This is a genomic window from Vibrio anguillarum (genome assembly GCF_003390515.1).
Lineage (GTDB): Bacteria > Pseudomonadota > Gammaproteobacteria > Enterobacterales > Vibrionaceae > Vibrio > Vibrio anguillarum.
Genome location: NZ_CP031479.1, coordinates 2,095,038 through 2,203,458 on the forward strand (window position 1 = coordinate 2,095,038; position 108,421 = coordinate 2,203,458).

The following is a 108,421-nucleotide window of genomic DNA, read 5'->3' on the forward strand; positions in this document are numbered from 1 at the left end:
CGCTTGATCGCTCACTGAAACGTTAATCTGACTTTCAGCGCTATTATTGTCATTATCGGTTGCGATGGCTTTGAGTGTGGTACTTCCGACCTTGCTCGCAACCCACTCAACCGAATAAGGCGCTTGGTTTACTACGCCAAGGCTCGTGCCATCAACAAGAAATTCCACTTGTACTACACTGCCATCGGCATCATTAGCTTGTGCGCTGAGCAGGATGGTAGAACCAGCCAGAATCACTTCATTGTCAGCAGGGCTCGTCAATGAAACGGTAGGTGGCGTGGCGCACGCGCCCATTCCTGTCCACGCTTCTTGCCAATAACTTCCTTTGCCCGGCTCATAGGCCCACGCTGAGCTGGAAGAGCACCAACCTGCGATATCACAACGGAACTTTTGATTATTGTTTTGCACCAGTTCGCCCACTGCGTAACTGCTACCCGCCACATAGGTTGCTAAACCTGTACAACCACCACTTGAGCCTCCAGATACAACTAAGGCGACCTCTTGGCTATGAGTCGTTTGGTTATCATTATCCGTCGCTTTGGCTTTAAAGGTGTGAGAACCTGAGACAGCAGTCCAATCGTGGGCATAAGGTTCTGAAGTATCTGAAGCGACGAGTTGTCCATCCACATAAAAATCAACTTGCGTGACGGTTCCATCCGAATCGGTGGCATTAGCGCTTAGCGTCAATGAGTCACCAGCCGCTAGCTGCTCAGCACCTGTTGGGCTGGTTAAGGAGATGGAAGGAGGTACTAAACCACCAACAGGCGTAACCGAGATGGTTGACGCTGTTGACGTAGTCGCACCCTGATTATCAGTGGCAATTGCAGTCACTTGGGTTGCGCCTAAAGCGGCAGTCCAATCGGTTTGGAAAGGCGCTTGTGTGATGACGGCGATCGACACGCCATCAATCAAAAATTCAACCTGTGCCACGCTACCATCGCTATCAGACGCCGTGGCTTGCAGCGTGATTAAGCTGCCTTGTGGGATTTGTGCATTATTGGCAGGAGAAACGAGATTTAGCGTGGGTGGAACATTGCCACCACCGCTGTCACACTGCCCGAGTGATAGCCAAAATGCCCAGGGGCCGTTATTGCTTGCAGGATCATTTCCCTGCGTCCAATAGTTGGCTTGATAGGCTGCGTTAGATTGCGTCACTTTATCGCCGGACGTATAAATGGCGGCCGTATCCCAAGAGCCCAAGCCATCACAGTTATAGGCTTGAGCTTGGTAGCTTATCCCTAACGTTGTAATAATGGCGGCTCTGAGTAGATAAGAACTCATTGTTCTCTCCTTTGCTTATGAATAATTAACCCGTTCCCAAGTAACTTGACGTGGTGGCCTGCAATACGCGAGATAAAGACAAGGCAGCATCAAGTAGGCAGGGTATATAACTAATAAGCTAGAGGACGAGAATTGCACTCTAAATAACTGATAATTTTAATTATCTCAGCTCAAAATCACGGCATGATTTCAACATCAACACCGCTTGCAAATCTTTTTCGGCGGACTTCACGAACTCACCTAATCACACGTCGTTGAGAAATTGATATGGTCAATATTATTTTGGTGAGGTGGATGGATAAAAATGCCGGCTCTATTAGCCGGCATCGAAGATACAAAATGTATGGTGGATTCTCGTAACCAATAGAAACGCTACGTTTATAGCGACAAAATAACCCCAGCAAGTGCAGCACTCATCAAGTTAGCCAGCACGCCAGCGCTGATCGCTCGAAAACCATATTGAGAGATGAAGCTGCGACGCTCTGGCACCAAACTGCCCAAACCACCGATCAATACTGCCATGGTCGAAATATTGGCAAAGCCGCACAGAGCAAAAGTTACAATCGCTTGAGAATGTTCACTGAGCGAATCTTTTACGTCCATCAATTGGATAAAAGCGACAAACTCGTTCACGACAATTTTATTACCAATCAGTGAGCCTGCCGTCATCGCTTCGCTCCATGGAATGCCCACCAGCCACGCAACTGGAGCAAATAGGTAGCCTAAAATCAACTCAAAGCTAAGGGTTAAGCCAAACAGACCGCCCACCCAGCCCAATAGGCCGTTGAGTAGCGCAATCACACTGATGAAGGCCAGTAACGTTGCCCCAACCGCAACCGCGATACGAAGCCCAGACATTGCACCATCAGCCACGGCTTCAACCACATTGGTTGCTTTTGGTATCTCAACCTCTTCATTGGCCACCTGCTGACTTTGCGCTTCGGTTTCCGGCACCAAAATTTTCGCCATCAACAAACCGGCTGGAGCTGACATAAATGCCGCCGCAATAAGATAGTTAAGGTTAACGCCCAGTGAGGCATAGCCAACTAACGTTCCGCCCGCAACCGAGGCTAAGCCACACGTCATCACCGCAAAAAATTGCGAATCACTCATGTGCTTTAAATAAGGCTTAACGACTAACGGCGCTTCAATCATGCCGACAAAAATGTTCGCCGTGGCTGACAGTGACTCTGCACGCCCCGTACCCAATAATTTTTGCAAACCACCGCCAATCAAATTAATTACTTTAGGCATCAAACCAATGTGGTACAAACCGGAGATCAAAGCGGAGAAGAAAATGATGATGCCAAGCACATTAATCGCAAACACAAAACCAACGCTACCATTGGCTAAACCGCCAAAGAGAAAGCCAATTCCCTCTTGCCCATAATTGATTAAATTCGATACCGCACCCGTGACACTGTTGAGCACTTCTTTCCCCATAGGGACATACAGAACCAATAGTGCAAAGCCTACTTGCAATAAAAAAGCGAGCGACACGGTTCTAAATTGGATGTTTTTTCTATTGGTAGAAAGTAGCCAAGCCGTAAATAAGATGGCGACGACGCCAAGTAATGAGTTCATTTGCTGTCAATCCAGATAACGGGGATAGGAAAGGCGCGCATTCTATCGTGCGAAAACGAATGCGCAAGTCGCAAATGTTACAGAGGTGTGCTTAAAAATAGCAGCCTTAACCCTCTTGTTTCAAGCTGTTGATTTGTAACAAGCTAAACGATTGCCTAGGCTTATATTTTCCATATAGAAAAGATGTTTCTGAGTTTGGAAATAATAAACCGTGCTCATTACACTTTTGTCAAACGGATGTAAGGCTCTAACTGAGTATCCCAGTAGCAAGGTGTACCGATTAAAGCCTTGATAAATTCAATCACGGCTGAGGTTTTCTTCGGCATATGTTGTCGGCTCGGGTAAACCGCATAAAAAGGCATGTTTTGATTTGCGTGCCAATCTGGCAACAACTGGATCAGTTTACCGGTTCGAAATTCATCTCGAATTAAATAAGTCGCCAAGTAAGCAACACCCCACCCTGCCACGGCGGCGTCACGGACGGCTTCGGCTAAATCCACCGAATAGTTACCCGACACATTGATGTTGACCTTTTGCTCTGGATTGGCAAACGACCAACTGGTGTAATCTCGCTCCCAACTACGGTAGATAAGACAGTTGTGACCTAACAGATCACTGGGTGTCTGAGGGGGTGAATGGTTTAATAAGTATTCCGGTGACGCCGCCAGCACAAATTGGCAATCGGCGAGACGTTGCGCCACGTACCCTTCCGGCAAATGTTCGTTGTTGGTCACCCACAAATCAAGCCCTTCTTCGAGCATATCGACTCGATAATCGAACAAATGCACTTCCACTTGCAGTTTTGGATAACGCTGACGAAGCGCCTCCAGTGCTGGCAAAATGTGCAAAGAACCAAACGACTGTGAAAGACCAAGCTTAATCAGCCCAGACACCTCATCACGCTGGCTTTCCATTTCAGACTGCGCAGCATCCATCAACCCAACGACCGCAATACAATGGCGATAAAAAGCCTCTCCAGCCTCGGTTGTGGTGAAGCTGCGAGTGGTTCGCTGAACGAGCTTCACCCCGAGCGAGGCTTCCAGTAAGGCCAACTGCTTACTAACATGCGATACTGATACGCCTAAGCTTTTGGCCGCAGCGGTAAAGCCTTGATGTTTGATTAACGCAGCAAATATCACCATTTGCCCTGCACGTTCAACTAGCACACGCTCTCCAGAAATAGCAAAGGGCTCATGATGAGCCCTTTGCGTTCAATTAAGGTTCAAATCAATAGGTAATTCTATCCGCCAAATGGCTCACCGCGAGGGCAAAATAATATGAACGGTTCCACTTCATCAACACATTATAGTTGTTGTATACCAAGTAAACGCGGCCATTTTCATCATCTGGCATGATAAGCCAAGCTTGAACGTTGTCTAAATTAGGCAGTGGTTTACCTTCGTAACGGGTAATACCGAGCTTGTTCCACTCTCTCAGTGATTTCCCTTTTTCGGGCTGTCGCCCTTCTAGAGTGCGGTCAAACCCATGCGGAACTTTAACTTGACGGCCCCAAGTGTATTTATCATCCCATCCCGATTGGCTGAGATAATTGGCCGTCGACGCGAATACATCTTCCTTTGAGCGCCAAATGTCTTTTTTGCCATCGCCGTTACCATCGGAAGCGAACGCCAAAAACGAACTCGGCATAAACTGGCATTGTCCCATCGCGCCAGCCCAAGACCCTTTCATCTCATCAGCTTGGATATGACCTTGCTGTAGAATTTGCAACGCGGCCATCGTCTCCTTGCGGAAAAATTCTTCTCGACGACCGTCATAAGCCATAGTCGTCAGCGCATCAATAACACTAAAACCACCGGTCAACGCACCAAAATTACTTTCTACGCCCCACAAAGCCACGATAAAGCGCGGCTGTACGCCATATTGCTCGCCAATGCGGCTAAGCTCTGCATAGTGCTTTTCATACAGCGCCTTTGCTTGGTTCACTTTCCATTCTGGAACCGCGCGTGGGATATATTCATCCAGCGTCAGTTTCTTTTCTGGTTGATTGCGATCGGCCGTCACAGCACGTGGCTTGTACTCCACATTTTTAAACGCATCGATTAAAATTTGCTCTGAAATGCCTTCATTTCGTGCTTGCTGCTTCAAGCCTTCGACATAGTGTTCAAAACTAACCTCATTCGCCATCAATGGCGTGGAGAGGCTTAATCCCAATACGACTGACAATAACTTTCTCAAATCGTCCTCCTTGAGCTGAAAACTTAGCTATCTTTTTGCTGAGCCTTTTGCTGCTTATATTGTTCTAATAAATTTTGTGGCGGTGGCGGTAACTGTAGGAAAAAGCCCTCATTTTCTAGAGACTCTTTTACTTTTTCAATGTTCACTTGGGCAAGTGTACGCCCTTCCAGTTTCACTACCATGACTAAAGTAGGTTTACCGAACATCGCCATTAATGTGTCAGGAACCTGTGAAAAGTCATCCTTTTTAGTAACGTAGAGATAGGCACCTTCTTTTTTAGAGCTTTTGTAGATAGAGCAAAGCATGACAAACCTTTTATTGTAATAAACTGGCTTTTCGAGCCAATTAAGTTAGAAACGTTAAACTTTTACCAAATTTGAGATTAAAACAAACATTTGACCGCAAGATAACTTGCTGAGCTAAGTCAGGGAATATAACATGACAACCCTAGTTTCAGGCAACGCCCTTTCTAGTGAAGCCATTAGTTATTGAGGTCAATATAAGATGTCGAATACTCCTGACCTAAAAGGTAGCAGTTTTACTTTGTCAGTGTTACACCTTTGCGACAGTGAAGTTGCCAATACCGTTGAGTTTCTCAAGGAAAAAGTCGCCCAAGCTCCTGCTTTTTTTGCCTCTGCACCTGTGGTGATCAATATTGCTAAAGTGATTGGCGATATTGATTTTGCGATACTTAAACAAGGCATCACTGAAGCGGGAATGATCCCGGTCGGTGTGACAGGTTGCCGTGATAAACGCAGCCAAAACTTAGCCTCAGAAGCTGGCTTTGCCGTGATGGCAGCAAGCAAGTCGCCTTCTCAAGCTCCCGCTCAAATCGCGCCAACCAAGGTGATTCGCACGCCCATTCGCTCTGGCCAGCAAGTGTATGCCAAAGATAGCGATTTAGTGATCCTCAATCACGTCAGCGCGGGGGCCGAAGTGATCGCCGATGGTTCAATTCACATTCATGGTTCACTGCGCGGAAGGGCCATTGCCGGTGCCAGCGGCCAAACGGAAGCAAAAATTATTTGTCACGATTTACAAGCAGAGCTGGTCTCCATTGCTGGAAATTATTGGCTTAGCGATCAAATTGAAAGTGAGTTTTGGCAGAAGAAAGTGATGCTCAGCATGGTTGATGATTCACTGCATTTTGAAACGCTCACGATTTAAAATTAACAAGGAAAACATAATGGCACGCATTATTGTTGTAACGTCAGGAAAAGGCGGCGTTGGTAAAACAACCTCAAGCGCAGCAATTGCTTCTGGCTTGGCTTTAAAAGGTAAAAAGACAGCGGTCATCGATTTTGATATCGGTCTGCGTAACCTTGACTTAATCATGGGTTGTGAGCGCCGCGTGGTGTACGACTTTGTTAACGTCATCAACGGTGAGGCGACACTTAACCAAGCGATGATCAAAGATAAACGCACCGAAAACTTGTTTATTCTGCCTGCCTCACAAACCCGTGATAAAGATGCGCTCACCAAAGAGGGCGTAAAGCGCGTTTTGGATGAACTCGATACGATGGGCTTTGATTTCGTCATTTGCGACTCACCAGCAGGTATTGAGCAAGGCGCGTTGATGGCTTTGTACTTTGCTGATGAAGCGATTGTAACGACGAACCCTGAAGTCTCTTCCGTGCGCGACTCAGACCGCATTTTAGGGATTTTGGATTCCAAATCAATGCGCTCAGAGCAAGGGTTAGAGCCTGTTAAACAGCACCTTTTATTGACCCGTTATAACCCTACTCGCGTGACACAAGGTGAAATGTTGAGCGTGGAAGATGTTGAAGAGATTTTACATATCTCTTTACTTGGCGTGATCCCAGAAAGCCAAGCGGTGCTTAATGCCTCCAACAAAGGTGTTCCGGTTATTTTTGACGATCAATCAGACGCAGGCCAAGCTTATGCTGACGCTGTCGAGCGCTTATTAGGGCAAGAAGTCGAGTTTCGTTTTCTAACGGAGCAGAAAAAGGGCATCTTTAAACGACTTTTCGGGGGTTAATATTATGTCTCTACTTGAGTTTTTCCGACCACAAAAGAAAACGACCTCAGCAAGCCTTGCCAAAGAGCGTTTGCAAATTATCGTCGCCGAACGTCGTAGTGAAAATGACCCTGCACCGACCTATTTGCCTCAATTGAAAGAAGACATTCTCAAGGTGATCGCCAAATACGTCGCGGTTGACCCTTCGATGGTTGAAGTCTCTTTTGAGCACAAAGATGATGATATCTCTGTGCTGGAATTGAACGTGAAACTGCCAGACGAAGAAAAGTAATCCTTATGATAAAAGAGCCTGCAAAGTTGCAGGCTCTTTCTCTTTACTAACCAATTTTACTCAACCAATTTGTTGAGCCGTTCACCGAGAATAGGTAAGCGCCAGCTCTGCATCACATCCGGCAATTGCGCGGGATCTCTCTCTTTCTTCCACACCCAACTCAATAGCTGGTTGAGCTGTTTTTTAGAGGCTAAAAATTCAGTCGCTAAACCCGTGGTTTGAGACACTGATTTAACTTCATCTTTCAACCGTTTAAACAACTGTTTATAGCCGGGATAGTCCATCAAAGGGTCGATTTTAGGTGGGTATTGATCAGCCGGAGTCTGCTGGCCCGCTTTCACCAATGCAATGATTTTGGCACTGTGACGTTGAATCGATCTCGGATCGGCCCCTTCATCAATCATACGGCTTGCACTCGTCAATCCCAAACGAGCGATAGTCAGCAAATCTGTCTCTTTGACCACAAAATTGAGCGCCAAATCACGGCGTACCGCCTCTTCGTAGCGCCAAGTAGCTAAGGGTTTGAGAATCGCTAATTCTTGCGGTGTTAGTTGCCATGCCCCTTTGATATCCAAATAGGCCAAATTGGGATTAGTCTGTTTAATGCGTTTGACGCTCAATAGTTCAGATTCTTGCTGCGCCGCTTGCCACCAGCCCGCCTGCGTCACTTTATCGAGTAATTTCTCGTAAATCGGCAGCAAATAAAACACATCGGCGGCAGCGTAATCCAGCTGCTTTTGCGATAAAGGCCTTGCTAACCAATCAGTACGCGATTCACTTTTATCAATTTCAATCCCTAAGAATTCATTAACCAATGCGGCAAATCCGGTAGACAGTCCATGGCCGAGAAAGGCTGCCATTACTTGAGTATCGACCATTGGAAACGGTGTGCAGCCAAATGCATTATGAAACACTTCGAGATCTTCACCACACGCATGCAGCACTTTGAGCACGGAGGTGTCTTGCAGTAACTCGACAAAAGGGGCCATGTCATCAAAGGCAAGTGGATCGATTAAAGAGAGGTTTTCACCATCATAAAGCTGGATCAATCCGAGCTGTGGGTAAAAGGTACGCACTCGGACAAACTCGGTATCGAGCATCACCACATCGGCATCTCGCGCGGCAAGGCATACACGTTGTAGGTCGTTAGGCTGGGTAATTATTTGGTAGTTCACTAATGGCTCACTTTGGGCAACCCTACTAGAGGGGACATAAAAATGCCGACGGTTTGAGTCGGCATTCTAGCACTATTTTTTCATACTGACTTGATGCTTAGGCACGTTTTGTTTGTTCAATTGCCGCATCATTTTCTTCACGAAGTACGCGGCGTAAAATTTTACCCACATTACTCTTTGGTAAATCTTCCCTAAACTCAATCAACTTAGGCACTTTATAGCCAGTCAAATGTTTACGGCAATGGGCAATGATTTCATCTTTGGTTAAGCTCGGATCACGCTTAACCACATAAATCTTGACGATTTCACCCGACACTTCATGAGGCTGGCCGATAGCGGCCACTTCTAATACTTTGCCATGCAGTGCAACCACATCTTCAATCTCATTAGGATAAACGTTGAATCCAGAGACTAAAATCATGTCTTTCTTGCGATCGACAATATAGACCATTCCTTGCTCATCAAACTTGACGATATCGCCTGTAGAGAGCCAACCATCGGCATCAATCACTTCTTTCGTCGCTTCCGGTCTTTGCCAATAACCTTGCATCACTTGTGGGCCACGCACTTGCAACTCACCGACTTGATCATAAGCCAACACTTTGCCTTCATCATCAACGATACGCACTTCGGTTGAAGGAACGGGTAAACCAATGGCTCCCGAATAATCACTTAAATCATAAGGATTACCTGTCACCAGTGGTGCACATTCAGTCAAACCGTAACCTTCAAGCAGGTGGATACCCGTCACTTTTTTCCACTGATCGGCCACCGCGCGCTGTACCGCCATGCCACCACCAACAGAAAGCTTAAGATTTTTGAAATCAAGTTCATGGAAATCTTCGTTGTTGACCAACGCATTAAACAGCGTATTCACCCCCGTAATGGCAGTAAATGGGTACTTTTGCAGCTCTTTGACAAAGCCTGGAATATCGCGTGGATTAGTAATCAATAGGTTACGCCCACCCATTTCGACGAACAGTAAACAGTTTACGGTCAGTGCAAATACGTGATAAAGCGGTAATGCCGTCACAACCAGTTCGCGGCCTTCGGCCAATACTGGGCCATATGCCCCTTTTGCTTGGAGCACATTCGCAATCATGTTGCGGTGGGTCAGAATTGCCCCTTTTGCCACACCGGTTGTACCACCGGTATATTGCAAAAATGCAATGTCGTCGCCAGACATAAAAGGCTTCACATACTGTAAACGGCGACCTTTGTGCAACGCCTTACGCATGGAAATGGCACCTGGTAAGTCATATTTTGGCACCATCCCTTTCACATATTTCACAACGAAATCAACCAACGTCCCTTTTGCTCTAGGTAACATCTGTCCAAGGCTGGTCAATACCACATGTTTTACCGAGGTATTTTCAACAATTTGCTCTAAGGTATTGGCAAAATTCGAGACGATGACGATCGCCTTTGCATCGGCGTCATTCAGTTGATGCTCAAGCTCTCGCGGGGTGTACAACGGGTTAACATTCACTGCAATCAACCCGGCTCGTAATACGCCAAATAACGCGACCGGATACTGCAATAGGTTAGGCATCATTAAGGCGACACGATCACCTTTTTTCAGCTTCAGCTCATTTTGCAAATAGGCGGCAAATGCTCGGCTGCGCTCTTCCAGTTTACGAAAAGTCATGACCGAACCCATATTCATAAAGGCTGGTTGATCGGCATATTTATGAACCGATTGCTCAAACATTTCGACCAAAGAGAGGTACTGATCAGGGTTGATGAATTCAGGTACATCAGTTGGATAGCGTGAAAGCCAAGGTTTCTCCACGGTAATACTCCTCGTTATTGGCGGCTGCTCTACGGCGATATTTTTATGTGCGCTATTACAGCACAGCCAAAGCGCTTGAGCACGAAACACTCAAACACTTGTTTAAATTTTGTTAACTAAGCCAAAAATTAGTTCGGCGACTTGCGAAGGTTGCTCAAGATGGCAATGATGACCACCAGAAATAGTGAACATCTCTTGCCGATCATCGGCGAAATAGCCTCGAGCGGCTCGTAACTCAGAAAAACCGTGTGTACCGAGAATCACACGTTGTGGGCATTGGATGTGCGCCATGATGTGCTGAGCATGCTCATACGACATGCGATACAAGGAATCGCTGTTTAACTGTGGGTCATGACGCCAATACCACTCGTCATTGCGCCGCTCAACCCCTCGAATAACGATGGGTTGGATCAAGGCTGCTTCTAACTGGTTGACTTCGGCTCGGCGAGCAACAGCGTATTCTAAATTCGGTAACCTACGACGAGGCTTACGCCGAATCCGCTGGCGGCTGAGTACGCCATTGCGCAGCCTGGCCACACTCTCTAGTGGCGATTCAGCCAATGGAGCAATTCCTTCGATTTGAACTAATCCTGCGACTTGCTCAGGAAAGGCGGCACTATAGCAACTTGCGATTAAAGCACCAAGGGAATGCCCTACGATCACTAACCTGTTTGGTGATAAGTTGAGCAAAAATGAGTAAATATCATCAATATAGTCATGAAATGGGTAAAAATGACCGTCGGCTTTATGGCTTGAAAGGCCATGTCCCGGTAAATCGATTGCGCAAAGGTGTAACTGTGGATTAAGGTGACTTAACGCTTTGATAACAGTAAGAAAACTGGATGAATTATCTAACCAACCATGCAAAAAAACGACCGATAAGTCGGCCGTTTGTGCGTTTCCCAACTCTTGAGTCGCAATCATTCCTTGCGCAAGAGAGTACTGTTTTTGTTGCATCGCTATTTCACTTCTTGTACCACGCGCCCTTCACGAGCACCAATGTACATTTGACGACAATATAAGCTGTGGCAAGGGTACATATAAGTACCGAGATCATTCACGACCACTCTTTCTTCAACTCGCCACAAATGTAGCCCTTTTACGGCCATGGTTGGGAAAGTGTATTCAAACTCACCTACTTTGGCTTTTTCTGGAGTAAGGCTGGTTCCCACTAGCGTCACCAAACGATCTTTCGCATAAGCCACTGGGTCAACAAACCCGTCAACATAGCCAACAAAACGCCCTTGCGGTTCGCGGTCGATATCCGGTCGGCCTGATGAGCTAATCGGCAAATTGACTATTTCAATCCGTGTTTTATCCGCCAAATTAGTCACACTGGCGATGACGCCGCCCAGCCGGACTTCATCTTGCTCATTGATTGGCGTATTGACCCAAGTGGCGTAATCGGTGATCACGGCATCACTACTGGCACGAAGATCATCCGGTAAGCTTGAGCATGCACCAAGCAGCAATGTGGACGATAACAATAGTAGCGTTTTAGAAGTAGAAAAAGATCGCATCATAATGACCTTGTTGGATTAGATGTAGATATCGACTCCAAGCAGTTGAGCAAGTTCATCTTTTTTTGCTTGGTTCATCACGTCCATGTACTCTTCCATCGCCTTTCTTGATCGACCTTCAGGAAGATCGTATTCCAGATTAGCCCGATGAATCTCTGATGGATCGACATGACGAATTGAATGAGAAACAGCATTCGCCACCTTAGTAGGTTGGCCTACTCCGGTTTTGGCATCGCCTTTCTTTACCCCATTGTTCTTATTTGCGCGATTAGCCCTATTGCTACCGGGCACTATCGCAGGAGGTAAACCGTTAATTGAAACCATACTGTTCCTATTCAATTAGAGCAAGACGAATGCAACGCCTTGCCTTTCACTGATTATTCTCGGCCCGGTAACTTCTTCCAAGCCACGTTATCACGCAGGTAAACAGGGCTCGACTCTTCCACCGTTAGCGTGTTTCCTTTGGCAAACTCGTACTGAGCAAGAAACACCATATCCTGTGCATCTGGGTACAATACTTCCCCCATTTGACACGAGATAGGCAACGTATCTAACTCTTCTTTATAAGCCGCCCAACCCGTTCCAGCGCAGCCCCAAGTGATGCTGTCAGCTTTGATTTGCTCAGCAAGAGTATTAGGAGCAATGACGCACTCTGCATCTATCTCTTGCCAAGAGCCATCTTCTTGACGTGTATAACGACCCCAGTAAATCTCACTCATTCTGGCGTCAATTGCACACGCCACCTGCTGGTAACCCTGTAAACGATAGCTGCCTTGCGCCATCGCTGCCAGGGTCGAAATACCTATCATAGGTAAATCAGCGCCGAATGCTAAACCTTGTGCAATTCCAATGCCAATCCGTACTCCGGTAAAACTGCCTGGACCACGGCCAAAGGCTAGCGCGTCTAGTTCCTGTAAGGTGATGCCCGCTTCTTTGAGGACGGAATCCACCATGGGTAGAATTTTCTTGGTGTGATCGCGAGGGGCAACTTCACTGCGAACGTACAGTTTGCCGTTCATCATTAAAGCAACAGAACAGTTCTCTGTTGCTGTGTCTAAGGCAAGGATCTTTGCGCTCATTACTGTCTCTAATTGTTGTTAATAGTTACGGGTGTCGTGACTGAAATTTGACTTAAGAAATCTTTTACTTTGTCCAAATCCCGCGTACGTGGAATGGGCGGTAAACTGGCAAGAAATAGCCCACCGTAGTCACGGGTGACTAAACGGTTATCACAAATGATCAGTACACCTTTGTCATGTTTATCGCGGATCAAACGCCCGACCCCTTGTTTCAAGGTGATGACGGCATCGGGTAGTTGTACTTGCGCAAATGGATCTCCACCGCGCATTCGGCAATCTTCAATTCGCGCTTTCAGCAGCGGATCATCCGGTGCGGTAAATGGAAGTTTGTCGATAATAACACAGCTTAATGCGTCACCTCTAACATCTATCCCTTCCCAAAATGCCCCTGTCGCGACCAATAAGGCATTACCTAATTCCATAAATTCGGCCAACGTTTTTTGTTTACTCGTCTCCCCTTGCATCAGCACTGGCACGGTTAACACTTCTCGAAAACGTTCACCTAACTCGCGCATCATGCTATGGGAAGTACATAAAAAGAAGCAGCGGCCTTGGTTTTGCTCAATCACTGGCGACAAAATACGCACCAATTTATCGGCAAGTCCTGGGCTATTGGGTTCAGGTAAATAGCGTGGCACACACAGCCGCGCCTGCTGCTGATAGTCAAACGGGCTTGGTAATGAAAACTGAGCTTGGGGCTTTAATCCTAAGCGCTGAGTGAAATGGCTAAAATCGTCGTTTACGGCCAAAGTAGCGGAGGTGAAAATCCATGCGCCCTGCTTTTGTTGCACCTGTTCGTGAAATTTATCGGCCACCGAAAGTGGGGTGATGTGTAAACTAAAATGACGCGGCGTGGTGTCATACCAATAGGAATAACCAGTAATAGAGACATCACACACTCGATCAATTCGTCCTTTGATTAAGTTGGCGCGCTCAAATGCGGTATCCAATAACTGGCTGCGACCTAACGCGAGTTTTAACACATCGATAGCAAAATCTAAGCTGTCTCGCAAACGCGCTAATTCTCGCGAAATCGATGGTGAAGCTAACGCCTCACGCCAGTTGCCTCGAAAACTGGGTTCACCCAATACAATGCGTAAATCCATCGCTGACTGCACCAGTTTATCGCCCACTTTCTGCAATTGGCGCATATCTTTTGCTTCAGTGCGATAGCCGATTTCAATATCTTTCGCCAGCTCTTGGACTTGGCGACTGGAGACCGATTGACCAAAATATTGGCTGGCGATATCCGGTAACTGATGCGCTTCGTCGAAGATAAAGACCTCTGCTTCGGGGATCAACTCACCAAACCCGGTTTCTTTGATCGCCAGATCGGCTAGAAAAAGGTGATGGTTGACCACGACAACGTCGGCATCCATCGCCTTTTTGCGCGCTTTAGAGACAAAACAGTCGACGTAACTTGGGCACTCTTTGCCAAGGCAATTGTCGTTGGTTGAGGTGATGGTTGGAATGACTGCACTGTCTTCAGGCAACTCTTCACATTCGCCTAAATCACCGCTTTTGGTTTCCGATGACCAACGACGCACTTTCACTAATTGAGTCAATAGCTGTGGATCAGATTGGTTGGTGTGGCTTTCCACCATTTGGCGGCTTAGCCTATCAAGGCACAGATAGTTTGCTCGGCCTTTTAATAGCGCAACATTGCCATAGAAACCGAGCGCATCAATCATCAAGGGTAAATCACGATGAAAAAGCTGCTCTTGTAGGTTTTTAGAACCCGTACTGATAATGACTTTTTTACCACTGAGCAGCGCAGGCACCAGATACGCAAAGGTTTTGCCTGTACCAGTCCCTGCTTCAACCACTAATTGCGATTGTTGGGCAATCGCCTTAGCGACCGCTTCAGCCATGTCAATTTGCGCTTGTCGAGCTTGAAAACCGGCAATGGCCTTGCCTAATGCGCCTTGTGAAGAGAAGGTTTTTGCAATCATCAAAAAGTGGAGGTAAGTGTTCGTTGCGGGGCATTATGTCAGGTTTGATGAGCTGGCGCGAATCCAAGTGCAACCCGCGCCAGTTAGGTGTGTTCTATTTGCGATTGAGGTAACGAGATAACCAAGCTGGTCCTTCGTACCCATTCTCCGTTTGGGTCATTGCTTTTGCCGCCTCGGCAGGTGACGCTCGGTTCTCCCACATGTCTTCCAAAATGATTTCGTCAATTTGATGGTCTCCCATCAATGCACTCACTCTTTCCATATACAGCTTTCGTGCGAGGAGTTCTCTATCCATAAATACCGCCTTAAGACACTCTGTGAGGAAGAAATTTAGTAAAAGCCTAACGGTGAACCCGTTTATATATTGAAACCAACTTAATAATAGATTAATTATAGCCCTTATATTGCGGGGCGCCTCACCGTTCACACGCTCACGAATTAGTTTTTAGAACGAAAAAAATCATGCACGGAAGTAATTAATAATGGAAAGAAAAACACTGCTCACTCATTGTAGTGATGCGCCCGGACTTATCTCTAAAATCACGAACATTTGTTATAAACATCAACTCAATATTATTCATAACAATGAGTATGTTGATAACATTAGTGGTCACTTTTTTATGCGTACTGAATTGGAAGGCTACTTTAACGACACCACCCTTCTAGCCGACCTTGACCAAGCCTTGCCTGCACACGCAAAGCGTAAATTGATTGATTCTTCGCGCAAACGCATCGTTATTTTGGTGACTAAAGAAGCACATTGCTTGGGCGATATTTTGATTAAGAATTATGATGGCAGCTTGGATGTCGATATTGCTGCAGTGATTGGCAATTACGATACCCTGCAAAATCTGACCGAAAAGTTTGATATCCCGTATCACCATGTTTCTCATGAAGGGCTAAACCGCGAGGAACACGAGCAGAAATTGTTAGAAGTGCTGGACCAATATCACGCCGACTATTTGGTCCTCGCCAAATACATGCGGGTACTCACTCCTGGGTTTGTCGATAAGTACCATCACAAAATTATTAATATTCACCACAGCTTTTTACCGGCATTCATTGGTGCAAAACCTTACCAGCAAGCGTACGAGCGCGGTGTGAAAATCATTGGTGCGACGGCGCACTTTGTCACTAATGATTTAGATGAAGGCCCGATTATTAAGCAAGATGTGATCCCGGTTGATCACACATTCAGCGCGCAAAACATGGCGCAAGCTGGACGGGATGTTGAGAAAAATGTGCTGAGTAAAGCCTTGAACAAAGTCATCAACGATCACGTTTTTGTTTATGGCAACAAAACGGTCATTTTATAGCAAAGCGAAGACTGTTCTTCACGAACATAGGAAAGACAAAAGGCGCGATTTGCGCCTTTTGTTGTTTTACGATTGCTGGCTGATCACTGCAAGTGATAACACCACCGCCTAGCTTGGACCACAGATTATAACTTGATCGCCAGCTCTACCCCCTGACGAATCGCACGCACAGCATCAAGCTCACCAGCATAATCGGCACCACCAATCACATGCATCTTCTCACCCAATGATGTCCATTTATCTTCAAAAGGACGTACCGATTCTTGCCCGGCACAAATCACAATTTTATCGGCGTCTAACAGCAAAGGATTACCGTCAAGCGTGATATGTAAACCGTCAGCGGCAATTTTTTCATAACCGACACCACCCAGTAGATTCACTCCACGCTTTTCTAAGGTGCGTTTATGGATCCAACCTGTAGTCTTACCGGGGCCTTTACCTACACGCCCTTTTCTACGCTGCAATAGCCACACCGTTTTCTCACTCATACAATCGGGAAATGGGTACAAACCTCCGGGATAAGCAATCTCTTTATCGATGCCCCAATCATGCAGCCAATCATCAAGCGTATGCTCTGTCGGCTCAGTCAACATAGTGGCGACGTCGACACCAATTCCGCCAGCACCAACAATCGCGACTTTTTCGCCAACGGGTGTTTTTTCACGGATCAGCGTTTGATAATCCACCACCTTTTCTAGGTTATCAATACCATCAATTTTTACTTTTCTCGGCTCGACACCCGACGCCATCACCACTTCATCGTACGGTTCGAGCATCTCAAAATTGACGTCAGTATCTAAATGCAGATGCACACCGGTTTGATCAATACGATTTGCAAAGTAGCGAATGGTTTCTCGAAACTCTTCTTTGCCGGGAATTTGCATCGCCAAACGGAACTGGCCACCAATGCGATCATTTTTTTCAAACAGATCAACATGATGCCCACGCTCAGCCAAGGTAGTCGCGCAAGCAAGCCCCGCCGGACCTGCGCCAATCACCGCCATTTTTTTCGGCTGAGCCGCAGGGCGAATAACCATTTCCGTTTCATAGCAGGCCCGCGGGTTGACGAGGCAACTGGCCCGTTTGCCTTTAAATACGTTATCTAAACAGGCTTGGTTACAGCCGATACACGTATTGATCAGCGCGGCTTTTCCTTGCTCGGCTTTGGCAACAAATTCTGGATCGGCAAGAAACGGACGCGCCATCGACACCATATCCGCTTGACCCGTTGCTAATATTTTTTCTGCTTCTTCTGGAGTGTTGATGCGATTACAGGTCACGACGGGCACAGAAAGATGTGGGCGGATTTTTTCCGTTACCCAAGTAAAAGCAGCACGGGGTACTTGAGTCGCTATCGTTGGAACGCGCGCTTCATGCCAACCGATGCCCGTATTGATAATGGTCACGCCAGCTTGTTCAAGTGCCTTAGCGAGCATTAAAACCTCTTCAAAAGTACTGCCCTCTTCGACTAAATCCAGCATTGAAAGGCGGAAAATGATGATGAACTCTTTACCAACCACTGCGCGAATCGCTTTCACTATCTCAATGGGTAAACGGATACGATTTTCGTAGCTACCGCCCCAATCGTCGTAACGCATGTTGGTACGTTTACAGATAAATTGGTTGATCAAATACCCTTCCGAGCCCATCACTTCCACACCATCGTATCCTGCAAGGTGAGCTAATTCAGCACTACTGGCAAAGGCATCAATGGTTTTTTTTATCTGACGGGCACTCATTTCACTCGGTGCAAAACGCGCAATAGGTGCTTTAATCGCCGAAGCACTTTGAGCAAAAGGGTGCATTGCGTATCGGCCTGCGTGCAGCAATTGCAAGGCGATTTTTCCACCTTGGCGATGCACTGCCTCAGTTACAACTTGGTGTGCACGCGCATGTTTTGCCTTGCTAAATTCGGCACTGAAAGGGTGAAGTCGACCGCGCAAATTAGGCGAAAACCCGCCCGTCACAATCAGCCCAACCCCACCTTTTGCACGCTCTTCATAAAAAGCGGCCAGCTTATGGAGCCCTTCCTTGTGCTCTTCTAATCCCGTGTGCATTGATCCCATCAATACACGGTTGCGTAACTGAGTAAATCCTAAATCCAAAGGCTCTAACAGATGTGGGTACATGGCGACTTCACTTTTATAATTATGCGTTATGGTCTGACCAGAATATTATTGCCCACAAAAAAAATCAAACAAGTGTTTACATTTTTGTAACACCGATCAATCTTGCGGTTGTTTGGGTATACTAGATCACGTAGGATGTAAGCCATTAATATCTCAAGGTTAATCCCTTGATTCATTTAAACACGCTTGCGAATAGCCGCAGTGGAGAAACAATGAAATCACTATTTCGATTTATCGGTTTGATATTTAAAGGTTTTTGGAAAATCATTACCTTTATTCGTTTAGCCTTAACCAACCTGTTCTTTTTGCTCAGTATTGCACTGATTTATTTCTTGTATGTGCATGCCGATTCTCCCCTGCCTACCATAGAAAAAGAGTCCGCATTAGTAATGAACTTATCGGGACCGATTGTTGAACAGAGTTCTTACATCAATCCGATGGATTCAATGACTGGTTCATTTTTTGGCAAAGACTTGCCCAAAGAAAATGTATTATTTGATGTGGTAGAGACCATTCGCCATGCGAAAGACGATACGAAAATCACAGGCCTTGTTCTCGCTCTCGGAGAAATGCCTGAAACCAACCTCACTAAGCTACGTTACATTGCTAAAGCGTTGAACGAATTTAAAGCCACGGGCAAACCCATCTACGCGGTGGGAGATTTCTATAATCAAAGCCAATATTACTTGGCAAGCTACGCCGATAAAGTCTATTTGGCACCGGATGGCGCAGTCATGCTAAAAGGCTACAGTGCCTATTCGATGTACTACAAAACTTTGCTGGAAAAGCTGGATGTCAATACGCACGTTTTCCGTGTCGGTACTTATAAATCAGCCATTGAGCCATTTATTCGTGACGATATGTCCGACGCGGCGAAAGAGTCCGCCTCTCGCTGGTTAACACAGTTGTGGGGAGCGTACGTTGATGACGTAGCGACCAACCGTAAGATTGACGGGAAAACGTTAAACCCATCAATGGATGAATTTCTGACGCAATTAAAAGCGACCGAGGGTGATCTCGCTGCTTTATCATTAAAATTAGGGTTAGTGGATGAATTGGCCACTCGCCAACAAATGCGCCTATCGCTCGCCGAAACATTTGGCAGCAATGGAGAAGATAGCTACAACGCCGTAGGCTACTACGAATATCAAGCCACCATTAGGCCACAGTTTAACGCTGATATGGACGATGTAGCCGTGATCGTGGCTAGTGGTACCATCATGGATGGAGATCACCCACGAGGCACAGTCGGTGGTGATACCACCGCCGCATTACTTCGCCAAGCGCGTAACGATGATAAAGTCAAAGCCGTCGTATTGCGTGTGGACAGCCCTGGAGGCAGCGCCTTTGCCTCCGAAGTTATTCGTAATGAAATTCAAGCGTTAAAAGACGCAGGCAAACCGGTTGTCGTCTCAATGTCGAGCCTTGCAGCGTCTGGCGGTTATTGGATTTCAATGAGTGCGGATAAAATTATCGCGCAGCCAACCACGTTAACCGGTTCGATTGGTATTTTTAGTGTCATCACCACATTCGAAAAAGGACTCAATAAATTGGGGGTTTATACCGATGGCGTAGGAACCTCACCTTTTTCTGGTGTCGGTGTCACCACAGGGCTAACAAAAGGCGTGGCCGACGCACTGCAACTGGGCATTAACCATGGTTACCAGCGTTTCATCAGTTTGGTGGGAGAGAACCGTGGCCTTTCACTGGCACAAGTCGATCAGGTCGCGCAAGGCCGCGTATGGACAGGACAGGATGCCATGGATCATGGTTTAGTCGATCAAATGGGTGACTTTGATGATGCCATTAAGCTCGCAGCACAACTGGCAAAATTAGAGACCTACAATATTTATTGGGTAGAAGAACCCCTTTCACCCGCTGAGCAATTCTTGCAAGACATCATGAATCAAGTGCAAGTTCGCTTCGGTTTTGATGTATCAACACTAGTGCCAGCGTCGCTGCAACCTGTAGCCAAACAATGGGTGCAAGATGCCAGCTTACTCAACCATTTTAATGATCCGAAAGGGCAATATGCGTTCTGCCTAAACTGCCAAGTTCAGTAGCAATATCAATCTGTAATGACTAAAAACCATTGGGGCGCTTTGTGTTGAGCGCCCCTTTTTATATTAAGTGAATACGCTATAATCCCCCGCTCTGTTCCCCTACACGAGTGATTTCTAGCTATGGCAAGAAAACATATCTACATCGCCTACACTGGCGGTACTATCGGCATGCTAAAATCCGACCATGGTTATATCCCTATTGCGGGCTTCATGGAAAAACAACTCGCAGGTATGCCTGAGTTTCAGCGCCCTGAAATGCCTGAGTTCACCATTCATGAATATGACCCTCTGATTGACTCCTCAGACATGACGCCTGAAGATTGGCAACAAATCGCCAACGATATTCGAGATAATTATGACAAATACGATGGCTTTGTGATTTTACATGGTACGGATACCATGGCTTACACGGCATCGGCACTCTCTTTCATGCTGGAAAACTTGGGTAAACCCGTCATTGTGACAGGCTCACAAATTCCGTTGGCCGAATTGCGCTCTGACGGACAAGCGAATTTACTTAATGCGTTGCACATCGCCGCTAATTACCCCATCAATGAAGTGACGTTATTCTTCAATAATCAGTTGATGCGGGGTAACCGCAGTGTCAAATCACACGCCGATGGTTTTAATGCGTTTACCTCGCCGAACCTTCCTCCACTGTTAGAAGCTGGGATCAATATTCAAATCAGCAGTAACGTTAAAGTTGGCGAACAGCCGCAAGGAGCCTTCCGAGTCCATAACATTACACCACAACCGATCGGTGTGATTACCATGTACCCTGGCATCTCTCACGAAGTGATCCGCAATACCTTATTACAGCCAGTCAACGCGATGATTTTGCTGACTTTTGGTGTGGGCAATGCACCTCAAAATGCGCAACTATTAGCGCATTTAAAAGAAGCCTCAGAACGTGGCGTGATCGTCATGAACTTAACTCAGTGCTTAGCAGGTAAAGTCAACATGGGCGGTTACGCAACTGGCTGTGCACTTGCAGAAGCAGGCGTGATCAGCGGCTACGACATGACACCCGAAGCCGCTTTAGCCAAGCTTCACTATTTACTGAGCCAGAATCTTTCTTATGAAGAAGTGAAGCAGAAAATGCAGGAAGTATTACGTGGTGAAATGAGCTTATAGCTTTAAGCACCCACAATATATTTTCCCCTCATTAACAAAATCCCCAACTCAATGAATTGGGGATTTTTGTATTCTGTACAAGTCAAATAGACTCATTCGTGGTTTGGATTGACTCGAACAATATCGTCTTGTCCGTTTTGAAAGCGCTTTTTAAGCTCATTTTTTGACTTAAAACTGATTTCTCCACCAGCGGCAACTGTCATATGGTCCGCTTCTACATTATGCTTAGATTGATACAACATCACAGCTTGCATGCATGAATCTCGCTGTGTTTGTGAAAGTGGTGTACCTTCAGGCCACTTACCCGTTTCAACAGCGTGCATTAATCGCTTGTAAGCTTCGGGGGTGATGGCGTTAATGAGTTGATCGGCATCCATGGTCTATCCTTAATTAACGAATTCGTCACAAACATAACTTGCCATGATATTGAGTCAAGACAAGCCCAATAAATAAGTGTATTTGATCACAAGCCTATACGATGAACCGGATAAAATTCATACTATTTCTATGCTTCACACTATTATTAAGTGGTTGCTTTGAAAATAATAAAAATACAGAAAAGCTCTGTGCTGATAATCCAAATTTACGCTGTGAACGGCTGAACATGGATGACGGCCAGTGCCGAATTCCTCGTACCGATCTGATATGGCATCGCTTTGAGGTCCTTAAGAATCCAAGTGATAGTAATCGAATTCAGGAATATGGTTTTGTAAAAGCTTACCGAAAATGTCTAGAGCTTGCTTCTCAAATACAAGCGATTGATCAAACCGAATTGAAACAGCGTCGCTTCGAAGCATTGGTCAACGCTGGACATGATTTAGAGACTATTGTCGATGAGCTTCACAAATCTCGCTCACCAGAGACACTCTATTTTCTTTGGAGCCAAATTGGGGACAAGCAAGCTCGCCGGGAATTCCTCCAGTTGGAAGGCAAACCTGAGCTTGAAAACGCTGAAATGCAATATGCACTCGCTACTTTTTATGTTCAACGGGATCGAGAAAAAGCAATCTATTTGCTCCATCGAACCTTAGAACTCAGCCCAAAAGGCAGTATCAACCTTGATGCTATCAAATCTCTTGCCAGTACCAACCAAATTCTCAAACAGAAAGAAAAAGCTTACATTTGGGCGATGGTAGGAAAAACATTCAATGTGCCGGTTGCTTCAGAGACAGAACTCAAATTGCTGTACGGGTTTGATCAAGAAAAATTTGATGCACTCGACGATATCGCCGAAAAAATCGTTGACGCTATCAAAAATGGACAGTTTAAACCAGAGCTCATTCCTCTCGACTTTGCCAACTAACAAAATGTAATCATAAAACAAAGAGCGGTGATAAGTTCACCGCTTTTTCACTTTTTGTTGAAAATTAACGACACTGAATTGACACAAAATCGTTCACCTGTTGTTTGAGGTCCATCGGGAAAAACATGCCCTAGATGGCTATCACACACCGCACAACGGATCTCAGTTCGAATCATTCCATGCGTTAAATCTTCAAGATAGCGGATTGCAGTATCATTGATCGGTGCATCAAAACTTGGCCAACCACACCCCGAATCATACTTATTGTTGGAGACAAATAACGGGCTGCTGCAACAGGTACACGCGTACACACCTGTGTCACGATTATGTAATAACTTGCCACTAAACGGGGCTTCTGTACCGCGTTGACGGCAAACATAAAACTCATCATCCGTTAGTCTTTCACGCCAGTATTCATCAGGTTTAACCTGATTCTCAATCTTCGATTTCACTTACAAAACTTCCCTTCTTCTCAATATTGCACTGGTACTTTTTATGCCAAAAACTTGCATACTCCACTCTTTGTAGCACATACTTTCTCACCATGAAATGGTAGATATGTAATTTCTAACTACCTTAGAAGGCTAGAGTATTTTACGCCAACTGAAAGTAAACAGAAGCGGTATAAAGTTTAAAATTTAATCACTTACGATTAATTGTGAAAAAAAGCGTCGCTTTTTTTTGACTTTAAACAAGTTAAGTCCGATTATCTGTTGCAGACATTTACTGGATTCTGTAATTTTACTACCAGTTATCTTTAATCAGAAATTAAGTTGTGGAGCAACTATAATGACTATCAAAGTAGGTATTAACGGTTTTGGCCGTATCGGTCGTTTCGTATTCCGTGCAGCGCAAGAGCGCAACGACATCGAAGTTGTAGGTATTAACGACCTTATCGACGTAGATTATATGGCATACATGTTAAAGTATGACTCAACTCATGGCCGTTTCAACGGTACTGTTGAAGTTGAAGCTGGCAACCTAGTTGTAAACGGCAAAACTGTACGTGTAACAGCTGAGCGTAACCCAGAAGATCTAAAATGGGATGCAATCGGTGTTGACGTGGTTGCTGAAGCAACAGGTCTATTCCTAGACGATGCAACCGCTCGTAAGCACATCACTGCTGGCGCGAAAAAAGTTGTTCTAACTGGTCCTTCAAAAGACGCGACTCCAATGTTCGTAATGGGTGTTAACCACGCTTCTTACGCTGGTCAAGACATCGTTTCTAACGCTTCTTGTACTACAAACTGCCTAGCACCTATCGCTAAAGTTCTTAACGACAAGTGGGGCATCGAGTCTGGTCTTATGACTACTGTTCACGCAACTACAGCGACTCAAAAAACTGTAGATGGTCCTTCTGCGAAAGACTGGCGTGGTGGTCGTGGTGCTTCTCAAAACATCATCCCATCTTCAACTGGCGCAGCTAAAGCGGTTGGCGTTGTAATCCCAGAACTAAACGGCAAACTGACTGGTATGGCTTTCCGCGTACCTACAGCGAACGTTTCTGTAGTTGACCTAACTGTTAACCTACAAAACCCAGCATCTTACGCAGAAATTTGTGCTGAAATGAAGCGCGCTTCTGAAAACGAATTCGCTGGCGTTCTAGGCTACACTGAAGATGCAGTTGTGTCTCAAGACTTCATCGGCGAAATCAACACATCTGTATTCGATGCTAAAGCTGGTATCGCACTAACTGACAAATTCGTTAAAGTTGTATCTTGGTACGACAACGAAATCGGTTACTCAAACAAAGTTCTAGACCTAATCGCTCACGTTTCTAAATAATCGTAGTGTTTAGCGAAGAAATTCGTTGAGAACAAAAAGGCGGCCATTGTGTCGCCTTTTTAGTATCTGTCCCTTTCCTTTGTGGGACTGCGTTAGACAATCCGAGCCGTTCCTCACTTATTTATCCGGTAGGAATGGTATGAGGTATCGAATTTATGGATCTGCAATCTCTCCCTGCCCTGACTTATCTTTCTGACAACGTCACCATCGTTGAGAAAGAGGGCGTTAAAATTGTTCGCGTTATTCATGACAAAGCGACCGCCGGAATTACACTGCATGGCGGCCATGTCATCTCATTCACTCCTAAAGGACAAGATGAGCTCATTTGGATGAGTGACACGGCCATTTTTGACGGTAAAGCCGCTCTAAGAGGCGGGATCCCTGTTTGTTGGCCATGGTTTGGCCGTATTGCTGCACCAGCCCATGGTTTCGCACGCACCAGTGAATGGGCATTGATTGAACATAGAGAAAACGAGCAGGGCGTCATTATCGTGCTAGGGCTCGACCATTCGCCCCAAACACTGGCTATTTGGCCATTTCAATTCCAAACTCGTCTTTATGTTGAAATCGGTGACAAGTTAAAAGTCACTTTAGAAACGACCAATACGGATGAGAAAGCATGGACGTTTTCTGCAGCGCTGCACAGCTACCTAAAGGTTGGTAATATTACCCAGACCACTACTACAGGTATGGGCGTTGAATATATAGACAGCTTACAAGATGCAAAAATGTGTCAAGGTGGTTCAACACTCATCCTCACCGATACGATTGATCGCGTCTATACCGCGCCTGAAGCACAAATTCAGGTCCAAGATCCTGTTTTGAATCGCACGTTAGTGGTTGAAAACTCTGGGCACAACTCTGCCGTCTTGTGGAATCCATGGGCTCAAGGCGCTCAATCAATGGCAGATATGCCTGACAATGGTTATCAAACGATGCTGTGTGTTGAATCTACACTGCATGCCCCTTGCTTATCCGCTGGAAAAACCTTGCAACCAGGTGAAAGCCATCAGCTCGTCACGACGGTTTTTTCCAACTAAGCTTTTTTGGCGAATTTTCCGTCATCATACTCATGCTGAGGACAGTGAAATCACGCTGTCCTTTTTATTTCTAGCCGCAGACGCTAAACTGGCACCTTTGTTTTTCAAGCGAGATCTTCATGGCGTATCTGTGCCCCCTTTGCCAGCAACCTCTGTTGCAACAGCAGCAAATATTGAAATGTGAAAATAATCATCAATTTGATATAGCCAAAGAGGGCTACGTCAATTTGATGCCTGCACATCATAAACGCTCAAAAGATCCGGGTGATAATAAAGAGATGATGCAAGCTCGTCGCCGTTTTCTTGAAGGTGGACATTACGATCTGATGCGTCAGACGGTCGCTCAGTTGTGCAGTAAGTATCTGCAAGATTCTTCTTATCAGTTTTTAGACATCGGCTGCGGCGAAGGTTACTACACCCAATTTGTCGCTCAAACGCTTGCACAACACTCGATACAATCGGTCACCTATGGGTTAGATATCTCTAAAATCGCCGTCCGTTATGCAGCAAAGCGCTACCCTATGGTCAACTTTGTCGTTGCCTCCAGCCACCGCTTGCCCTTTGACGATGCTTCCCTAGCCGGTATATTACGAATTTATGCGCCCTGTAAAGCGCAAGAGCTTTACCGCTGCATTCAAAACCAAGGAGTGGTGATTACCGTTACACCCGCAGCAAGGCACCTCTATCAGTTAAAAGAAGGGATCTATCCTAATGTTCAACTGCATGATGAAACCGCAGAAGAGATAGCTGGGTTTACATTAATAGAGCAACAAAAACTGCACTACACCATGACATTAAGCGGTAACGATGCTTTTGATTTATTACAGATGACGCCGTTTGCATGGCGGGCCAGTGATGAGCTAAGAGCGCAATTAAAGCAAGCTGAGCAATTTAATTGTGAGGCCGATTTTATGATCAGCGTTTACCGCAAAGTTAGTTGATAATAATTCTCATTATATTGCAAATCCACAGTGTCTCCATTATTATGCCAAATTCAAAATGGAGACACTCATGCGCTTAGTTACTTCTCTGGCTCTACTATTACCACTTTTTGGCTGTGCTTCGCACCAGCCGAAGCCCATTGCTCACTTTTATGACTACCAATTATCTACCCCTAGCGGCAAACCATTGAATCTCAATTCGCTGCCGAATGAGATAAAAAATGCCGATATCATTTTAGTCGGTGAGTGGCATACACACCCAGCCATTCATCGCTTCCAAACCGAGCTATTGGCACAACTCAGCCGCGAAAACACCCATGTAGCCTTGTCTATGGAACAATTTTCACGCGATGAACAAGAGATACTGAACCGCTATCTAGCAGGAGAAATCGGCGAACAATACCTTATTTCTCAGACCAGAGCGTGGCCAAACTACCAAAGTGACTACCGCCCACTGGTTGAATTTGCAAAATCACAGCAGTTGGATGTCATTGCCGCTAATGCGCCTAAACCTTTCGTACGTTGTATCGGCAAAGTAGGGATCAAATACCTTGATAAATTAACGCCAGTAGAGCGGGCTCAGGTTGCACACCAAATTGACACCTCAACCTCTCCCTACAAAGCGAAGTTCATGGAATCAATGCACCACGGTTCAAAAGAGCAAACTGAAAAACAGTACGCAGCTCAGGTCGCTTGGGATGAAACAATGGCAGAAAGCATGGTGGATTATTTACAAAACCACCCGACAGCTCAGGTGATGCACATCGCAGGTAAGTTCCACACCGAGCAGGGTTTAGGCACGGCGCATTCTATCCTTCGTCGAAATCCTGATTTAAAGGTTGCCATCATCACGCCCGTAGAGGATACCCAGGCATCGTATCCGGATTTCCAACTCACTGTACTGCCAATTCCTACCGCCTATGTTCAAGCAGAGCATCGCATGCAAGCCTATCAACAGATAAAGAATCGCAACACAGATCTCACTTGCGACTAATTAGCGGCGAATAACGGGCCTACTTATTCTTTTCATATAAAGTAGGCGCGTTTTTTGCTTGTACATACTTCATACAAATTGCGAATTTTTTGCACAAGTTTTTCATAAATCTGTCGATACATTAACTGATGGCATTTATAGGAGAGAAGTATGACACCGGTAGGGACAAGCTCAGCGCAACTGCATTCACTCCAGCAAGTTAAAGCTCAAGCAAATTCTACAGCGGCATCCCCCCCCTCTGCCCCGCTCAAAGTGGAGCAGAATACCGTCACTTTGTCTGATGAAGGCAAAGCCTTGCTCGCAGCGCTGCAACAACTCGACAAAGAGAGTAAGTTAGAAAACAAAGAGAAAACTGTGACTGGCAAAGTGGAATCATTTGCTCATGGTGCTTTGGGATTAGATCATCCAGATAAAAAACCAGAAGAAGATGATAGCTCCTATTCCGCAGGGAAATATTTTTCCGCCGCGGCAACAGTAGGAGGTTTGTTACTGCTTCTCTAATTTTTTAGATTTCTATTGGATATTAATTGCGGTTTGGATGATTGATGATGTGCTCCTCCCAGTCGATAACATCAATCTCATAAACGACTTTGTTGCGAACACTTTCTTGCGCGGCGTGCATCGCCTCTTTGGAGCCGGTAATCAAAGGATGCCATTGCGGCAATGTTTTGCCTTCTGACAGTACACGATAGGCGCACGTATCCGGCAACCAGTTAAATTCATCAATTTTATCACGCGTCAGTTTTAAGCACTCCTCACCAGAATTGAAACGGTTTGGATAATCCTTGCATGAGCAGGTATCGCTGTTTAACCAACTGCAAGCGACATTGGTGTAATAGACCTCATCACTATCTTCATCCATTAACTTGTGTAAGCAGCACTTACCGCATCCATCACAAAGCGACTCCCACTCCGATTCCGTCATTTGTTCTAATTTCTTATTTTGCCAGAATGGTGTGCTCATGAGTCTCTATCTTACTTAACGAATGGGGTGCGTGTTATACCTCCACACCAAGCAAAGTTCAAGGATAAAAACAGCTTGTTAATTTAGGAAGCTATTGCTGTACACTTCGGTCACATCTGCTAGGATCGTCACCCTTTTCTTTTTACTGGTACTCAATTATGGAATGCAGACTTGGTTGTGGTGCGTGTTGTATCGCCCCTAGTATTTCTTCCTCCATCCCGGGTATGGAGCAAGGAAAGCCAGCAGGTGTACGTTGCATTCAACTTAATGACGCTAATTTGTGCAAGTTATTTGGTAAGCCTGAACGTCCAAAAGTATGCCACGAATTTAAGCCTTGCCCGATGGTCTGTGGCAACACGAACCAAGAAGCTTTGAGCAACATTACCGAACTCGAAAAAATCACTTGATGGCACTGCTTTGTTTGCCTTAATTGATGGCGTCACTCAAAATTGCCCCAGCAGCTAGGGCAATGATTCGAAAGGTACTACAGCTTTTGTCTGCCAAGCAAAGAGTGTGATAGCGTCGTGCCATCAACAAGCTCAAGCTCACCGCCAACAGGCACACCATGAGCAATACGGCTCGCAGAGACTTGATGGGCGCGACATAATTCCGCAATGTAGTGCGCGGTCGCTTCCCCTTCAACGGTTGGGTTAGTGGCAAGAATGACTTCGGCAATGCCACCACGTTGCAAACGGTAATCCAGCGTATCTAAACCAATATCACTCGGGCCGATACCATCTAAAGGTGATAAGTGCCCCATCAGCACAAAATAACGTCCAGAATATTGGCCTGTAGCTTCAATGGCCGCAATATCAGCAGGGCTTTCGACTACACAGAGTTGGCCGTTATCCTGCCGTTTAGGGTTGCTACAAATATGACAAGTTTCTTCTTCAGTGAAAGTTCGGCATTCACTGCAATGTCCAATTTCTGTCATGGCTTGGCTTAAAGCATCGGCGAGCTGTAAGCCGCCTTTTCTATCGCGCTGTAACAAATGAAAGGCCATACGCTGTGCTGACTTGGGACCCACCCCAGGCAGACAACGTAAGGCCTCCATCAAATGCTCCAGCATATGACTGGTACGCATTAGTAACCTATTCTGTTTGTTAAAAAGGTCGTTCGTTAAAACGGCATCTTCATACCTGGTGGTAATTGCATACCGCCAGTGACAGAAGCCATTTTTTCTTTTTGAGTCTCTTCCACGCGGCGCGCAGCATCATTGAAAGCGGCGGCAATCAGATCTTCTAGCATCTCTTTGTCGTCTTCCATTAAGCTTTCATCAATCTCTACACGGCGTACGCTGTGGCTACCAGTAATGGTCACTTTTACCAGACCAGCACCAGACTCACCAACCACTTCCATATTCGCAATTTCTTCTTGTAGCTTTTGCATGCGCTCTTGCATTTGTTGGGCTTGCTTCATTAGGTTGCCCATACCGCCTTTACCAAACATGTTTATCTCTCTGGTTGAATTGAGTGTTTCACATAAGGTGGGGTCATAACATATAGATTCAACCCCACACTCGCTTAATTGATTAAATCGGCCGCACACTGTCGCGATCAAGTTCCGCATCAAAACGTCGCTTGAAGAACATTACGTGAGGGTCGGCCTCCAAGCTGTTCAATGCTTGCTCTAATTTGAGTTGGTAAAGACGCTCTCTAAGCTCCAATGGAGTCTCACCTTGCTCACCAATTGTCACGCTAAGGTGGCACTCTTCAGCTAATGTCTCATTGAGCGCTTCTAACAACTCGCTTTGTGCTTTATCGGTATTAAGATGGGCCTGACTTGGCCGCAGCACTAGCTCAATTGATGAGCCCGATTTGTGGTAGACAGAATTAAGTGCTAATTGTTCCACTAACTTGGCAATATCGAGCTGGTGGATCAGAGCTGCCCACTCATCTTGTTCTATCGATTCTGCAAGTAACTTTTCTGCCATCTCTGGCGTTTTAATATGTTCTAGCGCTTGCTTAATTTGTGTCGGTGTCAGCTCTGTTTTTTGTTGTTCAACCACCACAGGTTGCAGCGTTGGACGCCACTGATAAGGCTCGTTGTCCAAGGTTGGGGCGGCTTCAGGAGCGGATGTTGACAAAGGCGACACTCGAGCTGATTTTCCATGCGAGGCAACACGCTCAAGCACAGATTCAGATTTAGTCGATGCCGCATTAGGCTTTTTTGTCCCGTTGCTCTTTGTTTCATTCACTCCTTTTGCTGGCTGAGCAACCCCTTGGCGCTGTGAACGCAACTGGTGTCGCAGCCCTGCAATCGGTGAGGGACGTGGAGCTGAAGAAGGTGCCGGTGGTTGAGGAACTGGTGCAGGCTCATACGATTCTGGGGCATATTCCATTGCACTGGACATGTCATCATTCATATCCGCATAGCGGTTATCGTAATCTTGAACGATGCCATAATCAGGCTGAGTATCCTCATGCCTTTGTGGCTCATTAACCTGACTGTCCGATGCGGGAGCCACCGACGTTTGCTTAGGTTCAGTTAGAGGCGTTGCCGCGGATGCGGGTTGTAGTGAAGGAGTGCCGTGGCTTGGCACTGCGACATCTGAACTCACTTCAGTACTGAACGTATTCACCAACGATACAGAAGCCGGACGAAACGCCATCATACGTAGCACAATCATTTCCAGCCCCGTTCGAGCGGTTGGCGAGAGTGCTAAATCTTCACGCCCTTTTAAAGCAATTTGATAATAGAGCTGCACATCTTGTGGGCTCAGTGCTTTGCTAAGCAGTTGCACTTTCTCTGAGTCAGGTTGGGTTTTGTCCAGTGTTGCTGGCAACGCTTGATACATCGCAATACGGTGTAACTGCACCGCGAGTTGTTGTAGTAATCCATCCCAATCCACACCATTTTGTGCTAAATGTGCAACGCTATCCATCGCCGTTTGAGGCTGTTTACTGCTAATGGCTTGCAGTAAATGGAGTGCTTGATCTGTGTCTAGCGTGCCAAGCATTGGGGCGACTACATCGGCCATCACCTGGTTATTACCTAGTGCTATCGCTTGATCAGTTAAGCTAAGTGCATCACGCATACTGCCATCGGCAGCATGAGCGATCATTCTTAATGCTCTCGCTTCACAAGGGATCTGCTCTGCCGCTAAAACATGCTCAAGCTGATCGTGGATATTTTCAACACTGATCGGCTTAAGATGAAACTGTAAGCAGCGCGATAAAATCGTAACCGGCAGCTTTTGCGGATCTGTCGTAGCGAGCAAGAATTTCACATACTCAGGCGGCTCTTCCAACGTTTTAAGCAAAGCGTTAAAACTGTGGCGCGACAGCATGTGCACTTCATCGATTAAGTACACCTTGAAGCGACCGCGAGCAGGCTTGTACTGCACGTTATCAAGTAATTCGCGCGTATCTTCGACTTTGGTTCGTGATGCCGCATCTATTTCTAAAAGATCAACAAAACGGCCTTGGTCAATCTCTCGGCAAGTATCACATTGGCCACAAGGTGTGGCCGTAATACCTGTTTCACAGTTTAACCCCTTGGCAAACAAGCGACCAATCGTCGTCTTGCCGACACCACGTGTACCGCTGAATAAATACGCATGGTGCAATCTATTTTGGGCCAACGCATTTTCTAGTGCAGTTAAGACATGTGCTTGTCCCACCACCTCATTAAATTTTGTTGGTCGCCATTTTCGCGCTAAGGCAAGATAACTCATGAGTACGTCCAGTTGATTAGCTTAGTGACCTTCAAATTCACAAATACTATAAACGTTCAGGCCCAAACCTTGTAAACGTTTGTCTCCGCCAATTTCAGGCAGGTTGATGACAAAAGCCGCGTGCTCAACTTCACCACCAAGCTGGCGGATCAATTTAGTCGTCGCTTCAATCGTACCACCCGTTGCCAGTAGGTCATCCACCACCAGCACTTTATCACCTTGTTTGATCGCATCAACGTGAATTTCTAGTGTGTCAGTACCGTATTCCAATTCGTAAGATTGAGCTAACGTTTCGCGTGGTAACTTACCCGGCTTACGTACAGGTACAAACCCCAAACCAAGCTCTAAAGCCAATGGCGCACCAAATAGGAAACCACGCGCTTCTGTACCCACAACTTTGGTAAAGCCCATGTCTTTATATTTTTCGACTAATAAAGCAATGGTTGCTTGATAGGCTTTTGCATCCTCTAGCAGGCTAGTTACATCACGAAACAAAATGCCAGGTTTTGGGTAGTTAGGGATGCTTTGAATGCTCGATTTGATCAAAGAGATAGTTTCGGTTGTCATAACTTACATTTACTTAGATTGGCTCTTCATTTCTCACGATACATTTACGTATCAGAATGATAGAGCGTGAGCTCTCAGCAACATAGATAAGCCACAATATCTTAGCCGCTGAAAAAACAAACGCCCATTCGAAGAATGGGCACACTTCCCCATAATGCTAGTGATTTTCTTGTTGGTTAGCAACCTGCTCATGAGTGGGAAGTCGAATAAACCAAGTGATCAGGACCACAAGCATAGTAAACAACATAATTTTGAGCCAAAAGTGCGGGACAACCCAGATGGAAAAAATAAAGCTTAGAATAATCCACAAACATCCCCGTTGTTTCACTTGCCGCGAAACAGCGCCATGTTGCTGCCAATTATCCAGTATTGGGCCTAGCGTCTGATGTTGATGCAACCAAGCATGAAAACGAGGGCTACTTCGTAAGAAGCAAGCGCTAGCAAGGAGTATGAAAGGTGTTGTGGGGAGTAGCGGTAAGAATATGCCTATCACGCCTAACAGAAGGCAGAGCCCACCAGCCACCGTAAGAAGAAAATGACGAATATTGATGGTGAACTCCCAACGTACTATCCAACTCAGAAAGTTGAATAACCATTAAACACACGGATCCAAGTCAGTATTGCTGGCAATGTAGGGATCGAAAGTACGGCAATAAAGCCTAAAAAATAAAAAATGTTGTAAGGTTCTTTAAAATTCTGCTCTTCCATCATAACTTCTCTAGTGTTGGATGACTCCGTTCGTTTTGGCACCATAAACAAAGTTAATGTAACGTAAACGAATTGGGTGATTGTTGTTCTAGACGCGAACTATACCTCAAACAAATCACCGCAAACACCGACTAAAGATAAGGTTATTAACTGCTGCCACCTTGGTAAATATTGAGTTTGAAGCTACTCGAACCTAAGCGATTAGTTGATAGCTGACAAGTTGAGTTGATCGGTAAATCTTTAGTGATAAAGTTTTTTAAACAGTTCTGCCCAAGGCTAACACCCGCGGCAATATGTTGAGTTAAGTAGCCATTTGACCATTGACTGTCGAGCCCAGCCGGCAGGATAGAGAGTGTACCTTCGCTTAAATCCGCAATACCGAATACCGCGTTGATTGGATTAGCACACTCTGAGCATTCAATACCTTTTTCCAGTATGTCGGCAAGGTCTTTCAGATCGGCACTGAAGCTTTTTAAGTTGCGAAGATAATCGTGAAACAGAGCACGAACGAGCAATGTTGAAGCCACACTATTTTCATAATGGGCATCTGAATCGACCAAGTAAAAGGCAAACTGCCCGTTCATCAACCACGCATAGTCAAATACCAGCGGCATCACATCCGCCGATTGTAAAAGACGGTAACTACACTTCCAACTGCCTTGTGAAGTATCCTTTTCTGGTAATAACGCGTGCAGCAAATCTTTCGCGGTACTGGGGTTTTCTCGTAAATACTCCAGATGCCAATGCAACTCTTGTTCTTCTGGAATATCACCACCATCATCGACCCGGAACCATTGCGTCGAAAAATCACGCTGATCAGATAAACGGCTAAACGTATCTTCGAGCGTACTTTCTATTGCACTGCTTAAATACTGGTGGTTACCAATCGGTTTAGGAAGAAAATCCTTAACACCAAATCGCAGCACTTTTGCAACATCAGCCATTTCATCAGTTGCAGAGACCACAATCAGTGGCAGCGAGGGATACTCAAGGCTCACCTCCTCAACAAACTCAATACCGTTCAGTACTGGCATTGCTAAGTCACACACAACAAGGTCAGGCTCCGCATCTTTTAACTTGCGCAACCCCTCTAAGCCATTTTCAGCTTCAAGCACTTTATAACCTTGAGCCGACAAATAACCACTGGTTATTCGCCTAAAAATTGGGTCATCATCAACGAGCATGATCAGTTTTTGCTCGACGTGCTGATTATCTGAAGGTTTTTTCGCCAAGAACTCACTAGCCTGAATGTGAGATTTATACATAATCCTGCCTCACAATGCTTTTAAAAAGCAGTCATTTTATTGTTATAGGATAAATTGATAGGTTACTTTATAAAGTAGTCGCAAAATAAGATTTATACAAATGTTCCACTTTGTAACTCGGTTGCATACTATATATATGGGCTATGTATGGATTGTACGGAATGTTACTTTCGTCAAACAAGTTGATATGACTCAAGATTTGACAAATGATATACGTATAAATTACTCAAATTCGAAAAATAATGTGTCAGGAACAATGAAATTAGATGACCTAAACCTCTTTCGACTGGTTGTCGAAAATGGAAGCTATACCGCAACTTCTCGTAAAACAATGATCCCCGTTGCGACCATTACCCGACGCATTCAAGCATTGGAAGATTCTCTGAATCTTAGGTTGTTGAATCGCCATGCTCGAAAACTTTCGCTGACTGAAGCGGGTGAACGTTTTTTTCAAGAGTGCTCACCGTTGCTGCATCGCTTAGCTGCAACAGCAGAAGAGCTCACCGATGAATGTCGTGGCGCTTCAGGCAAACTAAGAATATCGTCACCATCTAATGTCACGAAACGCATGATGATGCCTATCTTCAATGCCTTCATGATGCAGTACCCAGATATCAACATAGAACTGACCACCAGCAATCAGGCCGATCAACTCGACCCAACCGAATGGGATGTCATTTTTAGAGTTGGCCCTCAACGAGACTCCAGCTTGATTGCGCGAAAAATTAATGAAGTGAAAGATGTGTTAGTCGCAAGCCCAGGGTATTTAGCGAAACACCCTGCACCAACTCATGCCGAAGAGCTCAGCAATCATTCATTATTGAAGGGATATCCTCTAGTAAAATGGCAGTTGACCAACAATAAAGGGGAATGCGTGGTCAATTGTGATACTGGTCGTTTTCAGGCCAACGCTTTAAACGTAGTGCGCAGCGCTTGCTCTGAGGGGCTGGGTATCACCTTAATGCCAGATGTGATGATTAAAGAATTTATCGAAGAAGGCAGCTTAGTCAGAGTACTGGAAGACTGGGTTTCCAACCCTCGTGATATTTATATGCTGTATAACCACAAGGATCATCTACCTGAAAAAGTCAGGCTATTTATTGATTTTGTGATTGCCTATCACATCCACTAGATTTTAGGTCCAGCATTGCTGGGCCATGAGTTATCGCAGCGGCAGATAGTCAATAAACTCGCTATAGAAACTCAATAAATTTACTCAAATCACGTTCAGGCACTTTCATTGGCGTGCACCCTGCAGTTCCTAGGTATAAGAAACCAACGATTTGATCGTCGCTCTTAGCACCTAATGCTTGCCGAACGTGAGAGTGGAACATCCAGCTTCCCGAACGCCAGAAACCTTGAAAACCTTGGGCTACCGCAGCCATTTGCATCGCTTGTACTGCGCATCCCGCAGAGAGATGCTGTTCAATCGCTGGTACCTTTTCATGCTCCGTTACTTTCGCGATCACTGTGATTACCATGGGTGCTCGAAACGGTGCATTTTTCGCTTTTTCTATCTCAGCATCACTGCCGCTATCCGCTCGCACAGCAGACGCCAAAATACCCGACAACTTTTGCAAACCCGCTCCCTGAGCAATCACGAAACGCCAAGGGGTTAAACCGCCATGATCGGGCGCTCGCAAGCCTGCTCTAATAATATTTTCCAAGACCAGACCTTCAGGTGCAGGCGATATGAGATTGGCGATTGAACGACGGTTAAGCAGCAACTCTAGTGCATCCATTTCGATTCCTTATTGATGATTTTCCATAATCTTATACCAAACTGAGAATAACTCGCATAAAGAGATGACCTCATTGGCTATAAATGAAAAAAAGCGAGGATATTCCCTCGCCTAATTTAAGCAAACATATGAATGAAAACAGCCGAGATGACTACGGATAAAAACGTGCTTCAACCCCAGCTCGAGTCAGTAGCCCATCACAAGGAGCGAATTTATCGCCATACTTCTCAGCATGTTGATTCATCATTTCCACTAATTTCTTGATACCAATTTGGTCTATGTAACGGAATGGGCCGCCCAAAAACGGCGGGAAACCGATACCGAAAATCGCACCAATATCGCCATCTCGCGCACAACGAATTACGCCCTCATCCAAACAACGTACGGCTTCATTCAGCATAAGTAGCACGCAACGCAGCGCGATCTCCTTATCACTCTGTTTGGCATCTGGCGTGATTTTCAGCAATTTATAGATAGATTTGTCGATTTCTTTTTTCTTACCTTTATAGGTATAGAATCCCTTACCACTTTTACGCCCTTTGCGATTGTCATTGAGCAGCAAATCAAATACGTCTGGTCCTTGAAAACGTGGGCCGAGTTCTTGCACTAGAATTGGCATGATTTTCGAGCCAACATCAATGCCCACTTCGTCCAATAACGTGATAGGGCCGACTGGGAAACCGAAATCGAGTAAAGCCGTATCTATCTTTTCAATCGACTCACCCGCCATCAGGATCTGCGCCGCTTCATTCATGTAAGGTGCAAGGATACGGTTAACATAAAAACCAGCGCAATCTTTGACCACAATCGGTGTTTTGCCCTGTTTTTTCGCCAAGGCCACCACTGTGGCTATCGTCTCTTGCGATGTGGTTTGATGAGGGATCACTTCCACCAGAGGCATTTTTTCAACAGGACTGAAATAGTGCAATCCAATCACATTCTCTGGACGCGCCGCCTTCGCTGCAATTTTCTGGATTGGAAGCGAAGAAGTATTCGTCGCAAAAATGGTGCTGGTTTTGGCATTCGCTTCAACATCAGCCACCATTTGCTGCTTAAGCGTGAGATCTTCAAATACCGCTTCAATGACAACATCGATATGCTGATAGCTGGTAAAATCAATCCCGCCAGACAATTGCGCCATTTTTGTTTGCATCTGCGCTTTGGATAAAATGCGACGCTTGCGCTGTTTATCGAATAATTTGTAGTTGTAATTGAGCGCGTTTAATACCCCATCATTCGAAACATCTTTGATTCGTACGGGAACCTTGGCTTTTGCAACGCTAACATGGCTGATCCCTGCCCCCATTAAACCACCGCCCAATACGCCGATACGTTTCACGGTTTGAGGTTTTGCGTCGCTGCCCGTCTCTTTTTTCATTTCTGTGGTGGCAAAGAAAATCGAGCGCAGTGCTTTGGATTCCGAGCTCATCACCAAATCACCAAATCGCTTCGCTTCAAGCTCTAACCCGGCTTTAAAACCACGATCTAAACCGTGGCGGATCACCTCTAAAATCGCGTCTGCAGCTGGGTAATTACCTCGTGTTTTTTGCTTAGTCTTTTTAGCGGCCTGATCAAAAATTAATTTGCGACCAAGCTGCGTATGAGAAATTAATTTCTCTTTGGTCGACGTATTGACCTGATGACGTTTTTTCCCAGAATTATCGAGCACATACTTCTTGGCCACATCCAGCAAGATAGTCTCTGCTACGCAAGCATCAATAACACCCAGCTGTTTTGCTTTTTTTGCGCGCAGCTGTTTACCCGTCAAAATCAAGTCAAGAGAAGGTAACAAACCAATCAAACGCGGCAACCGCTGCGTTCCACCGGAGCCTGGCAGCAAGCCTAATTGCACTTCGGGCAAACCCAAACGCGTGATGTCCGCGTCGCTGCACACCCGGTAGTGACAAGCCAGCGCCAGCTCTAAACCACCACCTAAGCATGGGCCATGAATCGCGGCAACCACTGGGAATGGCAAATCCGATAAGGTTTGAAACATCTCCTGACCTTGCTTGGCCAATGCTTGTGCTTCGCTGGCCGATTGGCAAGCGTTCAGCATACGGACATCCGCTCCAGCAATGAAATTATCTGGCTTAAGCGAGTGAATCACCATCCCCTTTAGGCTGGTTTTTTGAGCCTCCAAGGTCGCAAAAACCTCTTGCATCTCTTGGGCAAACGCCGCTTGTAGCGTATTCATTTTTTCGCCGGGAACATCAATCGCCAGCCACGCAATATTTTGTTCATCAATCGTTAAATGAAAAGCTTTCTCTGTGCTCATTATTCAACCTCCAAAATCATTGCCGCGCCCAAACCACCCGCTGCACAAGCGGTATTCAGCCCTAAACCACCACCACGTCGTTTTAGTTCACGCAGTGTTTGTGTGATCATGCGTGCACCCGTCGCCGCAAAAGGGTGACCATACGCAATAGAACCACCTAGCACATTAAATTTATCCATATCAATTTCGCCAATCGCTTTTGCTCGACCAAGATGTTCCTGTGCAAACTTATCACTGGCGAACATTTTCATATTAGAGAGGGTTTGCGCGGCAAACGCTTCATGCATGTCAATCAATGTGAGATCGGAAAGCTCAATACCTGCACGTTGTAAGGCTAACGGTGTCGCATAAGACGGTCCCATTAACATATCGTGTTCAACACCAATCGCTGAAAAAGCGTAAGAACGGATATAACCCATAATCTCCAAACCAAGCTCTTTAGCACGGCCTTCACGCATTAATAGAATAGCGGCAGCGCCATCGGTGAGTGGTGTGCTGTTGGCGGCCGTCACGCTACCATATTGCCTATCAAACGCTGGACGTAACTTGGCATAACCTTCCAGAGTCGAGTCATGACGAATATTGTTATCTTCAGCGATCCACTTTTTATAGGGCTCTGGGAATGCCGTCATGACTTCGCCTTGGATTTTGCCCTCTTTCCAAGCTTGTGAAGCTAGAGAGTGAGAACGATGTGCCAAAGCATCTTGATCCAGTCGGCTTATGTGATGAGATTTTGCCATCTGCTCAGCCGTTTGCCCCATCGAAAGGCCCGTTGAATATTCAGCGACCGCGGGGGGGACTGGCATTAAATCTTTAAAAGATAATGATTTTAAGATACTGAGTTTCTGAGCAACGGTTTTGGTTTTACTTAAAGCGAGTAAGCTAGCGGCTAATTTTTTAGACACTCCAATCGGCAAAACGGAAGACGAATCGGCACCACCAGCCATACCAATATCAATCGTGCCAGCCATTATGCTTTCAGCCACATTCACCGCCGCCTGAAAACTGGTAGCGCACGCTCGTGTGACGCTGTACGCATCGGTATGGATGCTCATTCCTGTCCCTAAAACGATCTCACGCGCGATGTTTGGTGCCTCAGGCATTTGCACGACTTGTCCAAAGACGAGTTGTTCGATCAATTTAGGATCGAGTTCCGTTCGCGCAAGCAGTTCACTCACCACCATCTTGCCTAAATCGACTGCAGGAACTTGACTAAATTCGGTACTTTGACGCGCAAAAGGGGTACGCAACCCCGCGACGATAGCCACACGCTCACCAGAGCGCGTTTTGACTTCCTGTTTGCCCATTGTTTCTCCTTAGAATAGAGGTCTGACCTGGCACATTGTAACGAGGTTGTTAAAACAATCAAACAAGTGTTTAAATAAACGTGATATTCGCATCGAATCGAAGAAAGTAATGTAGGTAAAGGAGATGGATAATCACTTAATCTTTAAATGAATAATGGAGTTATACCCAAACAACTTGGAGTTGCAGGTAGGCGGCAAGTGAGTGAGTCCCAATAAGCATAGGCAAACGAACGTAGCCAACACCGCTGCGGCTTCAAGTAGGAAGGGTATATAAGCAAAAAAAAACCACACAATAATGTGTGGTCGGAATATATAAAGCAATTAACTTACGCCAATTGAAATAATCAGTTTCCTGATTAGGAGAAAGTAAAGTCAGCCTTCAAAAGGAAGTGTCATCTTGCTCAACATGTTAGTCGCAATGACTAACGAGATGACAAGGTGTACTATAGCCACTTCGTGCTATGAGATTTTGAAGTAGATCAATTTTATATTGATTTATTCCATACTATGAAATTAAAAAGCCGTCGACGCTTGAATTGATGTTACCGAACAACTTGAACGGATCGAAAGCGAACGAATACGCGAAGCGTTCATCGCAAGACGACCATAAAATGGCCTAAACAAAGAAGAAATCACAGAGCAAACGGAGACTCATGTGTCGATAATAACCATGTTTGGAAAGAAAAAGTCCAGCAGCCCGGTCAATAGTAATATTGACAGACAGAGAAAATATGAAACGCTTGTGCGTGCTTATCACCGAGATCTTTTTCGTTATGCCTATTGGCTATGTAAAGATAAAAGCATTGCTGAAGATTTAGTCCAAGAAACCTGCTTGAGGGCTTGGAAATCTCTCGATAGTTTGCTCGACGAGAAAGCGGCCAAATCGTGGCTTATAACTATTCTTCGTCGCGAGAACGCGCGCCGCTTTGAGCGCAAGCAGTTTGAGTTGGTCGATATTGATGACTACAGCGGTGACGTAAAAGTCAACGATGATCCTCATCATCAACAAGAGTGGTTGCAGGCACAGATAATGAAGCTGGATATTGAATACCGCGAACCTCTTTTCCTACAAGTCATTGGTGGTTTTAGTGGTGATGAAATTGGCGAGATCCTCGAACTCAATAAGAACACGGTCATGACTCGTCTGTTTCGAGCTCGTAATCAATTAAAAGAACAATTGGATTCATCAGAAGCGTATAAGGGGCAGCAAAATGGATGAATTAGAATTTCGCCGCCGAGTTATGTCCGATCCAAAACAGCATGACCAAGAGATTATCCAAGCGGCATCCACTAGTGATACTAATCGTCAGTTCCTAGAGGACATATTGAGCTTAGATGCAACGATTGCTACTGCAATGAATGTAGACGTGCCTGACGATCTCGCAGACCGTATTCTATTTAGTCAAACCACAATGGCAAGCAATGTCATCCGACCTACTTTTGCCAAGCAAGCGATGACATTGGCTGCATCGATTGCTTTTGTGTTTGGTTTATTGGTTGGCCAAATCAATTGGCGAAATGTGCTCATTCCACCGGCGCAGGCAAGCCTAATGGACACCGCCATCAAACACGTCATTGATGAAGAAGGCTTTGTCAACCAACTGGATGAACAAGTGAATTCAACGCAGATCAACGCCAAAATGCTGCCATTCGCTTATCAGTTAAGCAGTAACTTCCCTTACCACGTTTATTACCTAAACCACTGTGGTTTTGGCAAGGCAAACGCTCTGCACATGGTTTTTCAAGGTGAAAGCGGGAAAGTGACGCTCTTTTTCACAGGCATTGCCAGTGAACAAGCCGTGAACTTTAATGAGCAAGGCATGGCAGGAATCATCGAACCCGTCGGTGATGCTAGCCTGATCCTTGTCGGTGAAAATGGCGAAGATGTCACGAACATCGCTAAAAAACTAATGCCTATGCTAAAACCTTCCCATTAAAACCATTCCTGGCCTGTATATAATGCGGGCCAGGTTCCCTAGACAAAAATAGAGCTTAAACTCTATAAACAAGCATTTTCCGCCTTTTTCCTGCCAAATAGACATCATTTCTGCAATTTTATCATTCAATTAGACAATGGTCGGATTTCTATCTTCTATACTTGCCTCTAGTATCAGCCACCAATTGAGCATTTGCTCAAAAACAACGTCCATTAGAGGCGATGAAATCAAAAAGGAAAAGCACCATGAACAAGACGCGTCTGTTTAAAAAATCGTTACTTGCCGTAACGGTAGCTCTCGCTTCACAACAAGCACTGGCAGCGGGCTTTCAGCTCAATGCACAATCTGCGACTGGCCTAGGTCGTGCATTTGCTGGTGATGCTGTTATTGCCGATAACGCATCGGTGATGGCTCGTAACCCTGCCGCAATGGCGTTGTTTGATGAAACCTCACTCTCTTTGGGCTTTGAATCCATAACGACAAAAATTAAAGTCAAGGATGCGAAATACTGTGGTACAACTTGCCAAGTTGCACCACAGCTATCGGCTCCAAAAAACGCAAATTATGATGAAGCAGGCGGTACATCTATTGCTCCAAATATCCATCTCATTGTCCCTCTCAATGATAAGTTTGCGTGGGGCGTCAATGCCTATTCTAACTTTGGTACAAAAACTGAATTTTCAGATAGTTACTCTGCTAGTGAATATGGCGGTTTAACAGACGTCAAGAGCTTTAACTTAGGCCTTGCTGGTTCTTACAGAATAGACTCTCAATGGAGTGTTGGCGCTGGACTAGATTTAATCTATGGTAAAGGAACCATGAAACGTACGGCTAGTTCTGATGTCGCAAGTTTGGGTGGTAAAGATTTAGTCAACGTAGATGGTGCTGATGTTTGGGCTATCGGATTCAACTTTGGTACTGTCTTTGAGCTAGATGAAAATAACCGTTTCGGTGCCGCATATCATTACAGTCCTGAAATGGAAGCAAAAGATGATAAAGGACAAAAAATCAATTTACCATTGCCTGACCTTTTTGAGTTTTCTGGATTCCATAAAATAAAAGATACCAATTTTGCAGTTCATTACAGCGTACAATGGATCGGCTGGAGCACATTTGATCAAATTGAATTTAGTGACCTCAAAAACTCCCCACTAGGTTCTACTTACAACAAACCATATAAATGGCAAGATGGATGGCATTATGCTATTGGCGGAACGTATTATTTAAATACAGATTGGACTTTACGTGCTGGTTATATGTATGACACCAGCGCTCAAGATTCATTAACGTCAGTATCAGTACCTGACTCTGACCGCCAATGGTTCTCTGCTGGCTTTACTTATAACCTAGATGAAAAATCAAATATTGATTTTGGTTTCACCTACTTACTGGGTGATGATGTACAAGTATCTGAAGGAACACCTAATCCTCTTGGTTCACCTCAATATCTTTCAACTCTGACGGCAACGACCCACGCAGATGCAATCCTAGTCGGCTTACAATATAGCCGCAGCTTCTAAGCGCAACGTTTATCAGCATAGCATCAATAAAGGGCTGGTTTTCCAGCCCTTTTTCATACTTGTAGCCGCATCGCTTTATCGAATCGAGCTAACAACTGTACCTTTTTTACCTTAAACCACACTACAAACGTTCGCTGAAAGTTAGAAACACTTCCATAACAAGCAGAGTATTACGCTTAGAATTAAACTATAAGTAGATTTAAATTTCAAAAACAATAAATTCACTGCTTTATATTTTTAAAGTATTCGCTCTAACCTTAAAATTCCCACACCGAATTCAAATATTTCAGCGAACATTATAATGAAATCAAATAAAACTCTTCTTTCACTCGCAGTGGCATGTGGACTGTTCAGCGTATCGAATGCATCTCAAGCGGCCGGTTTCCAATTGGCAGAATACTCTGCAACGGGCCTTGGGCGTGCTTACGCCGGTGAAGCGGCTATGGCTGATAACGCCAGTGCACAATGGCGTAACCCTGCCATGCTGACTTATTTGAAAGGTACGCAAATTTCTGTTGGTGCAATTTACGTTAATCCGAATGTTGATGTGAATGGAAAAATCAACGGCGCATTAGAAGCAAGCTCAAATGACTTCGCAAATGATGCCGTCATCCCCAATTTTTACCTCTCACATCAAGTGAACGATAAAATGGTACTAGGTTTAGCACTCGGTACTAACTATGGCATGGAGACCGAACTTGACCGTAATTTCAGCGCGAGCCACTTTGGTAATCAAGCGATGGTTAAAACAATGGAAGTCAATGCCAACATCGGCTACCAACTCACTGATGCGGTTACCGTTGGCGGTGGCATTCGTTATGTGATTGGAGAAGGCCATTTCGGTGCGACCTCTCCGGCTCAAACTAAGCCTCTTCCACAAGGTACAACACTAAAGTACATGGAAGGTGAAGATAAAGCTTGGGGTTGGCAAGTGGGTACGGCATGGCAGATCAATGATAGCAATCGCATTGGCTTTACTTATAAATCCGAAGTTGACCTAAAGCTTACTGGCACAGCGAATATATTTTCGAAAGAATCGGGCAAGGTGGTGAATGATACAGGTTCAATGATGCTCACTATGCCTGCCACCGCTGAACTGGCTAGCTACCACCAACTAAGTGAACAGTTGGCACTACATGCCAGTATTAACTGGACCGATTGGAGCAGTTTCGAAAAGCTTGAAGCGGATTTAAACACTCTTGGCTCAGTGATGGTTAAAGAAGAAAACTGGGAAGACAATTACCGTTTTGCTCTGGGTGCTACTTACCAAGTCGATGCAAAATTAGCACTGCGTACAGGCATTGCTTACGATATGGCGGCAGTTAACGATAAAAACCGTACCATTACCATCCCTGAAACTGATCGAACTTGGTTAAGCGTTGGTGCGGAGTATGCATTTACGGAGCAATTCACCGTAGACACTGGCTTTACTTACATTTTTGCCAAAGATGCCAACATTGTGGAATCTCGTGGTTATGCTTCAGATGATGCAGCGCAAGCCGTTGGAGGCCAATTTTCTGGTACAACGACGGGTAATGTTTGGCTTATCGGCGCACAAGCCAATTACCGCTTCTAAACTCATTAGAGATACTCCCAGAGGCCAGAGCACTGCTCTGGCTTTTTTATTCCTTGTAATTTCGATGGTTTTTGCTGCCGAGTAGTTGAGCTATGATAGCGGCAACGCTATTAATGAACAGGATTGAGCATGTCGACTGAAGAAATTAAAAATGAACGCCATAAAGCGAGACAACAGAAAGTAAAAGAGCAAGTCGATGCACGAATTGCTGCGGCCCAGCAAGAGAAAGGGTTGTTATTGATCATTACCGGAAATGGTAAAGGGAAATCCACCTCAGGTTTTGGCACCATTGCGCGCGCTGTCGGCCACGGTTTGAAATGTTCGGTAGCTCAGTTCATTAAAGGAACCTGGGAAAACGGTGAACGTAATCTGCTTGAAAAACTGGGCGTCGAATTTCAAGTCATGGCGACGGGCTTTACTTGGGAAACGCAAAATAAAGAAGCCGATACCGCAGCAGCGCAAGGGGTTTGGCAAGAGTGCAAACGCATGCTTAAAGATGAGTCGATTGATGTGGTGTTGTTTGATGAGCTGACCTACATGGTGAGCTATGGCTATATCGAATTAGACGAAGTGATTGAAGCCTTAACAACACGGCCAGCAATGCAGTCGGTGGTGATCACGGGCCGAGGAGCACACCGCAGCTTGATTGAAATCGCCGATACGGTGTCGGAAGTCAAAAATGTGAAACACGCCTTTGAGTCGGGCATCAAAGCACGAAAAGGCATCGACTGGTGATAAAAAAGCCTCCTCTAAATCGAGGAGGCTTGATCAATCATAATGAAATCAACCCAGTAAATTACTTAAAAAGACTTTTTAATAAGCCATCAACCGCTTTCTTAGTTTTCTCGTCTTTTATCTCAACGCCGAGCTTTTCCAAGCCACGGTCAATTTCTTTTTCCGCTTTTTGTCTTAACACATCATCAAAAACCAATTTGAATTTAGGATCGCTCCATTGCCCTGAGATGTTGATAGGAATCGTAACGTCTCGCAACTCATCAATGTCTTTGCCACCTTGCCCCTCTAGCGTTCCCACCACAGAAGTGCTCACCAAAAAATCAACCGTTTGTTGCAGATAATTCGCTTTACCCTCACCACGAATACGCAACAGTGGTGATTGCATGGCGAGGTTATTGGTGGTGACTTCCCCTTTGTTCAATTTCAGCGTAGCGGTCATGGCGCTAAAATCGGTTTTCTTCACTGGGTCGTCATCAACTTTCTTACCTTTAATTTTGGCGTAATTGCTACGGATAAGGTGAGCAACGTTAATACCATTGACTGCACCATCGGCAAAGTTGATGTTCACGGTTCCGACAAGGTTTTGTTGAATGCCCGTTGGCGTCAAACTGCGGCCCTTTACATCCACATCGATGTTACCCGTGCCTTGTAACATCTCATTATTGAGTACATCTTTTAATAGCGGCAGCACCTGTACTCCCTTAACGCTTTTTTTAGCGCTATAAGTGGCAGGTACTTTGGTTGCATCCAGTTGAGCGGTCGCTTGAATCGTACCTTGGTAAAGGTTGGCACTGAATGAGGTTAAATTCATAATTCCACGATCGACGCTAAAACTGGTTTGCACATTCTGTAATCGAGCATTATTGGCTTTGAACTTGTCTATGGTGACCTTGCCTTGCACATCCAACGTTTTTAATGCACTGAGATCCGGTTCCACTTCAGCGCTCACCGTAGCAGGCGCTGCTGACGTTGAACCTGACGATGCCTTATTTTCACTCACGGCACTGCTTGCCGTTGCTGGATTCGCAAGCCCTAAAAATTCATCCAAATCGATATTTGGGCTATGCATATTGAAGCGGATTTTAGGGATCTCAGCCAACGTCACTTTGACATCACCATCAAATTCTAATGCATTTGCGGTTAATTTACTGAGTAAGACATCCAGTTGGTTTTTAGAGAGATCAAAACGAATGTTCGAAGTTAAACCGATCTGCATTGGGCTTTGTGGCAAACTGGTTCCTTCTAGGTTGGTATCCAGTACCAGCGTATCAATCTTCACCAAGCTCATGGCTTTATCGAGAGTCAGTTGCGCACTCCCCTTCGCATCAAGTTTTAGATCAGCCGCCTTTCCTTTCACGCTGAATGACAGCGCATTCTTCTTATCAAACTCGAACGTGGCTAATTCAATCTTCGCAGAATCAATCTGGTTTGATGGGTCACTAAAGCTCGCATCAAGCACAACGTTCTTCAGCGCATAATCTTTGAAATCAGCGGCTAATTTGAATTCAGCTCGCCCTTCTGCGGCAAAGTTTTGTTGGTTATTTTTACCTTTGGCGGCAAAAGTCGCTGACGTCCATTTGTCCACCGCAAACTCTGAAAGATTGACCGCCACGTCATACAGCTTAGTATGTGTACCGGCTTTGCGGTCTTGTATTTCCAGTAATGCGTTTTCGACGCTGACGCCCGCTAAGTTAATCGTCCACTCTTGAACAGGGTTGCTCGCATTGACGCTGCTTGTCTCTTCTTGTGCTGGTTTTGTTTCGTTTACGGCGGAAGAGGCGGCTGGCTGAGGCGCGGCTTGAGTTAAGCTATCTAAGTTTGAACGGCCATCTTTAAGGGTTTCAAGATGGAACGCTGCCCCATTTAGGCGAATATTGCCAATTTCCAGTTGCTTATCCAGCAATGGCATCACCGAAATTTCAATACCAACTTGCTCGACTTTAAACAGGTTTGGAGCGCTGAAACCTTGTGGGTTTCTGAGTTCAGTTTTGCCCAGCTCAAAGCCAAGCGAAGGGAAGAAACTCCAACTGATATCTCCTTCAATGACTAAGTCCAACCCCGTTTTCTGTTTGGCTTGTTCTACAATCAAGGGCTTAAATTGGTTAGGATTGACCAACAGGACAAGTGCGAGCGCGGCAGCGATTAACGCACCGATAATAATGGCAATGAAAAGAAACAGTTTTTTCATCAGCTTTTTCCTTGCTTAATTAGAAAAAGAAAGTGGCACCTAAAGTGCCACTTGTCTGCTTAAAAATAAAGACCACAAAAGTTAAGATTTCAACAATTTCGCGATGTGGGCTTTTAATACATCAATGGCGATACGGTTTTTACCGCCACGAGGAACGATAATGTCCGCGTACTGTTTTGACGGTTCGATAAACTGCATAAACATAGGGCGAACCGTTTTTTGGTATTGCTTCAATACCGAATCCATGGTGCGGCCGCGCTCTTCTACATCACGCTTCACTCGGCGTAATAAACAGATATCCAGCGGAGTGTCCATAAATACGGTCGCATGCATTAAGTCACGTAAACGTGGGTCAGTCAGCAGTAAAATACCTTCTAAAATAATCACTTTCTTGGGTGTTAATAGCGTTGTATTCGCGGTGCGAGTATGCTCAGTGTAGCTGTACTCTGGCACTTCAACCGCTTCGCCACGGGTTAATTGTTCTAAATGTTGGCAAAGTAGATCATGGTCAAGTGCATTCGGGTGGTCGTAGTTTGTCTTAACGCGCTCTTCCATACTGAGATGGCTTTGGTCGTTGTAATAGCAATCTTCCGTAATCACACCAATTTGGTGGTCGCCTACTTTGGCACGAAGTTCGTTATAAATCGTGCTCGCAATCAGGCTTTTTCCAGAAGCTGAAGCGCCAGCAATACCTACGATGACGCATTGATTATTCTCAGACATTATTTTTGCACCCGGTGATGGTTTGGTGATGAAAATAGATAAACTGCCCGATTATAGGGACTTCAACCACCTGATACCAGTCTCGATTTAGACTTTGGAAGAGGTTTGAATAACAAACTACCAAGCAAACGTTTTCGTCGTATTTCAGAAGAGATCACCACAGTGCTACTTTCATAGCACTGTGGACCAACACTAGTCTACCAATGTAAAACTGATTGCATCTGGCTTAGGCTTTCCTTGCCAATATAGGCTTGAACAGACTCGTTCCGCCAGTTGAAGATAACGCTGTGTATGCTCACTTTCTGGTTGAGCAACCACGGTAGGACGACCTTGGTCGATGTCTTCACGCAGGGCAATGTGCAGAGGAATTTGTGCAAGCAGCGCCAACCCATATTCACTGGCCAGTTTCTGCGCGCCACCGACACCAAAGATATGCTCTTTCTCTCCACAATGACTGCAGATGTGATAGCTCATATTTTCAATAAGCCCGATAACCGGAACGTCGACTTTTTCGAACATGGCCGCCCCTTTGCGCGCATCCGCTAGTGCCAGATCTTGCGGAGTGGTGACGATCACCGCGCCTGTTACCGGAATTTGTTGTGACAAGGTGAGTTGAATATCACCTGTCCCCGGTGGCATGTCGATGACCAGATAATCCACATCTGGCCACTCGGTTTCATTGAGCAATTGCGCCAGTGCTTTCGATGCCATCGGCCCGCGCCAAATCGCCGCTTCAGATTTATCAACCAGATAGCCAATCGAATGACTGAAAATGCCAAATGCCTCAACTGGCTGCATCCACTTATTATCACGCACATCTGGCTTTGCTTCTTGCTTGCCAAGCATCATCGGTACTGAAGGGCCATAAATATCCGCATCCAACAAGCCAACTTTCGCCCCAGATTGAGCAATGGCTAGAGCAAGATTGACGGCGGTGGTTGATTTGCCGACGCCCCCTTTGGCTGAAGTCACCGCAATAATATTTTTAACACCATTAACACTATGAGCGACCGTCGTCGCTAGCGCTTTCGGCGCAATGATTATCTCAACGCTGAATGGAGCAAGCGCATCGGTTTGCTGCTTGGAGACGACCCATTCGGAAAGCTCATTCAGCAGATTTTTAGCGGCAAATGGAATATGAACCGTCAAACGTCCCGCTGTTGTAACCGAAATCCAATGCGGTTGGTTTGCCCACCCCGCAATAAGATGAGGGTGTTCAAATTGGTTTAACCAATCGCAAAAATCTTGTTTAGATGTGAACGGCTGCATAGCTTCTCCTTTTTGCTCATGCTATCACTCTCTATTGTCAGACTGAACCCCAAAAAAGTTGCGGGATTCCTTAGGCTCACGCCTTGGAGTCGCTCGCTGCATAAGGTAGTATTGGTATCTATTTTTCATACCTATCAAAAAAGCGAATATTAAGTATGGCGACTGACCCAAGAAACGTTTCTTCAAGGAAACTGCTGGTAACTTGTGCCCTTCCGTACGCTAACGGTTCGATCCACCTTGGTCATATGCTTGAGCATATCCAAGCTGACATTTGGGTTCGTTACCAACGCCTACGCGGCAACACTGTAAACTTCATCTGTGCAGACGATGCTCACGGCACGCCAATTATGCTTAAAGCACAACAGATGGGTATTACACCTGAAGAGATGATCGCCGCAGTAAGTGAAGAGCACCAAAAAGATTTTGCAGGTTTTGATATCAGCTTTGACAATTATCACAGCACTCACAGCGAAGAGAACCGCGAACTGGCTTCTCACATTTATCTTGAGCTGAAAAAAAATGGCTTCATTTCAAGCCGCACCATTTCTCAGCTGTTTGACCCAGAAAAAGAGATGTTCTTGCCTGATCGCTTCGTGAAAGGCACTTGCCCAAAATGTAAGTCAGAAGATCAATACGGTGATAACTGCGATGCGTGTGGCGAAACCTATAGCCCAACAGAGCTTATCAACCCGAAATCGGCCGTTTCTGGCGCTACGCCAGTAATGAAGGATTCCGAGCATTTCTTCTTTGACCTTCCTCAATTTGAAAGCATGCTCAAAGAGTGGACTCGCTCTGGCTCGCTACAAACAGAAACCGCCAATAAAATGCAAGAGTGGTTCGAAGGCGGCCTGCAACAGTGGGATATTTCACGTGATGCGCCATACTTTGGCTTTGAAATCCCCGGCGAAAAGAACAAATTCTTCTACGTGTGGTTAGACGCGCCTATCGGCTACATGGGTTCATTTAAAAACCTATGTAACAAACGCGATGACTTAGACTTTGACGAATACTGGAATAAAGACAGTAAAACCGAACTGTACCATTTCATCGGTAAAGATATTGTTTACTTCCACAGCCTATTCTGGCCAGCGATGCTTGATGGCAGTGGTTTCCGTAAGCCTAATAACGTATTCGTGCACGGTTATGTCACAGTCAATGGCGCGAAGATGTCGAAGTCTAAAGGAACGTTTGTCAAAGCAAGCACTTACTTAAACCACCTAGACCCAGAATGCTTACGCTACTACTACGCCGCAAAACTCAATAGCCGTATCGACGATCTTGATTTAAACCTTGAGGATTTCACCCAACGTGTGAACGCCGATGTGGTCAATAAAATCGTCAACCTGGCATCGCGTAATGCGGGCTTCATCACCAAACGTTTTGAAAATCAGTTGTCTGCAACCTTTGCCGAGCCAGAGCTGTACGCAGAATTTGCCGCAGCAGCGGATCGCATTGCTGATCTTTACGAAAGCCGAGAATTTAACCGTGCCATTCGTGAAATCACTGCATTGGCGGACAAAGCGAACCAATACGTGGATGAAAAAGCGCCTTGGGTTGTGGCTAAACAAGAAGGTCAAGAGCAAGAGCTACAAGACATTTGCTCAGTGGGCATCAACCTATTCCGCGTGTTAATGACTTACTTAAAACCTGTAATGCCAGCACTAGCGGCGCGCACCGAAGCATTCTTAAACCAAGGACTCACTTGGGAAGGCGTACAAACACCATTAACAAGCCATACGCTCACGCCATTCAAAGCGCTGTTTAATCGCATTGATCCGAAACACGTTGAAGCGATGATTGAAGCGTCTAAAGAAGAAGCGGCAGCAGAAAAAGCTGCGATTGAGAGCGCGCAACCAACCACAGTTGAAACTGAGCTAAGTAAAGACCCTATTGCAGCTGAAATTGAATTTGATGATTTTGCTAAAGTGGACTTACGCGTCGCTAAGATCATCGCTTGCGAAGCGGTGCCAAAAGCGGACAAATTGCTCAAATTCCAATTGGATATTGGTGGCGAAACTCGCCAAGTGTTTTCAGGTATTAAAGCCGCTTATTCACCCGAAGAGTTAGTAGGCAAGTACACTGTCATGGTAGCGAACCTCAAACCGCGTAAAATGAAGTTTGGTATGTCAGAAGGCATGATCTTAGCCGCAGGCCCTGGTGGCAGCGAGCTATGGATTCTTGAACCACATGAAGGTGCTCAAGCTGGCATGCGCATCCTGTAATACATCAATCTTCACGATAGCATCCCCAACACGCTCTGTGTTGGGGATTTTTTATCACCATACTGCTCAAAATCGATCCAGCTCACACTTTTAGTTCAAAATGCACCAATAAGATGCATCACTTCAACGCAAAAATACATAACCCATTGAATTTAAACAAACAAAAAACTGGCATTAACCCTGCTAACTCTAGATTGGTATAACATTAACAAGGAGTTGGTTATGTTTGTTTTTATCTCAATGCTTATCTCTATCGGTATATTGTGGCTGATGTTTTATCTGGCAAAACAGCGTGAATCCACATTACAACGTAAATATCAACTGCTGATCGACCTTCGCCAGCTACTGTTTTTATGCCGTCAGCACCGTAACATTACCCATCAAACACTAGCCTCTGCTCAAAGACGCGACACTGAGTTGAATGAATTGCAAGATACGCTATACGAAAAAAGTAATCACTTAATTGCTATCGCACACTTTGACAACAAACCAATGTACCGTGTGCTGCAAATTAAGCTTAAAGCACTCATGAAGGAGTGGCCAGAGCGCTCTGTGGCTCGTAACCAAATGATGCATGGTAAAATAATTCGTCACTGTATGTTCTTAATGGATGAGGTGATACTGGCTTGGTTGGTGGAATCCAACCGCGAAGATCTCAGCGATGAATACCATATTAATTGGCAACAGGTCATTGATGCGATGGACGCGCTAACTCAGTTACGCATCAGCATTGATGAAATGGATACTCAAGATGGCCGCATACGCTTGCAGCATTATAGTGAGGTTGTCAGGCGTAGGATGAATCAACTCGCCTTAATCAGCCCTTTAACGGTAGCTTCGCCAAGCTGCTCAGCCGCGCTGCATAGCCTGAGCGAACTGCATGATCATCCTGCCTTTCAAATAGAAGCTGGCGCGATGTACCAAATCACTTCGGATATTTCACTCAGCATCTCTCACGTTTACGACCAGATGCTCAGCGACTTAACCGAGAGCTTGTACATTCCGTTGCCTAAATTGGCGATTGCTTAGTGAGTAATTGTTTAGCTGGTGACTGTTTGACTGGTGATTATTTAGAAAGTAAAAAGGCCACTTTATTCAAAAGTGGCCTAATCACTCACCGTGTACATAGATACATCAGTGTAAATTCAGAACTCAATTACAGCATTTTACGCGCCGCTTCGACAACCACTTTGATTGAACGAGCCTCGGTTTCTTTGAGTGTCGCGTGATCTGGGATCTCTTTTTGAGTACGGTTGATGATCACACCAGCCACACAACCTGCTTTCAAACCTGAGCTCGCACACATGGTTAGCAAAGTGGCGGATTCCATCTCAAAGTTCAATACGCCCATGTCTTGCCACTCTTTCATTGAGCCTTGGAAACGACGCACAACACGACCAGTGAAGGTGTCATAACGCTCTTGGCCTGGGTAGAAGGTATCACTTGATGCGGTAACGCCCATGTGCACGGTTGCACCACTTTCAACTACAGCCGCTTTCATTGCAGTGGCGACATCGAAATCAGCCACAGCAGGGAATTCCATTGGCGCAAAGTGCAAACTTGCACCGTCAAGGCGAACCGAACCTGTGCTGACAATCATATCACCCACATTGACATGAGGTTGGATTGCACCAGTAGTACCTACGCGTAGGAAAGTACGCACGCCAAGTTGAGCAAGCTCTTCAACCGCAATAGACGTAGAAGGGCCACCGATACCAGTAGAACAAACAACGACTGGCTTACCGTCTAACTCTGCGCGGTACACAGTGTATTCACGGTGGCTAGCAAGAAAGACTGGATTTTCCATCTCTTCAGCGATTTTTTGTACGCGGGCTGGATCCCCAGGGATAATGGCCAAAGTAGCACCATTCAGATCGGCTTCGGTAACACCTAGATGGAAAACGGCTTGAGACATAAGTGACTCCTTATTGCGGCTTGTTCAGCTCATAGATATACATCGGGTATGCAGCTACTCTAGCGGACCACGCACCAACAAAGAGTGATCAAATTCACAATGAATGACGCAATGTAACGAACACATTCTCATAAAAACGGTTTGCATCACAAAAAACAGCAAGATTGATGAAATAACACCCAACCCTAAAAGATGATTTCCAACACTGCATAACAAAATACAAGCGCAATATCGACACATTTCACACTATTACCACAATAGGGTGCAAACCCAACAGGCATAAGAGATAACGACCCGCCATGCCTTGCTGAGCTTTTTGGTTTAGTCTCGGACTATTTTTTAAATTTCAATAGACGCAACGCATTGAGCGTCACTAACGCGGTAGCTCCACTATCGGCCAGCACCGCCACCCATAAGCCCGTAATACCGAGTAAACTCGTGACTAAAAAGATACTTTTTAAGCCTAGCGCTAGCGTGACATTCTGGCGAATATTGGCGAGGGTAGCTTGTGATAGCTCGATCATGGTGGCGAGCTCGACCAATCGATTATGAGTAATTGCCGCATCGGCCGTTTCCAACGCAACATCGGTACCCCCCCCCATCGCAATACCAATGCTGGCTGCTTTCATTGCTGGTGCATCATTAATGCCATCCCCGACCATCGCCACTTGTTTTCTCTGCGCCAACTGTTGAATGTATTCCACTTTATCTTGCGGTAATAAACTGGCTTTGAAATCTATCCCTAATTGAGCACTCATCGTCGCAGCGCTTCTAGGGTTATCGCCAGTGAGCATAATAGTGTCGATCCCCAAACGGCGCAGTGCTTCAATGGCGGCTTTGGCATCTTCACGCAAGGTATCTTGCCATGCGATTAAACCGACAATGTTCTCTTGCTCAAAAACCACCACCACTGTTTTGCCTTGCATCTCTAGCGCTTCCACTTGCGCGCTAAATGCATCAGAAAACGGAACATTCGCTTTGCTTGGCGCTAATACGCGCAGTGATTTCCCCTCCACAACCCCCGAAACCCCACTGCCAACTAACGCTCGCTTCTCTATCGCTTCTGGAATGGGCAAAGCCATCGCTTGCACTTTTTTCACTAAAGAGGTTGCCAGAGGATGGCTCGAGCCCATTTCAACCGCTGCGACATAGCGCAACAATTGCTCTTCATCCCAGCCATTGAGCGCAACCACATCCGTAACTTCCGGTTTACCTTTGGTCAAAGTACCCGTTTTATCAAAAGCAATACTCTCTATTTTTCCAAGCTGTTCGAGCGCCGCGCCCCCTTTGATCAGTGCACCACGACGCGCCGCTGCGGCAAGGCCAGAAGTAATGGCCGCCGGAGTTGAGATAACCAACGCACATGGACAAGCAATCAGCAGTAAGGCTAAGCCACGGTAAACCCATGTTTCCCATGGCTGCGCAAACAGTGTCGGCGGTATCACAACCACGGCTAATGAAACCAACATCATTAATGGGGTATACCAACGACTAAATTTATCAAGAAAACGTTCTAACGGCGCTTTGCGAGATTCCGCTTCTTCAATCAGATGCAAAATGCGGTCAATCGCGTTTTCACCCTGCTTGGAGGTGATGGAGAAACGCACCACCTGATCCGCGACCACAGCACCCGCCATGACACTGTCACCTTGATAGCGTTCGACAGGCAGTGATTCGCCCGTTAACGCGCTCTCATCAAAACTGGCCGACGCTTCGTGCAATTGACCATCCGCGGGTAGCCGAGAGCCGGGAGAAACTTCCACTACATCCCCCGGTTTTAGCTCATGTGCCGCCACCGTGATGCGTTCTCCTGCCACAATTTTTGTTGCCGTTTCAGGCACCAGTGCCATTAAAGCTTGTACACCGCTACGCGCTTTAGAAGCGGCAAAAGCTTCTAGCCGCTCTCCGATGAGGAAGAGTAATAGCACCATCGCCGCTTCAACCGTTTCACCAAGATAGAGCGCTCCGAGCGCCGCAACGCTCATTAAGGTTTCAATCGCAAAAGGTGTGCCTGAGCGTACCAGTTGAATCGCTTTTTTACCGATAGGATACAAACCGGCAAGGCAGGTCAAAATGAACATCCCATCGCTGATTTGAGGGAAATAAGGCTGCACAATAGCGGCGAGTATCATAGCGCCAGCAATGGAGAGGATCTGCGCGTTCTGTTTTATGACCGACTTCCAGTCACTATGAATGGGGGCAGAAACTGGATTAGCCGCATCAATGCGGTGAGCCGTAAAACCTGCGTTACGAACCGCTTGCTCTATTTCAAGCGCTGCCTCTTCGGTATTAAACTTGACCACCAATTTTTCAGTGGCAAACAGCACTTTGGCGTCGATCACATTACCCACTTTTTTAAGCGCCGTTTCAACCTTACGTGCGCAAGATGGGCAATCCATCCCTTCAATTTTCCAGCTTTGGTTAAACTGTGTTTTAACGAATGTGAGCTGCGCGGGTTCATCATCAGGATCATTGCTTGCGCACTCTTGTGACCCGCAGCACCCCTCTTCATTTGAATCAACGCCCGCAGCCCTAATCGCGGTAATTTTAAGACTAGAGCATGACACCGCCTGCGGGTTTGCCATGCTATTTTTTGTAGTACTGCAAGCTTCATGTTTTGTGCACATAGGATTCTCCTTCTCTGATGCACAAAGCTTAAACCTTAGAGTCAACTCCAAGGTCAAGCGCATTTTTATCAAACCTGCACTTAACGCACATTCACCTTGATTAGATGGAAAAGAGGTGCACTGCACCTCTAGAATTTTATTTATTACTGCTGATATACCCAAACAACTTGGAGTTGCAGGTAGGCGGCAAGTGAGTGAGTCCCCATGAGCATAGGCAAACTATGTGATTGGGGTGAACGAACGTAGCCAACACTGCTGCAGCTTCAAGTAGGAAGGGTATAGTTTGCTATGTTGGTTTTTTAAAACAATGCGTTAAGTTTTTCCCTAATGCTCTCAGTACATCTCTGCGCGTAATAATGCCAACCAATTTACCTTGATCGATCACGGGATAAACTTTCGGTTTTCCTACTTTCATCATGTCAGCAAGCTCAATAATAGAGGTGTCTGATGAAACGGACAGCACTTCAGGGTGCATGCAGTCACGGACTAAATGGGTGTCTTCACAGAAATAACTCACCTTCACCAATTTATCGAGCAAATCCTGCTCTGATAGAAAGCCAATCACTTGTTCTTGGTCGTTAATAACAGGACCACCAAGATGCTCCGAACGCATCACTTTTTCTAAAGCCGCAGTCATTGGCATGTCCGGTTTGAAGGTGATGGCTTGTAATGTCATATAGTCTTTAACTATTAGCGATTGCATATCTGTCTCCTTGGTTGCAACGGTATGCTGCCTTAAGTTAAGTGTTGACTAATTTCACCGTTTTGCTAAATGTAAAAAATCGATTTTGCTCATCGGCACAAACTATCGATATTACAAATAGTTAATTTTTATCAAGGGTAAATGGCAAAATCTTTTATCAAAACGTCTCATTTTTGAATCAAACAACACGTTAAGAACACGATGTCTCGCAAGATTTTACAGTTAATATCATTTATATCTTAAACATTGACCGTTGTATTAATAAGGACTGGGCATGGTGAATTCGCCACTGTTTTCCGAGATTATAGAAAACCCAGCACTGATGCGCAGCTTGTTGGAGTCATTACCCGAACCCACTTTTCTGATTAACCGCGATGGCGTATATGTGGAGGCCTTAGGAGGCACGGATCGCAGCCGACACCACGACCCAAGGGTTCTCATTGGTCTCAATCTATACCAAGTATTACCCGAAAAAAAAGCCGCTTGGTTTCATCAAATTATCCAAGAAGTCATTGATAACGGACAAATGCGAGAGTTTGAATACGATCTCGACCTAAGGGTAATTGCTCAATTTAAAGGCAGCTCTGGCCCTATCGATATTCAGTTTTTTAACGCATTGGTCATCCCGCTGAAAAATACTGAGTACGTGCTATGGATTGTGAGAAATATTACCGCTTATAAGCGCACGTTAGAGCGGCTTTCTATACACCAACTTGAGTTAGAAAAACTGACCAATGTGGATCATTTAACTCAGGTCTATAACCGTTATGCGATGGACTCATTGCTGCCCAAAGCGTTAGATAAGATCAAACGTGAGCAAAGTAGTGCTGCAATTTTCATGATCGACTTAGATTGCTTCAAAGAATATAACGACCACTATGGCCATGTGAATGGCGATACTGTGCTGCGCAAGATAGCGAGCACTCTGCAGCATTGGAAACGTAAAGATGACCTCTGCTTTCGCTATGGAGGAGATGAATTTCTACTATTTATTGCGGATATTGATATTAAACAGTGCGAGCAAAAAGCATTACAACTACTTAGTGAAGTGAGAGAGCTGCAAATCCCTCACCGCTATTCTCGTGTCTCATTGTATGTATCGATTACTATCGGCATCCAATATTGCGAACACATACCGACTGGCATGACGCCAGAACAGTTTGTATCAACGGCCGATAAAGCGCTGTTTCACGCGAAGAATCAACAGCGCGGAACTATTCATATACTACACAAGGCTTAGTCGATGGTGTGATGATTAGCCCAACGTTGCGCGGCTTGGGCATCTGAATCTCGAGACTCCACCCAGCGTGTTTGTTCGGTGGTGCGCTCTTTCTTCCAAAACGGTGCTTTGGCTTTAAGGTAATCCATAACGAATTCGCACGCCTCAAAAGCCGCACCACGATGTGAGCTCGACACGCCTACAAACACGATTTGATCGCCAATATCTAAATCACCGATTCGGTGGATCACACGGATTTTTTGCACCGGCCAACGTGCCTGCGCCTGATCACAAATATCACTCAAAGCTTTTTCTGTCATTCCCGGATAGTGCTCAAGCGTTAAGCCAATAACATTATCACCTAAATTCATATCACGAACTTTGCCAATAAAGGTAACCACAGCGCCAGCGGAAGTACCTTGCGACAAATCACGGTATTCTGCGTCTACCGAGAAATCTGATATTTGAACGGAAATACGACTATCCATCACTAGCCTCCGGTTACTGGAGGAAAAAAAGCCACTTCATCACCATCACTTAACGGGTAATCAAAGGCAACGATGGTTTGATTGACTGCCACCAGCAGTTTTCCCGGTTGCAAGGCTAAATCCCATTTCCCAGGCTGCGAGGCTAAGTGGCTACGCAGTGCTTCAACCGTAGCAAACTGTGCCTTGAGTTGAATGCTGTCTTGGCCGATCAACTCACGAGTTTGAGCAAAAAAGAGAACATTAATCATGCGTGACCTTTTGTTGTGGCTGAGCGCTAAAGTAACCCGATTTCCCGCCGCTTTTTTCAAGTAAGCGCACTTGTTCAATCACGATATCTTTTTGTACTGCTTTACACATGTCGTAAATGGTTAACGCCGCCACCGATGCCGCGGTTAAGGCTTCCATTTCAACCCCTGTTTTACCGGTTAATTTACACAATGATTCAATTCGAACTTTGCTTTGTGCTTCGATGGCTTCAAGCTGCACTTCTACTTTAGTAAGCAGCAATGGGTGGCACAGTGGGATTAAATCCCACGTTTTCTTCGCCGCTTGAATGCCCGCAATTCTTGCGGTGGCAAACACATCACCTTTGTGGTGTTGCCCAGAAAGGATCAGTTGCAGCGTTTGTGGTGACATCTTCACAAAGGCTTCCGCACGTGCTTCACGTACGGTTTCAGCCTTGGCAGAGACATCGACCATATTGGCTTCGCCTGAGGCATTAATATGAGTAAATTCGCTCATTGAAACCCCGTTAAACCGAAAGATGTGGCATAAAGTTGCATGGGCGATGGCTAGCATCTAACTGCTGTTTGATGATTTTCGTCCAACCGGTTTTGCACGCTCCTGTTGAACCTGGCATGGCAAAAATAACCGTATGGTTGGCAAAACCTGCAATGGCGCGAGACTGAATGGTTGAAGTGCCAATTTCATCGTAAGAGACCAATCGGAACAGCTCGCCAAAACCTTCAACTTCTTTATCAAACAAGGGCTTTAATGCCTCTGGTGTGCTGTCGCGTGAAGTAAAACCCGTTCCGCCCGTGATCAGCACGGCTTGCACGTTTTCATCCGCGATCCACTGAGACACAATCGCGCGAATTTTATACTGATCATCAATAACAATCTGCTTATCGGCCAGAATGTGTCCCGCTTGTTGAAGTTGCTCAGCTAAGTAACCGCCTGAAGTATCGTTTTCTTCAGTACGAGTATCGGAAACCGTCAGTACGGCAATATGTGCTGGTTGAAATGCGCTTTCTGCGTGACCCATGTGTTCACCTACTGTTCAAATGTGTACCAACATCACCCGCTAAACAATAGCCAGTGACAAAAAGAATTTAGCCGCCAATGGAGGCGAGATTAGGCGTCATACCCGTATTGCCATCTTGTAAAAAATGGCTGACCGACTTGGTCAGTAATTGCGCTTGAATTCGCTCAATTAAGGCTTGCTGTTGATTATCTTGGGCGAGCAGATCGCGTAATTCAACGCCTTGCTCACCGAAAAGGCACAGGTGTAACTTCCCCTTTGCCGAAACACGTAAGCGATTGCAGCTATGGCAAAAGTTTTTCTCATACGGCATGATAAGGCCGATTTCACCTTGGTAATCGGCATGAACAAATACTTGCGCTGGCCCATCATTGTGAGCTCGGGTTTTCAGCACCCAACCATTGGCAATCAGTTGATTACGAATGGCAACACCTGAAATATGGTGACGCTCAAACAGCGAGTCCATTTCACCAGTTTGCATTAGTTCAATAAAACGAAGTTGAATAGGGCGATGTTTAATCCAATCTAAAAAAGCAGGTAACTGCTGATGATTAAGGTCTTTTAACAGCACAACGTTGACTTTAACTTGCTGGTAACCGACTTCAAAAGCGCGATCAATCCCCGCCATCACTTGCGTAAATTTGTTTTCACCCGTGATTTGGTGGAACATTCTTGGATCAAGACTATCGACACTGACATTGATATGCGTTAACCCAGCCGATTGCCAACCTTCTACTTGTTTGGCCATACGGTAACCGTTGGTGGTGGTCGCGACTTTCTCTATACCAGCGGTATTCGCCACACAAGCGATAATGTCGTTAAAGTCTTTACGCAAAGTCGGCTCCCCCCCTGTGATGCGTACTTTCGACGTACCACAGTCGGCAAAGGCTCGCACGACGCGTTGTATTTCAGGAAGGGTTAAAAAAGACGAGTTTTTCTGCCCCGAAGGTTGATAACCATCAGGCAGGCAATATGTGCATTTAAAGTTACAGACATCTGTAACAGATAAACGTAAATAATAAAATTTACGTTGGAATCTATCTTCGAACTGTTGCGCCACGGAACACCTTTCCAAATACGGGAGGCATAATCATTTCCAATTATGCCCTTGTGGTATTAGACCACTGGCTTAACCACCCTATCTCACAAAAATGAGACTTAGCCAGTTAAGCTCGGAGCTATGGCAGCCGTTGAGGTAGTATAATTAACTATCTCTACAGCAGCTGATAAGTAAAATACTTAATATTAGTAAGTGATTCTACCCTTATCGTAAAAAAAAAGAGTCCATTACCCAATTTACCTCCTAATGAGTATGGGTTGTGAACAAGCTGATTTAAATTGTAGTTAATTATTAAAAAATAAGAAGAACAGATGACTCTATACACTTCAAAGAAAGTCGTCGCCATTGGCGGAGGACATGGGCTTGGACGCATGCTAGCGGCGTTAAAAGATTTTGGCTCCAATGCGACAGGGATTGTAACCACCACAGATAACGGCGGTTCCACTGGGCGCATTCGCCACTGCCAAGGTGGCATTGCATGGGGCGATACACGTAACTGTATCAACCAGTTGATCACTGAGCCTTCCATCAGTTCGATGATGTTTGAATATCGCTTTAAAGGTGCGGGAGAACTCAATGGCCATAATCTCGGTAATTTGATGCTGACTGCATTAGATAACCTATCTGTGCGCCCTTTAGACGCGATCAACTTGATCCGCAACATGCTCAAAGTCGATGTTAATATTTTACCTATGTCAGAGCATCCTTCTGATCTTAGTGCACTTTCTATGGATGGTCACTGGGTCACGGGTGAAACGAACGTGGACGAGATGACGGAAGATTTAAGGCGCTTAGATTTATCACCTGAAGTGCCAGCAACCAAAGAAGCCATACTCGCCATCAGTGCAGCAGACTGCATCATCCTTGGCCCGGGAAGCTTTCTCACCAGTGTGATGCCACCACTACTGCTGCCCGAAATTGGCAATGCCATTGAGCAAAACGTAAAAGCAAAGCTGATTTTTGTTGAGAACTTGTCTCCCGAGCAAGGACCTGCTGGTCGCATGTCGCTACGGCAGAAATTGGAATGGTGTGAGCGCGCCTGCCACGCGCGAAAAATCGATGTGGTGATCGGCGATACACCACATCCGGAGCTGGCTGAACACTGGCATTGTGTCACTACAGAGCTAGCATCATCCAATCGTGACTGGCGGCACGACCGAGTTAAACTTCAAAAAGCCATTGAGAATCAACTCACAAGCTAATCCATCAAGTGGCAGTAGCAACGATGCGTCTCTTCGATAAGAGCGCGCATCGCCGCCACTTCTTCAGCCTCATCAAAAATGCAGTTTGCCTTTCCTTTGCTATCGATATCCACCGCTTTAGCGCACAGTTTATCCGCACCAAAGCTGGCGGCACTGCTTTTTAGAGCATGGCTGATGTCTTTTAAATATTCGATTTTATCCGGCAGATTTTGATCAGCTAGCTTCTGTGTATAGGCGCTCAGCTCGCTGAGAAAAATATCGAGCAATATTGGCACATTCTCTTCTCCAATTTCTTGGGCCAAATGCGCAATTTTGTTTTTATTGATCAGTTCCATATCTCTATGAGTTCTCTCTACTGTTCCACGCTTGAAGCTTGCGGTAGATAGTTGAAGGGCTAACGTCTAAATAACTGGCTGCTTTAGGAATATTACCATCACACGCTTCTATCGCTTGTTCGATGGCTTGCTTTTCCGTCATCCATAAAGGAAAAATATCGTGCACGGTTATATTTTCCTTGCGCGTTTCCGTCGTTAGGTTTGCTAATCGGATCTTGTTATCCACGACTTGATTTAGCGGTGGCGGTAACATGCTCAGTTCGATCTCGTTGCCGTGGTTCAATACCACCACATTCCGCAACACGTTTTGCAGTTGACGCACATTACCCGGCCATTCATAGCGCGTAAAACGCTCCACAACCTCTGGCGCTAAGCGGACAAAACCTTTGCCTTCTTCTTTAGACATAAAGCCGAGCAAAGAGTAAGCAATTTCAATAACGTCATCGCCTCGCTCGCGTAGCGGTGGTAAATGCAATGGGATCACATAAAGACGATAGTACAAATCTTCACGAAAACGACCCTCTTGTACCTCTTTCCATGGATCGCGGTTGGTAGCGCAGACAAAACGAACATCGACACTTTTCATCTTCGATGAGCCCACTTTCTGGAATGTGCCCGTTTGGATAAAGCGCAACAGCTTGGTCTGCAAATCCAAATCCATTTCACACAGTTCATCCAAAAACAGTGTGCCGCCATCAGCCAACTCGGCTGCGCCTTGGCGATCGGTCGCTGCGCCAGTAAATGCGCCTTTCACGTGGCCAAAGAGTTCACTCTCTATTAAGTCTTTAGGAATGGCGGCGCAGTTAATCGCAATGAAGGGTTTATCGCCACGTTTACTGGCCGCATGAATCGCTTCTGCGCACACCTCTTTACCCGTACCACTTTCGCCAGTAATAAAAATACTGGCTTTACTGGAGGCCGCTGAGTCAATGGTTCGATAGACTGATTGCATGGTTTGACTGCTACCGATAAAACCTTGGTAGTTCTGATTACCCGGGTTACCAGCCTCATTTTTTAGTTTGCTAGCTTTACGTATGGCGTTGTTAACCGTGACGCGCAAGCGGTCTGCTTCACAAGGTTTGATCAAGAAATCTTGGGCACCGTGACGCATCGCTTCCACTGCGGTATCAATCGAACCATGAGCGGTCATGAATATCACTGGCACATTGGGGTAGTGACTTTTCACAGCATGTAAAACGTCCATGCCCGTCATATCGGGTAATCGAAGATCCAGCAATATGAGGTCCGGCTCTCGGTGAGCTAAACTCTCTATCGCATCACGACCTGTACCAACAATATTGATATCGATTTCAAGGGGGGGGAGGTATGAACGATACAGCGCCGCAACGGAAGCCGTATCTTCCACCATCAAAAGATATTTAGCCTTTTGTAGAGAAAAGTCAGGTTGCATATTCTAGCCATTATTATTTTGCACTTTGCCTTAACTATTGCATTAAGGTTCGCATTTTGCAAAATAAAATAACAAAAAGGCACTAATTCGTTAGTTAATAGCCCTTTTTGCATAAAATTAATTGGCACGATATGTGCTCTATTCAATATGACCCTTAGGGGTCACCTAGCCAACTGACGTTGTTAGTGAATAAAGTGTTCACAAATAACAGCCAATAGACCTTTTTCTATTGGCTATTTTTTTAACTGTTGGTAATGAACTGCTGACGCAGTTTTTCAATTTGGTCACGCTTTTCGGCAGCCAATTCAAATTCTAGGTTTTGTGCGTGTTTGTACATTAACCCTTCTAGTTTGGCGATCTCTTTTTCCAGTTGTAGCGGCGTGAATATTTCATAAGTTTGCGAGCTTTCTGCCACCTTCGACAAAGGTACTTGTTTGCTCATCCTCTGCTGCTTGGACTTAGTAATATCACCTAACTCCATAATATCTTTAACATTACGTTTCAGCGCCTGAGGTGTTATCCCTTGTTCTTCATTATGTGCTTGCTGCTTTTCACGGCGACGATCGGTCTCATCCATCGCTTTCTTCATTGAGTTAGTAATGCGGTCAGCATAGAGAATCGCTTTGCCTTCAATATTACGTGCCGCACGGCCAATGGTCTGAATTAATGAACGTTCTGAACGTAGAAAACCTTCTTTATCCGCATCAAGAATGGCGACAAGAGAGACTTCAGGCATATCCAAACCTTCACGCAGTAAGTTAATACCCACTAACACATCAAATTCGCCTAGGCGAAGGTCGCGAATAATCTCAACCCGCTCAACAGTATCAATATCTGAGTGCAGATATCTGACCTTAACCCCATGTTCATGAAGATACTCAGTTAAGTCTTCAGCCATGCGTTTAGTCAATGTCGTGATCAGCACACGTTCATCTTTCGCTGAGCGAATGCGGATCTCTGACAACACATCATCCACTTGTGTTGCGACTGGTCGTACTTCCAGCACGGGATCAAGTAGTCCGGTTGGGCGCACCACTTGATCCACAATTTGTCCGGCTGATTTTTCTAGCTCATAGTTGCCCGGGGTAGCAGAAACAAAAATCGTCTGCGGCGCAAGTGATTCGAACTCTTCAAACTTTAATGGACGGTTATCTAAAGCGGAAGGCAACCGGAAACCAAACTCCACTAACGTTTCTTTGCGTGAACGATCACCTTTGAACATCGCGCCAATTTGCGGCACGGTTACGTGTGATTCGTCGATAATCAATAAACCGTCATGCGGTAGATAGTCAAACAGGGTCGGAGGCGGCTCTCCTTCTTTTCGCCCACTAAGATAACGTGAATAGTTTTCAATACCTGAACAAAAACCGAGCTCATTCATCATTTCAATATCAAATTGAGTACGCTGCGATATGCGCTGCTCTTCGAGTAGTTTATTGTTTTCCAACAGGTAGGCTTGGCGAGTTCGCAGCTCCTCTTTGATGTGCTCTATCGCATCGACAATGCGCTCTCTTGGCGTAACGTAGTGCGTTTTAGGATAGATGGTATAGCGAGGAAGATCTCGCTGAATCATTGCGCCCGTCAATGGGTCAAACAAACTGATGCAATCTACCTCATCATCAAACATTTCAACACGCACGGCCGCATAATCCGATTCCGCGGGAAAGATATCGATCACCTCTCCACGAACTCTAAATTGACCACGTTCAAACGCCATATCGTTACGTGTGTATTGGAGCTCGGCTAAACGGCGGATAATGTCGCGCTGATCCATCACATCACCACGGCGAACATGCAGCATCATTTTCAGATAAGAATCAGGATCACCCAAACCGTAAATCGCCGATACAGAAGCTACAATAATCGCATCTTTACGCTCAAGCAGCGCTTTAGTCGCGGAGAGTCGCATTTGTTCTATGTGTGAGTTAATCGAGGAATCTTTTTCTATAAATGTGTCCGTGGTCGGCACATACGCCTCTGGCTGATAGTAGTCGTAATAAGAGACGAAATACTCAACCGCATTATTGGGGAAAAATGACTTCATCTCACCATACAGCTGGGCTGCGAGCGTTTTATTCGGTGCCAACAAGATAACCGGACGCTGCGCCTTGGCGATCACATTAGCCAAGGTGAATGTTTTCCCTGACCCCGTCACACCCAACAAGGTTTGATGAGCAAGACCTGCATCTAGCCCATCAAACAATTGCTTGATCGCCGTTGGTTGATCGCCTGACGGTTGATAACCCGATACCAATTCAAACGTTTTGCTCATAATGCCGTTGTCCTCTATAACTGAATAGGCATTCTCGCTGTTAGCCATGTTTTGTTGCAAGTAATTGTTCAAAATAGTTGCGTCGTAAATCACCCCTGTTTTGAAAAAATGCTAGTTTCTTCTCCATACGTTTGCTACCATCTTCGGCCTGATTCGTAAAAAACCACTCCTAACTTTCAAAAATAATCCACTTGTTTTCCCCAAAATTTCAAAATGACTCCCTTTTTCTCATCGCCATTCATTTTCATTTCTTATTGATAATTTCAGTTGATAAATCAAAAAATAAAATAAAAAACATAGTGTTATATAAAAAATAAACTCAACAAATGAGTAGAGTAATAACTCAACATTCATTGATGAAACGAATTGCTCAGGATTCGTCAACACACTTATCCACAATTTTGGTGGATAACTAAACCTAGCCTAATGCCGATAAGGGGTACAGAAAAGTAAAGTATTTTCAGGGAAATATTTTTACTTTTTCTTCGGCTGGAAAGGTTGACACTGAACACCCCAGTCGCTACCATTCGCACCGCTCAAAGCAATTCCCCCTTAGTTCAGTCGGTAGAACGGCGGACTGTTAATCCGTATGTCGCAAGTTCAAGTCTTGCAGGGGGAGCCAAATTACAAAAAAAAGACGTCCTAGGACGTCTTTTTTTTGTATCTAAATCTAGCTATTTCAAGGAATTGTATTCTCTTAACGTCTTTTCCTGACCTGTTAATCAATATAATTGCCCTTCATCCAAAGCAGAAGAAACCCAAACGAGAGGAGCATTCCAATTAATCGTGATCTCATTAAACGACCATGCATTAATGTTATCTCTATAACAGGTTTGGCCAACACACTGCCCCTTCAATGTCGCAGCGACTGGATCACTGTAACTCACTGAGTTGGGTCCACCCACTAGTGCGCCAGGTGCTGGAGCTGGTGACTTTTCATCCGCAGCATGTGCCCAAAAACGGTGATGTGGACTTTTAGCCGCATTGGTGCCGTAACCTGTAATATAAGACAGGTTCATTGGGTTCGCGCCTAGTAAGTAATCCATCGCATTTGCAGCCGCTTTTACATACTTAATATCGCCGGTGAAATCATTCGCATAGATTAAGAAGATAGCTCTATTTACAAAACTCGAGTTCGATCCCCATGGATACTCTTCTACCGTGTAAGGAATATGATAACCCTCGTTATTAATCTGGCCCACAAAGTTATCAGAGGTTGCGATTAAGTTTTTCCTTGCAACTTTAATTTGATCATCACCCAATCCATTAGGCACAACGGCCAAGCTTATTGTTGCTAAAGGCGCTGTGTACCCCCAGAACATTTCGCCATCTGCTTCAATGTTACCTTTTGGTGTCTCTAGATAATGAGGAGAAGCTTTCAGTGCTTTAAGGTACTTGCTGTCACCAGTGGTGATATAAAGTTCACTTGCAGCCCAGTAGAACTCGTCTGAAAGCTCTTTATCATCATATGGGCCCGACCCTGTGAAGTTATCATAGGCAAGAATATTAGGATTTTTGCTCGCGGCTTCCCAAGCCTCTTGCGCCGCATTCAAACAGTTTTTTGAGAACGCAGGATCAATCTCTTTCCAAATTCGCGCACATTGAGCACCAATTGCTGACAAGTTCAACGTAGCCGCAGTGGTTGGATAACCCACATATCGCTTCTGGGTGTCCATATGAGGTGGCAGTGGCATACCTGTCCAAGCTTCATCAGCAACTTTATGGAAAGCCATCCCTTTTGCGTCAATCTTAGTCAGTTTAAGTGTTTTGTCTTCAGACTGGTCACCAACAGGAACCGCTACAGGTTTGTCACTATGGATCTGCATTGCCAATATAAATTCGATATTCCAACGAGCCTCTGACAACAAAGGATTGACGCCATTTCCTGCTTCTGGAATTTTCACTTTCCCTTCTGCAAAAGGAATTGGTGCGTTATCTAGCCATTTACCTCTTTCAAACAGGTTCAAAAGAGTCCAAGTCGAGATACCGCTGTTAACCGTATACTTACCATGGTCGCCAGCGTCATACCAACCGCCGGTTACATCGACAGAAAAATCACAACCTGGCCATTTATTACCCCAGCTGTCCGTCTTATTAAAACAGGTAACCACATCGCTCATATGACCGCCGGGACGCGCTAGATCGTCACGCTGTACCAGAGCCTTATCAATCTCAATACCACTACGGTTTTGGTAGAAGTAAGACAATGCATCGTACTTCAACTGATTGTAGATATCTTTGCTAATGCTAAATGGCAAGCTCTCGTCTTCACCGACTTTTACTTTCAAGCCACTCATATCTGATCTGTAGTTCGATAGGTCAATACGGTGAATAAACTCGCCTGATGCCTTATTAAGACCAAAAACTTCCGTTTTACCTAAATCGACATTGATATTGCTGTTGTTTGTTAGCACCCACTTTAATGGCTCTTTAGATTCATTCGCGACAAACACAAACTTATCTGCTTGAGGAAGGTAACCGACTTGGTTAGCACGAACAGAATTTATCTTCAGCTCTTCAATGTATTTCTCACCGACGACTGAAACATTGCTAACGCATACGGTTCCCTTTTTCTGGGCGCCCATTTGAAACTGGAACTCAGTTTTAGCATCGCTTTCAACATCATGGCTGAACTTAAACTTATAGCTCTTCTTCTTCAGTGAGACTTTTGTATCATCCACAAAATAGTTGGTATAAGGAGGACCTTCATGCTGAATAAGCGTTCTCATTTGAGTATCAACGGTTGCATAAGCATCAAATGAAACTTCATAATCTGCTTTGTTTGCCAACCCAATCCCGCCCTGTCCTAAAATCACATTCCAAGGGTTCTCTCCTAGACTTCTAATCTCAAGACATGCTTCGCCATTTTTGATTTTTACATCTGCACCAGCATTCCACCAACCATCCATGTTCCCGTTAAATTTGCCGTTCTTAATTTGCTCATTTGCATAAGCAGAACACGATGAAAGAATGAGTATTGTTGCCAATGATAGTTTGAACTTATGCATATTTACTCCTAGACATATAAATTACAACACCATTGAAATTAAGCGATTTTCATGGCTAATAAGTAGATGTCTGAGCACAAAAGAACCGTTCTAAAAACGCCTATTTCTCTCTTCGTGATACTGCTAGCACTTACCTCTAGGTTAATGAATCTGTTTCAAGGAAATCTCATCGATAAATTGACTTGTTTTCTAGCGAACAATTATATCAATCGGGGGTAAACTAACTTTATAGCCTTTACAACATGCTCTTGAGCCCGGCTAACTATCTAGACCTTTGATATGAGCATAAGGGCAGCTTGTACTCTTGAACTAAACGACCATGGTAAAAATCTTCTATTGGTAACCCCAAACGCTCACCAATCACCGTGGGCATTAATGTATTGATCTGCGGCAGGAGACCAAAAAGCACAATCATCACAAACATATTAGTGATTGATCATTACTAACAGCTCATTTTAAACGCGTTCCCCCATTTTGATTTAAATCTGTTTACATATTGACAATTGTACAAATGTTTCACACTATCGAAAATAATTAATGATAATAATTATCATTACGTCGTAATGTTTATGCGGATAGTGCCCATGAAATCTCTACATAATGTGATGAACGCTTCATCAATCACTCCTTTACCTAATCTATACCTTCTAGACCAATCATCAGAAACCGATAATCAACGATCAATGGCCGTTCACCAACACCGCCAAGACATTCAAAATATCTTGTCGGGTCGTGACTCAAGGATGTTGGTGATTATTGGGCCATGTTCAATCCACGACCCTGAGGCTGCAATTGACTATGCACAACGACTCGCAAAGGCACAAAAACAGTTCAGCAGCACTCTCAAGTTGGTGATGAGAACTTATTTTGAAAAACCGAGAACGCGGACTGGCTGGAAAGGATACATGGTTGACCCTGATCTCAACGGTCAATTTAACTTACTCAAAGGGCTCAGCTCTAGCCGTGAATTACTCAAGTCAGTCCTAGCGCTGGGTGTACCAACAGCAACTGAGTTTTTAGATACGCATATCGCACCGTATATCGCGGACCTTATTTGTTGGGGTGCGGTTGGCGCAAGAACCACTGAATCACAACCGCATCGCCAACTCGCTTCGGCATTGCACTGCCCTATTGGTTTTAAAAATGGTACTGACGGCAATACGACCATTGCAATCGATGCGATTCATGCCGCTAACGATTCACATCTGTTGATTATGGCGGGTGAGAATGGACAACCGGTTGCGGTGCAAACTCAAGGTAATCCATATTGCCATATCATTTTACGTGGTGGTGTCACGCCAAACTATGCAAGTCACAGTGTTAAAAGTGCGGCTTATCAATTACACCATAGCCAGCTCAGCAGCAGGCTGGTGATTGACTGCAGCCACGGTAATAGTGGGAAAATCGCTAAGAATCAATTGGATGTAATAAACAACATAGCCCAGCAACTGCTGTCTGGAGAGCGCCACATTGCGGGAGTAATGTGCGAAAGCTTTTTGCAAGGCGGTAGCCAAGCTTTGAATAAAGGTCCGCTCTGCTACGGCCAATCCATCACTGATGAGTGCTTAAGTTGGGAGGATACAATGTGCTTTTTAAATACGCTCGATGATGCGGTCGCAACACTTCAACAGCAGCAATATTGTCACGCTCCAGTGTAAACCACCACTAAGGTGAAGCTCCCGTTTGCTTCACCTTGCCTATCGTCAGTGGCCTTCACTTAATTATCGAGTGTAGCGCCGCCATCCACTCTCAAATCATGCATGGTGATTTGACTTGCTGCATTCGACATCAAAAACATAACAACCCCAGCAATGTCTTCGGGCTCCGCCATTTTGCCAAGGGGTATCCCCAAACGGTACTGTTCAAGATTACCTTTTATCACTTCTCTTTCACCATATTCGCTGTTCCATAACTGCGTTTGCATTTCGGTGCGTGTTGAGCCTGGGCTAACGATATTGCATCGAATTCCATCGTTTGCAAGCTCAAGAGCTGCGCACTTGACCAACATATGCAAAGCCGATTTAGATGCCGCATATGCTCCAATATTGAGCCGAGGCGTATTCGCTGAATTAGAGCCAATCACAATAACATTGCCACGCTGGCGCACTTTCATTCCTATCGCAACCCCTTGCAAAGCGGCTAAGGTGCCAAACGTATTGACATCAAACATCGCTTTGATCTCTGACATCGATAATTCGGTGATTGAACCAAGGTGCAATATGCCCGCGCAGCTGATGAAATGAGCAAACTGATAGCGCTCATTCAGTTCTTGTACCCTTTTTTTTACGTCGTCATGATGCTGTAAATCAAGCTCATAGCAATGAAGCTGCTCGGTATAGCGCTCGTTCAAACTCGCTAATTGCTGAGTTAATTGGTGGTGATTTTTATCCGTCGCTACAACTCGATAACCGCTCGCCAGTAAAGATTCCAATACGGCATAACCAATCCCCTGCCCGGCTCCAGTCAATAAAACCGTTTCGTCTAATTTCATCATTTTCCTAACTTTACTCCGTTAAATCCACACTAAACCATAGCCATAACTGAATCTCAGCCTTAGTTAATAACATTAATTATCATTTGTTATTGATAATTATTATCATATATAATCTGCGTACTTTAGTGGTTTGTAAAATAATAAGCAATTAGGCGTAACACGTTATTAATGGAGTTTTGGTGATGAAACGTGAAGTTATTGGGTTTTCAAAAATGGCTAATCAGCTATTGGATGAGCACTTAAAAGAATCTCCCTTCTTTTTTGCTTCGCCTCACAACACCATGCTTGGCGTGGGAATTGCTCATCAGTTCAATCAAGCGCTCCCATTCTGTGAGCTGGCGGATCAAGCAACCAAGATGCTAGAAGCAGCAAAAACAGATGAGTACGACAATCCTATTTTATTTGCGACAATTCCTTTTAATGAAGAGACGGCGACGCGTTTCTTCATTCCAGAAAAGCTCTATGTTTCTGGTAGCCCACGGGCCAGTGAAAAAGAAGGGCAGCAGAGCCATAAAGCGACCATTGTTTCACCGCCAACAGGCAACGACTACAAACAAGGAGTCACAACCTTACTTGAGCTGTTTAATACCACCGAACTATCAAAAGTGGTGCTATCACGTTTAGTGAAACTCTCGACTCCACAACACATCGATCAAACTCGTTTATTGCGTAATCTGTTGTCCATCAATCGCAATGGCTACACTTTTTCTACTGAAATTGGCCCTAACGCCAAGTTAATGGGAGCCAGTCCCGAGTTGTTGTTGGCGAAAAAAGGCGGGTTTATCGTTTCTAACCCCCTAGCGGGCTCGCGGCCTAAATCAAACAACGCGGTGCAAAACCAACAGCGCTCCGCTTCATTACTTGATACGCAAAAAGATCTGAATGAACATGCCTTCGTCGTCGAGGAAGTCGAGAAAGTACTCAGCCGCTACTGCCATAACTTATTTACCCCTATGGTTCCATCAGTGATTGAAACCGAAACGATGCTGCATTTATCAACAGTGCTTGAAGGACAAGCCGATGATCCGATGATTAACTCGCTACGCATTGCAGCAGAGTTACACCCAACACCCGCAGTGTGTGGTTATCCAAGATTATCGGCTTACCAAGCGATTAAGCAGATCGAAACTTTCGACCGCGGCTACTTCACTGGCATGATCGGTTGGTGCGACGCTCGGGGAAATGGCGAGTGGGTTGTCACGATACGCTGCGCGGAAGTGAGCCAAAATGAGATGAGTGTGTTCGCTGGAGCTGGCATTGTGAATGAATCCTCACCGCAGAGTGAACTCGATGAAACAGGGGCAAAAATGAGTACCATTTTGAAAGCCGCTGGTATTGAAATTGATGAATTACTTACCGCCTAAGGAGTGGTCATGAATAATCTTAACCCGACCGATTTTACCCCTTGGCCAGAGCAATTCAGCCAGCGCTATCGTAAACAAGGCTACTGGCAACAAAGAACCTTATTTGATTATTTCAGTGATTCCGTAAAAAAAAGCCCTGACGCCATCGCACTGATTGATGATTTCGGCCAGTACAGCTATCAAAATTTATATCAGAAAATGATCAGCCTTGCGGCTGGCTTGAGCTCCCTAGGTTTGCAGCGGGGTGATAATGTCGTACTACAAATGGCCAATCGTGCTGAATTCTATCTCTGCTTTTTTGCCTTGACCATGCGGGGCATTAAACCGGTTCTAGCTCTGCCAGCGCACCGCTATCTAGAGCTGAGCTATTTTTGCCAACATACTCACGCCAAAGCCTATATTTTTTCAGACGATATCGTGGGCTTTGACGCGCAGCAAACCGCTCAGAAACTACGAAGTAGTTGCCCTTCTCTCTTGCATACCATTGTTTGCGGTCAATCCTCACACGAGCAAATTCAGGAGTTAGATACGCTTTACCACTGCGCGGGAGACGATCCTGTTACTGATTCGGTCTTTGCTGATCAAGTGGCTTTTTTCCAGCTTTCCGGCGGAACAACTGGCACTCCCAAATTGATCCCTCGTACGCACAATGACTACGCTTATAGCGTACTTGGTAGCATTCAAATTTGTCAGTTTGGTCCACAAACGAGGTATTTGTGTGTTCTTCCCGTTGCGCATAATTTTCCACTCAGCTCGCCCGGCGCATTGGGCGTCTTTTACGCCGGCGGTTGTGTCGTGCTCGCTTCCGATACCACACCGCACACCGCTTTCCGTTTAATTGAGAAGCACCACATTACTGTCGCAGCGCTAGTGCCACCGTTAGCGCTACTGTGGATGAAATACGCCGAGTCCGCTACAGAAAACATCGCGAGCCTCACTCTGGTACAAGTCGGCGGAGCGAAGTTTAGTGAGGCCGCAGCAATGCGCTTACCGACGACTCTCCACTGTCAATTACAGCAAGTGTTTGGAATGGCTGAAGGGTTGGTTAATTACACACGACTTGATGACCCACTCAGCGTGATTGTTACTACTCAAGGACGCCCAATTTCAACTGATGATGAAGTGATGATAATCAACGATGAGGGTGAGCCCGCTGCGGTGGGTGAGGAAGGCTTGCTCATGACCAGAGGCCCTTATACGATTCGAGGTTATTACCAAGCTCCAGAACATAACCAACGCTCATTCACCGACCAAGGCTTCTATATCACAGGTGACAGAGTGCGTAGGACGGCTGAAGGCAATATTATCGTCACGGGACGAGAGAAAGATCAGATCAATCGTGGTGGTGAAAAAATCGCAGCCGAAGAGGTTGAAAACCTGCTACTTCAACATCAGGATGTTCATGATGTGGCTTTGGTTGCTATTGCTGATGAGTTTCTTGGTGAACGCAGTTGCGCCATTGTCGTTCCAGATAACGGTAAAACGCTCAAACCCATTACTCTCAAACGATTTTTACATGCTCAAGGATTAGCAGAATTTAAGATCCCTGATCACATCCATTTCGTCGATGAATTACCCAAAACCCCCGTGGGCAAAGTCAACAAAAAATGGTTAAGAACGCAATACTCTCACTAATCATGGCAATACAGGCGCTCAAATAACGTGAAGATGAAAAAGCCGATATCGTCGATATCGGCTTTTTCTTTCTGGGCGATACGTTCTCTTTCCCTATTCTAGGGGCCCAGTATACTCAAACCGGTTGCTCTTCAGTGGAACGCGTGCCCGTTACTTGATGTGACGACTGAGCAACAACACTAGGCTCCATCACATGCCACCACTCTCTTAAAGTTGAATATTTAATCATCTCTGAAAAGGCGCACTCTATGCCCATCTTGCGCCATGATTCAAATAAGGTAACCGCGCGGATAGAATCTAAGCCAAGAAAAGTGAGCTTCTCATCTACATCCACTTCATCTAAATCGAGATCCAATAGCTCAGCCACTTGCTGACGCATCTGTTCAAGGCTCAATAAACCGGTTTCTTGACTGTGGATCATTTGTGGTTTTAATGCCTCAAGCGAAGTCACGCAGCCAACACGCTCCGTGATGTATTTCAGCGTATGATGATGATCTTCCAAAGAGAAGTCAGCCACAGCATCACCGACCACAAAAGGCTGTATATCCAACATAAAGGCATCTAACGCCGTAGATAAGATACCTATATGTGCATAGACACCCACAATGATCAACTGGTCACGCTGTGTCTCTTTCATCCACTCCAGAAGCGGCGTTTTCTTAAACGCGCTATAACGCCATTTGGTGTATTGGATATCCCCGTCTTCAGGTGAAAGCTCCGACACAATCTCAGTATCTTTTGTCAGCCCTGTTCCCCAAAAATCAGTCAGTAGCGCTCTCTCTACTGGGTCTTGGTTAGGGGGTTGAGCTGTGTACACCACGGGGATATTGGCCTGACGAGCCAGTGATTTCAGCTCTGAAATATTCGCTAATAACTCAGGAACGGGTGCCTGAGAATGATCAAAAAAGTTGATAAAGTACTTTTGCATATCGTGAATGAGCAGTACCGCTCTATCCGCTTGGACATGCCAGTGAACTTTATTTTTCGGAAATGTTTCAGCCAGCGGAATGGAGTAGCTGGCTATTTTGGGAATCGCCATAAATATAATCCTTGTTAAAAGAGGCTTTTCTCGTTCGTGATGCCTTAAAGCCAATAACGACTTCAGAAATAAGAGGCTCGTATTCGTCGACAATCGCCACCCAAATGGTAACAATTATCATTTCATTAATACTAAAGCAGTCTACGCATAAAAATCAATTGTTAATGAGATTAATTCTCAATTATATGCATAACGTACCGCTCTCGACTCACGGCAACACAACAAGAGCCCACCACAAAACGAATAGCTAATTCATCGTTTGCGCCGCAGGTTGGGAAGTGACCTCATCTGAGGAGACGTTAGGTTCTGAGCTTGTATTAACGATAAGCGCTGGATCAAACAGAGTCGCTTGGCGTAATGAGCGAAATGCCATCACCATCAACGCACCAATTCCGGTTGCACCTAAACCAAAAGTGAGGATCGACATCGTTGGTGCTAGCACTTTACCCAACGCCCCTAAACCGAGTGCTCCAATCGAGTCTCCCGATACATCTTGCGCCGTCCATAAGCTACTTACGCGGCCTAACAGGTGATCTGGAGTGTGTCCTTGTACGATCGAATATTGAATCAGAGAAGCGACCGAACCCAAATAACCATAGCCAACTAAGATGAGAGCAAACCACCAAAAATTATTCACAAGCCCCATAGCCACAATCGCTAAAAATGAGCCTAACGTCGCGTAGATTAAGACCATTCCTGGCTTTTGCGACTGTTTTACCCAACCTGAAGTCAGTGCGCCACACATCGCCCCCAACGGAATGGCCGAATACATCACACCTGCGTTAGCGGCGGTGCCCTGAAATGAGACTAAAGCTAACGCAGGGAACATCACTCTAATCGCAGTTGCTAATGTTTCGAGTGTGCCAAACAGCACCACACAACCAACCACTTTGTTTGAAAATAGAAATTGAACACCTTCATACAGTGATTGAAATGGATTCTCTGGCGTATGATGTTGCGGTTTCATCGAAGGTAATCTAAACAGTGGGATCAGCGTACAAAGCGTTCCAACAGAAGCCGCAATATAGTTCCAACTGACATCACCGACAGTGATCAGTAAGCCGCCAATCGCTGGCGAAAGAACCATACCTAATCGAACCGTTAACATGCTCAATGCGGCAGCTTCAGGTAATTTTTGTCGCCCAACAATGGTCGGTAAAGCAGCCATCAAGGCCGTCATACCCATAGCGCCAAAAAAACCATCCCATACCGAGAGTATATAGAGAGCCGCTAAGGAGGATTGCGCGACTATGCTATTGAATGCTAATGCCGCAAACCCAATGCCACAGGTCGCGCGCGCAAACAAAATCAATCGACGGCGATCGTACTTATCGGCCAGTACGCCTCCAAGCAGCAGGCCAACAAACATCCCGATACCATCCAATGCCATGATAAGACCTACCTGCAAGGTCGAACCGGTCATTTGATGTATCTGTATCGGCACTGCGACCGTCATCATGCCAAGAGCAAGCACTGACATCATGCGGGCCATAAAGACCATTCGGAAATGTGGGTTGTCTTTTAGTAGGCTAAAATCTAAAAATATATTCTTTATATTCATACTATTATCTATTCAAACCAGAATGTAATGCTTTCAAAACATCGCGAAGATTAAGACGAAACCAGCCTTGATAAGCACTGGTTTCGTCAATGGTGGTTTTTGTTATTTTTTCAGTGCAGCCTTCGACTCCAGCAGCGTATTTAAACATTCGCCAATCTGGCGTACATTTTCTGGGGCCAAGATATCTTCATGTGAACAATCAAACTGATGCTTAATCAACTGGCCGACAAAAGATTGCCAATGAGCATCAATATCATAACCATCTGGCACCGTACGTTGCGCCACAAAAAGGTGGGCCGGACCTTGATAATCAGACGTTTGTGCCTGTGCAAGTAGACGTACCGCATCTTCATAGTTAGCGGTAATCTCATTGAACATCGCCAAACGTTGCTCATCTAATTCAATGTCGGTTAGCTCATTGATGGCCAGAAACTGCTCTTTTTCACGCTCAATTTCGTACTGCTCTTCTTCATCCATCGGGCCATCCCAGTTCTGACCCTCCGGTGGATAGGTATCCAATAACCCTAAAAAGTGCACCTCTTCACCCTGCTGTTGAAGCTTCGCGGCCAATTTTTGTGCCACAATCCCGCCAAATGAATAGCCTAATAGATGGTAAGGTCCAAATGGCTGTATCTCTCTTAAGACGGGTAATAAACGATCACACACTTCTTCCATCGTTTCACTGGTCGCCATCGCTCCGCCGGGCCGAGGTGATTGCAAACCATAAATGGGATAATGTCCTGTCAGATATTTAGGTAGCCCTGTGTATTGCCAAGCAAAGCCAGAAGCAGAGTTGACGCAAAAAAGTGCTGGGCCACTTCCGGCACGGATAGGCAGCACTTCACCAAAACCAGCTAAGGTGGGGTCGTTAAAAGCATCTTCATCCAGCAACAAACTCGCCAGTTTCTCCACCGTAGGATTGACCATTATTTGACCAACTGTGACAGGTAGGTTTAGCGCTCTTCGAATATCTGCCGCTAATTTCATCGCCAGCAGTGAATGCCCGCCGAGCGTAAAGAAATCATCATCAGCAAATAGTGTTTCGACAGCCAATACTTGAGCAAATAGCGTCACCAATTGTGTTTCAAGGCCCGGATGAGCCTTGCGCCCTACCCGTACTGCGACGTCATTTGGCCGCGGTAATGCTTTTTTATCTAGCTTGCCGTTGGCGCTAAGCGGGTAGTGATCCAGTAACACGATAGCCGCCGGAACCATATGGGCTGGTAAATGTTCGGAAAGTTCAGCGCGTAGCTTCTCGCCATTCGTTACGCTCATATCATGCGCGATGACGTAACCGATAATTTGCCGTTCATCAGCGCCTAACATACCGGAATGAGTAGAGAGCGTCTGAGCACAGACCACCGCTTGTTTTACCGCAGGAAGTGCCTGTAATGCGCTTTCAATTTCACCCAGTTCCACACGCTGCCCGCGAATTTTTATCTGATCATCACTGCGTCCTAAATACTCAATCGAGCCACACGCTAACCAACGCACGACATCACCAGTGCGGTACATTCGCTCGCCACAAGTAAACGGATTGGCGATAAACCGATCCGCCGTTAACGCACTGCGATTAAAGTAACCGATGGCTAATTGCTCGCCAGCAAGATAGAGCTCGCCCGGCACACCGATTGGTACAGCTCTTAAAAAGCTATCGAGCACATAAACTTGGGTGTTCCATACCGGTAAACCAATCGGTGCACTACGGCCAACGCTTGCGTTTAATGCCTCGCCGTAAGCTGGATAATAAGTCACGTCAACCGCCGCTTCCGTCGGGCCGTACAAGTTATGCAGCGGTGCATTAATTCTACGTGCGTACTGATGGCAGAGCTCTTTCGCAAGCGCTTCACCTGAGCAAAATACTTGCTTGAGGCTTGGTGCTACGGTGAAACCCGTTAGGTGAGTTGCTTCAATTGAGGCCATAAAAGCTGCCAGCATTGAGGGTACAAAGTGCATCGTGGTCACGTGATAATCGTCAATTATTTGCAATAACCATTCAGGGTCTTTATGCGCTTCAGCCGGAGCCATCACTAAGCTCGCCCCTTCCAGTAAGGGCCAGAAAAACTCCCACACGGAGACATCAAAACTGCACGGCGTTTTTTGCAATACCACATCATCAGAGTTCAAGGGATATTGGTGCTGCATCCACTTCAATCGGTTGACAATCGCTTGATGAGAAACCAACACCCCTTTGGGGTTACCTGTTGAACCTGAAGTGTAAAGCAAGTAGGCCGCATTTGAGGGGGTAAGCCCATCTGCGCGGTTCTGCCGCTCTGCGCGCACGGGGGCTGGTAACTTATCCAACAACAATAGTGTCGCTAAACCTTCAAAACGTGAGGTGAATGAAGAGCAAGTGATGATCAGCGCAGGCTTAGCATCATTGATCATGTAGGCCAAGCGCTCATCCGGATAACCAACATCCAACGGTAAATAAGCCGCACCACATTCGATAATACTGTAGATCGCCAAGCTCAAGGTTGCGCTGCGTGGCAAGGCAACAGCAACAATATCCCCGGCCTTAACACCTTGCTGAAGCAGCAAATCGGCAATAGCGGCCACCTGCTCAGCCAGTGCTTGATAGGTAAAACGGTGCTCACTATCAATTAAAGCCAACTGATGTGGAGAACGTTGTTGCTGCGTGATCATCAAATCACGCAGTGTCGTGCGTTCAACGGCGGTTTTGGTCTGGTTGACGCGTTGCTGCAATTCAATTTCGCCACTTAACCGCAGATCCCATTCAGCGAAAGGCTTATCACTCGACACCATAAACTCATCCAGCATTTGCTCAAATCGTTGTACGATCTGTTTTGCTACGCCGACTCGGTCTCGATATTCAAACAGGATATGCAGTTGCTCTCCCGGTAAGACGAGAATGGTTAATGGATAATGGGTATAGCCACGATTGTGGATAGCCATTAATTTCGCGCCGCTAAAATCTTGCTGGTACCAACGGCTATGATCTGGATAGTTTTCGACCACCAGCAAAGTATCAAAGAGTGTTTTTCCACCCACCAGTTGCTGGATCTCACCCAAGCCAAGTTCATCGTGCTCCAGTAATTGGATTTGGATCGCTTGGTGCGATTTTAATTGCTCACTCAAACTAAGGTGAGGTTGCAGTGTCACACGGACAGGCACGGTATTACTGAATAACCCTATCTGTTCATCAATACCGGCAATACGGCTGAACCGACCAGAGATTGGCGTACCAAAAACCACCTCTTCACGGCCCGTCATGCTGGCGAGAATACTCGCCCAAAGGCCTTGCATTAAGGTGCTCATGGTTAAACCATGATGTCGTAAACACTGATTTAACTGATCCGTTTTATGCTTTGATAGCCATAACTGATGCTCGTTAACTTCCTCGCTAAGTGGAATATCATCAAAAGCCATACACGGCTGAACATCAGCTAATACTTTGCCCCAAAGCTCGGTCGCAACGGTTTTATCGCGCTGCGTTAGCTGGCTCACAACGTGAGCATAACCGACGGTTACCGGAGGTAAGTTCGAGACTCCTTGGGCGTATGCACTGAGAAAGTCATTCAATAAAATCGGCGTTGACCAGCCATCGACCACCAGATGATGTGCCGAAAGGAGCAGTGTGCTTTGCTGATCACCATGAAAAATCAACTGGGCCTGCAACAGGCTGTGGGTAGGATCGTTAAGGTCAAACTGGCGGCTTAGCTCTTTCTTCTCTAACTGATCAATCAACGCGCTTTGCTCATCACCACTCATGTTTGTTATGTCATAACGTGTCAGTGGCCAACTTGGATTAACCTGCGTCATCACCTGTACGGTACGCCCCAATATCGAACTATCAAATCGAGCGAGCAACTGCGGATGACGCCTAATCACCGCATTAAGCGCTTCGCTCACGCGATGCTCAGACAGTTGACCTTGGAAAGTAAGACGCGTGGTGGAGTTATAACTGCTATTTTTATCCCCTAATTGAGATTGGAACAGTAATCCTTCTTGTAAAGGCAATGCTGGCAGTACATCCGCTAACTTGCCATAGTGGTGTTGCAATAGGCTCGCTTGTCGCAGTGTGATTCCCGGCTCGGTATAGTCAGCAGGTACAGAGAGGTCCAACTCAGCACTATCGCCAACTTGTAGCGCTTGCTGTATTTTCAGCAGCTCACTTTCAATCTGTTGGCTCAGCGACACCATTTCCTGTTGGCTGAACAGATGAGCATTCCAAGACCAGTTGAGCACCAATCGCGGCGTTGCCGATTCTTCGACGAAAATATTTAGCTCTAAGGGATGCTGCAAAGCTCGTTCACTGTTTAAGGTGACGGCAAATGTATCGGCAAACTGCCCACTATATTGCTGTGGTGACCACTGACCATCGCTGCTTTGGAAACGGCCAAGGTAATTAAACAGCAATGACGGTTGGCGTGTATTCGCTAATGTGCGTAATTCATCTCGATACGGATTATCAAGATAGCGCAGCACCATATAACCTAGCCCTTTATCTTTCACACTGCGCTTACTTTGCTTCACTTCACGTAACCGCTCGCGGTAATCACCCTGCTTTGGCACGTTAATGATCAACGGATATTCGGTGGTAAACCACCCTAGAGTTTGGTTGAGATCGATCTCCTCTTTACACTCTTCACGGCCATGAGATTCGACGTTCACTTTAATCTCTTCACACCCATAAAGTCTTGCGATCGCCCCCGTGACCGCGGCTAATAGCATCTCTTCAATATCGAGATTCGTCTGGTGTGTGGGTAATTCCAATAACGGCTGCGTAACGGCATGAGAGAGTGGCGTACGCCAATGCGTCATGCGTATTTTATCGACAGGATCCTTGATGGGAGCAACAGCACGCTGTGCCTGCGCTCGCCAAAATGGCATTTGCGCAGCAGCGACCGCTAAATGTTGATACAGCGCTTTTGACCAACAATGGATACCGGTAACCTCCTCAGAAATCACCGCTACTTCACCTGTGACTTGTGCTTGAGTTAATGCCTGCAACTGCGGAAGCAATATTCGCCAAGAGACACCATCGATAAGGAAATGGTGAGCAAGGATCATGAGACTTTTACGCCCACTGCGCTCCGTTATCATCACCAAGCGTAATAGCTGACCCGATGATATTGACATCGACTGACTGCGCTGGCTAAACAGACTGTCCAACACGGGGCCATCTAGCCTCTCAACCGAAACCGATTCAACCCAGTTTTTTACATCAAGATTTTGCAGCGCCTCAATATGGTATTGCTGCTCTTTTTGGACCAAGCGACATACGGAATGGTTGGCGACCAGTTGCACTAAACTGGCTTGCAAGTGCACTAATTGGGTTTCGCTTTCCACCTTAACAAGCACACTTTGCACATAACTGGTTGTATTAGAAAATGTCTCCTCAAACCATTGCCACATAGGCAGAGGCCGAATAATGCCTTCTTGTTTCTCGCGCTGTTGTTGCTGTAGTGGCACCATTTGGCCCGCCATCATACCCAGTTGACGGGCTGCAAAAATAGCTTTGGGTCGTAGATCATAGCCCGCCGTTCGCAATCGCGTCCCAAGGCTCATTGCCGAAATACTGTCCCCGCCTAGGTTAAAGAAGTCATCTGACATTCCTACGTCACTGACACCGAGTAGCTCGGTGATCGCATCACATAACAGCTGCTCTGGTTGGGTTATTGGGGCCACGCGTTCGCTACGCGTGCCTGCCGAGTACTTAGGGAGCGCTTTTCTATCGATTTTCCCATTCACATTCAAAGAGAAAGCATCCAAGATCATCACATTGGTTGGCTGCATATAGTCAGGCAGCGCCTGTGCGATAAGACTTTGCAGTCTTTGCTCTGTGAACGCGGGTTGAACTGACTCACCCTGAGTCCCTTTCTCTAAAGTACAGTAAGCCAATAAACGATGAGTATCGCCAACAGGCTCTGCTACGACTACCGTCGTATTAACACCATCAATCGCATTAATAGCACTTTCTACATCGCCCAATTCAATACGAAAACCGCGAATTTTGATTTGGTGATCACACCGGCCAACAAAATCCAGTAACCCATTGTCTCGCCACTTCACCAAATCACCAGTGCGGTACATTATCTTGCCATACGCAAAGGGGTTCGCCACAAAACGTTCTGCTGTCATACTTGGCTGGTTGAGGTAGCCCTTTGCTAACCCCGCACCCGATAAATAAAGCTCACCCACCTCACCAATAGCGACAGACTCTAAATTTTCATCAAGCACGTAAACACAAGCACCGGCAATTGGTCGACCAATGACAGGCGATGCATCTGCATCAAGCGAAGCGCTGATCGCATCAACCGTAAATTCTGTTGGTCCATAAAAGTTTTCCACCAGCAGTTCGGGAAACTCACTCACACGTGACCAAAGCTTTTGTGGTATGGCTTCACTACCAATCAAAACTAACGTCGGCACGTGAGCACTCGTCATTAATCCACTATCGAGCATTTGATCAAACAGTAAAGGCGGTAAATCAAGAGCATCGATATTATCTTCAGCAACACACTGAACCAGTTCGTAGGTGTCTTTCCGTTGTTCATCGTCATACAAATACATAGTATGGCCAGACAACATCCAGAGTACTTGCTCCCAAGAAGCATCGAAGGAGAATGACGTCGTATGCGCTGCACGAACAGTAATAGCTTGTTCTGGTAATTGACGACGTGTCGCCAGTTTTCTGATGGCCGCAGAAAAAATCGAACCTTGATGAGAGTGCAGTAAATTCAACAACGCTCCATGTGTGTTCATGACCCCTTTCGGGTGACCAGTCGAACCTGAAGTAAAGATGATATAAGCCACGTCGTTGTGACTGATCGTCGGTTTGGGTTGTGGTGCTGTGTGAATGCGAGCCAATTCAGGAAGAGCAATAAACCTAGGGACGTAGCTTATCGATGAATAAGCCATGTTTTGCTCATCCTCCACAACTAAGCACCAAGGGCGTGCTTGTTCAACAATCGATTCAATACGTTCTATGGGATAATCAAGATCGATAGGCAGGTAAATCGCACCCGCTCGCAAAATAGCTAGCATAGTCACGACGCTTTCAGGCCCACGTCGTAACGCGACACCTGCAATATCACCTTGGCGCAAGCCCGCGGTAATCAGTTGATCCGCTCGAGTTTCAATAAGGTGATTGAAGGCATCAAATGTCCAACGCTGCTGTTTAAATACCAAGGCATCTTCGTTTGGCTTGCTCTCAACTGTCTGCTGCCATACATCCAGCACAGTTTGCTCTGTTTCATGTTCATGTTGTGGCCCCACCGACCACAAAGCAATCTGCTGCTTCTCGCTCGGCGGGATTAACTCTACCAAATCAAGTGGCTGTGTTGGATGGTTGGCAATCTGCTCTACCATCGCAACAAAACGAGCGGCATGAAGTTCTAATGACTCTTGGCTATATTTGGTGCTGTTGGCCGTGATATTAACACTCAATGTCTGACCATCGAGCACTGGCGAAAATTCAATCTCATCAATCGGACCTGCCGAGAGGATATGTGTCTCAGTCTCTACGCCAGATAAACTCAGTGCAGCTTCAAAGGGTTTAAAGTTGAGTATCGGGCCATAGAGCGGCTGGCCTACTAATCCCAAATCACGCTGGATCTGCTCAGCGTCATACATCTGGTGGCGACGAACTTGGCGGATGGTTTTATTCATCTCTCGCGCCACATCAATAATGCTCATTTGTGGATGAAGTGACAGCGCCACCGGCAGTACATTCACTACCGCACCAGCGGCACAAGTGGCGGCATTGCCCATTCGGCGCATAAAGGGGACACCCACACACACTTGCTCTTGCCCAGAATGTAAATGGAGATAAGCAAATACCATCGCCATCGCAAGCTCGGCGGGTAACAACTGTGGACTATAGCGAGTTAACCACTCTCCACTGATTAATGGCACGGTGTGAGTGATCGTGCTCGATGATGTATTGGCTGAGCTACCTGTGGTGAGCGAAATAACATTGGGTAAATGAGCCGCTTGCGTTTGCCAAAAGTCGTACGCCTGCTGGCGCGCTGCTGAGTCTAAAAATTGCTGATATTCTTGAATTACATCACTAAAAGCGCTGAACTCTTGAGGTTTCGCAGCACCAATCCGCCAATGGTTATAAAGTTGGCAGATGTATTGACTGATGGTATTCACGCTGAACCCATCCACGTCAATATGATGGTAACGTTGATACCAAAACCATTGCGGTGCATTGCTTGAACCAACATCAATTAAACAGTGTCGGAAACGCCTTTTTCTTGATGAAATGTCCAACCGCTGCGTAAGATCGTGCTTCATCCACTCCCGAGCCGACTCTTCTGGCAAGGCGGCTTGTGAAAAGTCGAGGATTTCAAGCCACTGCCCTTCTTCATCCGCTGGATAAAACTGCTGCCTCACGCTGCCATCGCTCTCTAAATAATGGCAGTGAAGGGAATCAACGCCTTGCAAGCCGATGGCTACCGCGTTTGAAAATAACTCAATATCGATTTGACCTTGAATCACCACGTAGTGGGCAACATTAAATTGCTCTGGATTGGGCATCATCTGCTCGGCAAACCAAATACCTTGCTGTGTGCCGATAAGAGGCCACTGATCCTCTTGCACTGATGAGTTGTACATCTCTTTATTCCTAACAAAAGTCATTGCCTATGTCCCTTTTTGTTACCCCGCTTAACAAGCATGAATGAACAGCGCCGCTATTGCAGGAGTCAAAACTCGTTTGGTTTAAGCTCGAATATCTAACCACTGAGCTTCGATGTAGTTGCAACACTCTTGTTTTGACCTCGGTCCAAGGATGGCTTGCCAACCAGCGGGAATGGCTTTGAATTCTGGCCATAAACTGTATTGATTATGCGAATTGATCAGCACTAAAAATTGATGCTTAGATTCATCAAAAGGGTTGGTGTATTTTTCTGACATATTTCTCTCTACCGCTGAAAATTAAAGATAAGGTTCTAAAACATATGACAAGCCATCGATGATCCCGCCGCGCCAACAGAGTCGTTCGTGACCGCCGTCAAACAGACGAAATTGAATTCGATGCTGTTGTGAAGCCAACTGTTGGTATAGATCTCGACTTAAATCGATCATGATGTCTTCGCCGCTACCCACTTCGAGGAAAAGCGCAAGACGTGAATTGGCACCTAAACCTTGATGTACCTCTTGGCTCATTTTGCTTAATCGCGAGTCGCTTTTCGGTGGACAATATTCACTGGGGGGTTTAACGATCGAGAAATCGGGCCACCAAAATGAACCCGATTGACAAACCACAGAACCGAATCGCTGCGGCCAGTGTAATGCCGCGTACATTGCCGCTAAGCCTCCTAAACTCTGGCCTACGATCACCGTTTGGTCTGCATCGCGGGTTACTCTGACGCGCTCGTTAATCGAGGGGAGTAACTCCTCCATCACGGATTGCCAAAACAGCGGATTACAACTGAGATCATCACTGCGTTGTTGAGCGCTAATTTCATCAATCAACACATAGAGCGCCGCTGGAAGCTTTCCACTGTGGGTCGCCTGTGAAAGAGCCTCATAAACCGGCATCGATTGAGACCAAAAACGGCCATCCAGTATCAATACCAAGGGTAACGGCTCAGTGGTGGGTCTTTGCGCGGTCGAATAAAGCCAAATCTCGCGCGATATACCGAGCAAAGTGCTGCGCCAAGTAAAGGTCGAATCAGCACTTTTGAAGCACTGACCTTGCGCTGAATCGAAACCGAGCCACTCTGTTTGCGTAAGCGCTTTAGGCATATGACAAGGTGTTTTCGCGCGCCCCCACTCGCATTTTGACAAATCATTTTGAGCCAGTGGATCAGCGCAACTCAGTGGAAAAATGGAGCGTAGCCATTGCCGATGTTGGTGGCGCATTGCATCGTATGAACCTTGGTAACTCGGCTGCACTAACGCTTCTGGGACAGGAATAAAAGAATACCCTCCTCGCCAACTCTGTTTGACGCTATCGATATAAAACCACACATCGGTATTATCGATATGAGTAAACTTCGCCATCGAAAAACTGTGATGATCGGTGACACCATTAATATCAACGTAGATCGCTTGATTTGCGGCCACACTCGGCTTCGACCCACGCCATAAAAAAAGCACTTTTGCATATTCGCCATTTATTTCAATCACATAAGGCATGCCGATCGATTGCACATGTACCCACCAAGGCTCGTCACCAATAGAGCCGCCCTCTTGAATAAAACGGGCCAACACCCCATTGAGCTCAGCCCTCTCTTGTGAGCTCTCCTTATTAACAACCATTACTAAAACCACCCCATATCAAGCCTAGTATTTTTGAAACATAGAAACTAAGTAGCATAAAACTGCATTGATGATATTGCAAATAATAACAATTATCATTAACATTACAACCAGCAACAGTTGATTCAATAATGGTTGCAGCAACATCATTTTTTCTATTAAGGAACTTTTAGGTCATGAAGCCCATGGATATGAATAACGGTAAGGCAGTCAGAAATATCAATAAGACTCAACTCGCCACACTGATTGGCATCCTCTGCGTTAGTACTAGCGCAAACGTTGTCGCGGAACAGCTCGAAAAAAAAGAGCCGCAGAGAAAGCAAGATACTGTGGTTGTGGTAGGTGAGAAATTGGGAGGAACACTGGCCGAAAACACCAGTTCGCTCACCCTATTCACCGATGAAGTGGATGATGGTGAAAGCCGAGATTACTACGATCTGCTCGACCGCGTACCAAACGTACTCAATGCACCTTCGGGCATTCCACACATTCGTGGGGTCGATGGACGTGGCCCTGGCGAAGGTTTTCTGACCTTCATGACAGGCGCAACACCGCGCGTCAATACCACGGTAGACGGCGTGTCTGAATCTTGGTCTGGAGAAGCGTTTGGTAAAGCTGGACTGTGGGATACAGAACAAGTGGAAGTCTATAAAGGGCCGCAATCCACCAACCAAGGCCGCAATAGTATTGCTGGTGCAGTTGTGATCAAAACTAAGGATCCAACGTTCCACCGTGAGGGTAAAGTTCGCGCTGGTTATGAAAATGAAGACAGTAAATATCATCTCGCAGGGGTCGTGTCGGCACCTCTGGTTGAAGATACTTTAGCGTTTCGTCTTGCCGCCGAAGGTACCAAAGGCAATACCCCTATCGATTACTCTCTGCCTAACGGCGATCAGTACCCTTGGGATCCTTCCGAGCTCGAATCCTATAATGTCCGTGGTAAATTATTGTGGAAACCTCAAGGAAATGACAAGCTAACAGCCAAGCTAACGGTTGGTAGCCGTAATGAAGAGGGGCAATACACCAACTTCGTTACCAAGCCGGGCACACTTGAACTGCATAGCAAAAGTGGCACGCGTCGCCAAGAAACCAAAAGCTGGAATATCAACCTAGACGTCAATTATGTGATTAATGATGAACTAACAACGGATATTTTAGTCGCCCATCGTAACTACACCACCAAGTTCAAAGCTTATCCTGATACTAATTGGTATGGTGATGTGGATGAAGATAACTACACCGCAGAAGCAAAGCTTACATATCAATCACTTGATGAAAAGTACAATGCGATTCTAGGCCTAGCCAGCTTCTTCAAAGATCAATACACCGAAACAGATTCATTAAAACGTAAAGATGAAGTTTTAACCAACTCAATCTACTTTGACTCAAGAATTCGTTTGGATAATCGTTGGCAGCTATTATTAGGTGCACGTTATGAAAGAGATGAACTGAAGCGAGATTTCGATCACGCTACCCTACCACTCGATTTTAAAGCCGATGAAGATGACGGCATCCTATTGCCTAAGATTGGTCTATTACTTGATGTCTCAGATCACTCCACCCTCGGTCTTACGGCCCGTAAAGGCTACAATGCCGGTGGATTAGGCTATAACGAGTACAAAGAAGAAGTTTTTGTTTTTGAACAAGAAAAAGTCTGGAGCTACGAGCTAAGTTCTCGTTCAAGCTTCCTGGATGACAAGCTGGATCTGACTGCTAACCTGTTCTACAACGACTACAAAAATTATCAAACTTCGGTCTCTGGTGACAGCGGAAAACGCTTCGACACCTATATCACCAATATACCGAAAGGGAAAACTTACGGTACGGAAGTTGAAGCCTCTTACTGGTTTGATTCTGGGCTCGACCTGTTTGCGTTTGTCGGTCTTCTTAAAACGGACATCAGCGAAGGACCAACCGGTACCTCTACCAATCTCTCAGGCAATGAGTTCAGTTACGCTCCTAAACTGTCTGCAGGTGCGGGCTTTACTCAACACTTAGATTCTGGTCTATTTTTTGGTGCTCGTGTTAACCACGTTTCCGATTACTATACCGATTTAGCCAACACAGAGAGTAAAACGGCAGGCGATTACACCGTGTTGAATCTGAATGCAGGTTACACTCTCAACGATTTGACTATTCGCGCTTATGTGAAAAACGTCACTGATGAAGAGTACGTGATTCGCCAGAAAAGTGATCTCTACGAAGTCGGCGGTCCACGCACCTTTGGCATAGTCGCTGATTACCAGTTCTAGTTAATAACTCTGACTCACTCTCCTAGACATCAACACTTTGTTTTTGACTGGGGGAGTGATTTTTCACTCAATCTGAGATAAACGTCACCACGCAGGCGACGCATCGAACAAGTTCACTCACTCGATAGGTAAAATAGGCATGCTCATCATTCCAAACTGGCCATCTTTCATCCAATACCACCAGCTTGAAGTGAAGTATCTGCCTGAATACAAAAATAAACTTGAAGAGCAAGGGATCTCCCTGCCCTCTTCTTTAAACCAAGCCGTGCTAAAGCGCCACTGTGAATTTTTAGCTGGCAGGATGTGTGCAAAACACTGCCTAACCAAACTGGATCAATCACAGTCGCTAACGTTAGAGATTGGCAAGGGGAACCAAGCGGTTTGGCCGCAAAATATCGTAGGCTCAATATCCCATTGCCATGGCTACGCTATCGCAGCCGCCACTCACCAGACTCAAGCGTGTGCCGCTCTTGGTATCGATATTGAACAACTCATACGAGATGAATGGCTCAGTGATATTCGCCAGCAAGTCATGACACCCGCAGAGCACATTTTTGCTCATCACTTTGCCCAATTAGCGAGCTTTATTACGTTGATTTTTTCCGCGAAGGAATCGATTTATAAAGCCATTTATCCATGGGTTGAACAGGTTCTTGATTTTCACGTGGTAGAACTGATCCATGTTGACAAACACGCCAAACGACTCATTTTTCAGATTCACACTGATCTTCATCCTTTTTTAAATCCATCATACACAATCAGCGTTGGTTACCACTGGCCTGACAGTGAGTATGTACTGACTTGGTGTTATTTAAGTCAAGCCCATTTTTCGACACATAAAAAATAGCCGGCTGACACTGCTTTATAACGCCCCATATCAACCTAATACTGGCGTAGCAGCGTACAAAATTCCGTCAAAGGTATAAAACCTTATCTTTCCTTGGTTGTTATTCGCTTGGCAAAGCACGATAATCACCAGATCGGAACTTAAGACTTATATAACTATGACCGAATATTTTTTGTTATTAATCGGCACTGTACTGGTCAATAACTTTGTACTGGTAAAGTTTCTAGGGCTATGTCCTTTCATGGGCGTATCAAAAAAACTAGAAACCGCAATAGGGATGGGGTTAGCGACGACTTTCGTGCTAACTCTAGCGTCAGTGTGTGCGTATTTAGTAGAAAGCTATGTCCTTAAACCATTAGGTATTGAGTACTTACGCACCATGAGCTTTATTTTAGTGATCGCCGTGGTGGTGCAATTCACCGAAATGGTGGTACACAAAACCAGCCCAACGTTATATCGCCTGCTCGGGATTTTCCTTCCTCTTATCACCACCAACTGTGCGGTACTTGGGGTTGCGCTTCTCAACATCAACGAAAATCATAACTTCATTCAATCCATTATTTATGGTTTTGGTGCCGCGGTTGGGTTCTCATTGGTATTGATTCTGTTTGCTTCCATGCGCGAACGCATCGGCGTAGCCGACGTACCAACGCCCTTCAAAGGGGCATCAATTGCTATGATAACCGCAGGTCTTATGTCACTCGCCTTCATGGGTTTTACAGGATTGGTGAAGTTGTAATATGAGCACAATACTCATCGCTATTCTTGCACTTGTCGCATTGGCCGCTGTGTTTGGCGCTATCTTAGGTTTTGCCTCTATCCGTTTTAAAGTAGAAGCCGATCCTATCGTCGATCAGATTGATGCGATTTTACCTCAGACACAATGCGGTCAATGTGGCTATCCGGGCTGTCGCCCTTATGCACAAGCCATTGCCAATGGCGATAAAATCAATAAATGCCCGCCCGGCGGCCAAGCAACCATTGAAAAATTGGCTGACTTAATGGGCGTTGAAGCCGAAGAGTCTGCGCATGATCTTGATAATAAGGTCAAAACCGTTGCCTTCATTCATGAAGATATGTGCATCGGTTGTACAAAATGCATTCAAGCTTGTCCCGTAGATGCCATTGTTGGTGGAACTAAGGCTCTGCATACCGTGATCAAGTCAGAATGTACTGGCTGTGATCTATGTGTTGCCCCCTGCCCAACGGACTGTATTGAAATGATCCCGGTAGAAACTACGACCGATACTTGGAAATGGCAAATGAACGCGATTCCTGTTGTTGATGTTACCGACTCTGCCTCACGTGCGCAGAAAAGCGTGAATTAAGGATTGGTATGTTGTCATTAATAGAACAAATCAAAGCTGGCACTCTCTGGAACTTCCCGGGAGGCATTCACCCGCCAGAAAATAAACAGCAGTCAAATCAAACGGCACTGACTCATGCCGGTATACCGCAAGAAATTGTATTGCCACTCAAACAGCATATTGGCCGAGCCGGTGATTTATTGGTCAGCGTTGGCGATAAAGTACTCAAAGGCCAACCACTAACACAATACACCTCAACCTTCATGTTGCCTGTACACGCTTCAACCTCTGGCACCATTACCGCCATTGAACCGCGCACCACGGCGCACCCTTCTGGGTTAAGTGAAATGTGTATTGTCATCACGCCTGATCAACAAGATGAGTGGGCAGTGCGCGCACCACTGGCTGATTATCGACAACACTCCCCAGAGCAATTGATTGAAATCATTCGTCAAGCTGGCATCTCTGGGTTGGGCGGCGCCGGTTTTCCTACTGCAAAAAAAATGCAATCAGGCCTCGCTCGCACTGATATTTTGATCATCAACGCCGCCGAATGTGAACCTTACATCACGGCCGATGATGTACTCATGCAGCACCATGCCGCAGAGATCATCGATGGGATCAGTATTGTAGAGCACATTCTTAGGCCCAAATTAACCATCATTGGTATTGAAGATAACAAACCTGAAGCAATTCAAGCGTTAGAAGCCGCCGCAATACATAAAGACATCGTGATCCGCGTGATCCCAACCAAATACCCTTCAGGTGGTGAAAAGCAGTTAATTAAATTGCTGACCAACCAAGAAGTGCCTGCGGGTAAAATTCCAGCCGATATTGGCTTGATGGTACAAAATGTTGGCTCTATCTACGCGATTAAACGCGCCGTCATGGATGGCGAACCCCTGATTAACCGCGTAGTCACCTTAACGGGCAATACGTTTAAACAGCCCCGGAATGTCTGGGTTTTATTAGGCACACCCGTACAATATTTACTCGAACAATTTGGCTATAAGGCAGATAAAAAATTACCGCGTCTTATCATGGGCGGCCCGATGATGGGGTTCACCCTGCCTCATTCGCAAGTTCCGATCACCAAAACCACCAACTGCATTCTGGCACCCACTCGTAAAGAGATTGCCTCTTCACAACATGAAATGGCCTGCATTCGCTGTGGTCAGTGCGCGGAAGCCTGCCCGGCCTCCTTATTGCCTCAGCAACTGTTCTGGCACGCGAAAGCGGAAGAATATGATAAGTGTGAAGAACTGAACCTCAAAGATTGCATTGAGTGCGGGGCTTGTGCTTATGTTTGCCCCAGTGAAATTCCATTGGTGCAATACTATCGTCAAGCCAAGGCCGAGATAAAAACTCGCCAGCAAGAATCAGAAGCCGCTGAACGCGCCAGAGTGCGTTTCGAAGAGAAAAAAGCACGTTTAGAACGCGATAAAGCCGATCGCGAGAATCGTTTCAAAAAAGCAGCCGATGAACGTCGTCAAGAGATGAAACACACAGGTGGCGACGATGCGATTGCAGCGGCCATTGCTCGCGTTCAAGCGCAAAAAGCACAAACAGAAAACAACCCAAGCACCGTAAAACCCGCCGTTGCTGCGGCTATTGCTCGCGCTAAAGCCAAGCAAGCCGAAGCACTGCAAGCAGGTCAAGTCGAGCCAGATAACGCTGAAATGGTTAAATTGCGCGAAGAGCGCAAACGTCAAGCTCGCGAGAAAAAAGCGCAGCAAACCAGTGCTGATGCGCCACCAGCAGAAAGTGGTGATGATAAAAAAGCGGCAGTCGCGGCTGCCATTGCTCGCGCGAAAGCGCGTAAAGCAGAACAGCAAACGGCGCCGAGTGAACCCCAGCCAACGCTTGAACCTGCACCAACTCAACCTGAGGATGCCAAAAAAGCGGCAGTCGCTGCCGCCATTGCTCGCGCGAAAGCGCGCAAAGCAGAACAGCAAACGGCTCCAAGTGAACCTCAGCCAACGCTTGAACCTGTGCCTACTCAATCTGAGGATGCCAAAAAAGCGGCAGTCGCTGCCGCGATTGCCCGCGCCAAAGCGCGCAAGGCAGAGCAGCAAACGGCGCCAAGTGAACCCCAGCCAACGCTTGAACCTGTGCCTGCTCAACCTGAGGATGCCAAAAAAGCGGCAGTCGCTGCCGCCATTGCTCGCGCAAAAGCGCGCAAAGCAGAACAGCAAACGGCACAAGCGAAAAACAATCATAATTCTGAGGAGAATAATTAGTGGCCTTTTTTATTGCCAGCTCCCCCCATGCACACAGCAAACGCAGCACATCAGAACTGATGAAATGGGTCGCCTTGTGCGCCTTACCGGGGCTTATCGCGCAAAGCTACTTCTTTGGTTGGGGTACTCTCATTCAACTGATGCTCGCTATCATCATCGCTTTGGCTTTTGAATCTGCCGTTATGCTACTGCGTAAGCGCTCACCACTGTTAGCAATCAAAGATTACAGCGCCGTGGTCACCGCTTGGCTTCTGGCCATTGCCATTCCTCCGATGTCCCCTTGGTGGGTCATCTTTATTGGCCTTATTTTTGCCATCATTATTGCAAAACACTTATACGGCGGACTAGGACAAAACCCATTCAACCCCGCCATGATTGCTTATGTGGTTTTGCTTATCTCTTTCCCTGTGCAGATGACCAGTTGGATTGCTCCAACGGAATTAGCCCCGGATCCAATCTCGTTTAGTGATGCATTTTCACTTATTTTCAGTGGCTTCAACGTAGAAGGTTTATCACTACAACAAATCCGAACGGGTATCGATGGTGTCACTATGGCCACCCCATTGGACGCCGTAAAAACCGGATTACATAACGGTGAGACTCTGCATGAAGCAATGAGCCAGCCTCAATTTAGTGGGTTAGCTGGGCTTGGCTGGGAATGGGTTAACCTTGCCTATTTAGCTGGCGGCTTATTATTGATCAAACTACGTGTGATCAACTGGCATATCCCGATTGCGGTGCTGTGTGGTTTAGTAATGGCAAGTGCTTTCACTGCGCTTATTGAACCGGGAGCAACCGCCTCACCCTTGTTTCATTTGCTCTCGGGCGCGACTATGCTCGGCGCTTTTTTCATCGCAACCGATCCAGTCACCGCTTCCACAACCGTCAAAGGTCGCTTAATTTACGGCGCATTTATTGGCATGATGATTTTCATTATCCGCAGTTGGGGAGGCTTCCCTGACGGGGTAGCCTTCGCTGTATTACTTGCCAACATGTGTGTCCCACTGATTGATTACTACACTAAACCTCGAACCTACGGGCATTAAGGAGCGCTATGTTAACCGCCATTCGCAATAACGGTTTGATTCTCGCTATCTTTGCCTGTGCTTCAACAGGTGTTGTAGCGTTAACCCAATACCTAACAAAAGATCAAATAACCAAGCAAGAGCAGGTTCAACTGCAATCGATTTTAAACCAAGTGATCCCGCACAGTTTACACGACAACGAACTGTACAAATCCTGTACACTGGTGACTGATCCTGCACTTGGTACAGACCAACCTATGCACGCTTATATTGCCACACAAAACGGTGAACCGAGTGGACTGGCTATTGAAGCCATCGCACCTGATGGCTATAACGGCGCGATCAAGGTAATTATTGGCATCAAGCACGATGGTACCATCACAGGGACTCGCGTTCTGTCTCATCAAGAAACACCGGGGTTAGGTGACAAAATAGATTTACGCGTCACTGATTGGATATTGAGCTTTACTGGCAAGCAAGTCACTGAGCAAAATATCGAGACTTGGAAAGTGCGCAAAGATGGGGGACAATTTGATCAGTTTACTGGAGCGACGATTACGCCGCGAGCCGTCGTCAAAGCGGTGAAAAATACCGCTCAGTTTGTGAATCAACATCGAGAAGCACTATTAGCACAACCTTTTGACTGTAAAGGAGCCAGCAATGAGTGATCATAAGACACTGATTAAAAACGGGATGTGGAGCAACAACCCTGCGCTCGTTCAACAACTTGGACTGTGCCCTTTACTAGCGGTTTCTTCCACTGTCACGAATGCGCTAGGTTTAGGCGTTGCGACATTGCTGGTTCTCGTCTGTTCAAATGTCACCATCTCATTAGTACGAGATTATGTCCCCAAAGAAGTCCGTATTCCTGTGTTTGTGATGATCATCGCCGCACTAGTAACTTGCGTACAACTGTTAATGAATGCCTACGCTTACGGCCTGTATCTATCGCTAGGGATCTTCATTCCTCTGATTGTGACCAACTGTATCATCATCGGTCGCGCCGAAGCATTTGCCTCAAAAAATGCAGTGTTGCCTTCAGCACAAGATGGATTTTGGATGGGCATGGGAATGACCACTATTCTGGTCATTTTGGGCGCACTGCGTGAAGTAATTGGCAATGGCACACTGTTTGATGGTGCTGATTTATTACTGGGTCATTGGGCAACCATTTTACGCATTGAGGTCTTCCATTTTGACAACAGCTTCTTGCTTGCGCTCTTGCCGCCTGGAGCGTTTATTGGTGTTGGCTTTTTGATTGCAGCTAAAAATATCATCGATAAAAATCTGGCTGCTCGCCAACCTAAAGAACAAAAGCCCGTCATAGAACGAGCACGCGTCACTAACGCTTAGCGAAATCATAAGGAAGTTTTCCAAACGATGAATAATGTCAAACGAGTCGAGATCCTCGAGCGCTTACGGGCCAATAACCCGAAGCCAGAAACCGAGCTTAAATGGAGCACACCGTTTGAGTTACTGATCTCAGTACTGCTTTCCGCTCAAGCGACTGACGTCAGCGTTAATAAAGCCACTGACAAACTTTACCCTATTGCTAATACGCCACAAGCTATCTTTGAGCTTGGCGTTGATGGGCTAAAGCAATACATCAAAACCATTGGTTTATTCAATTCCAAAGCAGAAAACGTCATCAAAACTTGCCGTATCTTATTGGATCAATACGCAGGAGAAGTGCCAGAGAGCCGTGAAGCATTAGAATCGCTGCCCGGCGTTGGCAGAAAAACGGCCAATGTGGTATTGAACACCGCTTTCGGGTGGCCAACCATCGCCGTTGACACGCATATTTTCCGTGTTTCAAATCGAACCAAGTTTGCGGTGGGTAAAAACGTTGATGAAGTGGAACAAAAGCTGCTCAAAGTCGTCCCTAAAGAATTCAAAGTTGATGTTCATCACTGGTTGATCTTACATGGTCGCTACACCTGTGTGGCAAGAAAGCCGCGTTGTGGCAGTTGTATCATTGAAGATCTTTGCGAATTCTCTGATAAAACTGACCTATAAAATTTAACCAGATCCCCAAAAGACTCAACTCTGCAAGTAGGCAGTAAGTAAACGAATTCCTTTGAACATAGATAAACTCTGTGATTGAAGTGGGTGAATATAAGCCAACATCATCGCCACAGTGGTCGGGTGGAGATAGATATTTCATCAGAAAGTTAGGAGCTCAACATGTCAAATAGTCGTATTTTGCACACCATGCTACGCGTAGGCGATTTAGAAAAATCGATCGCGTTTTACACCAAGGTCATGGGTATGCAACTGCTTCGTACTAATGAAAATACAGAATACAAATACACATTGGCATTCCTGGGTTATGGCGATGAATCTCAGGGTGCGGTGATCGAACTGACCTATAACTGGGGCACCACAAGCTATGACCTAGGCAATGCTTTTGGCCACATCGCCATTGGTGTTGAAGATGTGTATACCACCTGTGACGCGATTAAAGCAGCTGGAGGTAACGTGACCCGTGAAGCTGGCCCAGTAAAAGGCGGTACCACGCATATCGCTTTTGTGAAAGATCCTGATGGTTACATGATTGAACTTATCCAAAACAAACAAGCATCAGCAGGTTTAGAAGGATAAGCCTCTTTGCGGCATCGGCTAGTTATATAAACTAGATGCGTAAGGTTTCCCGGATAACATCACAAAAAGCAGCCTTTGAAATGGGCTGCTTTTTTACTCTAACGTTATTAGATAATTGTTCGACCCAGTGAAATAACCACACGACGGTTTTTATCTTTGCCAATGGGTGATGCATTGTCGGCAATCGGCCTGCGTTTACCATAGCCTTGCACTTGGATACGATCCTCAGGTAACCCCAGTGATTTAAAGTAATCTCTTAATACCTCAGCCCTACGCTCAGAAAGATCCTGGCTCACTCCTCGACTATCAACAGAGTCGGTATAGGTAGAAACCAACACCAAATCAATATCTTGGTTATAGCGAATATAGTCAGCAATTTGCGCAAGCCGTTTTTGCGAAGCTTTATTGAGTTGTACATTATCGCGGTCGTAATGCAGAATCGTAAATGAGATATCTTCAAAACTGTACGTCAGCAAATTGCTCACACAATCGCTAAACACGTTGTACTTCTCTTGAAAAAGAACCGACGAGAGAGCGACTTCAATGCGCTGATCTCGGCTTTGCCAATCTTGGTAGCTAAAGGTTGGATAGCGTCCTTTTTCCAATTCACTGAGTAGGCTCCAAGCGGTTTGACCACCGATGTAACCATCGAACTGTTTGAAGAATTGCAAATTGGTAATACGGTCTGCACTCTCACCCGGACGCCAACTCGGTGGTAATGACACTAAACTTACGTTGCGAGTTTCACCCATTGGACGACGCATTTTGAGTTCGAAATCGAGGTTAATCTTCTTATTCGCACGTGAAGAGAATTCAGCGTCACCGTAGTTGGGGATAGGATGGACCAAACGGCACTCTAAAGGGGTATTCGTCACCATCTGCCACGTAGACTGCTGTGGTGTTGCCACATAACGCTTATCCATCGCCATAGGGGCAAAGGATGTCAGTATGCTGGTCATCACAATAGTGGCAGTAACCCATTTATTCATAACGATTTTATTCTCCGAGCGATACTACAACGATGGCGGAAAATTGCCGCTTCGCTTTCTATTGACTAAGTTAATGCAAAAATCTAGCCACATCACCGCACTATCCAACGCATAGTGAAACCTGCATTTATTAACGTGTTTGGTTTTTATCGTAGAAAGAATCTGTAATAATGCCAGCCCTGTCACACAACCAAGAGCTAGCATGACTGAAGTAAATGAAGCATTGACACTGAGAAAGCGTTTCCGCGGTTATTTTCCCGTCGTCATCGACGTCGAAACAGCCGGTTTCAATGCAAAGACCGATGCACTATTAGAAATCTGCGCGATTACGTTGCGTATGGATGAACAAGGTGATCTGCACCCAGCATCGACGATTCACTTTCATGTTGAGCCTTTTGAAGGTGCCAACCTTGAAAAAGAGGCGCTTGAGTTTAATGGCATTCGTGACCCATTTAGCCCATTACGCGGTGCCGTCAGCGAAGCCGAAGCACTTAGAGAAATTTATAAGCTAGTCCGAAAAGAGCAACGCGACAATGACTGTAGCCGCGCGATCATGGTGGCGCACAATGCTACCTTTGACTTAAATTTCGTGATGGCAGCCAGTGAACGCTGCAAGCTAAAACGAGTCCCTTTCCACCCTTTTGCGACTTTTGATACCGCCGCGCTAAGTGGTTTAGCCTATGGCCAAACCGTTTTGGCCAAAGCGTGCAAATCCGCAGGGATGGAATTTGACAATAGAGAAGCGCATTCAGCGCTATACGATACGCAAAAAACAGCCGAACTTTTTTGCGGTATCGTCAACAAATGGAAGGCCCTTGGCGGATGGCCACTTGTTGAACCTTCAGAAAACAATAACAAGTAAACACAACTAACCGAGAAATATATGAATCCTGTAGTAATTTCTGTATGCATCATGCTGCTTCTTGCGCTGATGCGGGTCAATGTCGTCGTCGCACTGACATTTAGTGCGATCGTCGGTGGTTTAGTTGCAGGGATGAGTTTAAATGACGCTGTTTCTGCATTTGAAAGTGGCTTAGGCGGCGGTGCAACCATCGCACTAAGTTATGCGATGCTAGGCACCTTTGCCGTCGCGATTTCTAAATCTGGTATTACTGACTTACTGGCGCAAAACGTGATTAAGCGTATCCATGGCAAAGAGCATGGCGCGGCCACCACAGGTTTGAAGTATGCAGTTCTGGTCGCGCTGGTTCTAGTTACCATGTCATCGCAAAATATCATTCCTGTCCATATCGCCTTTATTCCGATTTTAATTCCACCTCTATTGGGCGTCTTTGCCAAGCTGAAGCTTGACCGCAGGCTGATTGCTTGCGTGCTCACTTTTGGCCTTATCACGCCCTATATGGTCTTGCCTGTCGGCTTTGGTGGGATTTTCCTCAATAACATCTTACTCAAGAATTTACGCGATAATGGCCTTGAAAACGTAACGGCAAGCCAAGTGCCGATTGCCATGCTGCTACCCGCCGCTGGGATGATTTTTGGCTTACTGGTCGCCATTTTCTTTACCTATCGTAAACCTCGCCAGTATCAAGAGACGGAACATACTGTCATTAATGCCGAACCAAAAGCGATCAACAAAAAGCATATTTTGATTGCCGCGCTCGGTATTATCACGGCACTTGCCGTACAACTGTCCACAGGTTCAATGATCATCGGCGCACTGGCTGGTTTTATGGTCTTCACTTTTGGTGGTGTGATTGCGTGGAAAGAGACGCACGATGTGTTCACCAAAGGTGTACATATGATGGCAATGATTGGCTTTATTATGATTTCAGCGGCCGGATTTGCCGCCGTGATGAAAGCCACCGGTGGCGTTGAGTCGCTCGTCGAAGCCTTATCAGTAAGCATTGGCGACAACAAAGCGTTATCTGCTTTATTAATGCTGATCGTCGGTTTGTTGGTCACTATGGGCATTGGTTCATCCTTCTCAACGATTCCAATCATCGCAACCATTTACGTGCCCCTTGCCCTCGCCTTTGGCTTTTCGCCTATGGCGACCATTGCGCTAGTGGGTACCGCTGCTGCGTTGGGCGATGCTGGCTCTCCAGCGTCAGATTCCACCTTGGGGCCAACGTCAGGCCTAAATGCGGATGGCCAGCACGAACATATTTGGGAAACGGTGGTTCCAACCTTCATCCATTATAATATTCCACTGATTGTGTTTGGCTGGATTGCGGCAATGATCCTTTAGTCAAACCCTGTTAACGAGCACAAAAAAGGCTTCCTAGATGGAAGCCTTTTTCTTTGCAGCCTATTTCGGGAGATGCGCTCGATTACGCGCCTTCGTTATGAATCTCTAGGTTGGCGAGATCTTGCTGGATTTCTCGAACCGTTTTTGCATCGTCGCTACGCATCGATTCAAGAAAATCAAGATACTGCTGATCAATATCGCCCGTGACGTATTCGCCGTTAAATACCGACGCTTCAAATTTTGCAATATCGCGGTTACCCATACCGACGGCATCCACTAAATCTTCCAAATTTTGGAAAATCAGAGCATCGGCACCAATTCGCTGCGCAATTTCATCGGCATCTCGACCATGAGCAATCAACTCGTTAGCACTTGGCATATCAATGCCATAGACGTTAGGGAAACGGATCTCAGGCGCGGCTGACACCATGTACACCTTGTTTGCACCAGAATCACGAGCCATCTCGATAATTTGCTCTGACGTAGTTCCACGCACTATCGAGTCATCCACTAGCAACACGTTTTTGCCCTTAAATTCAGAACGAATCGCATTGAGTTTACGGCGCACCGATTTTTTACGCTGTTGCTGGCCCGGCATAATAAATGTGCGGCCAACGTAGCGGTTTTTAACAAAACCTTGGCGATATGGAATATCAATCGCTTGTGCAATTTGCAATGCGATATCACACGAAGTCTCAGGAATGGGGATCACGACATCAATATCTAAGTCAGCAAATTCGTTCTTGATGCGCTCACCCAGCTTTTTACCCATTTCTACGCGCGCGCTGTAAACTGAAATTTTGTCGATAAACGAATCTGGGCGGGCGAAGTAGACAAATTCAAAAATGCATGGGTTAAGTGTTGGATTATCGGCACATTGTTTAGTAAATAGCTGGCCATCAAAGGTCGCATACACCGCTTCCCCGGGGGCAAGGTCACGCACAAAATCAAAGCCGACAGCATCTAGCGCCACCGACTCCGAAGCGGCCATGTATTCGGTACGGCCATCGACTTCACGTTTACCTAAGCAGATAGGACGAATACCATGCGGGTCACGAAACGCGATCATCCCATGCCCAATGATCATCGCGACAACAGCATAAGCACCGCGAATGGTGCGATGTACATTAGCGACAGCACGAAACACATCTTCTGCGGTTACATTGCCTCTGACTGTATCAATTTCATGCGCCAAGACGTTAAGCAGCACTTCGGAATCTGAAGTGGTATTGATATGGCGACGATCTTTTTCAAACAACTTCTGGCGTACTTCGTTGGCATTGGTGAGGTTGCCGTTATGAGCAAGCGTGATACCGAACGGGGAGTTAACGTAGAAAGGTTGAGCTTCTGAGGCACTCGAACTACCCGCAGTAGGATAACGCACATGTCCAATACCCACCGTTCCTTGAAGACGCTGCATGTGTTTTGCTTCAAAGACATCTTTCACTAAACCGTTCGCCTTACGCAGACGGAAACGATTGCTTTCTATGGTACAAATACCAGCGGCATCTTGGCCACGATGCTGCAATACCGTTAACGCGTCATAAATTGACTGGTTTACCAGCGTTGTACCCACGATTCCAACAATACCACACATGTCCTGATCCTCGATTTGCGACAGTAACTGGCGCTAAATCGCGCCAGAGAGAAAACTTGATGTTGCTTGTAAGTGCTCAAAGAACGGCGCAATGATACGGCTAAATTCCGGTACCAATTGCGAGCTCTTCCACCACTCTGAATTTGGAAATGCGGTAAACGCATCCATAAAAAACAAGGCAGCTGAAACAATCAACACACCACGCAATGCTCCAAAAACAATGCCCAGTACCCGATCAGTTCCAGATAGGCCCGTTTTTTGTACCAATTGAGCAATCACATAGTTAATGATCGCTCCGACAATGAGTGTTGCAACAAACAGTGCTGCGATGGCCGCGCCATTACGAAACATGTCATCTTTGATATTTGAAAAATACACCGCAAGTTTTGCGTAGTATTGGCTGGCAATAAAAAATGCACCGAACCATATCACTAATGACAACGCTTCTTTAGCAAAGCCACGGACTAAACTGATCAATGCCGATAGGCCGATCACACTTAAAATGACAATATCTAACCAATTCATGAGTTCTACATCTTAAGTTGGCGCGCATTTTAACAGAAAAAAACGCGACGCAAACGTTTTCTTATGGGTTTAGTGGTTTAAATTTGAGCAATTGACCTTTTGCACCGGTAATTTTTTCCAGTTCTAAGAGTTGACGCTCAAGCTTGGTTTTGGAAACATCTGGGCCAATAATGATCCTAGTGAAGCCATTTTCTTGCTTAGTATGAGCTTGATAACCCCGTTTTTGCAGATCTTTAACCACGGTTTTTGCGTTTTCGGCATTCTTTAATGCCATCAACTGAATGAGCCAAGCGCTATCTTGGTAATCATTTCTTTCCGCCGTTTCTTTCACTTTCACAGCGAGTGACTTGCTCTGCGTTGCTGCGTCGCTCTGGTTAGTTTGTGCGATCACTTCCACAGGCGAATCGGGCAACGCGACTTGATCTTCAACGGGATCGAGAATTTCAAACTTCTCAACTTCGCTGTCTAATTCAGGCTTAATTGGAATGCTGGCGATATCTTCTTTGTAATGGGTCTTTTTACCATCCAATACATCAGGCAACACTATCACCCCTATCGCCACCAATATAATTGTTCCTACCAAGCGGCTCTGAAACTTACTTGCCATTTATACTCCTTTGTTCTGCCAGTGCTCTAATACTTCACCCACAGTATGAAACGACCCAACCACGATAATGACATCATTGCTATCGGCTTGTGTCATCGCGGCTTCAAAAGCGCTGACTGGGCTAGCAAACGGTTTAACGCCAGGCTCAAGGTACTGACACAGTTCATTCGCTTGCGCGGCTCTAGGGCCACTTAATGAAGCAGGATACCAAACGTTAGCGATTGATTTCAGTTGATGAAGCGTGGCCTTCACATCTTTATCATGCAGCATGCCAATCACCACATGGACCTTTTTGTGTGCGTAACGCTGTTTGAGCTGCGCCACCAAATATTCGGCCGAATGGGGATTATGTGCAACATCAAGAATGATTTCTGGGCTATCACTGATTTTTTGCATCCGCCCAGCAAGTGTTGCGTTGCTAAGCCCATTGACGATATTGACATCACTCACAACTAAACCGGAGCAGCCGAGTGCCATTAATGCCGTAGCCGCATTAGGCAAGGGCAAGCGAGGGAGCGGTAAATCAGATAACTCAAATGGACCACTTCGCCAATTCCACGTTGTTTCAGAGGCCAGTTCATAGGAAAACTGAATACCGACTTGGTACATCTCCGCACCAATATCATCGGCATGCGCTGCAACCGTTGGTGGTGGCTTAGGCTGGCCGCAAATGGCGGGTTTACCTGCGCGATAAATCCCCGCTTTCTCATAGCCAATAACATTGATGTCATCGCCGAGCCAATCCACGTGATCAATCGCCAAGCTGGTGATCACAGAAACATCGTGATCCACGATATTGGTCGCATCAAGTCGGCCACCTAGCCCAACTTCCAATAAAATGACATCCACCGCTTGCGTTTGAAATAAACGCAGCGCCGCCAATGTACCGAACTCAAATAGGCTTAGACTGATGTCACCCCGTTGCGCTTCAACAAAAGCGAAGGCTTGCGTATGCTGTTCATCGCTGAGCTCAAGCGCATTAATACGCACGCGTTCGTTATAACGGATAAGATGAGGTGAGCTATAAACGCCCACGCGATAACCTGCATCCAATAAAATGGCTTCCATTAATGCACAGGTCGAGCCTTTGCCATTCGTTCCAGCCACGGTAATTACGGTAGGTGCAGGTTTAATAAGATTCGCTTTTTGAGCCACAGCTTGAACACGATCCAAGCCAAGGTCGATAGCGGAGGTATGAATATTCGCTAAATAATCAAGCCACATCGCAAGAGAGGATGTGGCTTGTGGGATAAGGTTTTGAGTCATCTAACGTTTATAACCATTAAGCAGTTAGTGTGTTAGTGCCTACTTTACCCTTTTTCGTGCGCTTCTGGTACAGCGTAATCAGGTTCAGTCGGTGAATCGTCAACAGAAACGACCAATGGTGAGCTGTGATTGGTCAATTTAGCGATCAATCCACCTACGCGTTGACGCATTTCACGGCGATCGACAATCATATCAATCGCACCATGCTCAATTAGGAATTCGCTGCGTTGGAAACCTTCAGGTAGATCTTCACGTACCGTTTGTTCGATAACTCGACGACCTGCAAAACCAATCAGTGCTTTAGGTTCACCAATATTGATGTCACCAAGCATCGCTAAACTTGCCGATACGCCACCCATGGTAGGGTCCGTCATCACTGAGATATAAGGTAAGCCTTTGCTTGATAAACGTTCAAGCGCCGCACTGGTTTTTGCCATCTGCATCAATGACATTAACGCTTCTTGCATACGCGCGCCGCCACTGGCAGAAAAGCAGACCAAACCACAGTTGTTTTCTATAGCGGCATCAACAGCTCGTACGAAACGCGCACCAACGACAGACCCCATTGAACCACCCATGAAAGAAAACTCAAAAGCACAAGCAACCAAAGGCATACCCAATAGTTCGCCTTGCATCACCACAAGAGCGTCTTTCTCACCACTGCTTTTTTGAGCGGCTGAAAGGCGTTCTTTATAACGCTTTGAGTCTTTAAACTTGAGTTTATCTTGCGGCTCTAACTCGTCACCAATCTCGACACGATTCTGTTCATCAAGAAAAGTCTCTAAGCGGCGACGTGCTTTCATGCGCATGTGATGATCACATTTAGGGCACACTTCCAAGTTACGCTCAAGCTCAGCGTGATATAACACTTGCTCACAAGAAGTACATTTAGTCCAAACCCCTTCAGGGATGGATGCTTTACGCGAAGTTACGATATTGCTTTTTTCTAAAATCTTTTCAAGCCAACTCATGGAAGACCTTTACTCTTAACTCTCTCGCGTGATTGCGAAAGATACAAATTTGGGATTTATGCGTGAGGATTAAAACATATAAAATGCTTAGTGTAGACAAAAAACTGGTTGTACCTATTTTCTGGCTGTCATTTCCACACACGTCACGACTCTGTTTTGGACACTTTACGCGTTATTAGTTCAAATTATCAGCTAAAAATAGCGGCCCAAGCGACTCTTTTGGTAAAGAAAATTCTTCTGGATAATCAACAGCAACCAAATATAATCCTTCCGCTTTGGCTGTTGCACCCGCCAGTTTTCTATCTTTGGCTTCAAGCAACCATTTTATCCATTCGGGAGGCTGCTCACCACGGCCGACAACGATGAGGCTACCGGTAATATTTCGCACCATATGATGGACAAAAGCATTTGCTTTAATGTCGATGACGACATAGTTGCCATGCCGAGTCACATTCAAATGCATGACGTTTCGCCAAGGACTATTCGATTGACAATGCACAGCGCGAAAAGAGGTGAAATCATTTTCGCCCAATAAAAGCTGCCCTGCTTGCTGCATTTTCTCAACGTCTAAATCGCCATGATAATGACTGACACCTGAAGATAATATGCCAGGGCGATAAGCATGATTATAAATGATGTAGCGATAACGGCGTGCTGTAGCCGAAAAGCGAGCGTGAAAATCGCTTGAAACCTCAGTTGCCCAACGAACAGCGATATCTTTTGGTAAATGAGCATTGACACCCATTGTCCAAGCGACCATTTTTCGGCAAGCCGTAGTATCAAAATGTATCACCTGCCCTGTGCCGTGAACCCCTGCATCGGTGCGCCCCGCACACAATACTTCAACCGGATGGTTCGCCACAACTGTGAGTGCTTTTTCTAATTCTTCTTGGACACTTTTAACGTCACGTTGTCGCTGCCAACCATAGTATTGAGAACCATTGTACTCAATACCTAAAGCGATTCTCATCATCTGATTCTCTTTGAAAATGGGTCGGGCAGTATAATCGCAATCAAAAAAAAATTCTAATCGACAAGCCATCTACCCCCGACAACTTTCAATGTGAAGTTCAGGTCATCTGCAAGTCAGAAAAGGCTATTCAATAACAACGAGGCCGTATATTCACGGCCTCGTTTGTTTTTAAGCTCGGCGATTAATGCTGTCAATCAAGGATTTCGCTTCTCGTCGAATATCATCACTACCATCAACAATGGCTTCCTCTAACAGTTTTATCGCCCCTTTATCATCGTTCATCTCGATGTAAATTTTGGCGAGGTCAAGCTTACCCGCCGCCTCAGAGTTATTGTCTACATCGATATCACCAATGTCACCAATCACATCCGGAAATTCACTTAAACCAACATCTAACTTGAGTTCTTCATCTTCAGGGCTAATCCCCTCTTCACCCTCAACTTGAGCCATTAGCTCATCGATGGTCATGTACTGGCTCTTTTGGGCTTCAAAATCATCGAGTTCATCTTGAATTCCCCAGTTTTCATCAAGAATTTGAGGCTCGTCGGTTTGGATCTCATCGTTCCAAACGGCAAGCTCTTCTTCAGGCACGTCATCTGGGATGGAAGCTTGTTGATCTGGCGTTAAATTAAAACCGTTCCAATCTTCACCGCCTACCTCTAACATTGCATCAATATTCATACCAGCACTATCAATGGTACGAGCATCTAATGGTCGATCAAAAGAGAATGGCGCAGAGGGTACACTTTCCTCATCTAGCCAATCTTTTAAGGCTTTCTCATCGAACTCCTGTTTTGAAACACTCTGCAATTGGTCTACGTCATCATCTTCTAAAAGCGACTGTTGCTCTGTTTCTAGTGCTGGTTCGTTAATTGAAGCAAGTGCATCTTCTTCACCGAATTCAGGTAAGGATTGCTCGTCAATCGCTTCAAAACTTTCTTGAGCAACAGGCTC

93 protein-coding genes, 1 tRNA gene and 1 riboswitch (1 of these 95 running past the window's edge) are annotated in these 108,421 nt (G+C 45.8%); of the genes, 39 read left to right on the forward strand and 55 right to left on the reverse strand.

Annotation, left to right across the window (positions count from 1 at the left end; genetic code table 11):
* From DD616_RS13025 to DD616_RS13045, 5 genes are all read right to left on the reverse strand, one after another.
* On the reverse strand, positions 1-1,281 hold the 5' portion of the coding sequence (locus tag DD616_RS13025) for an Ig-like domain-containing protein (protein WP_208871771.1). It extends 1,260 nt beyond the left edge of the window; 1,281 of the gene's 2,541 nt are visible here — the first part of the coding sequence; the start codon lies at positions 1,279-1,281; the stop codon falls past the left edge of the window.
* Positions 1,282-1,659: 378 nt separating this feature from the next.
* Positions 1,660-2,865 (reverse strand): NupC/NupG family nucleoside CNT transporter, encoded by a 1,206-nt coding sequence (locus tag DD616_RS13030; RefSeq protein ID WP_019282015.1) that lies wholly within the window; start codon positions 2,863-2,865, stop codon positions 1,660-1,662.
* Positions 2,866-3,083: 218 nt separating this feature from the next.
* Entirely contained in the window at positions 3,084-4,031 is a 948-nt protein-coding gene (locus tag DD616_RS13035; protein ID WP_170888651.1) for a LysR family transcriptional regulator, read from the reverse strand.
* 61 nt (positions 4,032-4,092) lie between these two features.
* Positions 4,093-5,061 carry a lytic murein transglycosylase gene (locus tag DD616_RS13040; RefSeq protein WP_013857211.1) on the reverse strand — a complete coding sequence of 323 codons (969 nt, stop codon included), beginning with the start codon at positions 5,059-5,061 and terminating at the stop codon, positions 4,093-4,095.
* A 23-nt stretch (positions 5,062-5,084) separates the two neighbouring features.
* On the reverse strand, positions 5,085-5,366 hold the full coding sequence (locus DD616_RS13045) for a YcgL domain-containing protein (protein ID WP_094129503.1): 282 nt from the start codon (positions 5,364-5,366) through the stop codon (positions 5,085-5,087).
* A 199-nt stretch (positions 5,367-5,565) separates the two neighbouring features.
* Between DD616_RS13045 and minC the strand changes: the two genes are divergently transcribed.
* From minC to minE, 3 genes are read left to right on the forward strand one after another with little or no spacing between them, the layout of a single operon-like run.
* Complete coding sequence (minC, locus tag DD616_RS13050; RefSeq protein WP_013857213.1) at positions 5,566-6,228, forward strand: septum site-determining protein MinC; 663 nt, start codon at positions 5,566-5,568, stop codon at positions 6,226-6,228.
* Between the two features lie 19 nt (positions 6,229-6,247).
* Entirely contained in the window at positions 6,248-7,060 is an 813-nt protein-coding gene (gene minD, locus DD616_RS13055) for a septum site-determining protein MinD (protein ID WP_013857214.1), read from the forward strand.
* 4 nt (positions 7,061-7,064) lie between these two features.
* Positions 7,065-7,331, forward strand: coding sequence for a cell division topological specificity factor MinE (gene minE, locus DD616_RS13060; protein WP_010317176.1), 267 nt, complete (start codon positions 7,065-7,067; stop codon positions 7,329-7,331).
* A gap of 56 nt (positions 7,332-7,387) precedes the next feature.
* Here minE and rnd read toward each other — a convergent pair whose 3' ends face one another.
* The 8 genes from rnd to DD616_RS13100 all read right to left on the reverse strand — a co-directional run bounded on the left by rnd (position 7,388) and on the right by DD616_RS13100 (position 15,144).
* A complete protein-coding gene (gene rnd, locus DD616_RS13065; RefSeq protein ID WP_088732156.1) occupies positions 7,388-8,506 on the reverse strand; it encodes a ribonuclease D in 1,119 nt (372 codons plus the stop codon).
* Positions 8,507-8,603: 97 nt separating this feature from the next.
* Entirely contained in the window at positions 8,604-10,298 is a 1,695-nt protein-coding gene (fadD, locus tag DD616_RS13070) for a long-chain-fatty-acid--CoA ligase FadD (RefSeq protein WP_026028639.1), read from the reverse strand.
* A 102-nt stretch (positions 10,299-10,400) separates the two neighbouring features.
* A complete protein-coding gene (locus DD616_RS13075; RefSeq protein WP_019283279.1) occupies positions 10,401-11,255 on the reverse strand; it encodes an alpha/beta fold hydrolase in 855 nt (284 codons plus the stop codon).
* A gap of 2 nt (positions 11,256-11,257) precedes the next feature.
* On the reverse strand, positions 11,258-11,821 hold the full coding sequence (locus DD616_RS13080; protein ID WP_208871772.1) for a Slp family lipoprotein: 564 nt from the start codon (positions 11,819-11,821) through the stop codon (positions 11,258-11,260).
* Positions 11,822-11,836: 15 nt separating this feature from the next.
* Positions 11,837-12,142 carry a chromosome partitioning protein ParA gene (locus DD616_RS13085; protein ID WP_164996764.1) on the reverse strand — a complete coding sequence of 102 codons (306 nt, stop codon included), beginning with the start codon at positions 12,140-12,142 and terminating at the stop codon, positions 11,837-11,839.
* A 53-nt stretch (positions 12,143-12,195) separates the two neighbouring features.
* Positions 12,196-12,897: a tRNA (adenosine(37)-N6)-threonylcarbamoyltransferase complex dimerization subunit type 1 TsaB gene (gene tsaB, locus DD616_RS13090; RefSeq protein WP_017047797.1), complete on the reverse strand. Its 702-nt coding sequence runs from the start codon at positions 12,895-12,897 to the stop codon at positions 12,196-12,198.
* Between the two features lie 8 nt (positions 12,898-12,905).
* Entirely contained in the window at positions 12,906-14,849 is a 1,944-nt protein-coding gene (gene yoaA, locus DD616_RS13095) for a DNA repair helicase YoaA (RefSeq protein ID WP_038148369.1), read from the reverse strand.
* A 94-nt stretch (positions 14,850-14,943) separates the two neighbouring features.
* Positions 14,944-15,144, reverse strand: a complete 201-nt coding sequence (locus DD616_RS13100; RefSeq protein WP_013857222.1) for a hypothetical protein — start codon at positions 15,142-15,144, stop codon at positions 14,944-14,946.
* Between the two features lie 187 nt (positions 15,145-15,331).
* On the opposite strand from DD616_RS13100, the gene purU reads away from it, so the two are divergent.
* Positions 15,332-16,165 (forward strand): formyltetrahydrofolate deformylase, encoded by an 834-nt coding sequence (purU, locus tag DD616_RS13105; RefSeq protein ID WP_010317194.1) that lies wholly within the window; start codon positions 15,332-15,334, stop codon positions 16,163-16,165.
* 125 nt (positions 16,166-16,290) lie between these two features.
* On the opposite strand, the gene DD616_RS13110 is transcribed toward purU, so the two are convergent.
* Entirely contained in the window at positions 16,291-18,294 is a 2,004-nt protein-coding gene (locus DD616_RS13110; protein WP_194662904.1) for an NADPH-dependent 2,4-dienoyl-CoA reductase, read from the reverse strand.
* Positions 18,295-18,506: 212 nt separating this feature from the next.
* Here DD616_RS13110 and sppA point away from each other — a divergent pair, with 212 nt between their 5' ends.
* Entirely contained in the window at positions 18,507-20,357 is a 1,851-nt protein-coding gene (gene sppA, locus DD616_RS13115) for a signal peptide peptidase SppA (protein ID WP_194575205.1), read from the forward strand.
* Between the two features lie 120 nt (positions 20,358-20,477).
* A complete protein-coding gene (gene ansA / locus DD616_RS13120) occupies positions 20,478-21,491 on the forward strand; it encodes an asparaginase (RefSeq protein WP_208871773.1) in 1,014 nt (337 codons plus the stop codon).
* Positions 21,492-21,583: 92 nt separating this feature from the next.
* Here ansA and DD616_RS13125 read toward each other — a convergent pair whose 3' ends face one another.
* Positions 21,584-21,868: a YeaC family protein gene (locus DD616_RS13125; protein ID WP_013857226.1), complete on the reverse strand. Its 285-nt coding sequence runs from the start codon at positions 21,866-21,868 to the stop codon at positions 21,584-21,586.
* A gap of 101 nt (positions 21,869-21,969) precedes the next feature.
* On the opposite strand from DD616_RS13125, the gene DD616_RS13130 reads away from it, so the two are divergent.
* A complete protein-coding gene (locus DD616_RS13130) occupies positions 21,970-22,794 on the forward strand; it encodes a DUF2989 domain-containing protein (protein WP_088732144.1) in 825 nt (274 codons plus the stop codon).
* A 47-nt stretch (positions 22,795-22,841) separates the two neighbouring features.
* Here DD616_RS13130 and msrB read toward each other — a convergent pair whose 3' ends face one another.
* On the reverse strand, positions 22,842-23,246 hold the full coding sequence (msrB, locus tag DD616_RS13135; RefSeq protein ID WP_208871774.1) for a peptide-methionine (R)-S-oxide reductase MsrB: 405 nt from the start codon (positions 23,244-23,246) through the stop codon (positions 22,842-22,844).
* A gap of 337 nt (positions 23,247-23,583) precedes the next feature.
* Here msrB and gap point away from each other — a divergent pair, with 337 nt between their 5' ends.
* The 5 genes from gap to DD616_RS13160 all read left to right on the forward strand — a co-directional run bounded on the left by gap (position 23,584) and on the right by DD616_RS13160 (position 28,055).
* Positions 23,584-24,579: a type I glyceraldehyde-3-phosphate dehydrogenase gene (gene gap, locus DD616_RS13140; RefSeq protein ID WP_010317219.1), complete on the forward strand. Its 996-nt coding sequence runs from the start codon at positions 23,584-23,586 to the stop codon at positions 24,577-24,579.
* 155 nt (positions 24,580-24,734) lie between these two features.
* Positions 24,735-25,619: a D-hexose-6-phosphate mutarotase gene (locus tag DD616_RS13145; protein ID WP_208871775.1), complete on the forward strand. Its 885-nt coding sequence runs from the start codon at positions 24,735-24,737 to the stop codon at positions 25,617-25,619.
* A gap of 119 nt (positions 25,620-25,738) precedes the next feature.
* Positions 25,739-26,560, forward strand: coding sequence for a 23S rRNA (guanine(745)-N(1))-methyltransferase (gene rlmA / locus DD616_RS13150; protein ID WP_208871776.1), 822 nt, complete (start codon positions 25,739-25,741; stop codon positions 26,558-26,560).
* A 70-nt stretch (positions 26,561-26,630) separates the two neighbouring features.
* Positions 26,631-27,554 (forward strand): ChaN family lipoprotein, encoded by a 924-nt coding sequence (locus DD616_RS13155; protein ID WP_217898842.1) that lies wholly within the window; start codon positions 26,631-26,633, stop codon positions 27,552-27,554.
* 150 nt (positions 27,555-27,704) lie between these two features.
* On the forward strand, positions 27,705-28,055 hold the full coding sequence (locus DD616_RS13160) for a hypothetical protein (protein WP_017044563.1): 351 nt from the start codon (positions 27,705-27,707) through the stop codon (positions 28,053-28,055).
* A 22-nt stretch (positions 28,056-28,077) separates the two neighbouring features.
* On the opposite strand, the gene DD616_RS13165 is transcribed toward DD616_RS13160, so the two are convergent.
* Complete coding sequence (locus DD616_RS13165; protein ID WP_208871777.1) at positions 28,078-28,518, reverse strand: YcgN family cysteine cluster protein; 441 nt, start codon at positions 28,516-28,518, stop codon at positions 28,078-28,080.
* A gap of 158 nt (positions 28,519-28,676) precedes the next feature.
* On the opposite strand from DD616_RS13165, the gene DD616_RS13170 reads away from it, so the two are divergent.
* The gene (locus DD616_RS13170; RefSeq protein ID WP_013857235.1) at positions 28,677-28,925 is read left to right on the forward strand and encodes a YkgJ family cysteine cluster protein; all 249 of its coding nucleotides are present in this window, start codon (positions 28,677-28,679) and stop codon (positions 28,923-28,925) included.
* A 77-nt stretch (positions 28,926-29,002) separates the two neighbouring features.
* On the opposite strand, the gene recR is transcribed toward DD616_RS13170, so the two are convergent.
* From recR to DD616_RS13200, 6 genes are all read right to left on the reverse strand, one after another.
* Positions 29,003-29,602 (reverse strand): recombination mediator RecR, encoded by a 600-nt coding sequence (gene recR, locus DD616_RS13175; RefSeq protein WP_013857236.1) that lies wholly within the window; start codon positions 29,600-29,602, stop codon positions 29,003-29,005.
* A 35-nt stretch (positions 29,603-29,637) separates the two neighbouring features.
* Complete coding sequence (locus tag DD616_RS13180; RefSeq protein ID WP_013857237.1) at positions 29,638-29,967, reverse strand: YbaB/EbfC family nucleoid-associated protein; 330 nt, start codon at positions 29,965-29,967, stop codon at positions 29,638-29,640.
* 82 nt (positions 29,968-30,049) lie between these two features.
* Positions 30,050-32,194: a DNA polymerase III subunit gamma/tau gene (gene dnaX / locus DD616_RS13185; RefSeq protein ID WP_208871778.1), complete on the reverse strand. Its 2,145-nt coding sequence runs from the start codon at positions 32,192-32,194 to the stop codon at positions 30,050-30,052.
* Positions 32,195-32,215: 21 nt separating this feature from the next.
* Positions 32,216-32,761, reverse strand: a complete 546-nt coding sequence (gene apt, locus DD616_RS13190) for an adenine phosphoribosyltransferase (RefSeq protein ID WP_013857239.1) — start codon at positions 32,759-32,761, stop codon at positions 32,216-32,218.
* Between the two features lie 157 nt (positions 32,762-32,918).
* On the reverse strand, positions 32,919-33,284 hold the full coding sequence (locus tag DD616_RS13195; protein WP_017044101.1) for a YbaN family protein: 366 nt from the start codon (positions 33,282-33,284) through the stop codon (positions 32,919-32,921).
* A gap of 331 nt (positions 33,285-33,615) precedes the next feature.
* Positions 33,616-34,734 (reverse strand): response regulator, encoded by a 1,119-nt coding sequence (locus DD616_RS13200; RefSeq protein ID WP_017044561.1) that lies wholly within the window; start codon positions 34,732-34,734, stop codon positions 33,616-33,618.
* Between the two features lie 256 nt (positions 34,735-34,990).
* On the opposite strand from DD616_RS13200, the gene DD616_RS13205 reads away from it, so the two are divergent.
* Positions 34,991-35,866, forward strand: coding sequence for a LysR family transcriptional regulator (locus DD616_RS13205; RefSeq protein WP_026027659.1), 876 nt, complete (start codon positions 34,991-34,993; stop codon positions 35,864-35,866).
* 61 nt (positions 35,867-35,927) lie between these two features.
* Here DD616_RS13205 and DD616_RS13210 read toward each other — a convergent pair whose 3' ends face one another.
* From DD616_RS13210 to fadI, 3 genes are all read right to left on the reverse strand, one after another.
* Entirely contained in the window at positions 35,928-36,476 is a 549-nt protein-coding gene (locus DD616_RS13210; protein WP_208871779.1) for an NAD(P)H nitroreductase, read from the reverse strand.
* 151 nt (positions 36,477-36,627) lie between these two features.
* Positions 36,628-38,751, reverse strand: coding sequence for a fatty acid oxidation complex subunit alpha FadJ (fadJ, locus tag DD616_RS13215; protein WP_208871780.1), 2,124 nt, complete (start codon positions 38,749-38,751; stop codon positions 36,628-36,630).
* On the reverse strand, positions 38,751-40,058 hold the full coding sequence (gene fadI, locus DD616_RS13220) for an acetyl-CoA C-acyltransferase FadI (RefSeq protein ID WP_017044558.1): 1,308 nt from the start codon (positions 40,056-40,058) through the stop codon (positions 38,751-38,753). The genes fadJ and fadI overlap by 1 nt, the downstream gene beginning before the upstream one ends.
* Positions 40,059-40,728: 670 nt before the next feature.
* Here fadI and DD616_RS13225 point away from each other — a divergent pair.
* The 5 genes from DD616_RS13225 (at position 40,729) to cobO (ending at position 45,826) form a co-directional block, all read left to right on the forward strand.
* A complete protein-coding gene (locus tag DD616_RS13225) occupies positions 40,729-41,277 on the forward strand; it encodes a sigma-70 family RNA polymerase sigma factor (RefSeq protein WP_088717986.1) in 549 nt (182 codons plus the stop codon).
* Entirely contained in the window at positions 41,270-41,995 is a 726-nt protein-coding gene (locus tag DD616_RS13230; RefSeq protein WP_017044335.1) for a DUF3379 domain-containing protein, read from the forward strand. The genes DD616_RS13225 and DD616_RS13230 overlap by 8 nt, the downstream gene beginning before the upstream one ends.
* Before the next feature lie 221 nt (positions 41,996-42,216).
* The gene (locus DD616_RS13235; protein WP_017050593.1) at positions 42,217-43,515 is read left to right on the forward strand and encodes an outer membrane protein transport protein; all 1,299 of its coding nucleotides are present in this window, start codon (positions 42,217-42,219) and stop codon (positions 43,513-43,515) included.
* 301 nt (positions 43,516-43,816) lie between these two features.
* Entirely contained in the window at positions 43,817-45,091 is a 1,275-nt protein-coding gene (locus tag DD616_RS13240; protein WP_026028225.1) for an outer membrane protein transport protein, read from the forward strand.
* Positions 45,092-45,220: 129 nt separating this feature from the next.
* Complete coding sequence (cobO, locus tag DD616_RS13245) at positions 45,221-45,826, forward strand: cob(I)yrinic acid a,c-diamide adenosyltransferase (RefSeq protein ID WP_010320670.1); 606 nt, start codon at positions 45,221-45,223, stop codon at positions 45,824-45,826.
* Between the two features lie 61 nt (positions 45,827-45,887).
* On the opposite strand, the gene DD616_RS13250 is transcribed toward cobO, so the two are convergent.
* The 3 genes from DD616_RS13250 to apbC form a co-directional block, all read right to left on the reverse strand.
* Entirely contained in the window at positions 45,888-48,014 is a 2,127-nt protein-coding gene (locus DD616_RS13250; RefSeq protein WP_208871781.1) for an AsmA family protein, read from the reverse strand.
* Between the two features lie 81 nt (positions 48,015-48,095).
* On the reverse strand, positions 48,096-48,737 hold the full coding sequence (gene udk, locus DD616_RS13255) for a uridine kinase (protein ID WP_010320672.1): 642 nt from the start codon (positions 48,735-48,737) through the stop codon (positions 48,096-48,098).
* Between the two features lie 192 nt (positions 48,738-48,929).
* A complete protein-coding gene (apbC, locus tag DD616_RS13260; protein WP_013857252.1) occupies positions 48,930-50,006 on the reverse strand; it encodes an iron-sulfur cluster carrier protein ApbC in 1,077 nt (358 codons plus the stop codon).
* A 155-nt stretch (positions 50,007-50,161) separates the two neighbouring features.
* On the opposite strand from apbC, the gene metG reads away from it, so the two are divergent.
* Together metG and DD616_RS13270 are read left to right on the forward strand one after the other, a co-directional pair.
* Positions 50,162-52,228, forward strand: a complete 2,067-nt coding sequence (metG, locus tag DD616_RS13265; RefSeq protein ID WP_170900149.1) for a methionine--tRNA ligase — start codon at positions 50,162-50,164, stop codon at positions 52,226-52,228.
* Between the two features lie 216 nt (positions 52,229-52,444).
* On the forward strand, positions 52,445-53,257 hold the full coding sequence (locus DD616_RS13270) for a hypothetical protein (protein WP_208871782.1): 813 nt from the start codon (positions 52,445-52,447) through the stop codon (positions 53,255-53,257).
* A gap of 127 nt (positions 53,258-53,384) precedes the next feature.
* On the opposite strand, the gene udp is transcribed toward DD616_RS13270, so the two are convergent.
* From udp to DD616_RS13285, 3 genes are all read right to left on the reverse strand, one after another.
* Positions 53,385-54,143, reverse strand: a complete 759-nt coding sequence (gene udp / locus DD616_RS13275; protein WP_010320675.1) for a uridine phosphorylase — start codon at positions 54,141-54,143, stop codon at positions 53,385-53,387.
* Between the two features lie 332 nt (positions 54,144-54,475).
* Positions 54,476-56,770 (reverse strand): zinc/cadmium/mercury/lead-transporting ATPase, encoded by a 2,295-nt coding sequence (locus DD616_RS13280; protein WP_208871783.1) that lies wholly within the window; start codon positions 56,768-56,770, stop codon positions 54,476-54,478.
* Between the two features lie 286 nt (positions 56,771-57,056).
* On the reverse strand, positions 57,057-57,473 hold the full coding sequence (locus DD616_RS13285) for a CBS domain-containing protein (RefSeq protein WP_013857256.1): 417 nt from the start codon (positions 57,471-57,473) through the stop codon (positions 57,057-57,059).
* 274 nt (positions 57,474-57,747) lie between these two features.
* Between DD616_RS13285 and DD616_RS13290 the strand changes: the two genes are divergently transcribed.
* Positions 57,748-58,713: a sensor domain-containing diguanylate cyclase gene (locus DD616_RS13290; protein WP_013857257.1), complete on the forward strand. Its 966-nt coding sequence runs from the start codon at positions 57,748-57,750 to the stop codon at positions 58,711-58,713.
* Here the strand turns inward: DD616_RS13290 and moaE are convergent.
* From moaE to moaA, 5 genes are all read right to left on the reverse strand, one after another.
* The gene (gene moaE / locus DD616_RS13295) at positions 58,710-59,180 is read right to left on the reverse strand and encodes a molybdopterin synthase catalytic subunit MoaE (RefSeq protein WP_038148363.1); all 471 of its coding nucleotides are present in this window, start codon (positions 59,178-59,180) and stop codon (positions 58,710-58,712) included. The two genes, DD616_RS13290 and moaE, sit on opposite strands and share 4 nt — an antisense overlap.
* 2 nt (positions 59,181-59,182) lie before the next feature.
* Positions 59,183-59,428 (reverse strand): molybdopterin synthase sulfur carrier subunit, encoded by a 246-nt coding sequence (gene moaD, locus DD616_RS13300; protein ID WP_010320680.1) that lies wholly within the window; start codon positions 59,426-59,428, stop codon positions 59,183-59,185.
* A complete protein-coding gene (gene moaC, locus DD616_RS13305) occupies positions 59,421-59,921 on the reverse strand; it encodes a cyclic pyranopterin monophosphate synthase MoaC (protein WP_010320681.1) in 501 nt (166 codons plus the stop codon). Before moaC ends, moaD begins: the two co-directional genes overlap by 8 nt.
* A gap of 10 nt (positions 59,922-59,931) precedes the next feature.
* Entirely contained in the window at positions 59,932-60,444 is a 513-nt protein-coding gene (moaB, locus tag DD616_RS13310; protein WP_010320682.1) for a molybdenum cofactor biosynthesis protein B, read from the reverse strand.
* Positions 60,445-60,511: 67 nt separating this feature from the next.
* Positions 60,512-61,501, reverse strand: coding sequence for a GTP 3',8-cyclase MoaA (gene moaA / locus DD616_RS13315; RefSeq protein WP_208871784.1), 990 nt, complete (start codon positions 61,499-61,501; stop codon positions 60,512-60,514).
* Positions 61,490-61,633: riboswitch (molybdenum cofactor riboswitch) on the reverse strand. It overlaps the preceding gene by 12 nt.
* Positions 61,634-61,812: 179 nt before the next feature.
* Between moaA and DD616_RS13320 the strand changes: the two genes are divergently transcribed.
* On the forward strand, positions 61,813-62,703 hold the full coding sequence (locus DD616_RS13320; protein ID WP_013857260.1) for a YvcK family protein: 891 nt from the start codon (positions 61,813-61,815) through the stop codon (positions 62,701-62,703).
* On the opposite strand, the gene luxU is transcribed toward DD616_RS13320, so the two are convergent.
* The 3 genes from luxU to uvrB all read right to left on the reverse strand — a co-directional run bounded on the left by luxU (position 62,700) and on the right by uvrB (position 66,721).
* Entirely contained in the window at positions 62,700-63,038 is a 339-nt protein-coding gene (gene luxU / locus DD616_RS13325) for a quorum-sensing phosphorelay protein LuxU (protein WP_013857261.1), read from the reverse strand. The genes DD616_RS13320 and luxU overlap by 4 nt on opposite strands.
* 4 nt (positions 63,039-63,042) lie before the next feature.
* A complete protein-coding gene (luxO, locus tag DD616_RS13330) occupies positions 63,043-64,449 on the reverse strand; it encodes a quorum-sensing sigma-54 dependent transcriptional regulator LuxO (protein WP_103261251.1) in 1,407 nt (468 codons plus the stop codon).
* A gap of 241 nt (positions 64,450-64,690) precedes the next feature.
* On the reverse strand, positions 64,691-66,721 hold the full coding sequence (gene uvrB / locus DD616_RS13335) for an excinuclease ABC subunit UvrB (protein ID WP_029189720.1): 2,031 nt from the start codon (positions 66,719-66,721) through the stop codon (positions 64,691-64,693).
* A 546-nt stretch (positions 66,722-67,267) separates the two neighbouring features.
* Here uvrB and DD616_RS13340 point away from each other — a divergent pair.
* Positions 67,268-67,343, forward strand: a tRNA-Asn gene (locus tag DD616_RS13340).
* 100 nt (positions 67,344-67,443) lie between these two features.
* On the opposite strand, the gene DD616_RS13345 is transcribed toward DD616_RS13340, so the two are convergent.
* Entirely contained in the window at positions 67,444-69,729 is a 2,286-nt protein-coding gene (locus tag DD616_RS13345; protein WP_020977774.1) for a glycoside hydrolase family 9 protein, read from the reverse strand.
* 584 nt (positions 69,730-70,313) lie between these two features.
* Between DD616_RS13345 and DD616_RS13350 the strand changes: the two genes are divergently transcribed.
* Positions 70,314-71,387, forward strand: coding sequence for a 3-deoxy-7-phosphoheptulonate synthase (locus DD616_RS13350; RefSeq protein WP_094129633.1), 1,074 nt, complete (start codon positions 70,314-70,316; stop codon positions 71,385-71,387).
* A 59-nt stretch (positions 71,388-71,446) separates the two neighbouring features.
* Here DD616_RS13350 and DD616_RS13355 read toward each other — a convergent pair whose 3' ends face one another.
* Positions 71,447-72,223: a 2,3-dihydro-2,3-dihydroxybenzoate dehydrogenase gene (locus DD616_RS13355; RefSeq protein WP_094129636.1), complete on the reverse strand. Its 777-nt coding sequence runs from the start codon at positions 72,221-72,223 to the stop codon at positions 71,447-71,449.
* Positions 72,224-72,399: 176 nt separating this feature from the next.
* Between DD616_RS13355 and DD616_RS13360 the strand changes: the two genes are divergently transcribed.
* Together DD616_RS13360 and vabE are read left to right on the forward strand one after the other, a co-directional pair.
* Entirely contained in the window at positions 72,400-73,587 is a 1,188-nt protein-coding gene (locus DD616_RS13360; protein ID WP_094129639.1) for an isochorismate synthase, read from the forward strand.
* Between the two features lie 3 nt (positions 73,588-73,590).
* Complete coding sequence (vabE, locus tag DD616_RS13365) at positions 73,591-75,222, forward strand: (2,3-dihydroxybenzoyl)adenylate synthase (protein ID WP_208871785.1); 1,632 nt, start codon at positions 73,591-73,593, stop codon at positions 75,220-75,222.
* Between the two features lie 115 nt (positions 75,223-75,337).
* Here the strand turns inward: vabE and DD616_RS13370 are convergent, their stop codons facing one another.
* From DD616_RS13370 to vabH, 5 genes are all read right to left on the reverse strand, one after another.
* A complete protein-coding gene (locus tag DD616_RS13370; RefSeq protein WP_208871786.1) occupies positions 75,338-76,261 on the reverse strand; it encodes an isochorismatase family protein in 924 nt (307 codons plus the stop codon).
* 247 nt (positions 76,262-76,508) lie between these two features.
* Positions 76,509-77,822 carry a vanchrobactin export MFS transporter VabS gene (vabS, locus tag DD616_RS13375; protein WP_088732111.1) on the reverse strand — a complete coding sequence of 438 codons (1,314 nt, stop codon included), beginning with the start codon at positions 77,820-77,822 and terminating at the stop codon, positions 76,509-76,511.
* Positions 77,823-77,924: 102 nt separating this feature from the next.
* The gene (locus tag DD616_RS13380) at positions 77,925-86,408 is read right to left on the reverse strand and encodes a non-ribosomal peptide synthetase (RefSeq protein ID WP_208872329.1); all 8,484 of its coding nucleotides are present in this window, start codon (positions 86,406-86,408) and stop codon (positions 77,925-77,927) included.
* 105 nt (positions 86,409-86,513) lie between these two features.
* Positions 86,514-86,708, reverse strand: coding sequence for an MbtH family protein (locus tag DD616_RS13385; RefSeq protein ID WP_013857274.1), 195 nt, complete (start codon positions 86,706-86,708; stop codon positions 86,514-86,516).
* Between the two features lie 21 nt (positions 86,709-86,729).
* Entirely contained in the window at positions 86,730-88,070 is a 1,341-nt protein-coding gene (gene vabH / locus DD616_RS13390) for an enterochelin esterase (RefSeq protein WP_208871787.1), read from the reverse strand.
* A 164-nt stretch (positions 88,071-88,234) separates the two neighbouring features.
* Between vabH and fvtA the strand changes: the two genes are divergently transcribed.
* From fvtA to gloA, 10 genes are all read left to right on the forward strand, one after another.
* Entirely contained in the window at positions 88,235-90,310 is a 2,076-nt protein-coding gene (gene fvtA / locus DD616_RS13395) for a TonB-dependent receptor (RefSeq protein WP_208871788.1), read from the forward strand.
* Between the two features lie 139 nt (positions 90,311-90,449).
* A complete protein-coding gene (locus DD616_RS13400) occupies positions 90,450-91,157 on the forward strand; it encodes a 4'-phosphopantetheinyl transferase family protein (RefSeq protein ID WP_010318462.1) in 708 nt (235 codons plus the stop codon).
* A gap of 157 nt (positions 91,158-91,314) precedes the next feature.
* Complete coding sequence (rsxA, locus tag DD616_RS13405; protein WP_010318463.1) at positions 91,315-91,896, forward strand: electron transport complex subunit RsxA; 582 nt, start codon at positions 91,315-91,317, stop codon at positions 91,894-91,896.
* A 1-nt stretch (position 91,897) separates the two neighbouring features.
* The gene (gene rsxB, locus DD616_RS13410; protein WP_013857280.1) at positions 91,898-92,485 is read left to right on the forward strand and encodes an electron transport complex subunit RsxB; all 588 of its coding nucleotides are present in this window, start codon (positions 91,898-91,900) and stop codon (positions 92,483-92,485) included.
* Positions 92,486-92,493: 8 nt separating this feature from the next.
* On the forward strand, positions 92,494-94,704 hold the full coding sequence (gene rsxC, locus DD616_RS13415) for an electron transport complex subunit RsxC (RefSeq protein WP_208871789.1): 2,211 nt from the start codon (positions 92,494-92,496) through the stop codon (positions 94,702-94,704).
* Positions 94,704-95,750 carry an electron transport complex subunit RsxD gene (gene rsxD / locus DD616_RS13420; protein WP_013857282.1) on the forward strand — a complete coding sequence of 349 codons (1,047 nt, stop codon included), beginning with the start codon at positions 94,704-94,706 and terminating at the stop codon, positions 95,748-95,750. The genes rsxC and rsxD overlap by 1 nt, the downstream gene beginning before the upstream one ends.
* A gap of 8 nt (positions 95,751-95,758) precedes the next feature.
* Positions 95,759-96,397, forward strand: a complete 639-nt coding sequence (gene rsxG, locus DD616_RS13425; RefSeq protein ID WP_170894811.1) for an electron transport complex subunit RsxG — start codon at positions 95,759-95,761, stop codon at positions 96,395-96,397.
* A complete protein-coding gene (locus DD616_RS13430; protein ID WP_010318468.1) occupies positions 96,390-97,082 on the forward strand; it encodes an electron transport complex subunit E in 693 nt (230 codons plus the stop codon). Before rsxG ends, DD616_RS13430 begins: the two co-directional genes overlap by 8 nt.
* A 27-nt stretch (positions 97,083-97,109) precedes the next feature.
* Positions 97,110-97,745, forward strand: a complete 636-nt coding sequence (gene nth / locus DD616_RS13435) for an endonuclease III (RefSeq protein ID WP_010318469.1) — start codon at positions 97,110-97,112, stop codon at positions 97,743-97,745.
* 168 nt (positions 97,746-97,913) lie between these two features.
* The gene (gene gloA, locus DD616_RS13440; RefSeq protein ID WP_013857285.1) at positions 97,914-98,330 is read left to right on the forward strand and encodes a lactoylglutathione lyase; all 417 of its coding nucleotides are present in this window, start codon (positions 97,914-97,916) and stop codon (positions 98,328-98,330) included.
* Between the two features lie 107 nt (positions 98,331-98,437).
* Here the strand turns inward: gloA and motY are convergent, their stop codons facing one another.
* Entirely contained in the window at positions 98,438-99,319 is an 882-nt protein-coding gene (motY, locus tag DD616_RS13445; RefSeq protein ID WP_013857286.1) for a flagellar protein MotY, read from the reverse strand.
* Between the two features lie 202 nt (positions 99,320-99,521).
* Between motY and rnt the strand changes: the two genes are divergently transcribed.
* Both rnt and DD616_RS13455 read left to right on the forward strand, forming a co-directional pair.
* Positions 99,522-100,181 carry a ribonuclease T gene (gene rnt, locus DD616_RS13450; RefSeq protein ID WP_094147111.1) on the forward strand — a complete coding sequence of 220 codons (660 nt, stop codon included), beginning with the start codon at positions 99,522-99,524 and terminating at the stop codon, positions 100,179-100,181.
* A 21-nt stretch (positions 100,182-100,202) separates the two neighbouring features.
* Entirely contained in the window at positions 100,203-101,528 is a 1,326-nt protein-coding gene (locus DD616_RS13455; RefSeq protein ID WP_017048031.1) for a Na+/H+ antiporter family protein, read from the forward strand.
* A gap of 82 nt (positions 101,529-101,610) precedes the next feature.
* Here the strand turns inward: DD616_RS13455 and purF are convergent, their stop codons facing one another.
* From purF to DD616_RS13490, 7 genes are all read right to left on the reverse strand, one after another.
* Entirely contained in the window at positions 101,611-103,125 is a 1,515-nt protein-coding gene (gene purF, locus DD616_RS13460; protein ID WP_013857289.1) for an amidophosphoribosyltransferase, read from the reverse strand.
* A gap of 33 nt (positions 103,126-103,158) precedes the next feature.
* Complete coding sequence (locus DD616_RS13465) at positions 103,159-103,650, reverse strand: CvpA family protein (RefSeq protein ID WP_013857290.1); 492 nt, start codon at positions 103,648-103,650, stop codon at positions 103,159-103,161.
* 61 nt (positions 103,651-103,711) lie between these two features.
* Positions 103,712-104,257, reverse strand: a complete 546-nt coding sequence (locus DD616_RS13470) for an SPOR domain-containing protein (RefSeq protein WP_208871790.1) — start codon at positions 104,255-104,257, stop codon at positions 103,712-103,714.
* Positions 104,258-105,523: a bifunctional tetrahydrofolate synthase/dihydrofolate synthase gene (folC, locus tag DD616_RS13475; RefSeq protein ID WP_094147114.1), complete on the reverse strand. Its 1,266-nt coding sequence runs from the start codon at positions 105,521-105,523 to the stop codon at positions 104,258-104,260.
* A 44-nt stretch (positions 105,524-105,567) separates the two neighbouring features.
* Complete coding sequence (accD, locus tag DD616_RS13480; RefSeq protein ID WP_017043471.1) at positions 105,568-106,494, reverse strand: acetyl-CoA carboxylase, carboxyltransferase subunit beta; 927 nt, start codon at positions 106,492-106,494, stop codon at positions 105,568-105,570.
* 175 nt (positions 106,495-106,669) lie between these two features.
* On the reverse strand, positions 106,670-107,464 hold the full coding sequence (truA, locus tag DD616_RS13485) for a tRNA pseudouridine(38-40) synthase TruA (RefSeq protein WP_026027499.1): 795 nt from the start codon (positions 107,462-107,464) through the stop codon (positions 106,670-106,672).
* 171 nt (positions 107,465-107,635) lie between these two features.
* Positions 107,636-108,421 (reverse strand): FimV C-terminal domain-containing protein (locus DD616_RS13490; protein ID WP_306307609.1); only part of this gene is annotated, 786 nt, incomplete at its 5' end.

Excerpts from the sequence above, each read along its gene's own strand:
- DD616_RS13320 (WP_013857260.1), top strand. The coding sequence starts at position 61,813 with ATGACTCTATACACTTCAAAGAAAGTCGTCGCCATTGGCGGAGGACAT.
- udp (WP_010320675.1), bottom strand. The coding sequence starts at position 54,143 with ATGTCTCAAGCCGTTTTCCATCTAGGTGTTACCGAAGCCGATCTGAAT.
- DD616_RS13455 (WP_017048031.1), top strand. The coding sequence starts at position 100,203 with ATGAATCCTGTAGTAATTTCTGTATGCATCATGCTGCTTCTTGCGCTG.
- motY (WP_013857286.1), bottom strand. The coding sequence starts at position 99,319 with ATGAATAAATGGGTTACTGCCACTATTGTGATGACCAGCATACTGACA.
- DD616_RS13180 (WP_013857237.1), bottom strand. The coding sequence starts at position 29,967 with ATGTTTGGTAAAGGCGGTATGGGCAACCTAATGAAGCAAGCCCAACAA.
- DD616_RS13400 (WP_010318462.1), top strand. The coding sequence starts at position 90,450 with ATGCTCATCATTCCAAACTGGCCATCTTTCATCCAATACCACCAGCTT.
- DD616_RS13290 (WP_013857257.1), top strand. The coding sequence starts at position 57,748 with ATGGTGAATTCGCCACTGTTTTCCGAGATTATAGAAAACCCAGCACTG.
- fadJ (WP_208871780.1), bottom strand. The coding sequence starts at position 38,751 with ATGAGCACAGAGAAAGCTTTTCATTTAACGATTGATGAACAAAATATT.
- cobO (WP_010320670.1), top strand. The coding sequence starts at position 45,221 with ATGTCGACTGAAGAAATTAAAAATGAACGCCATAAAGCGAGACAACAG.
- DD616_RS13205 (WP_026027659.1), top strand. The coding sequence starts at position 34,991 with ATGAAATTAGATGACCTAAACCTCTTTCGACTGGTTGTCGAAAATGGA.
- moaB (WP_010320682.1), bottom strand. The coding sequence starts at position 60,444 with ATGGGTCACGCAGAAAGCGCATTTCAACCAGCACATATTGCCGTACTG.
- DD616_RS13210 (WP_208871779.1), bottom strand. The coding sequence starts at position 36,476 with ATGGATGCACTAGAGTTGCTGCTTAACCGTCGTTCAATCGCCAATCTC.
- metG (WP_170900149.1), top strand. The coding sequence starts at position 50,162 with ATGGCGACTGACCCAAGAAACGTTTCTTCAAGGAAACTGCTGGTAACT.
- DD616_RS13280 (WP_208871783.1), bottom strand. The coding sequence starts at position 56,770 with ATGTGCACAAAACATGAAGCTTGCAGTACTACAAAAAATAGCATGGCA.
- uvrB (WP_029189720.1), bottom strand. The coding sequence starts at position 66,721 with ATGAGCAAAACGTTTGAATTGGTATCGGGTTATCAACCGTCAGGCGAT.
- fadI (WP_017044558.1), bottom strand. The coding sequence starts at position 40,058 with ATGGGCAAACAGGAAGTCAAAACGCGCTCTGGTGAGCGTGTGGCTATC.
- DD616_RS13470 (WP_208871790.1), bottom strand. The coding sequence starts at position 104,257 with ATGGCAAGTAAGTTTCAGAGCCGCTTGGTAGGAACAATTATATTGGTG.
- rsxA (WP_010318463.1), top strand. The coding sequence starts at position 91,315 with ATGACCGAATATTTTTTGTTATTAATCGGCACTGTACTGGTCAATAAC.
- truA (WP_026027499.1), bottom strand. The coding sequence starts at position 107,464 with ATGAGAATCGCTTTAGGTATTGAGTACAATGGTTCTCAATACTATGGT.
- DD616_RS13045 (WP_094129503.1), bottom strand. The coding sequence starts at position 5,366 with ATGCTTTGCTCTATCTACAAAAGCTCTAAAAAAGAAGGTGCCTATCTC.
- rlmA (WP_208871776.1), top strand. The coding sequence starts at position 25,739 with ATGGCGTATCTGTGCCCCCTTTGCCAGCAACCTCTGTTGCAACAGCAG.
- DD616_RS13170 (WP_013857235.1), top strand. The coding sequence starts at position 28,677 with ATGGAATGCAGACTTGGTTGTGGTGCGTGTTGTATCGCCCCTAGTATT.
- DD616_RS13235 (WP_017050593.1), top strand. The coding sequence starts at position 42,217 with ATGAAATCAAAAAGGAAAAGCACCATGAACAAGACGCGTCTGTTTAAA.
- yoaA (WP_038148369.1), bottom strand. The coding sequence starts at position 14,849 with ATGATTGCAAAAACCTTCTCTTCACAAGGCGCATTAGGCAAGGCCATT.
- rnt (WP_094147111.1), top strand. The coding sequence starts at position 99,522 with ATGACTGAAGTAAATGAAGCATTGACACTGAGAAAGCGTTTCCGCGGT.
- vabS (WP_088732111.1), bottom strand. The coding sequence starts at position 77,822 with ATGAATATAAAGAATATATTTTTAGATTTTAGCCTACTAAAAGACAAC.
- DD616_RS13430 (WP_010318468.1), top strand. The coding sequence starts at position 96,390 with ATGAGTGATCATAAGACACTGATTAAAAACGGGATGTGGAGCAACAAC.
- DD616_RS13240 (WP_026028225.1), top strand. The coding sequence starts at position 43,817 with ATGAAATCAAATAAAACTCTTCTTTCACTCGCAGTGGCATGTGGACTG.
- purU (WP_010317194.1), top strand. The coding sequence starts at position 15,332 with ATGGAAAGAAAAACACTGCTCACTCATTGTAGTGATGCGCCCGGACTT.
- apt (WP_013857239.1), bottom strand. The coding sequence starts at position 32,761 with ATGACAACCGAAACTATCTCTTTGATCAAATCGAGCATTCAAAGCATC.
- DD616_RS13380 (WP_208872329.1), bottom strand. The coding sequence starts at position 86,408 with ATGTACAACTCATCAGTGCAAGAGGATCAGTGGCCTCTTATCGGCACA.
- nth (WP_010318469.1), top strand. The coding sequence starts at position 97,110 with ATGAATAATGTCAAACGAGTCGAGATCCTCGAGCGCTTACGGGCCAAT.
- DD616_RS13350 (WP_094129633.1), top strand. The coding sequence starts at position 70,314 with ATGAAATCTCTACATAATGTGATGAACGCTTCATCAATCACTCCTTTA.
- ansA (WP_208871773.1), top strand. The coding sequence starts at position 20,478 with ATGGCAAGAAAACATATCTACATCGCCTACACTGGCGGTACTATCGGC.
- gap (WP_010317219.1), top strand. The coding sequence starts at position 23,584 with ATGACTATCAAAGTAGGTATTAACGGTTTTGGCCGTATCGGTCGTTTC.
- DD616_RS13080 (WP_208871772.1), bottom strand. The coding sequence starts at position 11,821 with ATGATGCGATCTTTTTCTACTTCTAAAACGCTACTATTGTTATCGTCC.
- tsaB (WP_017047797.1), bottom strand. The coding sequence starts at position 12,897 with ATGAGCGCAAAGATCCTTGCCTTAGACACAGCAACAGAGAACTGTTCT.
- DD616_RS13285 (WP_013857256.1), bottom strand. The coding sequence starts at position 57,473 with ATGCAATCGCTAATAGTTAAAGACTATATGACATTACAAGCCATCACC.
- DD616_RS13165 (WP_208871777.1), bottom strand. The coding sequence starts at position 28,518 with ATGAGCACACCATTCTGGCAAAATAAGAAATTAGAACAAATGACGGAA.
- luxO (WP_103261251.1), bottom strand. The coding sequence starts at position 64,449 with ATGCAACCTGACTTTTCTCTACAAAAGGCTAAATATCTTTTGATGGTG.
- DD616_RS13145 (WP_208871775.1), top strand. The coding sequence starts at position 24,735 with ATGGATCTGCAATCTCTCCCTGCCCTGACTTATCTTTCTGACAACGTC.
- DD616_RS13200 (WP_017044561.1), bottom strand. The coding sequence starts at position 34,734 with ATGTATAAATCTCACATTCAGGCTAGTGAGTTCTTGGCGAAAAAACCT.
- accD (WP_017043471.1), bottom strand. The coding sequence starts at position 106,494 with ATGAGTTGGCTTGAAAAGATTTTAGAAAAAAGCAATATCGTAACTTCG.
- purF (WP_013857289.1), bottom strand. The coding sequence starts at position 103,125 with ATGTGTGGTATTGTTGGAATCGTGGGTACAACGCTGGTAAACCAGTCA.
- minC (WP_013857213.1), top strand. The coding sequence starts at position 5,566 with ATGTCGAATACTCCTGACCTAAAAGGTAGCAGTTTTACTTTGTCAGTG.
- rsxC (WP_208871789.1), top strand. The coding sequence starts at position 92,494 with ATGTTGTCATTAATAGAACAAATCAAAGCTGGCACTCTCTGGAACTTC.
- DD616_RS13130 (WP_088732144.1), top strand. The coding sequence starts at position 21,970 with ATGAACCGGATAAAATTCATACTATTTCTATGCTTCACACTATTATTA.
- apbC (WP_013857252.1), bottom strand. The coding sequence starts at position 50,006 with ATGCAGCCGTTCACATCTAAACAAGATTTTTGCGATTGGTTAAACCAA.
- DD616_RS13355 (WP_094129636.1), bottom strand. The coding sequence starts at position 72,223 with ATGATGAAATTAGACGAAACGGTTTTATTGACTGGAGCCGGGCAGGGG.
- moaC (WP_010320681.1), bottom strand. The coding sequence starts at position 59,921 with ATGAGCGAATTTACTCATATTAATGCCTCAGGCGAAGCCAATATGGTC.
- fvtA (WP_208871788.1), top strand. The coding sequence starts at position 88,235 with ATGAAGCCCATGGATATGAATAACGGTAAGGCAGTCAGAAATATCAAT.
- moaE (WP_038148363.1), bottom strand. The coding sequence starts at position 59,180 with ATGGATAGTCGTATTTCCGTTCAAATATCAGATTTCTCGGTAGACGCA.
- DD616_RS13250 (WP_208871781.1), bottom strand. The coding sequence starts at position 48,014 with ATGAAAAAACTGTTTCTTTTCATTGCCATTATTATCGGTGCGTTAATC.
- rsxG (WP_170894811.1), top strand. The coding sequence starts at position 95,759 with ATGTTAACCGCCATTCGCAATAACGGTTTGATTCTCGCTATCTTTGCC.
- gloA (WP_013857285.1), top strand. The coding sequence starts at position 97,914 with ATGTCAAATAGTCGTATTTTGCACACCATGCTACGCGTAGGCGATTTA.
- DD616_RS13155 (WP_217898842.1), top strand. The coding sequence starts at position 26,631 with ATGCGCTTAGTTACTTCTCTGGCTCTACTATTACCACTTTTTGGCTGT.
- DD616_RS13465 (WP_013857290.1), bottom strand. The coding sequence starts at position 103,650 with ATGAATTGGTTAGATATTGTCATTTTAAGTGTGATCGGCCTATCGGCA.
- DD616_RS13100 (WP_013857222.1), bottom strand. The coding sequence starts at position 15,144 with ATGGATAGAGAACTCCTCGCACGAAAGCTGTATATGGAAAGAGTGAGT.
- DD616_RS13110 (WP_194662904.1), bottom strand. The coding sequence starts at position 18,294 with ATGTACCCACATCTGTTAGAGCCTTTGGATTTAGGATTTACTCAGTTA.
- DD616_RS13345 (WP_020977774.1), bottom strand. The coding sequence starts at position 69,729 with ATGCATAAGTTCAAACTATCATTGGCAACAATACTCATTCTTTCATCG.
- udk (WP_010320672.1), bottom strand. The coding sequence starts at position 48,737 with ATGTCTGAGAATAATCAATGCGTCATCGTAGGTATTGCTGGCGCTTCA.
- DD616_RS13030 (WP_019282015.1), bottom strand. The coding sequence starts at position 2,865 with ATGAACTCATTACTTGGCGTCGTCGCCATCTTATTTACGGCTTGGCTA.
- minE (WP_010317176.1), top strand. The coding sequence starts at position 7,065 with ATGTCTCTACTTGAGTTTTTCCGACCACAAAAGAAAACGACCTCAGCA.
- recR (WP_013857236.1), bottom strand. The coding sequence starts at position 29,602 with ATGCGTACCAGTCATATGCTGGAGCATTTGATGGAGGCCTTACGTTGT.
- DD616_RS13385 (WP_013857274.1), bottom strand. The coding sequence starts at position 86,708 with ATGTCAGAAAAATACACCAACCCTTTTGATGAATCTAAGCATCAATTT.
- luxU (WP_013857261.1), bottom strand. The coding sequence starts at position 63,038 with ATGGAACTGATCAATAAAAACAAAATTGCGCATTTGGCCCAAGAAATT.
- minD (WP_013857214.1), top strand. The coding sequence starts at position 6,248 with ATGGCACGCATTATTGTTGTAACGTCAGGAAAAGGCGGCGTTGGTAAA.
- DD616_RS13160 (WP_017044563.1), top strand. The coding sequence starts at position 27,705 with ATGACACCGGTAGGGACAAGCTCAGCGCAACTGCATTCACTCCAGCAA.
- sppA (WP_194575205.1), top strand. The coding sequence starts at position 18,507 with ATGAAATCACTATTTCGATTTATCGGTTTGATATTTAAAGGTTTTTGG.
- dnaX (WP_208871778.1), bottom strand. The coding sequence starts at position 32,194 with ATGAGTTATCTTGCCTTAGCGCGAAAATGGCGACCAACAAAATTTAAT.
- rsxB (WP_013857280.1), top strand. The coding sequence starts at position 91,898 with ATGAGCACAATACTCATCGCTATTCTTGCACTTGTCGCATTGGCCGCT.
- DD616_RS13225 (WP_088717986.1), top strand. The coding sequence starts at position 40,729 with ATGTTTGGAAAGAAAAAGTCCAGCAGCCCGGTCAATAGTAATATTGAC.
- DD616_RS13230 (WP_017044335.1), top strand. The coding sequence starts at position 41,270 with ATGGATGAATTAGAATTTCGCCGCCGAGTTATGTCCGATCCAAAACAG.
- folC (WP_094147114.1), bottom strand. The coding sequence starts at position 105,523 with ATGACTCAAAACCTTATCCCACAAGCCACATCCTCTCTTGCGATGTGG.
- DD616_RS13075 (WP_019283279.1), bottom strand. The coding sequence starts at position 11,255 with ATGCAACAAAAACAGTACTCTCTTGCGCAAGGAATGATTGCGACTCAA.
- DD616_RS13125 (WP_013857226.1), bottom strand. The coding sequence starts at position 21,868 with ATGGATGCCGATCAACTCATTAACGCCATCACCCCCGAAGCTTACAAG.
- DD616_RS13085 (WP_164996764.1), bottom strand. The coding sequence starts at position 12,142 with ATGGTTTCAATTAACGGTTTACCTCCTGCGATAGTGCCCGGTAGCAAT.
- DD616_RS13370 (WP_208871786.1), bottom strand. The coding sequence starts at position 76,261 with ATGGCGATTCCCAAAATAGCCAGCTACTCCATTCCGCTGGCTGAAACA.
- moaD (WP_010320680.1), bottom strand. The coding sequence starts at position 59,428 with ATGATTAATGTTCTCTTTTTTGCTCAAACTCGTGAGTTGATCGGCCAA.